At 60.7% G+C, this 113,827-nt stretch carries 109 protein-coding genes (2 of these 109 cut by a window edge); 57 read left to right on the plus strand and 52 right to left on the minus strand.

The genetic code is table 11. From position 1 onward, the window contains the following. Window positions 1–303, minus strand: the beginning of a protein-coding gene (aspS, locus tag HYP802_RS0121045; protein ID WP_024276481.1) for an aspartate--tRNA ligase. It extends 1,500 nt beyond the left edge of the window; only the first 303 of its 1,803 coding nucleotides appear in the window; the start codon lies at window positions 301–303; the stop codon falls past the left edge of the window. Between the two features lie 279 nt (window positions 304–582). Between aspS and rnd the strand changes: the two genes are divergently transcribed. Next, window positions 583–1,737: a ribonuclease D gene (gene rnd, locus HYP802_RS0121050; protein ID WP_024276482.1), complete on the plus strand. Its 1,155-nt coding sequence runs from the start codon at window positions 583–585 to the stop codon at window positions 1,735–1,737. A gap of 162 nt (window positions 1,738–1,899) precedes the next feature. Here rnd and HYP802_RS0121055 read toward each other — a convergent pair whose 3' ends face one another. From HYP802_RS0121055 to HYP802_RS0121085, 7 genes are all read right to left on the minus strand, one after another. Continuing rightward, window positions 1,900–2,838 (minus strand): J domain-containing protein, encoded by a 939-nt coding sequence (locus tag HYP802_RS0121055; RefSeq protein WP_013949712.1) that lies wholly within the window; start codon window positions 2,836–2,838, stop codon window positions 1,900–1,902. Window positions 2,839–2,915: 77 nt separating this feature from the next. Further along, window positions 2,916–4,364: a Ppx/GppA phosphatase family protein gene (locus tag HYP802_RS0121060; protein WP_245261519.1), complete on the minus strand. Its 1,449-nt coding sequence runs from the start codon at window positions 4,362–4,364 to the stop codon at window positions 2,916–2,918. 100 nt (window positions 4,365–4,464) lie between these two features. Next, a complete protein-coding gene (locus HYP802_RS0121065) occupies window positions 4,465–6,633 on the minus strand; it encodes an RNA degradosome polyphosphate kinase (RefSeq protein ID WP_013949714.1) in 2,169 nt (722 codons plus the stop codon). 97 nt (window positions 6,634–6,730) lie between these two features. After that, the gene (locus HYP802_RS0121070) at window positions 6,731–7,405 is read right to left on the minus strand and encodes a DnaA/Hda family protein (protein ID WP_013949715.1); all 675 of its coding nucleotides are present in this window, start codon (window positions 7,403–7,405) and stop codon (window positions 6,731–6,733) included. Window positions 7,406–7,408: 3 nt separating this feature from the next. Further along, window positions 7,409–8,500: an AI-2E family transporter gene (locus tag HYP802_RS0121075; protein WP_013949716.1), complete on the minus strand. Its 1,092-nt coding sequence runs from the start codon at window positions 8,498–8,500 to the stop codon at window positions 7,409–7,411. A 56-nt stretch (window positions 8,501–8,556) separates the two neighbouring features. Next, on the minus strand, window positions 8,557–9,111 hold the full coding sequence (locus HYP802_RS0121080) for a CDP-alcohol phosphatidyltransferase family protein (RefSeq protein ID WP_013949717.1): 555 nt from the start codon (window positions 9,109–9,111) through the stop codon (window positions 8,557–8,559). A 195-nt stretch (window positions 9,112–9,306) separates the two neighbouring features. Beyond that, window positions 9,307–10,443: a DUF2066 domain-containing protein gene (locus HYP802_RS0121085; RefSeq protein WP_013949718.1), complete on the minus strand. Its 1,137-nt coding sequence runs from the start codon at window positions 10,441–10,443 to the stop codon at window positions 9,307–9,309. 239 nt (window positions 10,444–10,682) lie between these two features. Between HYP802_RS0121085 and purM the strand changes: the two genes are divergently transcribed. Then, window positions 10,683–11,819 carry a phosphoribosylformylglycinamidine cyclo-ligase gene (gene purM, locus HYP802_RS0121090; RefSeq protein ID WP_013949720.1) on the plus strand — a complete coding sequence of 379 codons (1,137 nt, stop codon included), beginning with the start codon at window positions 10,683–10,685 and terminating at the stop codon, window positions 11,817–11,819. A 38-nt stretch (window positions 11,820–11,857) separates the two neighbouring features. Here purM and HYP802_RS0121095 read toward each other — a convergent pair whose 3' ends face one another. After that, window positions 11,858–13,678, minus strand: coding sequence for a methanol/ethanol family PQQ-dependent dehydrogenase (locus HYP802_RS0121095; RefSeq protein ID WP_013949721.1), 1,821 nt, complete (start codon window positions 13,676–13,678; stop codon window positions 11,858–11,860). 252 nt (window positions 13,679–13,930) lie between these two features. Between HYP802_RS0121095 and HYP802_RS0121100 the strand changes: the two genes are divergently transcribed. The 3 genes from HYP802_RS0121100 to HYP802_RS0121110 all read left to right on the plus strand — a co-directional run bounded on the left by HYP802_RS0121100 (window position 13,931) and on the right by HYP802_RS0121110 (window position 15,938). Then, window positions 13,931–14,188, plus strand: a complete 258-nt coding sequence (locus tag HYP802_RS0121100; RefSeq protein WP_013949722.1) for a hypothetical protein — start codon at window positions 13,931–13,933, stop codon at window positions 14,186–14,188. Window positions 14,189–14,400: 212 nt separating this feature from the next. Then, complete coding sequence (locus HYP802_RS0121105; RefSeq protein ID WP_013949723.1) at window positions 14,401–15,504, plus strand: glycosyltransferase family 1 protein; 1,104 nt, start codon at window positions 14,401–14,403, stop codon at window positions 15,502–15,504. Between the two features lie 68 nt (window positions 15,505–15,572). Further along, window positions 15,573–15,938, plus strand: coding sequence for a hypothetical protein (locus HYP802_RS0121110; protein ID WP_024276483.1), 366 nt, complete (start codon window positions 15,573–15,575; stop codon window positions 15,936–15,938). Window positions 15,939–16,101: 163 nt separating this feature from the next. Here HYP802_RS0121110 and HYP802_RS0121115 read toward each other — a convergent pair whose 3' ends face one another. Then, complete coding sequence (locus tag HYP802_RS0121115) at window positions 16,102–17,409, minus strand: glycosyltransferase (RefSeq protein WP_081741012.1); 1,308 nt, start codon at window positions 17,407–17,409, stop codon at window positions 16,102–16,104. 230 nt (window positions 17,410–17,639) lie between these two features. Between HYP802_RS0121115 and purN the strand changes: the two genes are divergently transcribed. From purN to HYP802_RS0121135, 4 genes are all read left to right on the plus strand, one after another. Continuing rightward, the gene (purN, locus tag HYP802_RS0121120; protein ID WP_024276485.1) at window positions 17,640–18,293 is read left to right on the plus strand and encodes a phosphoribosylglycinamide formyltransferase; all 654 of its coding nucleotides are present in this window, start codon (window positions 17,640–17,642) and stop codon (window positions 18,291–18,293) included. Between the two features lie 191 nt (window positions 18,294–18,484). Next, window positions 18,485–19,846 (plus strand): cytochrome P450, encoded by a 1,362-nt coding sequence (locus tag HYP802_RS0121125; RefSeq protein ID WP_013949727.1) that lies wholly within the window; start codon window positions 18,485–18,487, stop codon window positions 19,844–19,846. Window positions 19,847–20,248: 402 nt separating this feature from the next. Further along, on the plus strand, window positions 20,249–20,446 hold the full coding sequence (locus HYP802_RS0121130; RefSeq protein ID WP_013949728.1) for a hypothetical protein: 198 nt from the start codon (window positions 20,249–20,251) through the stop codon (window positions 20,444–20,446). Between the two features lie 233 nt (window positions 20,447–20,679). After that, window positions 20,680–21,993 carry a dicarboxylate/amino acid:cation symporter gene (locus HYP802_RS0121135; RefSeq protein ID WP_029671147.1) on the plus strand — a complete coding sequence of 438 codons (1,314 nt, stop codon included), beginning with the start codon at window positions 20,680–20,682 and terminating at the stop codon, window positions 21,991–21,993. Here HYP802_RS0121135 and HYP802_RS0121140 read toward each other — a convergent pair. Both HYP802_RS0121140 and ndk read right to left on the minus strand, forming a co-directional pair. Further along, window positions 21,990–22,499, minus strand: coding sequence for a DinB family protein (locus HYP802_RS0121140; RefSeq protein WP_024276487.1), 510 nt, complete (start codon window positions 22,497–22,499; stop codon window positions 21,990–21,992). The two genes, HYP802_RS0121135 and HYP802_RS0121140, sit on opposite strands and share 4 nt — an antisense overlap. 58 nt (window positions 22,500–22,557) lie before the next feature. Continuing rightward, window positions 22,558–22,980, minus strand: coding sequence for a nucleoside-diphosphate kinase (ndk, locus tag HYP802_RS0121145; protein ID WP_013949731.1), 423 nt, complete (start codon window positions 22,978–22,980; stop codon window positions 22,558–22,560). A gap of 239 nt (window positions 22,981–23,219) precedes the next feature. On the opposite strand from ndk, the gene HYP802_RS0121150 reads away from it, so the two are divergent. The 4 genes from HYP802_RS0121150 (at window position 23,220) to HYP802_RS0121165 (ending at window position 27,393) form a co-directional block, all read left to right on the plus strand. Continuing rightward, window positions 23,220–24,626 (plus strand): GYF domain-containing protein, encoded by a 1,407-nt coding sequence (locus HYP802_RS0121150; protein WP_244420928.1) that lies wholly within the window; start codon window positions 23,220–23,222, stop codon window positions 24,624–24,626. After that, the gene (locus HYP802_RS0121155; protein ID WP_013949733.1) at window positions 24,626–24,976 is read left to right on the plus strand and encodes a DUF3147 family protein; all 351 of its coding nucleotides are present in this window, start codon (window positions 24,626–24,628) and stop codon (window positions 24,974–24,976) included. The genes HYP802_RS0121150 and HYP802_RS0121155 overlap by 1 nt, the downstream gene beginning before the upstream one ends. A gap of 39 nt (window positions 24,977–25,015) precedes the next feature. Further along, window positions 25,016–26,917: an ABC-F family ATP-binding cassette domain-containing protein gene (locus HYP802_RS0121160; RefSeq protein ID WP_013949734.1), complete on the plus strand. Its 1,902-nt coding sequence runs from the start codon at window positions 25,016–25,018 to the stop codon at window positions 26,915–26,917. Window positions 26,918–27,108: 191 nt separating this feature from the next. Further along, entirely contained in the window at window positions 27,109–27,393 is a 285-nt protein-coding gene (locus tag HYP802_RS0121165; RefSeq protein ID WP_024276488.1) for a hypothetical protein, read from the plus strand. A gap of 309 nt (window positions 27,394–27,702) precedes the next feature. Here the strand turns inward: HYP802_RS0121165 and glyS are convergent, their stop codons facing one another. The 7 genes from glyS to HYP802_RS0121205 form a co-directional block, all read right to left on the minus strand. After that, window positions 27,703–29,793, minus strand: a complete 2,091-nt coding sequence (glyS, locus tag HYP802_RS0121175) for a glycine--tRNA ligase subunit beta (RefSeq protein ID WP_024276489.1) — start codon at window positions 29,791–29,793, stop codon at window positions 27,703–27,705. Window positions 29,794–29,935: 142 nt separating this feature from the next. Then, the gene (locus HYP802_RS0121180) at window positions 29,936–30,457 is read right to left on the minus strand and encodes a hypothetical protein (RefSeq protein ID WP_013949738.1); all 522 of its coding nucleotides are present in this window, start codon (window positions 30,455–30,457) and stop codon (window positions 29,936–29,938) included. Continuing rightward, entirely contained in the window at window positions 30,454–31,401 is a 948-nt protein-coding gene (locus HYP802_RS0121185; RefSeq protein ID WP_013949739.1) for a glycine--tRNA ligase subunit alpha, read from the minus strand. The genes HYP802_RS0121180 and HYP802_RS0121185 overlap by 4 nt, the downstream gene beginning before the upstream one ends. 191 nt (window positions 31,402–31,592) lie before the next feature. Next, the gene (locus HYP802_RS0121190; protein ID WP_013949740.1) at window positions 31,593–31,796 is read right to left on the minus strand and encodes a hypothetical protein; all 204 of its coding nucleotides are present in this window, start codon (window positions 31,794–31,796) and stop codon (window positions 31,593–31,595) included. An 18-nt stretch (window positions 31,797–31,814) separates the two neighbouring features. Further along, on the minus strand, window positions 31,815–32,648 hold the full coding sequence (locus tag HYP802_RS0121195) for a S49 family peptidase (protein WP_024276490.1): 834 nt from the start codon (window positions 32,646–32,648) through the stop codon (window positions 31,815–31,817). Window positions 32,649–32,741: 93 nt separating this feature from the next. After that, window positions 32,742–33,545: a methyltransferase gene (locus HYP802_RS0121200; protein ID WP_024276491.1), complete on the minus strand. Its 804-nt coding sequence runs from the start codon at window positions 33,543–33,545 to the stop codon at window positions 32,742–32,744. Continuing rightward, window positions 33,532–33,765 carry a DUF2007 domain-containing protein gene (locus HYP802_RS0121205; protein ID WP_024276492.1) on the minus strand — a complete coding sequence of 78 codons (234 nt, stop codon included), beginning with the start codon at window positions 33,763–33,765 and terminating at the stop codon, window positions 33,532–33,534. The genes HYP802_RS0121200 and HYP802_RS0121205 overlap by 14 nt, the downstream gene beginning before the upstream one ends. Window positions 33,766–33,949: 184 nt before the next feature. On the opposite strand from HYP802_RS0121205, the gene HYP802_RS0121210 reads away from it, so the two are divergent. Beyond that, complete coding sequence (locus HYP802_RS0121210; RefSeq protein WP_244421067.1) at window positions 33,950–34,885, plus strand: polyprenyl synthetase family protein; 936 nt, start codon at window positions 33,950–33,952, stop codon at window positions 34,883–34,885. Window positions 34,886–34,914: 29 nt separating this feature from the next. Here the strand turns inward: HYP802_RS0121210 and HYP802_RS0121215 are convergent, their stop codons facing one another. The 3 genes from HYP802_RS0121215 to HYP802_RS0121225 all read right to left on the minus strand — a co-directional run bounded on the left by HYP802_RS0121215 (window position 34,915) and on the right by HYP802_RS0121225 (window position 39,586). Further along, entirely contained in the window at window positions 34,915–35,781 is an 867-nt protein-coding gene (locus HYP802_RS0121215) for a 4-(cytidine 5'-diphospho)-2-C-methyl-D-erythritol kinase (RefSeq protein WP_024276493.1), read from the minus strand. A 67-nt stretch (window positions 35,782–35,848) separates the two neighbouring features. Next, window positions 35,849–37,663, minus strand: coding sequence for a tetratricopeptide repeat protein (locus HYP802_RS0121220; RefSeq protein WP_024276494.1), 1,815 nt, complete (start codon window positions 37,661–37,663; stop codon window positions 35,849–35,851). 240 nt (window positions 37,664–37,903) lie between these two features. Next, window positions 37,904–39,586, minus strand: coding sequence for an electron transfer flavoprotein-ubiquinone oxidoreductase (locus HYP802_RS0121225; protein WP_024276495.1), 1,683 nt, complete (start codon window positions 39,584–39,586; stop codon window positions 37,904–37,906). A gap of 139 nt (window positions 39,587–39,725) precedes the next feature. Between HYP802_RS0121225 and HYP802_RS0121230 the strand changes: the two genes are divergently transcribed. After that, window positions 39,726–40,604 (plus strand): uracil-DNA glycosylase, encoded by an 879-nt coding sequence (locus tag HYP802_RS0121230; protein ID WP_013949748.1) that lies wholly within the window; start codon window positions 39,726–39,728, stop codon window positions 40,602–40,604. Between the two features lie 20 nt (window positions 40,605–40,624). Then, window positions 40,625–41,167, plus strand: a complete 543-nt coding sequence (moaB, locus tag HYP802_RS0121235) for a molybdenum cofactor biosynthesis protein B (protein ID WP_013949749.1) — start codon at window positions 40,625–40,627, stop codon at window positions 41,165–41,167. Between the two features lie 11 nt (window positions 41,168–41,178). Here the strand turns inward: moaB and HYP802_RS0121240 are convergent, their stop codons facing one another. Continuing rightward, complete coding sequence (locus HYP802_RS0121240) at window positions 41,179–41,886, minus strand: TIGR04283 family arsenosugar biosynthesis glycosyltransferase (protein ID WP_013949750.1); 708 nt, start codon at window positions 41,884–41,886, stop codon at window positions 41,179–41,181. A 153-nt stretch (window positions 41,887–42,039) separates the two neighbouring features. Here HYP802_RS0121240 and HYP802_RS0121245 point away from each other — a divergent pair, with 153 nt between their 5' ends. The 4 genes from HYP802_RS0121245 (at window position 42,040) to HYP802_RS0121260 (ending at window position 47,621) form a co-directional block, all read left to right on the plus strand. Continuing rightward, complete coding sequence (locus HYP802_RS0121245; protein ID WP_013949751.1) at window positions 42,040–43,152, plus strand: PA0069 family radical SAM protein; 1,113 nt, start codon at window positions 42,040–42,042, stop codon at window positions 43,150–43,152. A 32-nt stretch (window positions 43,153–43,184) separates the two neighbouring features. After that, window positions 43,185–43,826 carry a ribonuclease HII gene (locus tag HYP802_RS0121250; RefSeq protein ID WP_013949752.1) on the plus strand — a complete coding sequence of 214 codons (642 nt, stop codon included), beginning with the start codon at window positions 43,185–43,187 and terminating at the stop codon, window positions 43,824–43,826. Between the two features lie 173 nt (window positions 43,827–43,999). Continuing rightward, entirely contained in the window at window positions 44,000–45,115 is a 1,116-nt protein-coding gene (locus HYP802_RS0121255) for a site-specific DNA-methyltransferase (RefSeq protein ID WP_013949753.1), read from the plus strand. A gap of 319 nt (window positions 45,116–45,434) precedes the next feature. Next, window positions 45,435–47,621: an EAL domain-containing protein gene (locus tag HYP802_RS0121260; protein ID WP_013949754.1), complete on the plus strand. Its 2,187-nt coding sequence runs from the start codon at window positions 45,435–45,437 to the stop codon at window positions 47,619–47,621. A gap of 12 nt (window positions 47,622–47,633) precedes the next feature. Here the strand turns inward: HYP802_RS0121260 and mutY are convergent, their stop codons facing one another. Beyond that, complete coding sequence (mutY, locus tag HYP802_RS0121265) at window positions 47,634–48,764, minus strand: A/G-specific adenine glycosylase (protein ID WP_013949755.1); 1,131 nt, start codon at window positions 48,762–48,764, stop codon at window positions 47,634–47,636. A 98-nt stretch (window positions 48,765–48,862) separates the two neighbouring features. Here mutY and HYP802_RS0121270 point away from each other — a divergent pair, with 98 nt between their 5' ends. From HYP802_RS0121270 to HYP802_RS0121310, 10 genes are all read left to right on the plus strand, one after another. Next, window positions 48,863–49,405, plus strand: coding sequence for a DciA family protein (locus tag HYP802_RS0121270; protein ID WP_013949756.1), 543 nt, complete (start codon window positions 48,863–48,865; stop codon window positions 49,403–49,405). Between the two features lie 145 nt (window positions 49,406–49,550). Continuing rightward, window positions 49,551–50,222 (plus strand): DsbA family protein, encoded by a 672-nt coding sequence (locus HYP802_RS0121275; protein WP_024276497.1) that lies wholly within the window; start codon window positions 49,551–49,553, stop codon window positions 50,220–50,222. Between the two features lie 12 nt (window positions 50,223–50,234). Then, window positions 50,235–51,047: a DsbA family protein gene (locus HYP802_RS0121280; protein WP_013949758.1), complete on the plus strand. Its 813-nt coding sequence runs from the start codon at window positions 50,235–50,237 to the stop codon at window positions 51,045–51,047. A 62-nt stretch (window positions 51,048–51,109) separates the two neighbouring features. Then, the gene (smc, locus tag HYP802_RS0121285; RefSeq protein WP_013949759.1) at window positions 51,110–54,571 is read left to right on the plus strand and encodes a chromosome segregation protein SMC; all 3,462 of its coding nucleotides are present in this window, start codon (window positions 51,110–51,112) and stop codon (window positions 54,569–54,571) included. Window positions 54,572–54,692: 121 nt separating this feature from the next. Continuing rightward, complete coding sequence (locus HYP802_RS23895) at window positions 54,693–55,010, plus strand: hypothetical protein (protein WP_013949760.1); 318 nt, start codon at window positions 54,693–54,695, stop codon at window positions 55,008–55,010. A gap of 244 nt (window positions 55,011–55,254) precedes the next feature. Then, window positions 55,255–55,662 (plus strand): AtpZ/AtpI family protein, encoded by a 408-nt coding sequence (locus tag HYP802_RS0121290; protein ID WP_013949761.1) that lies wholly within the window; start codon window positions 55,255–55,257, stop codon window positions 55,660–55,662. Window positions 55,663–55,682: 20 nt separating this feature from the next. Beyond that, window positions 55,683–56,432 (plus strand): F0F1 ATP synthase subunit A, encoded by a 750-nt coding sequence (locus HYP802_RS0121295; RefSeq protein WP_013949762.1) that lies wholly within the window; start codon window positions 55,683–55,685, stop codon window positions 56,430–56,432. A 92-nt stretch (window positions 56,433–56,524) separates the two neighbouring features. Beyond that, a complete protein-coding gene (locus HYP802_RS0121300; RefSeq protein WP_013949763.1) occupies window positions 56,525–56,749 on the plus strand; it encodes a F0F1 ATP synthase subunit C in 225 nt (74 codons plus the stop codon). A gap of 44 nt (window positions 56,750–56,793) precedes the next feature. Further along, window positions 56,794–57,354: a F0F1 ATP synthase subunit B' gene (locus HYP802_RS0121305; protein WP_245261520.1), complete on the plus strand. Its 561-nt coding sequence runs from the start codon at window positions 56,794–56,796 to the stop codon at window positions 57,352–57,354. 12 nt (window positions 57,355–57,366) lie between these two features. Continuing rightward, entirely contained in the window at window positions 57,367–57,858 is a 492-nt protein-coding gene (locus tag HYP802_RS0121310) for a F0F1 ATP synthase subunit B (RefSeq protein ID WP_013949765.1), read from the plus strand. A 97-nt stretch (window positions 57,859–57,955) separates the two neighbouring features. On the opposite strand, the gene HYP802_RS0121315 is transcribed toward HYP802_RS0121310, so the two are convergent. Further along, window positions 57,956–58,561 carry a hypothetical protein gene (locus HYP802_RS0121315; protein ID WP_244420929.1) on the minus strand — a complete coding sequence of 202 codons (606 nt, stop codon included), beginning with the start codon at window positions 58,559–58,561 and terminating at the stop codon, window positions 57,956–57,958. A gap of 229 nt (window positions 58,562–58,790) precedes the next feature. Between HYP802_RS0121315 and ispH the strand changes: the two genes are divergently transcribed. Genes ispH through rnhA form a run of 3 tightly spaced genes read left to right on the plus strand, consistent with a single transcriptional unit; the run spans window position 58,791 to window position 61,271 of the window. Beyond that, window positions 58,791–59,792, plus strand: a complete 1,002-nt coding sequence (gene ispH, locus HYP802_RS0121320; RefSeq protein ID WP_013949768.1) for a 4-hydroxy-3-methylbut-2-enyl diphosphate reductase — start codon at window positions 58,791–58,793, stop codon at window positions 59,790–59,792. A gap of 22 nt (window positions 59,793–59,814) precedes the next feature. Further along, a complete protein-coding gene (locus HYP802_RS0121325; RefSeq protein WP_024276500.1) occupies window positions 59,815–60,786 on the plus strand; it encodes a homoserine kinase in 972 nt (323 codons plus the stop codon). Then, the gene (gene rnhA, locus HYP802_RS0121330) at window positions 60,783–61,271 is read left to right on the plus strand and encodes a ribonuclease HI (RefSeq protein ID WP_013949770.1); all 489 of its coding nucleotides are present in this window, start codon (window positions 60,783–60,785) and stop codon (window positions 61,269–61,271) included. Before HYP802_RS0121325 ends, rnhA begins: the two co-directional genes overlap by 4 nt. Here rnhA and HYP802_RS0121335 read toward each other — a convergent pair. Then, window positions 61,263–61,760 (minus strand): peroxiredoxin, encoded by a 498-nt coding sequence (locus HYP802_RS0121335; protein ID WP_013949771.1) that lies wholly within the window; start codon window positions 61,758–61,760, stop codon window positions 61,263–61,265. The genes rnhA and HYP802_RS0121335 overlap by 9 nt on opposite strands. A gap of 58 nt (window positions 61,761–61,818) precedes the next feature. Then, window positions 61,819–62,646 (minus strand): protein-disulfide reductase DsbD domain-containing protein, encoded by an 828-nt coding sequence (locus HYP802_RS0121340; protein ID WP_013949772.1) that lies wholly within the window; start codon window positions 62,644–62,646, stop codon window positions 61,819–61,821. Window positions 62,647–62,821: 175 nt separating this feature from the next. Between HYP802_RS0121340 and HYP802_RS0121345 the strand changes: the two genes are divergently transcribed. After that, window positions 62,822–63,439, plus strand: coding sequence for a YqgE/AlgH family protein (locus HYP802_RS0121345; RefSeq protein ID WP_024276502.1), 618 nt, complete (start codon window positions 62,822–62,824; stop codon window positions 63,437–63,439). A 56-nt stretch (window positions 63,440–63,495) separates the two neighbouring features. Here HYP802_RS0121345 and HYP802_RS0121350 read toward each other — a convergent pair whose 3' ends face one another. From HYP802_RS0121350 to coxB, 12 genes are all read right to left on the minus strand, one after another. Continuing rightward, window positions 63,496–67,479, minus strand: a complete 3,984-nt coding sequence (locus tag HYP802_RS0121350; RefSeq protein ID WP_024276503.1) for an EAL domain-containing protein — start codon at window positions 67,477–67,479, stop codon at window positions 63,496–63,498. Beyond that, window positions 67,479–68,087 carry a GNAT family protein gene (locus tag HYP802_RS0121355; RefSeq protein ID WP_024276504.1) on the minus strand — a complete coding sequence of 203 codons (609 nt, stop codon included), beginning with the start codon at window positions 68,085–68,087 and terminating at the stop codon, window positions 67,479–67,481. The genes HYP802_RS0121350 and HYP802_RS0121355 overlap by 1 nt, the downstream gene beginning before the upstream one ends. A 6-nt stretch (window positions 68,088–68,093) precedes the next feature. Continuing rightward, window positions 68,094–69,395 carry a pitrilysin family protein gene (locus tag HYP802_RS0121360; protein WP_024276505.1) on the minus strand — a complete coding sequence of 434 codons (1,302 nt, stop codon included), beginning with the start codon at window positions 69,393–69,395 and terminating at the stop codon, window positions 68,094–68,096. After that, the gene (gene thrC, locus HYP802_RS0121365; protein WP_029671151.1) at window positions 69,392–70,807 is read right to left on the minus strand and encodes a threonine synthase; all 1,416 of its coding nucleotides are present in this window, start codon (window positions 70,805–70,807) and stop codon (window positions 69,392–69,394) included. The genes HYP802_RS0121360 and thrC overlap by 4 nt, the downstream gene beginning before the upstream one ends. A 97-nt stretch (window positions 70,808–70,904) precedes the next feature. Further along, window positions 70,905–71,699, minus strand: coding sequence for an SURF1 family protein (locus tag HYP802_RS0121370; RefSeq protein WP_024276507.1), 795 nt, complete (start codon window positions 71,697–71,699; stop codon window positions 70,905–70,907). Window positions 71,700–71,701: 2 nt separating this feature from the next. Further along, window positions 71,702–71,995, minus strand: a complete 294-nt coding sequence (locus HYP802_RS0121375; protein WP_348623845.1) for a DUF983 domain-containing protein — start codon at window positions 71,993–71,995, stop codon at window positions 71,702–71,704. A gap of 237 nt (window positions 71,996–72,232) precedes the next feature. Then, window positions 72,233–73,171, minus strand: a complete 939-nt coding sequence (locus HYP802_RS0121380; protein ID WP_013949780.1) for a cytochrome c oxidase subunit 3 — start codon at window positions 73,169–73,171, stop codon at window positions 72,233–72,235. 122 nt (window positions 73,172–73,293) lie between these two features. Beyond that, window positions 73,294–73,911 (minus strand): cytochrome c oxidase assembly protein, encoded by a 618-nt coding sequence (locus HYP802_RS0121385; protein WP_013949781.1) that lies wholly within the window; start codon window positions 73,909–73,911, stop codon window positions 73,294–73,296. After that, window positions 73,911–74,090 (minus strand): protein CoxF, encoded by a 180-nt coding sequence (locus HYP802_RS0121390; protein ID WP_013949782.1) that lies wholly within the window; start codon window positions 74,088–74,090, stop codon window positions 73,911–73,913. The genes HYP802_RS0121385 and HYP802_RS0121390 overlap by 1 nt, the downstream gene beginning before the upstream one ends. Before the next feature lie 6 nt (window positions 74,091–74,096). Beyond that, on the minus strand, window positions 74,097–75,020 hold the full coding sequence (locus tag HYP802_RS0121395) for a heme o synthase (protein ID WP_013949783.1): 924 nt from the start codon (window positions 75,018–75,020) through the stop codon (window positions 74,097–74,099). A gap of 87 nt (window positions 75,021–75,107) precedes the next feature. Further along, window positions 75,108–76,733, minus strand: a complete 1,626-nt coding sequence (gene ctaD / locus HYP802_RS0121400) for a cytochrome c oxidase subunit I (RefSeq protein ID WP_013949784.1) — start codon at window positions 76,731–76,733, stop codon at window positions 75,108–75,110. 84 nt (window positions 76,734–76,817) lie between these two features. Beyond that, window positions 76,818–77,801, minus strand: a complete 984-nt coding sequence (coxB, locus tag HYP802_RS0121405; RefSeq protein WP_013949785.1) for a cytochrome c oxidase subunit II — start codon at window positions 77,799–77,801, stop codon at window positions 76,818–76,820. Between the two features lie 353 nt (window positions 77,802–78,154). On the opposite strand from coxB, the gene HYP802_RS22660 reads away from it, so the two are divergent. Then, window positions 78,155–78,799, plus strand: coding sequence for an invasion associated locus B family protein (locus tag HYP802_RS22660; RefSeq protein WP_244420930.1), 645 nt, complete (start codon window positions 78,155–78,157; stop codon window positions 78,797–78,799). 42 nt (window positions 78,800–78,841) lie between these two features. Here HYP802_RS22660 and HYP802_RS0121415 read toward each other — a convergent pair whose 3' ends face one another. Beyond that, a complete protein-coding gene (locus HYP802_RS0121415) occupies window positions 78,842–79,261 on the minus strand; it encodes a hypothetical protein (protein WP_013949787.1) in 420 nt (139 codons plus the stop codon). A 372-nt stretch (window positions 79,262–79,633) separates the two neighbouring features. Between HYP802_RS0121415 and bcsS the strand changes: the two genes are divergently transcribed. The 6 genes from bcsS (at window position 79,634) to HYP802_RS0121445 (ending at window position 87,520) form a co-directional block, all read left to right on the plus strand. Then, window positions 79,634–80,488, plus strand: coding sequence for a cellulose biosynthesis protein BcsS (gene bcsS, locus HYP802_RS0121420; protein ID WP_013949788.1), 855 nt, complete (start codon window positions 79,634–79,636; stop codon window positions 80,486–80,488). An 85-nt stretch (window positions 80,489–80,573) separates the two neighbouring features. Further along, entirely contained in the window at window positions 80,574–80,879 is a 306-nt protein-coding gene (locus HYP802_RS23755) for a hypothetical protein (protein WP_024276508.1), read from the plus strand. A 476-nt stretch (window positions 80,880–81,355) separates the two neighbouring features. Further along, a complete protein-coding gene (locus HYP802_RS0121430; protein ID WP_013949790.1) occupies window positions 81,356–82,006 on the plus strand; it encodes a TetR/AcrR family transcriptional regulator in 651 nt (216 codons plus the stop codon). Then, complete coding sequence (locus HYP802_RS0121435) at window positions 82,003–83,217, plus strand: efflux RND transporter periplasmic adaptor subunit (RefSeq protein WP_013949791.1); 1,215 nt, start codon at window positions 82,003–82,005, stop codon at window positions 83,215–83,217. Before HYP802_RS0121430 ends, HYP802_RS0121435 begins: the two co-directional genes overlap by 4 nt. After that, entirely contained in the window at window positions 83,217–86,339 is a 3,123-nt protein-coding gene (locus tag HYP802_RS0121440; protein ID WP_013949792.1) for an efflux RND transporter permease subunit, read from the plus strand. Before HYP802_RS0121435 ends, HYP802_RS0121440 begins: the two co-directional genes overlap by 1 nt. Window positions 86,340–86,428: 89 nt before the next feature. Further along, complete coding sequence (locus HYP802_RS0121445) at window positions 86,429–87,520, plus strand: tellurite resistance TerB family protein (protein WP_050976825.1); 1,092 nt, start codon at window positions 86,429–86,431, stop codon at window positions 87,518–87,520. A gap of 85 nt (window positions 87,521–87,605) precedes the next feature. On the opposite strand, the gene HYP802_RS0121450 is transcribed toward HYP802_RS0121445, so the two are convergent. The 3 genes from HYP802_RS0121450 to HYP802_RS0121460 are packed head-to-tail and all read right to left on the minus strand — an operon-like array spanning window position 87,606 to window position 90,584. Next, window positions 87,606–88,712: an efflux RND transporter periplasmic adaptor subunit gene (locus HYP802_RS0121450; RefSeq protein ID WP_013949794.1), complete on the minus strand. Its 1,107-nt coding sequence runs from the start codon at window positions 88,710–88,712 to the stop codon at window positions 87,606–87,608. Further along, window positions 88,705–89,457 carry an ABC transporter ATP-binding protein gene (locus HYP802_RS0121455; protein ID WP_013949795.1) on the minus strand — a complete coding sequence of 251 codons (753 nt, stop codon included), beginning with the start codon at window positions 89,455–89,457 and terminating at the stop codon, window positions 88,705–88,707. The genes HYP802_RS0121450 and HYP802_RS0121455 overlap by 8 nt, the downstream gene beginning before the upstream one ends. Continuing rightward, window positions 89,454–90,584: an ABC transporter permease gene (locus HYP802_RS0121460; RefSeq protein ID WP_024276509.1), complete on the minus strand. Its 1,131-nt coding sequence runs from the start codon at window positions 90,582–90,584 to the stop codon at window positions 89,454–89,456. The genes HYP802_RS0121455 and HYP802_RS0121460 overlap by 4 nt, the downstream gene beginning before the upstream one ends. 281 nt (window positions 90,585–90,865) lie before the next feature. Between HYP802_RS0121460 and HYP802_RS23080 the strand changes: the two genes are divergently transcribed. Then, window positions 90,866–91,585, plus strand: a complete 720-nt coding sequence (locus HYP802_RS23080; RefSeq protein WP_013949798.1) for a DUF2147 domain-containing protein — start codon at window positions 90,866–90,868, stop codon at window positions 91,583–91,585. Window positions 91,586–91,727: 142 nt separating this feature from the next. On the opposite strand, the gene HYP802_RS0121470 is transcribed toward HYP802_RS23080, so the two are convergent. Beyond that, window positions 91,728–92,621, minus strand: coding sequence for an alpha/beta fold hydrolase (locus HYP802_RS0121470; RefSeq protein ID WP_013949799.1), 894 nt, complete (start codon window positions 92,619–92,621; stop codon window positions 91,728–91,730). A gap of 492 nt (window positions 92,622–93,113) precedes the next feature. Here HYP802_RS0121470 and HYP802_RS0121475 point away from each other — a divergent pair, with 492 nt between their 5' ends. The 3 genes from HYP802_RS0121475 (at window position 93,114) to HYP802_RS0121485 (ending at window position 95,604) form a co-directional block, all read left to right on the plus strand. Beyond that, on the plus strand, window positions 93,114–94,931 hold the full coding sequence (locus HYP802_RS0121475; protein WP_013949800.1) for a hypothetical protein: 1,818 nt from the start codon (window positions 93,114–93,116) through the stop codon (window positions 94,929–94,931). Window positions 94,932–95,035: 104 nt separating this feature from the next. Beyond that, on the plus strand, window positions 95,036–95,251 hold the full coding sequence (locus HYP802_RS0121480) for a hypothetical protein (protein ID WP_013949801.1): 216 nt from the start codon (window positions 95,036–95,038) through the stop codon (window positions 95,249–95,251). Between the two features lie 47 nt (window positions 95,252–95,298). Further along, window positions 95,299–95,604 carry a hypothetical protein gene (locus HYP802_RS0121485; protein WP_013949802.1) on the plus strand — a complete coding sequence of 102 codons (306 nt, stop codon included), beginning with the start codon at window positions 95,299–95,301 and terminating at the stop codon, window positions 95,602–95,604. Here the strand turns inward: HYP802_RS0121485 and pabB are convergent. Further along, the gene (pabB, locus tag HYP802_RS0121490) at window positions 95,581–97,476 is read right to left on the minus strand and encodes an aminodeoxychorismate synthase component I (protein WP_013949803.1); all 1,896 of its coding nucleotides are present in this window, start codon (window positions 97,474–97,476) and stop codon (window positions 95,581–95,583) included. The two genes, HYP802_RS0121485 and pabB, sit on opposite strands and share 24 nt — an antisense overlap. Before the next feature lie 121 nt (window positions 97,477–97,597). Further along, window positions 97,598–97,813, minus strand: a complete 216-nt coding sequence (locus HYP802_RS22670; RefSeq protein WP_013949804.1) for a 2TM domain-containing protein — start codon at window positions 97,811–97,813, stop codon at window positions 97,598–97,600. 213 nt (window positions 97,814–98,026) lie between these two features. Between HYP802_RS22670 and HYP802_RS0121500 the strand changes: the two genes are divergently transcribed. Then, window positions 98,027–98,224, plus strand: a complete 198-nt coding sequence (locus HYP802_RS0121500) for a hypothetical protein (protein ID WP_024276511.1) — start codon at window positions 98,027–98,029, stop codon at window positions 98,222–98,224. A 423-nt stretch (window positions 98,225–98,647) separates the two neighbouring features. Further along, the gene (locus HYP802_RS0121505) at window positions 98,648–99,055 is read left to right on the plus strand and encodes an NUDIX hydrolase (protein ID WP_013949807.1); all 408 of its coding nucleotides are present in this window, start codon (window positions 98,648–98,650) and stop codon (window positions 99,053–99,055) included. An 8-nt stretch (window positions 99,056–99,063) separates the two neighbouring features. On the opposite strand, the gene HYP802_RS0121510 is transcribed toward HYP802_RS0121505, so the two are convergent. Continuing rightward, a complete protein-coding gene (locus HYP802_RS0121510; RefSeq protein ID WP_024276512.1) occupies window positions 99,064–100,314 on the minus strand; it encodes a DUF763 domain-containing protein in 1,251 nt (416 codons plus the stop codon). A 52-nt stretch (window positions 100,315–100,366) separates the two neighbouring features. After that, window positions 100,367–100,594: a hypothetical protein gene (locus tag HYP802_RS0121515; RefSeq protein ID WP_013949809.1), complete on the minus strand. Its 228-nt coding sequence runs from the start codon at window positions 100,592–100,594 to the stop codon at window positions 100,367–100,369. A 301-nt stretch (window positions 100,595–100,895) separates the two neighbouring features. Here HYP802_RS0121515 and HYP802_RS0121520 point away from each other — a divergent pair, with 301 nt between their 5' ends. From HYP802_RS0121520 to HYP802_RS0121530, 3 genes are all read left to right on the plus strand, one after another. Beyond that, on the plus strand, window positions 100,896–101,111 hold the full coding sequence (locus HYP802_RS0121520; protein ID WP_013949810.1) for a hypothetical protein: 216 nt from the start codon (window positions 100,896–100,898) through the stop codon (window positions 101,109–101,111). 12 nt (window positions 101,112–101,123) lie between these two features. Continuing rightward, the gene (locus HYP802_RS0121525) at window positions 101,124–101,363 is read left to right on the plus strand and encodes a hypothetical protein (RefSeq protein ID WP_024276513.1); all 240 of its coding nucleotides are present in this window, start codon (window positions 101,124–101,126) and stop codon (window positions 101,361–101,363) included. A gap of 441 nt (window positions 101,364–101,804) precedes the next feature. Beyond that, on the plus strand, window positions 101,805–103,616 hold the full coding sequence (locus HYP802_RS0121530; protein ID WP_024276514.1) for an ABC transporter ATP-binding protein: 1,812 nt from the start codon (window positions 101,805–101,807) through the stop codon (window positions 103,614–103,616). A gap of 28 nt (window positions 103,617–103,644) precedes the next feature. Here HYP802_RS0121530 and HYP802_RS0121535 read toward each other — a convergent pair whose 3' ends face one another. Together HYP802_RS0121535 and HYP802_RS0121540 are read right to left on the minus strand one after the other, a co-directional pair. Further along, window positions 103,645–105,822 carry a glycogen debranching N-terminal domain-containing protein gene (locus HYP802_RS0121535; RefSeq protein WP_024276515.1) on the minus strand — a complete coding sequence of 726 codons (2,178 nt, stop codon included), beginning with the start codon at window positions 105,820–105,822 and terminating at the stop codon, window positions 103,645–103,647. A gap of 77 nt (window positions 105,823–105,899) precedes the next feature. Next, window positions 105,900–106,994: a glycosyltransferase family 4 protein gene (locus HYP802_RS0121540; protein ID WP_013949814.1), complete on the minus strand. Its 1,095-nt coding sequence runs from the start codon at window positions 106,992–106,994 to the stop codon at window positions 105,900–105,902. 281 nt (window positions 106,995–107,275) lie between these two features. Between HYP802_RS0121540 and HYP802_RS23085 the strand changes: the two genes are divergently transcribed. From HYP802_RS23085 to HYP802_RS0121565, 3 genes are all read left to right on the plus strand, one after another. Next, window positions 107,276–107,905 (plus strand): SH3 domain-containing protein, encoded by a 630-nt coding sequence (locus HYP802_RS23085; protein ID WP_013949815.1) that lies wholly within the window; start codon window positions 107,276–107,278, stop codon window positions 107,903–107,905. Between the two features lie 582 nt (window positions 107,906–108,487). Then, window positions 108,488–109,147: a hypothetical protein gene (locus HYP802_RS0121555; RefSeq protein WP_155831285.1), complete on the plus strand. Its 660-nt coding sequence runs from the start codon at window positions 108,488–108,490 to the stop codon at window positions 109,145–109,147. A gap of 534 nt (window positions 109,148–109,681) precedes the next feature. Then, window positions 109,682–109,939, plus strand: a complete 258-nt coding sequence (locus HYP802_RS0121565; protein ID WP_013949821.1) for a hypothetical protein — start codon at window positions 109,682–109,684, stop codon at window positions 109,937–109,939. A 157-nt stretch (window positions 109,940–110,096) separates the two neighbouring features. On the opposite strand, the gene HYP802_RS0121570 is transcribed toward HYP802_RS0121565, so the two are convergent. Beyond that, a complete protein-coding gene (locus HYP802_RS0121570; RefSeq protein ID WP_024276517.1) occupies window positions 110,097–110,369 on the minus strand; it encodes a hypothetical protein in 273 nt (90 codons plus the stop codon). A gap of 481 nt (window positions 110,370–110,850) precedes the next feature. On the opposite strand from HYP802_RS0121570, the gene HYP802_RS0121575 reads away from it, so the two are divergent. The 3 genes from HYP802_RS0121575 (at window position 110,851) to HYP802_RS0121585 (ending at window position 111,802) form a co-directional block, all read left to right on the plus strand. Then, window positions 110,851–111,087 (plus strand): hypothetical protein, encoded by a 237-nt coding sequence (locus HYP802_RS0121575; protein ID WP_155831286.1) that lies wholly within the window; start codon window positions 110,851–110,853, stop codon window positions 111,085–111,087. A 38-nt stretch (window positions 111,088–111,125) separates the two neighbouring features. Continuing rightward, window positions 111,126–111,329 (plus strand): histone deacetylase, encoded by a 204-nt coding sequence (locus tag HYP802_RS0121580; RefSeq protein WP_013949825.1) that lies wholly within the window; start codon window positions 111,126–111,128, stop codon window positions 111,327–111,329. 155 nt (window positions 111,330–111,484) lie between these two features. Continuing rightward, window positions 111,485–111,802, plus strand: coding sequence for a hypothetical protein (locus tag HYP802_RS0121585; protein WP_013949826.1), 318 nt, complete (start codon window positions 111,485–111,487; stop codon window positions 111,800–111,802). A gap of 784 nt (window positions 111,803–112,586) precedes the next feature. Here HYP802_RS0121585 and HYP802_RS0121600 read toward each other — a convergent pair. Then, a complete protein-coding gene (locus tag HYP802_RS0121600) occupies window positions 112,587–112,973 on the minus strand; it encodes a hypothetical protein (protein WP_013949828.1) in 387 nt (128 codons plus the stop codon). A 677-nt stretch (window positions 112,974–113,650) separates the two neighbouring features. Here HYP802_RS0121600 and HYP802_RS0121610 point away from each other — a divergent pair. Then, on the plus strand, window positions 113,651–113,827 hold the 5' portion of the coding sequence (locus tag HYP802_RS0121610) for a hypothetical protein (protein ID WP_013949829.1). It continues 87 nt past the right edge of the window; 177 of the gene's 264 nt are visible here — the first part of the coding sequence; it begins with the start codon at window positions 113,651–113,653; the stop codon falls past the right edge of the window.

The following is a 113,827-nucleotide window of genomic DNA, read 5'->3' on the forward strand; positions in this document are numbered from 1 at the left end:
GATTTCAGTGGCGTAAAGCTCGACCTCACCCGTCGGCAGCTCCGGGTTGACAGTGCCTTCGGGCCGGTCGCGGACCTTCCCGTCGACGCGGACAACCCATTCTGAACGCAGAGTTTCGGCGACCTTGAACGCCGGGCTGTCGGGATCGGCCACCACCTGGGTCAGGCCGTAATGATCGCGCAGGTCAATAAACAGAACGCCGCCGTGGTCACGCACGCGGTGCACCCAGCCCGAAAGACGTACGTCGGAGCCGACGTCGCTCTTCCGGAGCGCGCCGCAGGTGTGCGAGCGATAACGATGCAGCTTAGCCTCGGCCATGGCCGGAAAACCCTTTGGTCATGTGGGTGAAAATCGCCGCGGAAAAGCGCATGTGGGCGGCGGAAAGTCAAGGTTACCGCCCGACAGAGTTTCCGGCTGGCCCTCCGCACGGATATTCGGGCGTGCGGGCCCCGTAATTCCAGGGATTTCATAGTGGGGATTTCCGGGCCACCCTTGGAGGCCGCCGGCGTCCAAAAGCCTGTTCACGCCGCGACCAAGCTGATGGCGACAACAACAAATCCATGCGCTATAGGCGTTGCCCTGATGCGAATGATCACGACCACGTCCGAACTGTCGGCACTCTGCGATGTGCTGGCGAAAAGTGAATATGTTGCCGTTGACACCGAATTTCTGCGCGAGCAGACGTTCTGGCCGTTGCTGTGCCTTATCCAGCTCGCGGGGCCGGAAGCCGAGGCGGTCGTCGACCCGTTGAGTCCCGGCATCGACCTGACACCATTCTATAATTTGATGGCGAACGAGTCGGTCGTGAAAGTGTTTCACGCCGCGCGGCAGGATATCGAAATTGTCTATCTGAAGTCGCAAGTCGTGCCGACGCCGGTGTTCGACAGTCAGGTCGCCGCGATGGTCTGCGGCTATGGCGACAGCATCAGCTATGTGAACCTCGTCAAGAAGACGACGGGCGTCGATCTCGACAAAAGTTCCCGCTTCACGGACTGGAGCCGCCGGCCCCTGTCCGACAAGCAGCTCGACTACGCGCTGGCCGACGTCACGCACCTGCGCGACGTCTATGTGCGTCTCAAGCAGATGCTGGAAAAGACCGGCCGGACGCCGTGGCTGCAGGAAGAGATGGAAGTGCTCATCAGCCCTTCCACCTACGATGCGAAACCGGAAAATGCCTGGCAGCGGCTGAAGCTGCGCGTGAAGGGACGCAAGTCGCTCGCCGTGCTGATCGAGCTTGCCGCGTGGCGTGAACGGATGGCGCAACAGCTCGACGTGCCGCGCGGCCGCGTGCTGCGCGACGATGCGCTTTACGATATCGCCAATCAGTTGCCCGCCAGCGCCGATGCGCTTGGGCAATTGCGTACGCTGTCGGACGGTTTTGCGCGCTCGCAGCGGGCGAAGGAAATCATCGATGTCGTGAAGGCGGGTCTGGCGCGCGATCCGAAGACGCTGCCGAAGATCGAGCGCAACGAAGCGCTCTCGGCCGAAGCGAGCGCGACGCTGGAGCTTTTAAAAGTACTGCTGAAGGCGGCCGCTGCCGAGCATGGCGTGGCGCCGCGCATCATTGCCGATAGCGATGATCTGGAACAGCTCGCGACATCGGATGAAGCCGATATTCTGGCCCTGCAGGGTTGGCGGCGGACGCTGTTTGGCGATGCCGCGCTGAAGCTCAAGCGTGGTGAGCTTGCGCTGACCCTCGTCAACGGCGAAGTGCGCGCGGTGCCTGCTGCGAGGTAGAGTTTGTAGTTGCAATTGGCGACTCGCATTCCGTAAGGCCGCCAATCGCGGACACACGCCACCGTCATGCCGACGAAGGTCGGCACCCAGACAAGCCTCGACAAGACAGATATTGCAATTTCACTGGATCCCGGCCTTCGCCGGGATGACGTTAGGGACTGGCTACTTCCGGCCCGGATCGTACGAGTGAGTCTGGCGCCATTCGGAGAAGAAGTACGACAGGCTATCGTCGATCTCGGACGGCATGACAATCTTGACGGTGACGAGCTGATCGCCGACGTGGCCGTTCTTGCCGCGCGCCCCCTTGCCCTTCAGGCGAAACGTCTTGCCGGAACTCGTGCCCTTGGGAAGCGTCAACTGCACGCGGCCCGTGGCGGTCGGAACTTCGACACGGCCGCCGAGAACCGCTTCGTCGATCGTGATCGGCAGCTCAAGCAGCAGATCATCACCCTCACGGCGGAAATCGGGATGCGGGCGAACCTTGATTTCGACCAGAGCGTCGCCCGCCTCGCCACCGATGGCGCCGGGCGCGCCCTTACCTTTGAGCCGCAGAACCTGACCGTCGACCACGCCTTCGGGAACGTTGAGATCGAGTGTGCCGCCGTCAGGCAGCGTGACGCGCTTCTTGGTGCCTTGAACTGCGTCGAGAAAATCGACCTCTAGCGAATAGCGGACATCGTTGCCGCGGGGACCCGCTCCCTGCGCATCGCGGCGGGCGCGGGTGCCGGCGGCGCCGAAGACGTCTGAAAAAATGTCGGAGAAGCTGAAGTCATCGAAACCGCCACCCGCCCCTGCCCGGCCCTCGAAACCGCGGGCGCCGAACGGGCTGTGACGCCCGGCACCGGCTCCGGCCCGGCTCCATTGCGGGCGGCGCGGATCGCCTTTGGCGTCGATTTCGCCCGCATCGTACTGGCGGCGCTTTTCCGGATCGCTCAGGATGTCGTTGGCGGCGGTGATTTTCTTGAAGCGCTCGGCCGCGCCGGCATTGCCGGGATTGACGTCAGGATGGCTGGCTTTCGCGAGCTTGCGAAATGCACTGCGTATTTCATCCTCTGACGCCCCGCGCGATACGCCGAGAATATCGTAAAGATCTTCCGCCATGGAGGCTGTCTTCATCCTGCGAACTTTAATCCGAGATTATCAGAAATTGTTGCGACGCAAGCGAGGCGTACTGCCTCTCAACCGCTAAATCGGATTTCCGCCCGCTTGCCGACCAATTCGGCGAGTGCTCCGAATCGCCGCCGCAGCCTTTCCCCGTCCAGGGCCGCATAAACCGGGGGAAGGGTCAGGACAAGCGCGCCGTCTTCAAAGCTGAGGGGCGTCTGGTCGATGACGCCCGCCATGCCGATCGAGAGCATATGGGCAGCCCGGATCGCCGCACCAAGAATCCGGGCTCGACGCTGCACACGTTTACTAACAAGGCTGCGCAGGCGGTCCGAAAGCCCGGCGCTGCTATCCTCGGATGTCTCGTGGCGGTGAAAAACCGAGAGGGCCAGAAATATCCGCCCCTGGTGGTCCACGCCGCCCAGCCCGGCATGGGCGATGGTGTTGATGCTCTGCTCGCCACGGTAGTCGGGATGCGCCCGCCAGCCGGCATCCGACAACAGGCAGGCTGCGTGTCTCAGGCGTCGTTCATCCGCCGTTTCTTCGAGGGCTGGATCGGAGAAGAGTTGGTCGGTCCAGGCGCAAAGCTCGTAAGCGTGCTCGACCGAACGGGAGCGGAGCGCGGCGTAATCCTCACAGAAACTGATCAGCGGATCGCGCGCTTTCTCGTAGGGCGGCAGAAGTCCGTAGATCAAGCCTTCGCGGATGCCGAACACGGAGAATACGACTTGGCGCGGTTCCATCTGCCGCAACAGGCGCTCCAGCACGAGGGCGCCGAACGGCAGGACTTCGCGGCGGGCCCGGGCGACGCCGGTGATGCCGGGCAAATCGAGCGGCTTCTTGACCTTGCGGAACTGCTCGCACAGGTCGAGCGCTTCGCGCGTGGTCAACCGATAGCCCTGCATGACGCGCAACGGATAATCGACGCGGTCCATCTGCATTTTCGCGAGCGCGCGCCACGTGCCGCCGACGGCATAGAACGTGCGCCCCGTGCCGTTTCTGAGCCAGGGCAAACTTGCCAGCGCGTTGTCGATGATATCGGTCGCGCGTTCGATCTTGTTGCCGGTGGTGTCGATCAGGCGCAGACCGCCGAGCGGCAAGGTCGCGGCTTCCTTAAGGCGATCCTGCTCCAGATCGATCAATTCGAGGCTGCCGCCGCCCAGATCGCCCGCGACGCCGTCGGCATCGATGAAACCCATCATGATGCCCTGGGCGGCGAGGCGAGCTTCCGTTTCGCCAGAGAGGACTTCGATCTTCGCGCCGATCGCCTTCTCGCCACGGGTGATGAAGTCATGGCCATTCTGAGCGTCGCGAACGGCCGCGGTGGCAATCACCATGATGTTCTTGACGCTGAGGATATGCGCGATCACGCGGAAGCGTGACAGGGCCGCGATGGCGCGTTCGACGGCATCGGCCGCGAGACTGCCGGTCGTTGCGACCGAGCGCCCGAGACCGCAAAGGATCTTTTCGTTGAAGACCGGCGTCGGTGCCCGCACGGCGCCTTCATAGACGACAAGGCGCACGGAGTTGGAGCCGATGTCGACAACGGCGATAGGCTCCATTTCTGCGGTGCGCTCATTCGCGCCCGAGATTTCTTTCCACCGTGTCATTCAAGCTCCGGGCCTAACCAGGCTGGCGGAAACGTTGCGGGAAGCTCTCTTTCAGAGACTGTCCGCGGCCCGAAAGCGAAGGATTGGTCATGAAGTACTTATGGGCATTGAAGGCTTCCTCCCCCGGACCCGGTTCGATCCGGGTCGCGCTGCCGTCGGAATTGATCCGCCAGCTCTGCTGGTTGTCTTTCAGGTTCGCAACCATGATCTGATTCAGAACTTGCTCGTGGACTGTCGGATTCTTAATCGGCGCCAAGGCTTCGACGCGCCGGTCAAGATTTCGAGGCATCATATCGGCGGAGCTGATGTAGACGGCGGCCTTGGGGGAAGGCAAGGCCTCTCCATTGGCAAAACAGTAAATGCGCGAGTGTTCAAGAAAGCGGCCGACGATGCTTTTTACGCGGATGTTGCTCGATAGCCCCGGAATCCCCGGACGCAGGCAGCAAATGCCGCGCACGACGAGATCGATCGGCACACCGGCGTTGCTGGCATCATAAAGCGAAGAAATGATCTGCTGATCGACGAGCGCGTTCATTTTCCACCAGATGCCGGACGGTTTTCCCGCCTTCGCATTCCTGATCTCTTCGGCAATGTGCGTCATGATGCGGTTGCGAATGCCGTGCGGGCTCGCGGCCATGCATTCTAGTTCCACAGGCTCACCGTAGCCCGTGACGAAGTTTAGAATGCGCGTGACGTCGCGTGCGACCATCGGGTCGGTCGTGAAGAGGGAAAGGTCCGTATACACACGCGCCGTTTGCGGATGGTAGTTGCCGGTGCCAATGTGGCAGTAAGTCGTGAGGTCGGTGCCTTCGCGGCGGACAACGAAGCCAAGCTTGGCGTGGGTCTTCAATTCGGTGAAGCCGTAGACGACGTGGACGCCCGCACTTTCGAGATCGCGCGCCCAGCGGATGTTCGCCGCTTCGTCAAAGCGCGCCTTGAGCTCAACAACGGCCGTTACCGACTTACCGGCTTCCACGGCTTCTTTCAGCGCCTGAATGATCGGGCTGTCGCGCGAGGTGCGATAGAGCGTCCATTTGATCGCCATGACGTTCGGATCGGCAACGGCCTGGCGCAGGTACTGCACGACGACGTCGAAGCTTTCGTAGGGATGATGGACGAGGATGTCCTTGTTGCGGATCGCGGCGAAACAGTCGCCGGAAAATTCGCGAATGCGTTCGGGAAAGCGGATCGTGAACGGCTTGAACAACAATTCCGGTCGGTCGGAGACGATGAGCTGGGTAGTATCGGCGAGCGCCAGAATACCTTCCTTCACGAAAACGCTTTCATCGCGCACTTCGAGTTCGTCGATGACGAACTTGCGAAGCTTTTCAGGCATGCGTGAATCGATCTCGAGCCGGATGACGTTGCCGCGGCGGCGGCGCTTCAACTGGCTTTCGTAGGAGCGGACGAGATCTTCGGCTTCTTCCTGGAATTCGATATCGCTGTCGCGCAGCACGCGGAACGTGCCCTGGCTCTTGATTTCGAAGCCTGAGAACAGTTCAGACAAATGCATGCCGATGACGTTTTCGAGCTGAATGAAACGCACGTCGTGCGGCTTGTCGGGATGTGTTTCGAGACGAATGAAACGTTCGAGCTGACCGGGAATGGGGATCAGGCCGTTCATGGTCTTGCCGTCGATCGGGCGCACCATGTCCACCGCGATCGTCATGGCCCTGTTGAGGATGAACGGGAACGGATGCGCAGGATCGGCGGCGATGGGCGTCAGGATCGGAAAGATGTGACTCAGAAAGAGCTTTTCCAACCAGGCGCGTTCGCCGTCGGTCAAATCTTCCGGTTGAAGAACATGCAGCCCGGCGGCGCTAAGCTCGTCCTTGATGGTTCGCCAATTCGACTGCTCGTCGGCGACGAGGCCTGTCACAAACTTATTGATGGCGGCGAGCTGCTGCATCGGCGTCATGCCGTCTTGTGACAGCGTCGTGACACCGGCTCGGATCTGGCCATACACGCCCGCCGCGCGCACCATGTAGAATTCGTCGAGGTTGGCGGCGGCGATCGACAGGAAGCGCAACCGTTCGAGAAGCGGGTGCTGCCGATTGCCCGCTTCTTCAAGAACACGGCGATTGAACTGGAGCCACGATAGCTCGCGATTGTAGAAGCGGTCCGGCCCCTCGGGCACGGCTGGAACGTTTGCCTTGCTGCTTCTGCTTTTCACGGTTGCCATGATGGGGAAATGCTCCGAAATCCGGTTCGAGAAATCCATATAGTAGGTTTACACCCAAATGACGAATGGGTGGGTGACAGCCGATTCTTAAGCTGATTCAATAGCCCAGTGCGTCGAGCGTGGCAGCGGCAATCGCGCGCGTCAGCCGCCGCTGCAGGGCGAGCGCCCGGCGGTCCGCCGCCGACACGAACCGTTCTGCCGCCAGCATCGATCGCTCCATGCGAACGAGCACGTAATCGACGAGTTGCGGCTCGACACTCAACTGCCGGTCGGCGAAGAGCTTGACGAGGACGGCGCGCAACAGCGCATCGTCAGGCGGATCGATGGTCGCGAGCGGCAGGGCTTTCAGACGGGAGCGGAAGTCCGGCAGGGTGATCGGGAGATCGCCCGGCGCCGTATCCGTCGTCAGCAGAATCTGCAGCCGCTGCTCGCGCACAAGGTTCAAGAGGTGAAACAGCGCAGCTTCGTCAGCGGCGTTCTGGATGTCCTCGATCAGAACCGCGCCGGCTGCCGCAACCTTGGGAACGGTTTCGCGCGAGATCTGGGATGCCTCGAACGCCGTCGCGCCAGCGCGCGTCAGCCAGACGTTCGCAAGATGGGTTTTTCCGCTGCCCTTGGCGCCCGCGATAACCGCCGCGCCGATGGGCCAATCGGGCCAACGATCGACAAGGCTCACCGCGGCCGCGTTCGACTCTGAGACGAGAAAATCTTCAAGTCCCATTGCCGCGCGGTGGGGAAGTTCAAAGACAAGCTGCTGTGGCGTCGTGGTCATGGGCTAGGGTTGCTGCGGATCCTTTGGCGCCGCTTCGACCTCTCCCTGATAGACAGAGGAGTTGAGATACTTTCGGAGCGCGAAACGTACGAGCACGCCGATTGCGGCGGAAACCGGCACGGCAACGAGAAGACCTAAAAATCCGAACAGATAGCTGAAGGTCAACAGCGCAAAAATTACCCAGACAGGATGAAGCCCGACTTCGGAGCCGATAATGTAGGGGCTCAGGATCGCAGATTCGAGCGCCTGTCCGACGAGTAGGATGCCGACAATGACCAGGATGGGCGTGAACTCGGGCCAATACTGAACTATCGCAAGCAGCATGGCCGTTATTGCGCCAATCGACCATCCGAATACAGGAATGAAGGACGCGAGCCCTGTCGCCACGCCGACGAGAAGGCCGTAATTCAGTCCAGCCACGCTGTAGGCGCCCGCGTAGTAGATTGCGAGCAGAATGCAAACGACGCCTTGGCCGCGGATGAAAGCCGAGATGCGTGAATCGATTTCAGTGGCGAGTCCACGAATCTCATCGGCTCCGTCGCGGGGCAGCCAGGAATCGATTTTCGCTACGATGCTGGGCCAATCAAGGAGCACGTAGAAAAAGACGACCGGCGTGATGAGCACGACCGTAAAAAAGTTGTAGGCGGCAGTGCCTTGATTCCAGATGCTTCCCGCAAAGCTTGCGAGCAATGATGGAACGGCCTTGCTGAGGCTGTCCAGAGCGTTGCGAACCGTTGCCTCCGCCTCAGGATAGTGGGGTCCGAGATGGTCGCGCGCAGTGGTTTCAATCAGTGACTTCAGGCGGTCGATTGCTCCTGGCGCAGACTCGATGAAACCCGCCGCCTGTTGAAAGAGAATGGGGACGACGAAGACGAGCGCTAAAATGATCAGCAAAGTCGAAAACGTGAGCAGCAGGATCGTCGCGATCCAGCGCGGAATACCGATGCGGCCCATCGCATCGACGACGGGGCTCAGAAAGTAGGCGAGCGTCAGACCGATGGCGAACGGCAGCAATGCCGGAGCGATGAGCTGCACGATATAGGCAAACAGCAACGCCGTCGCCGTCCAGAACAGCGCGTGCCGCTCAAAATGCATAGCTCCCGATCCTCACCCAATTGCCGAAGCACCCCGAACAGCATGGCCTTAAATGCTCAGCTTTTCGAGCCGGGAGTTTCGTATACCGTCATGTGCCGCAGCCAGACGCGCAAATAAGCAACGAGGGAGGCGACCGTGGTGGCTGCGGCGAGCAAGGTTAGCAGTTGTACCGGCCCTTTCAGCCTCAGACCGAACGCTTCATCGGCAAGCACGGTTCCGGCCAGCACGATTTGAGCAACAGTGTTCATCTTGCTAATGGCGAGTGGCTTCATCGGCGTGGGGTGGTCGAGAAGCCAAGACAGGACGACGGCGATGACGATCAGCACGTCGCGCGATACGACCAGGATCACCAGCCACGACGGCAGGCGGCCCGTCACGCCCAGCGCCACGAAGATGCAGACGATCAGCAATTTATCAGCTAGCGGATCGAGATAAGCGCCAAGCTCGGTTTCCCAATTGAAGCGCTTGGCCAAGAAGCCATCGACCGCATCGGAAATACCGGCGACGACGAATGCCAGAAATGCCGCTTGCAGCTCACCGGTCAGCAAAAGCCAGAAGACCACAGGTACGAGGATAACCCGACCGAGCGTAATTAAATTTGGAATGCTCACGCCGTTATTGACCCCGTCTCTCCCTGCAACCCGGCCGTCTCGATATCCGGGCGGCGCGAACCTACCCTCTCGACGTTTGTCTCGTCGAGAACAACCTCCTTTGCAGTGCGATAAAACAAAAGGGAGAAACACGCATCGTTCCCCGTGCGACGACGCGATCTGCGGTAGGTCAGAGTTTTATATTTTCTATGTTTTTCAGTAACTTGGACGAAGAACCCAACCGGAGGATGTGTTTGCGAGGCTTAACCCACGAGCGCCCAGCGCGTTCGCAAGACTTGCCGCGCCGCCGGGATATTTAAGTGACACGTCGGCGCTTCGGTCTGACACGGACCCGATATTCAGGGCGTCGACGCCGGGCGTGTCGAGAAGTTGCCCACGCATCTCGTCCCACTGATCGGAATTGCCGAAGACCACGGTCAACCTCACGTCTTCGCCGCTGCCGGTCGTCGAGGCGGCCCAGACAGGCATGTTCGAAGGCGGCGCAGCTGCCGTGTCGAGGACGCCGGCTTTGACCGCCTTCCAGCGTCCTTCCAAGATGCCGAGCGAGATGACAGCCGCCAACTGCGAGGCGTAATCGAGATCACCGTCGTTAATGCGATACACCCGCTTCAACAAAAGTCCGCCGACGGCGTCACTGCCCGCGATCGTTACGTTGAGCCGCTTGGCCGCCATGTCCGGCTCGGCAATGGCGAGAACGACTAGGCCCTCACCGTACTCGGCTTTGAGCTTCTGCAATGCGCTGTCCTGGCCGGACATCAGCGCGGTTATCGTGTCGGTCTGGATCGAGGGCTTCAAATCCTTCATGACGACAGGCGTAATCGTGTGCGTGAGATCGAGGCTCGACCAAGCGCGGTGCCACAGGCCTCTGTCGTTGCTCGCCGTTGGCGGGGTGCCCTGCAAGAGCACCGTCACGACCGTCACCGGCGGGGCCTGCTGATCGACGAAGGGAATGCCCTGCTGCGTCAGAAGTGAACGCACGCCGTCCGGCTGAAACGAGAAATCGAGGCCGGCATAGTAGGTCGTCGAGGAATTGCGTTCCGAACGCACCGAGATGCCCGAGATGAGATCCCCTGCCTTCACGTCGCGGAGCCGATCCAACTGCTTATACGCGGTGACAGGAACCAGGCGCTTCAACAGCGAGCGAAACGCGGCCTGCTGGCCTTCGCTCATGGCCTGCTCCTTGGCGGCAACCGCATTGGCGGCCGTCGCCTCGACAGGGTAGTTCCCGACCGTGTACGGGGCGTCGGCATCGGCGCGCGCGGGCGCGACATCAAAGCCTGCCAGAACGGACGAAATCAGAATAGCAATGGCGAGGCAGCGGCTCGCAAGCACCGTTAATCCCCCATCTTTGTCGTGTTGCAGGGCCACTCAAGCCGGCAAGACCAGCGCTGCGACATCCCGTGGAACCCAGAGGTCAGTGCTTCGTTTGCTCTCAGGTCCAGTCGCTGCTACGACCCCCATGACGGGTTGGCAATGGGGCAAAAGTGAGTTTAACCCAACCTTCTCCCCGCTGCGATGCTTCGAGACAGCACCGCCCGTTGCATCCTGCATTCAAACGACGACGAGGATTGATGTCCGCGGCTGATCAAAATTCGCAGAAACCCATCACCTACGCCGACGCGGGTGTCGATATTGACGCAGGAAATGCGCTTGTCGCAGCTATCAAACCGCTGGCGAAGGCGACAAGCCGTCCGGGCGCCGACGTCGACCTCGGCGGGTTCGGCGGCCTCTTCGATCTGAAACGCACCGGCTTTCGCGATCCGATCCTGGTCGCTGCAAACGACGGCGTCGGTACGAAGCTCAAGATCGCGATCGACACGGGGCGGCACGCGACCATCGGCATCGACCTCGTCGCGATGTGCGTCAACGATCTTGTCGTGCAGGGCGCGGAGCCGCTTTTCTTTCTCGATTATTTCGCGGTCGGGAAGCTCGACGTGAACGTGGCGCGCGATGTCATCGCGGGAATTGCGGAAGGCTGCCGGCTTGCGGGCTGCGCGCTGATCGGTGGTGAGACGGCGGAGATGCCCGGCGTCTACAAAGGCGGCGATTACGATCTCGCTGGGTTCTCGGTCGGTGCGGTCGAACGCGACGAAATTCTGCCGCGCGCCGATGTCGGCGTCGGCGATATTCTAATCGGCCTTAAATCATCGGGCGTGCATTCGAACGGCTACAGCCTCGTGCGCAAGCTTGTCGAGCACGCCAAGCTCGACTGGAACGCGCCCGCGCCGTTTGCCCATTCGCAAAACGAGTCGTTGTCGGAAGCGCTGCTGACGCCGACGCGGATCTACGTCAAACCGCTCATCAATGCGATCCGCGCGACGGGCGGCTCGGGCTTGAAGGGCGCGATCAAGGCGCTGTCGCACATCACCGGCGGCGGACTTTCGGAGAACGTGCCACGGGTCATGCCGAAGGACGTTGCGGCCCGGATCGACCTGTCGTCATTCACAGCGCCGGGGGTGTTCGAATGGCTGGCGAAGACGGGCAACATTCCGGACGCGGAGCTGCTGCGCACGTTCAACTGCGGCATCGGCATGATCGCAATCGTATCGAAGGCGCGCGCTGACGATGTGATCGCGGCGCTGACATCGGCGGGTGAAGAGCCTGTCGTCATCGGCGACGTTATTCCGCCGACAGGTGAAAAATCGGAAGCCAAAGGTAAGGGCGAAGCCTGGGCCGTGAAGTACGACGGCAAGCTGCGGTTTTCCTGATCGTCGAGCCGATGGATCTCCGCGGCTTGAGCCGCCTTTCACGGCAGCGCGAACACCGTCAGTGTGCCGCCGAGACCTGTATAGCTCGATAGAGAAGCAAAGCCGCCGACGGCGCCGGAACCGTCTTCCGGATCGGTCAATCCGGCGGCGAGGCCGATGCCCGCCCATCCACCGACGCCTGAGAGGACGGCGACATATTGCTTGCCGTCGTGCATGTAGGTCATCGGATTGCCGACGATGCCGGACGGCGTCTTGAACTTGAAAAGTTCCTTGCCGGTCTTCTGGTCTACCGCTTTCAGATAGCCTTCTAGCGTGCCGTAAAAGACGATGCCGCCCGCCGTCGTCAGCGCACCCGACCACACGGCGAAGCGTTCCGGCTTCGACCACACGGTTTTGCCTTTGGCGCCGTCCCACGCGATGAAAGCCCCTGTGTTGCCGTTGGCGCCGGGCGCGGGAAACATCGTCAACGTCGCGCCGACATAGGGCTGCCCGACCTGATAGGAGACCTTGAAGGCTTCCATATCCATGCAGAGGCGCGTGACCGGAACGTAGAACAAGCCGGTGAGCGGTGAATAGGCGGCGGGCTGCTGGTTCTTTGCGCCCATCGACGAGGGACAAATGCCTTTCGTCACATCGTCCGTTCCCGTCTCGAAGGGCGAGAACTTTTTATTGATGAGCGGGCGTCCGTATTGCGGATCGCTCTTGTCCGTCACGACTTTCGTCGCCCAATTGACGTCCGGCTCGAATTTTTCCGCGACGAGCAGTTCGCCAGTCACGCGGTCCAACGTATAGCCGAAGCCGTTACGGTCGAAGTGGGTCAGCGCCTTGCGCTTGACGCCATCGATATCGAGGTCGGTCAAGATAGGTTCATTGACGCCGTCATAGTCCCACTCATCGAACGGGGTCATCTGATAGACCCACTTGGCGATGCCGGTGTCGGCGTCACGGGCGAAAATCGTCTGCGACCATTTCTGGTCGATGCGCTTACCGCCGGGCCCTGCGCGCTGCACCGGGTTCCATGTAGAAGGATTGCCGGAGCCATAGTAAACCAGATTGAGAGCCGGATCGTAGGCCATGTAGCCCCAGACCGGTCCGCCGCCGATCTTCCATTGGTCACCGTTCCAAGTCTTGAGCGAGGAATCCTTGCCGACCGGCTTGCCGAGCGACGTTGTTTTGTCGGGGTCGATCAGCATGTCGGCGTCCGGTCCCATCGAATAGGCGCGCCAGACGCGATGGCCGGAATTCAAATCGTAGGCGGTGATGTAGCAGCGGACGCCAAACTCGCCGCCCGAGACACCGACGATCACCTTGTCTTTCACGACGAGCGGCGCACCGGTTCCTGACGCGCCATTCTTCGGATCGTCTTCCTTGACCTTCCAGATTTCCACGCCGGTCTTGGCATCGAGCGCGATGAGCGAAGTATCCGCCGTATGCACGAGGATTTTGCCCTCGGCATACTGCACTCCGCGGTCTACCGTGTCGCAACACATCACGGCAGCGGCGAACGGATCCTGCTTGGGCTGGTACTTCCAGAGAATCTTCTGCTCATGCGCGAGGTCGAGCGCCATCACGACGTTCGGAAACGGCGTCACGAGGTACATGACATCGCCAATGACCAGCGGGCCGCCTTCGTGGCCTCGTAACACGCCGGTCGAGAACGTCCACGCGACGCGAAGGTCGCCGACGTTCGAGGCGTTGATCTGATCGAGCTTCGAATAGCGGTGGCCGCTGTAGTCTCCCGATTGGATCGCCCAGTTGGCGGGATCGCTGGCGAGAGCTTGGACATCCTGGTTCGCTGACGCCTGGGCCGCGAAGCCTAATGCCGCCAAGACGGCCACGAGGCCCAAACACTTCCTCATTCCAATTCCTCCCGAGATCCGGCTTGATCTCGGGCCCGGCATATCAGGACCCAAGAGCCGGGCGTACCAGACTTTTGTCGGCCGGAGATGAAAACGCGGCAAGCTGAAGCGCCTACGGGGAAAATCCCGCAATTGCGTTGTTACTCGCGTCGCGCATTAACGACTTGCAATCCGGCGGTCAGAGAACTGCCACGGAACTGAAAAATTCCGCGTCTACTCACGCCGCTCCGTAAACTATACAGGAGCACCCACATGGCTGGCCGTACCTCAGACCTCGCTGTGGGCGAAATCATCGAGATCAAATATCGCGTGCCGCGTCCGGCATTCGACGGGCTGGCGGACGAGCAATTTTCCGACCGCTGGATCATGGCCGAGATCATCCATCAGGATGAGGACGCGCCGCCGATCGCCCGTCTCGCCGACGGGCAGTTTACCGATATCCGCGCCTATATGACGTGGCGCCGGATCGCCCAGCTTAGCGCGACTGACGCCGCACGATGCAAGTCTTGAGGCTTCCTAGAGGTTAAATTGCAGATTGTTCGTGCAATTCCCGCCAACTGTCACACAATCGAAAAATGCTGAGGTCAGAAGCGGATTAAAATACGCCGCTAGATAGATTCGGACCTGCTTCTCGTCATGCTCTCTGGCCCGCCCGGCGACCTTGCGGATCGCGCCGCTTCCTGCCTGTCATCGGCGCGGCGCCCCAACATCGAGGTAGCGTGATGCGAATTTTCATCGCCACCGACGCTTGGAAGCCGCAGGTCAACGGTGTGGTGCGCACCTACGAGAACCTGAAGCGCGAGCTTGAAGCCGCGGGCCACATGGTCACGATCCTATCGCCGTTGGATTTCGCGACGCTGCCGTGTCCCGGCTATCGCGAGATCCGGTTGGCGCTGGCGCGGCGGTCGCAGGTTGCCGCGCTGCTGAAAGAGGGCAATTACGATCACGTGCATATCGCGACGGAAGGGCCGATCGGGCTTGCTACGCGCGGCGTCTGCCTGCGCAAGGGCATTCGCTTCACGACGTCGTTCCATACGCGGTTTCCGGAATACATCGAGGCCTACACCGGCCTGCCGGCGTGGATCAGCTACGCGTTTCAGCGTTGGTTTCACCGGCCCGGCATCGGCATGTTCGTGGCAACGCGATCGCTGAAGACGGAATTGTCGGGACGCGGGTTCCGGCGGCTGATGCTGTGGTCGCGCGGCGTCGATACTGCGCAATTCAAGCCGCGCGCGAAAATGCGCGACGCGGGTGACGCCGGCGCCAAAGCCGGACCGACGTTTCTCTACGTCGGCCGCGTCTCGCGCGAAAAGAATGTCGAGGCGTTCCTCAATCTCGATCTGCCGGGCCGAAAGGTCGTTGTCGGCGACGGGCCGATCCTCGGGCTTCTGCGGAGCCGGTATCCCGATGTCGTCTTCAAGGGCGCCAAGACGGGCGAAGATCTGGCACAGGAATATTCCAACGCCGACGTGTTCGTGTTTCCGAGCCGCACCGACACGTTCGGCTTGGTGCTGCTCGAAGCCATGGCTTCAGGCCTCGGCGTTGCGGCCTATCCAGTGACGGGTCCGATCGATGTCGTGACGCCCGGCGTGACCGGCTGCCTCGATGATGACCTGCGGGCGGCGGCACTCGCCGCGTTGAAGCTCGACCGCGATCAGGTGCGGGTGCAGGCTATGCGGCACGACTGGTCGCGCGTCGCCAATCTTTTCCTAGCGAACATCTATCAGGCGCGACGGGCAGCAGGGCTTGGCAAGCGTCTTGTCAAAGCACACGCGGCGAAACACCTGCATATCAAGCCGCGGGCGACGGCGCGCCCGATCAGCTGATCGTTTCTCGCGGGGCGCAAACAAAAAAGCCGGAGCAACGCTCCGGCCTTTCGTTATCCTGATGTGTCGTGCGATCAGCGACGGTCGTCAAAGTCGCCCAGACGATTGAAGCAATCCTGAAGTCCCTGAGACCGGAAGAGCTGATCGCGTGCCAAGTCGGCGCGCCGAGCCCATCTGCACCAGCGAAAATGGTTGCGGGTATCAGTATCCCATTGCGGACCACGGAAACCACAGCGATAGCGGATATTGGCATCAGCCTGAACCTGCGCGATGCGGGCATAGACTTCGCAGCTCGCGCGTTTGCCTTCGACATCGCCACGGCGATCGTCCTTGCCGAAGCGGAAGCTGAAGCCGCGATCATCCAGCCGAATGGCCTGAGATGTGGCGGTCCCGGCAGTTCCTGCGATGATGATAGCAGCCAGGATGATCCTTGAGCTGAGCATGTTTTCTCCTCGTTCTTTGACGCTCGCGCCTATACGAGGAGAATTTGGCCTGACTGTTGCGCTAACATGGCGTCATCGCGGTGCGCATCGAAAACGAAGTTCACTGCCGATTGCGGGCGAGCGCATTCATCCGTTGACGTCTTCGTTGCGCCCTTTAAGCGGCGACGACTTGCGAAGCGCCGGCGTGCGCGGCGTCGCCTGCCGGCCCGCCGAGGAGCTTCTTGATAATCTCGACGGCGTTGGCGGCGCCGTCTTCCTGCTCCATGGCGCGGCCAATCTCGGCGGCCCTCAGCGCATACGATGGATTGGTCGCCACGTCGCGGATGCGGGCCGTCAGCGCCTCAAGCGTCCAGTCCTGGATCGGGAGCTGATCCGGCCCGGCGCCGAGCTGGAAGATCCGATGGCCCCAGTATTTTTGATCCATCATAAAGGGACCGACGAAGCTTGGACGTCCGGCACGCAAGGCCGACGTCGTCGTGCCGAGGCCGCCATGATGGACGACGGCGCCGACTTCGCGGAACAGTTTATCGTGCGGTACGAACTGGTCGATCAGATGGAAGTTGCTGGATAATGGCACGCTATCGAACTCGCCGCGCCCCTTGCCGAGGATCGCACGCTGTCCGGCTGCTTCGCAGGCGCGCAAGATCATCTCGGTGCGTTCAAGGCCAAGCGCGGGCATGCTGCCGAAGCCGACGTAGATCGGACGCGGTCCGGCGGCCAGAAACTCCGCGAGCTTGCCGGATGGACGCCAATTCGGCGCCTCATCGCGGAACCAGTAACCTGTGAAGTAGATCTCGTCGCCTTCCGTGCTCGCGCGCGGCTGCAGAACTGGGCTGACGGGGTAGAGAACGGACGCACGCTTGCCGTGGACGCGATGCGGATGCTTCATCCAGAACGACCGGCCAAGGCCCAGCGACTTGCGGATCTCGCCGATGACACGCCGATAGGCCAGCCGCTGCAGTCCGAGCGTCTTGTAGCCGTACCGGTTCCAGGCCGGGATGCCGGTTCCGGGAATGACCGACAACAGGTTTTCGGCCGACGGCGAAACGGAGCCGAGACCGGCCATGACGGCGGGGATGTTTCGTGCTTCGGCGATTTCACCGGCGACCGAGATGACGGGATGGAAAATCATGGCATCGGCATCCGCCGTGGCCGCGACGGAATCGAGAAGGATGCTCTCAAACAGCGATCGCATGTCGGGGCCCGGGCTCAGCCATTTCTTGACCGTGACCAGCGTGTGGGCGCCGGCGATCTCCGCCATTTCGCCCTCTTTCATGAACTTCGAAAAATCCGTGCCGCAGCGGCGCGCTTCGAGCCCCTTGCTGCGGACGTAGTCCATGAAGTCTTCGGGAGCTGCGACGCTGACTTCGTAGCCAGCCTCTTTGAGCGCCAAGCCGAGGGCAACCATGGGCCCGACGTCGCCCAGCGTTCCAACGGTAAGCAATGAAATCCGGCGTGCCATTTCGACCCGATTTTGCAGATAACTGACCGCCGCGCGGCAGAAGCGCCGCTGACGTATCAGTCGCCCATTTCTGCGATCGTGGCCCCCGATCCCTTTCAGAATGCGTAAGGTGACACCCTGCTGCAACAACGGTCGTCAACCATGGCTAACAAACCCTGCGGCTCGTGGCGTTCATGTCTCACCTCAGATGCACTCGCGCACCGAAGCCTGCTCTGCTATTCCGGGCGGCCATGAGCACCAAGAAACGCACCGCCATTTTGATCTCCGGCCGCGGCTCGAACATGCAGTCGCTGGTGGCTGCTGCACGCGCCCCCGACTATCCGGCCGAGATCGTGCTTGTCGCTTCGAACCGGCCCGATGCCGCGGGTATCGCGTGGGCAGTGGAGCAGGGGCTGCCGACGGTCATTATCGACCACAAGGGCTACGGGTCACGAGCGGCGTTCGAGCGGGCGCTCCAGTCGGCGCTTGATACGCACCATGTCGAGCTTGTCGCGCTCGCGGGCTTCATGCGGCTGATGACGCCCGAATTCGTCGCGCATTGGCAGAATCGGATGATCAACATCCATCCGTCTCTGCTGCCGAGCTTCAAGGGCCTGCACACGCACGAGCAGGCTATTGCGGCTGGCGTGAAGATCGCGGGATGCACGGTTCATTATGTCCGGCCGGAGATGGATGCCGGTCCAATCATCGCGCAGGCGGCCGTTCCAGTCCTATCGAGTGATACCGCGGAGACACTCGCGGACAAGATCCTCAAAGTAGAACACCGAGTTTACCCGGCAGCGTTAAGACTTGTCGCCGCAGGGCAGGTATGCTGCGAAGGTGAGAAAATTGTTATATCTTCGGAAGTTAGCGAAACGAACCCACTGTACTCTCCAGTGATCTGATCCACAGCGTCATTTGCTGGTTACCTTGCACTGGCCGTCGCATGGACAGGCACCCCCCAAACCGTGGTATTTCTATGGCTTCCGGAGAGGGAGATCCGGCGACCGAAGTGCAGCGCGAGCCCGATGGGCGCACGAAGCGCCCGCAAGGCTGATACGCGCACCGCTCCTCCGGTCCCGAATGGAGAATGCCTATGGAAACGACCCCCAGCCACACCCTGGGTCTCGGCGACGAATCTAGCATCTGGTTCAACCTGACGCCGCTATTGCGCGGCGATCCGGATAACCCGATGCGCATTCTGATGCAGATGATGGACCGTTACGGTCCTGTCCTGCCGGTCAATATGGCCAATCAACGTGTCGTGCTTATTTCAGAGCCTGAATATTTCAAGCACGTGCTGGTCACTAAAGCCGACAACTACATCAAATACTTCGACGGCCTGAAGCCGATCTTCGGCAAGTCGATGATCACGAACGACGGTGCGCTCTGGCAGAAGATCCGGATGCCGCAGCAGCCCGCGTTCCACCCCGACATGTTCGCCGAGTACATTCCGTACTTCCTGCGCGCGATCGATACGAAGATGGCGCTCTGGGCCGACCTTGCAAAAAGCGGCGAGACGGTCGAGATGGTCGAGCAGACGTGGACGCTCGCAGCCGACATGATCTGCAAGGCGCTGTTTGACCGCGATATGCCGTTCAATCCGCACGTCGTGTTCAAGTGCGTGAAAACCTATACCGACGTCATGAACCATCGCGACATCCGTCTGCGCAAGCAGGCAGGTGAAGTCTTCGAGATGACGGACGAAGATCCGGCGAAGGCGATGGAAGTGTGGGCGAGCGTGCCCCCGGCCGTCATGGGCGCCGATCCGCGCGAGATGCGCGAGCGCACGCTGCTGAAGATGATCGAGGCGACGGTTGCCGATCCTTCCGTTCCGGAATTCGACCAGCAGCAGGCCATCGACGAGCTGAAACAGTATCTGTGGGCGGGCACCGAGACGACGGCTTTGACGCTGGCGTGGGCGCTGTATGAGACGTCGCGCCGTCCGGAAATGGCGGAGCGCATCCGGCAGGAAGGCGAGCAGGTCTACGGGGATCGCGAACCGACGGCGGCGGACTATTCCGGCCTCGCCTATACGCGCGCCGTCATCCAGGAAACGATGCGAATCTATCCGCCGGTCTGGAGCCTCATCCGCATCGCAGCGGCCGAAGACGAAATCGGCGGCGTGAAGATCAACCCAGGTGACCGCGTGTCGATCTTCAGCTACGGCGCGCACCACAATCCGAAATTCTGGCCCGAACCCGAATCCTTCCAGCCTGAGCGCTGGATGGCGGGCAACGCCAAGAAGCAGGTAAAGTACAGCTATCTGCCGTTCGGCGCTGGTAAGCGTTCGTGCATTGGCGGCGCGATGAGCCAAGTCGAGAACACGCTGGCGCTGTCGCGTCTCCTGCGGCGCTTCCGTCCCGAGTATGTCGGCAAGGATCCGGCTGGGCTCAACGCGACGGTGACGCTGACGCCGAAGGGCGGCTTGAAATTCAAAATCCACGAGCTGAGCTGACGCTTGTTGCCAGCGAATGGACGTTGAGATGCAGAATGGCCGGGAGATCGTCCCGGCCATTTTCTTTTTCAGAACTTTTCAGCCGGATTTGCACTCAAGTCGTGCGCGTAACATCGCGTTACTCAATTTGATTCCTTGTCCGTGAATACCATTCGCAATGTTTTCCACAGGCAATATCGCGCCGCGATACAGGCTTTTACGCCCGCAAAGTGCTCAGGAAAGTGCAAATTCGAGTTGTAGAGCGGCTCGCATACGCGAGAGTGCCGGGTTTCCTGCACTGGTTAATGCTGTCATAGTCTCTGCACGTTAATGAATTAATAGCACATTCTGGATGTCACTGCCCCCCGTGTCGTCCAGACACAGCCGAAACGCCTACGTTCCAAACTCCAGGAGGCCCTCACCATGGAGTCCGTGAGAACCGTCGTACTTGGCAAGCCCGTCTTCTTGTTGACGGGTGCAAAACCGCGCAGATCGAAAGAAAAGAACGTCGCGGTTGCGCTAGACGTGGAAGCGCCCGAGAAATTGATAGAAACTGCACGCCGCAACCCCGATGCCGTTGCCTTCGGGTTCGTCGCGGGAAGTTGGGTCGCGGCCGCCTAAGCGCCGTCCACCGTCCGGCCTGCGGATGCGTCGGTGCGCATCTTTGGCAACCGGACGAAGCGCCACGAGGGTCTGTTCCGCCGCATTCGGCGCGACCCTCGCGGCGAATTCACATTCCACCGTCTTTCGCATTCAACCATCGAACGAGATATTTCTGCGGCCGGAAACTATCGCGCCCGGAATGTCGCCGTTAGTGTGCCGCCTCTCAATCAAGCGAGGCGCGAACGTCTTTCATGCAGCAAGACCACGAAACTATGCTCGCGGAGCCACGTGGGAGGCCTTTCTATACCCATCTCTACTTCCAGGTCCTGACGGCGATCGCTCTGGGCGTTGGTCTTGGGCATCTCTATCCGTCGGCAGGCGAGGCGATGAAGCCGCTGGGCGACGGCTTCGTCAAACTCATCAAGATGCTGATCGGGCCGATCATCTTCGTTACGGTCGTGCACGGCATCGCGTCGATGGGCGACCTGAAAAAGGTCGGACGGGTCGGGATTAAAGCCCTCATCTACTTCGAGGTCCTCACGACGCTGGCGCTCGTCATCGGGCTGGTCGTCGTCAACGTTCTGAAGCCCGGTGCCGGCATGAACGTCGATATCGCGTCGCTCGATGCGAAGGCCGTCGCAAGCTTCGTTGCGAAATCGAAGGAAGAGTCGGCGGTCGGCTTCATTCTCGACATCATTCCGAACACGTTTCTCAGCGGCTTCGTCGACGGCAATATCCTGCAGGTTTTGCTGGTCGCCTTGCTCTTTGCGTTCGGGCTGCAATCGCTGGGGCCGCGCGGCAAACCCATGCTTGATCTGGTCGCACAGATCGGCGACGTGCTGTTCAAGATGGTCGGCTTCATCATGAAGCTGGCGCCCATCGGCGCATTCGGCGCGATGGCCTTCACGATCGGACGATACGGCATCGACAAGCTGTCGAGCCTCGCCTTTCTGATGTTCGCCTTCTATTTGACGTGTCTTATTTTTCTGTTCGGCGTGCTGGGCGTAATCGCGCGGCTGTCCGGCTTTTCGATCCTGCGCTATCTCGCCTACATCAAGGACGAGTTGCTGATCGTTCTTGGGACGTCGTCCTCGGAGAGCGTCCTGCCGCGCCTCATTGCCAAGATGCGCAAGGCCGGCTGCGAGGAAAGCGTGGTCGGGCTCGTCGTCCCGACCGGGTATTCGTTCAATCTCGACGGCACCTGCATTTACCTGACGATGGCCGCGATTTTCCTGGCGCAGGCGACGAACACCGAGCTCACGATCTGGCATGAGGTGTCGATCCTCGGCGTATTGCTTCTCACGTCGAAAGGCGCTGCAGGCGTTACGGGATCGGGCTTCATCACGTTGGCCGCAACGCTCAGCACGACATCGCATATTCCGGTTGCGTCGCTGGCGCTGATCCTCGGGATCGACCGCTTCATGTCGGAAGGCCGGGCGCTCATGAACCTGATCGGCAATGGCATCGCGACCATTGTGATCGCCAAGTCGGAAGGTGCGATCGATGAGGAGACGTTCGAGCGGGAGCTGGGCGGAAACGGCGGTGTTATCGCCGACGCCGCCTAGGCGGGATCGGGAGAAAACGGCAGATCCGTCACGCCGGGATTGATGCCGAAGCCCGTCAGCATCGCATTCACCTGACCGCGATGATGGGTCTGGTGATTGAAGATGTGCATGAGGATCAGAGCTTTCGGACGGGTCATCTCGCGCCCGGCCGAACCTGAATACCAGGTCAAATCGCCTTCACAGCCGGATGCTTCGAAGCGATCGGTCCAATCTTCAATGACGCGGTCGAAGCGCTGTCGTTCGGCTTTCAGGGCGTCCCAGTCCTCGAATAAGGTTGTGCTATCGGAAAGAGCGGGCTTGGCTGGCGGCGAAGCGGCTTCGAACCGCGACAGCCAGATCTGATCAGCCCAGAGAATATGGTTCAGCGTGGCGTGGATCGAGCTGAAGAATGCACCGCGATCATCTTTCCGCTGGGCGTCCGTCAGTTGTTCGCAGGCCCGGTAGACGCTGGCGTTCTGCCAACTGTTGTAGCGGGCCATTGTGCGGAGGTAGGACGGCGAAATCATCGCCATTTTCCTTGGAAATGCAGAGGCCGGAGCGCACGCGGCGCCCCGGCCAAGATTTTTAACCAACGATCTCGTCGAGGCGGAAATTCAAGGCAATTTCGCGCTCGGCTGCTGCCGCGCTATCGGAGCCGTGCGTCGAATTGGAGCCCTTCGATTCCGCAAAAAGCTTACGAATGGTGCCCTCAGCGGCTTCCTTCGGGTCGGTCGCGCCCATCACTTCACGATACTTTGCGATGGCGTTTTCGCCTTCCAGCGCCTGCAGAACGATCGGGCCGGAGGTCATGAAATCCACGAGTTCGCCGTAAAAAGGCCGTGCCTTGTGTTCTTCATAGAACTTCTCGGCCTGGGCGCGGGTCCAGCGGACGCGCTTCTGAGCCACGATGCGCAGACCCGCATCTTCGATCACGGCGTTGATCTTACCGGTAAGATTGCGGCGCGTGGCGTCGGGTTTGATGATAGAAAACGTGCGTTCGATGGCCATAAGTCTGTCTCGCTTTACGGATTTTATGTGGGTTACGCGGGCTTATAGCGACGCGCACCGCCGCCAGCAAGCGCTGGACCGTCGCCCCGCAGAGCATTCGGTTGCACGTCACACGCGAAAGTGGAGTTTTACCGCATAATCGCCCGATTGACGCGCGCAACTACGTATGAACAGTGTGGGCCGGCGAAGAGCGCACGGTCTGGGGGTTAGGCAGCGATGCCTACGTGTGCGAAGAAGCGATGATGACGGCACAGGCCAACGACATTCAGTGGTATATCGCCCGCGACGGTAAGCAGCACGGGCCGTTGACCGATATCGAAATGCGCACATTCGTCGCGCATAACTATCTGCGTATCAGCGATCTGATCTGGCGGCCCGGAATGCCGGAATGGCAATCGGCGCCGAATGTTTTTCCGACGGCGTTCGAGGCGCTCGGACAAGAGCCGAAGCAGATCGCTGCTTCGCCGTCCGCGCCAGCCGCTCAGCCACAAGCGATGTCCTACGGGCAAGCAACAGCGCAACACGATCAGCGCGGCATCGACTATGAGAGCGACGCGGCCCCTCGGCCCGACCGCAGCAATCTCATCAAACGGCTGGCGCTTGCCGGCGTCGCGATCATGGTCATTGGCGGCGGCGCGTTCGCATTCACGAATTACCGGGGCGCCATCATGGGTATGGTCGGCGGCTCGAATAGCACGACCGCGGACAATGCGCCGGTTGTCGCCGCGCCATCCGATCCATCGTCGACTGCGACGGCGGCTTCAGAGCCTGCCACAACTGATGCGGCGCAGACCGCGTCCAATGCAAGCGCTCCGGCCGCTGCGCCGACGAACGACGTGATTTCGTCCGCGCCGCCGGCTGACGCAACGACGACGTCGTCGGTCTCGCCATCCGCAACGGACGCATCTTCGTCGCCGCCGCCGGCGTCGCAGACGCAGGTTGCTGCCGTCGAACCGCAATCTCCGACACCGCCGCCACCACCCGCCGTTGACGGTTCGCCACTCGATCTGCGCCTGCAAACCGTTCCGGTTTGGGCACTCATCAAGCGCGAATATCCGGATTGGTATTCGAACGAAATCTCATCAGCCAACAAGCTCGTTGCTGACAACAAGCCCGATAGCGATGTCGCGACGCTCTTAGCCCAGGGCCTCGTTACGCTTCGCCGCCAGAATGCGGACAAGGCGCTTGAGGCAAGCCCGGAGAAGCTGCAAGCCATCGCGGAAGCGTTCCTCAATCATCTCAAAGCGCTCAGGGCGCAAAGCGTAAGCGCCTGCTTCGGCTTCATCTCAAAGGGCGAGATGAGCCCGGCCGTGATCCAGACAATGGAACACCCCGAGACCGCGACGGCGCTTAACGCCCAAACCGACGCAATTTTCGAAGCCATTTCGGAAGGCTCGAAAAATCCGGTCAAGCACGACTCGGCGGTCAAGAGCGACTACGACATTCTGATCAAGGAACTCGGCAAGCTCGGCTGGAAGGAAGAAGACCTGCAGGTGTTCTCCAATCCGACGCTGCTTGCGAAGCGCGAGCCGGAGCAAGTGTGCAAGATGGTGCAGGAGTGGTTCATCGCGCACCTTGCCGTGCAGGATAAAGCCGTCCGCGACCGCCTGCTCTACGAAACGCTGAAGCCTGTGGTGTCCGGCTGATGCTTTACACCGCGCTCAAAGTTTTTTTGACCGCGGGGTTGGTTGTTGCCATTTCGGAAATCGCCAAACGCTCGACGGTCTTTGGCGGCATCGTTGCTTCGCTGCCGTTGACGTCGCTCCTGGCTTTCATCTGGCTCTACGGCGAGACCGGCGACACGGCCAAGATCGCGAGCCTGTCGACCAGCATCTTCTGGTACGTTCTGCCGTCGCTGGTGCTGTTTCTGGCGCTACCCATCCTGCTGGGGCACGGGCTCAACTTTTGGTTAAGCCTCGCCATCGCCTCGGCGCTGACGTTCGCTGCCTATCTGGTGATGACGGCAGCGCTCGCCCGCTTCGGCGTTACGCTCTGACCCGGTGACAGCGGGCGGCGGACCGGCTATCGCGATGCCATGCTGCATATCAACGATCTCACCTATCGCATCGAAGGCCGGCCGATCCTGGATCAGGCGACAGCCGCCATTCCGTCAGGCCATAAAGTCGGGCTCGTCGGCCGCAACGGCGCAGGCAAATCCACGCTGCTGCGTTTGCTGAAAGGCGAGATCGCGCCCGACGACGGCTCGATTTCCATTCCGAAGAATGCGCGGCTCGGTCATGTAGCGCAGGAAGCGCCGGGCGGCGACGAGAGCCTGATCGACTGGGTGCTGTCAGCCGATACCGAGCGCGCGAGCCTGCTGGCCGAGGCGGAGACCGCAACCGATCCGGAACGCATCGCGGAAATTCAAATGCGTTTGACCGACATCGATGCGCATTCGGCACCGGCGCGGGCGGCGCGCATTCTATCGGGCCTCGGTTTCGATGAAGAGGCGCAGCGGCGCGCGTGTCGGGAATTTTCAGGTGGCTGGCGCATGCGCGTTGCGCTCGGTGCGATCCTGTTCCTGAAGCCCGACATCCTGCTGCTCGACGAACCGACGAACTATCTCGATCTCGAAGGAACGCTCTGGCTCGAAAACCATCTGAAGAGCTATCCGCACACGGTGCTGATCGTCAGTCACGACCGCGATCTGTTGAACAGCGCGGTGACCGAGATCCTGCATTTGGACAAGGGCAAGCTGACGCTTTACGCGGGCGGCTACGACGATTTCGAGGAAACGCGCCGCGAGCGGCAGCGCCTCGAAATGAAGCTCAAGAAGAAGCAGGACGAGCAGCGCAAGCATTTGCAGGCATTCATCGACCGCTTCAAGGCGAAGGCGAGCAAAGCCGCGCAGGCGCAGAGCCGTGTCAAGGCGCTCGCCAAGATGCAGCCGATTGCGGCGCAGGTCGATGATCGCGTCGTGCCGTTTCATTTTCCCGATCCGCAGAAGATCATCGCCAGTCCGCTGCTGCGGATCGAGAAGGCGAGCGCGGGCTATGAAGCCGATCATCCGATTTTGTCAGGCATCGACTTGCGTATCGACAACGACGACCGCATTGCGCTGCTGGGCCAGAACGGCAACGGTAAATCGACGCTCGCGAAACTGATCGCGGGGCGGCTGAAGCCGTTGTCGGGCGAGGTTTTCGGCGCGCAGAAAATCGAAGTCGGATACTTCGCGCAGCATCAGCTCGATGACCTGCTGCCGAACGCGACGCCCTACGACTACATGGTGAAGCTGATGCCGGAGGCGACGGAAGCGCAGCGACGCACCAAGCTTGGTACGTTCGGCTTCAGCGCCGACAAAGCCGATACGGCGTGCGGAAAGCTTTCGGGCGGCGAAAAAGCGCGGCTGCTGTTGGCGCTGACCGCATTCCATGGACCGCACGTTCTCATCCTCGACGAGCCGACGAACCATCTCGACGTCGATAGCCGCGAGGCGCTCATTCACGCACTGATGGAATACAACGGCGCTGTCATCCTCATCAGCCACGACCGGCATTTGATCGAGGCGACGGCCGACCGGCTTTGGCTGGTGCGCAACGGCACGGTGAAGCCTTACGACGGCGACATGGAAAGCTATCGCGCGTTGCTGCTCGAAGAGCGTGGGGCGCGAACGTCGGAACGGCGCGACGAAAACGGAAGCGACGCGCGGACGTCGCGCACGGATCAACGCCGGGCCGCCGCCGAAAAGCGGGCCGAGTTGGCGCCGCTCAAGAAAGCCATGCAGGCCGCCGAAAAGCACGTCGATAAGCTGGCAAAGGAGATTGCGGCGCTTGATGCGCTCCTGGGCGACGCGGAGATTTATTCCTCCAACCCGCAAAAAGCGCAGGCCGCCGCCCAGCAGCGCGGCCAGTTCGCCCGCGACCTGCAGGCCGCCGAGGATGCCTGGCTGGAGGCCACGGAAGCCTATGAAGAAGCTTCGGCCGCCGCGGAGGCATAGGCCAAGCAGCTAGCACCCCGATTTTTTCAGTGCGATTCGAAAAAGATGGGCGATTTTGCGAAATCGCCGCGCCTATCCACACCTGGACGAAACGAATTTCGGAACCCATTTCACGATCCAGAAGTTCAATGGAACGCGCAGGCTAAGTGCTCCCCCCATTTCCCCCGCGTACTGCGCAAGCGAGAACGATCATGGACCAGAAATTCGTCTACCATCCCCTCAATCGCACGAATGCGCCGCGCGCCCGTGTTGCGAGCGCGAAGTTGGTCGTTTCTGAGTATCTTGCGTACGTTACGATGCTTTCCGCGGCGGTCGTTATTGCAATCATTACGTTCGCTTATGCCGCGAACGTCACAGTGCATTGGCTTCACGTCATGAACGGCCCTGGCTTCTTTACGTCGGAGGCGCAGCCGGTTTCACAGACCGATGTGAAGCCGTTCGCGCCCGCAAAGGTCGCAATGATTTCCGCGCATTGAGTTTGTTGTTCCTCCACGCCTCGTGATCCTGATCCTCGGGCTTAAACCCCGAGGACTTTTTTGGAGCGATTGCGGTCGGCGTAGATGGCCATCAGCGCGGCCATGAGGACATTCCCGAACGTGTGCAATTATGCTTCCGCAACGAACGTCATCCCGGCGCAGGCCGGGATCCAGGCAAGCCTTTAGCAAGCGATAAGCTGAAGCTTGTCTGGGTGCCGACCTCCGTCGGCATGACGGCGGTGGGGCTATAGTGAGGCCATCACCTTTCGGCGTCGGCGACCCGCATTCCACGCCCGCCGCCGATGTTTTTCAGCCGCTGATTTTTGAGAAGTCGGCGACGGTGAGCGTCGCGGCACGGATTTCCGACAAGAGGCGCAGACGGTTTTCGCGGACCTGCTTATCTTCGGCGTTGACGAGGATCTTCTCGAAGAACGCATCGACCGGCGCCCGAAGTTCCGACAGCGCGCGCATGGCGCCAGCGAAATTTTCCACCTGAATGGCCGAGGTCGTGTCCTGCTTCACCGCTTCGATGGCGGCAGCGAGCGCGATTTCCTCTTTGTCTTTGAGAAGCGCCAGATCGTAGGGACCGGCGTGGGATTTTTTGTCCTTCTTCTCTTCGATCGAGAGGATGTTAGCCGCGCGCTTGACGCCTGCGAGCAGATTTGTGCCGTCATCAGTTTTCAGGAACGCGTCGAGCGCTTCGACGCGCTTCACGATGAGCGCGAGATCATCCTGACCGCCGAGCGAGAACACGGCGTCGATCAGGTCGTGGCGCTTGCCCTGGTCTTTGAGGAACACTTTCAAGCGGTCGGCGAAGAAGGCAATCAAATCGTCTTGAATGCTGTCCGACTTGGCGCTTTTCTTTGCGTCTTTCAGCAGTCCTTCCGCCTTCGCAATGTACGTTGCGAGCGGCACGCGCAGATCATTTTCCAGCACGATGCGGATGACGCCGAGGGCGGCGCGGCGGAGCTGATAGGGGTCGCCGGAACCGGTCGGCTTTTCGCCGATGGCCCAGAAGCCGACGAGGGTGTCGAGCTTGTCGGCGAGCGCGACGGCAACCGCGACGGCGTCGCCCTGATCCTCACGCGGCACCGTATCGGTCGGGCCTTTCGGTTTGTAGTGCAGCTCCAGCGCGCGGGCGATCTCAGGCTTCGTTCCGACATGCTCAGCATAGTACCGGCCCATCAGGCCTTGAAGCTCGGGGAATTCGCCGACCATTTCCGAGACGAGATCGGCCTTGCACAGACCCGCGGCGCGGCGCGCGTCCTGCGGGTCGGCATCGCATGCGCCAGCAAGTTCAAACGCCAACTGCTCGATGCGTTCGACGCGATCCTTCTGGCTGCCGAGCTTCTCGTGGAACGTGATGTGCGCGAGCTTACCCGCCATCTCACCCAGCGGATGTTTCAGGTCCTGCTCCCAGAAGAACTTCGCATCCGACAAGCGCGCGCGAATGACCTTCTCGTTGCCCGAGACGATCTGCGCGCCACCGTCCTTGGCGACGAGATTCGAGACGAGCAGGAATTTGTTCGCGAGCTTCTTGGATTTCGGATCGCGCACCGAGAAGCACTTCTGATGCATCTTCATCGATGTGGTCAGAACTTCGCCGGGCACTTCAAGAAACGCTTTTTCGAATGAGCCCATCAGCACGACCGGCCATTCGGTGAGACCGGCGTTCTCGGCCATCAATGCTTCGTCTTCGACGAGTTCGAGCTTGGCTTCCTTGGCGAGCGCATGTGACTGCTCGGAGATCGCAGCGGCGCGTTTCGTGGGATCGAGAATGACGTGATGGCTCTCAAGCTTCTCCTGATAGTCGGCGAAGTTTTTGACCTTGAACGGTCCGGGTCCGAGGAAGCGATGGCCGCGCGTCTCGTGGCCGGACGCGATCCCGTTGATTTCGAACGGCACCACTTTGCCGCCGAGCAGGCACAGAACCGACTGCAACGGGCGCACCCACTGGAAGGTCGAGGAGCCCCAGCGCATCGACTTCGGCCAGGGGAATTTGGCGGCGACGTCCGTCACCGTCTCCGCGATGATCTCGGGTGCGTCACGGCCGGGTTTTTCGATCTTGGCGACGTAGTAGTCGCCTTTCTTCTCATCCTTGACGACGGTCGCATCGGCGATCGACGCGAGACCAGCGGACTTCAGAAAACCTTGAACAGCCTGCTCGGGCGCGCCGACGCGCGGGCCTTTCTTTTCATCAGAAATGGCGGGCGAGCCGTGCGGAACGTTTTCGATAACGAGCGTCAGGCGGCGCGGGGTCGAAAAGGCGCGCGCTTCACCGACGTCGAGGCCGCGTGCTTTCAGGCCGTCAATGACGAGGCGCTTCAAATCATCCGCCGCGCGCAATTGCATGCGCGCCGGAATCTCCTCCGACAGAAGCTCAAGTAGAAGTTCAGACATTCAGGATCGATCTCGCGAGACTGGCTCTTTCCCAGTCATACAGGAAAGAGTGGGGTGAGGGGTGGAATTGCAGGGTGCTGCTTTCGCCCCCTCACCCTGTGTCTCTCCCCGTCGCGAAGCCGCAACGGGGAGAGCGGTTGCGTTATGGGTTCGTCGGCGCCGGAGCAGGAGCTGCTGGCGGCGTCGTGGATTCTTCCGGTTTGCTTTCCGGAGCGGGTGCAGTTTCCGGTGCAGCAGGCGCCGGTTCCGTCGTCGACGGCGTTGACGGCGTCGCTTCCGGTGCAGGCGTTGCGGGCTCGGTCGACTGCGGAAGCGCCTTCATGGCACCGCCATCTGGTGGCGTGCTTTCAGGAGCCGAAGACGCAGGCGGCGCGGGTGGCGTTGGAGCAGGCTCGGCCGGTGGCGGGAGCGCCTTCATCGCCCCGCCTTCGGCGGGCTCGGCTTCTTCAGCCTTCTTGTGTTCCGGGATCATGCCCGCCGGGAGCGCAACACGCACCTGGTGGCCGATGTCCTTCACCGCACCGGTCGTATGCAGATAGCCGATGCCAACGGCAACGAGCGCTATGAAAAATGCGAAGACCCAAGGCAGCCGTCGAAGAGCGAAGAAGCCGATGATGATCAGCGGCACGGCTAAAGCGATTATCCCAAGCGTTGTGTCGTTCATGCGCGTCCTCCTTCTGTCTTTAGCCAGGCGCCGCAGCAGGCTTTCGCCAACTCGCGGACGCGTAGGATGTAGCTCTGGCGCTCCGTGACCGAGATCACACCGCGAGCGTCGAGCAGGTTGAAGATGTGGCTCGCCTTGATGCACTGGTCGTAGGCGGGGAGCGCGAGCAAGTGCTCCTCACCATTCTTGGCGCCAGCCTCAAGCAAGGCCATGCATTCCGCTTCGGCGTCCTTGAAATGGCGCAGCAGCGCCTCAGTGTTGGCGTGCTCGAAATTGTAGCGAGAGTACTCGCGCTCGGCCTGCAGGAAGACATCGCCGTAGGTCAGGCGTTTATCGTCGTCGCGGCCGTTGAAATTCAGATCGAAGACGCGATCGACGCCCTGGACGTACATGGCGAGGCGCTCAAGGCCGTAGGTGATTTCGCCCGCTACCGGATTGCAGTCGAAGCCGCCGACCTGCTGGAAGTATGTGAACTGCGAAACTTCCATGCCATTGCACCAGACTTCCCAGCCGAGACCCCAGGCGCCGAGCGTCGGGCTTTCCCAGTCGTCCTCGACGAAGCGAATGTCGTTCAGCGAGGTATCGATGCCGATGGCGTCGAGGCTCGCGAGGTAGAGCTCCTGCATATTCGCAGGCGACGGCTTCATGATGACCTGGAACTGGTAATAGTGCTGGAGCCGGTTAGGGTTTTCGCCGTAGCGGCCGTCTTTCGGGCGGCGCGAGGGCTGGACGTATGCCGCCGACCACGGTTTCGGCCCGAGTGAGCGCAACGTCGTTGCCGGGTGAAAGGTGCCGGCACCCACTTCCATGTCATAGGGCTGAAGGATGACGCAGCCTTCAGCGCTCCAGAAGCTTTGCAGGGTCAGGATAAGATCCTGGAAGGCGGCTTTAGGGCGCAACGCGGGGAGGCGTCCGGCTTTCGTTGCAACCGACGTCTGGGGCATGTCTTTTGGCTCGTTCCGGCTGAATTTTCGGCCGCAATATACGCGTTAAGGGCCCCTTGTCACGCACCGCTGAGGCGATTTTACGGGCTTGCCAGTCGAAAGGCGGACGCAATGGCGCGGCGGCGAGAATGCTGCGGTGCCTCGCCGAGGAACGGAAACGCGATAGGGGAGATAACAGGGCCTTCGATCTTTTAATTGTCGCGCTGGCGGGGACGATAAACGCCAGCCGTTTCATCCCATTCGAGATTGCCCAGGTCGCGGACCGGCGCGGTGGCGCGGCGCATGCGGGCTTCCTGCTCGCGTACGGCTTGGCCTTGGCGGGCCAGAGCCGACAGTAGACGGTATCCGGCCAGACCGGCAGCACCAATAACGGCTAGAAAGATGACTGGGGGCATTGCACGGCCCTCCGGGCCCTAAATCCCAAAGCGCGACCAGAGCGTGCGCGCCTCAATAGCCGACACCAGATCGTCGGCAAAAGCAAGACCGCCATCGCCTAGGCCGGATGCGCCAGGCACACGGCGGAGGCGCGACAAAAGCCCTGCGCGATCCGGCTCGACGACCTTGAGCCGCACCTTGCTTCCGAACACCTCGTGCATCTTCGAACGGATGTCTGTTATGCCGTCGATGAGGCCAAATTCAACCGCTTTGGCCGCCGACCAGAATGCGCCGGAAAAAAGCTCGTCATCTGGGGCTTTGAGTTTGCCGACGCGACGTTCCTTGACGAGGCCAATGAAGACGTCGTGCACGTCCTTCTGGATGGCTTTCAGGCGCGCAATGTCATCTTGATCTTCGGGCAGGAAAGGATCGAGCTGGTTTTTGTTGGCTCCGGCCGTATAGACGCGGCGTTCGACACCCATCCGGTCGATCAGTTCGACGAAGCCGAAGCTGCGCGATACGACGCCGATGGAGCCTACGATCGAGGATGGGTCGGCATAGATTTCATCACCCGCGATAGCGAGAAAGTATCCGCCCGATGCCGCCACGTCTTCGCAGAAAACATAGATTTTCTTGTCTTTTTCGGCAGCCAACTGACGAAGACGCTTGAAGATCAGGTTGGACTGCACCGGCGATCCGCCCGGCGAATTGATGACCACCGCAACGCCGGGAAGCTTCGACAGCGAGAACGCCTTGTCGATGGCGGCGGCATAGCTCGCAAGCGACAGTCCAGGCCGTAGCGGCGTCGCCATGCCGATCGGGCCACTGAAGCGAAGAACTGGAACGATGGGCGTGCGCGAAAACGGCCACATAAATTCAAACTCCTGCGGGCGACTTTGGGAGGATTGGTTTGCGCGACATGAAGAGCGGATTGTCTAGTGCAATCACGGACCTGCTGCCAGTGGCTATCGGCCGCCAATTTGCGACGGCAGCGCTGCGCCGTGGCGAAAAACGGCTTCGATTTCAGGCAGGAACGCCTGATCGGGTCCATGCAATATGAGTCCTGGTTTGATCGAGATCGGAGCGCGGCTGCCTTTGATGCCGGAAACGATCACACGAATGGCCGGTTCGTCCGTGCGCGCATAAATGGGCAAGATGTTCACGCCGCCAAACCGGCCTTCGAAAGCCGAGAGAATGCGCGGGAGTGCCTCCACTTTATGGATCATCGCGGCGCGGCCTCCAGGAGCGGCCATTCGGTTCATGAACCGCGCCCAAATTTCCAGTGCGTCCTGCGGCATCTGATGGGAGGCGGCGCGAAGATGGTTTCCCGCCGCGGTGCTGCGTCCGGCTTCGTGGTAGGGCGGGTTGGCGAGCACAAAGGCGAATGTTTCGGACGCAATTCCGGCGGCATCCAACGCACCTGTTGCGCGCGAAATATCCGTTTCGACAACCGATACGCGTGCGCTCAAGTTGTTGTGGTCAACATTGTGGCGGGCAAGCGCCGCGAGTTTTGGCTCGCGTTCGAGCAGAACGACCCTGGCGCCGGGACAACGTGCCGCCACGCACAGCCCGACGACGCCGACCCCCGAGCCGACGTCCAAAACCGTCTCTTCACCAACCAATTCCGGAGCCAAGGTGGCGGCCAGAAGCACCGCGTCGGTCCCAGCGCGATAACCGCTTCGCGGCTGATGCACAGTCAACGCATCGCCAAGAAACAGGTCCTCACTGACGTTTTCGCTTTGCGGTAGATCTGTCTCAAGCACGCTCATGGTCCACGACCCATTCACCAAGTCCGGCCTCCCTCAGAACCCGGCTTGCCTTGTTCCAATCGTCGTCCGTGACGACAAGACGTCGCGGGAATGCTCCGATTGACCCTTCCATCAAGCTCATATTTCGATCAAATATGACCGCTTCGATGCCCTGACCTGCGAGCAGAGCCTCGACATAACTGATAAGCACAAGGTCGTTCGTCAAAATTAACTCGCGCATGGCAATTCCCAAAATGAACGATAATTTTTGCCACGCCCGATGCCGCGTGACGGTCTAAAGACGACTGCCTATATTAGCATGGTCTAGAACATTGGGGGCCACCTTGGGTCGCGTAATACCGCTCGAAGACGTCCGCGAAACGAGCCAGAAGCTGCAACCGCTTCTCGATCTCGTGGCCGATGACATGGAAGCGATCAATCGCATCATCCTCGACAAGGCCGTGTCCGATGTCGACATGATCCCGGAACTCGCGCACCACCTGATCGACAGCGGCGGCAAGCGGCTGCGGCCGATGCTGGCGCTCGCGGCGGCAAAACTGTGCGGCTACACGGGCAACGGCCACATCCGCACGGCGTCGGCTGTCGAATTCATGCACACCGCAACGCTACTGCATGACGACGTCGTTGACGAAAGTGCGACGCGGCGCGGACGCAAAACCGCGCGGATGATCTGGGGCAACCAGGCGAGCGTGCTCGTCGGCGATTTTCTGCTCGGCCAGGCCTTCAAGATGTTCGTCGACGTCGGATCGCTTTCGGTGTTGCGCATCATGTCGAATGCCGCGGCAACGATTGCCGAAGGCGAAGTGATGCAGCTTGCGGCGGCGAAGAATACATCGACGACGGAAGACGACTACCTCACGATCATCAATTCCAAGACGGCGGCGCTCTTCTCGGCGGCGGCGGAGTCCGGCGCGGCGCTGACGCAGCGACCAACCGAAGAGCAGGCGGCGCTGCGATCATACGGCAAAAATCTCGGGCTGGCGTTCCAGCTCGTCGATGATGCGCTCGACTACGCGGGCGACAGCACGCGGCTCGGCAAGTCGGTCGGCGACGATTTCCGCGAAGGCAAGATCACGCTGCCCGTCATCCTGTCGTTCCGGCGGGGATCGAACGACGAGCGACAATTCTGGAACCGGACGATCGCCGAGGGCAACATCACCGACGGCGACCTGGAGCATGCGATCAGCCTGATGCGCCGTCACAAGGCGATCGAGGCGACGTTCGAGCGGGCGCGTTCGTATGGCGCAATTGCGCGTGACGCCCTGGCGATCTTCCCGGAAAGCCGCGAAAAAGACGCGCTCGAACAAGTCATCGAGTTCTGTATCGGCCGTTCACATTGATCGGTGCTCGAACGCGGCGGCCAGTGGCCTCAGGTCAACCTTGAGGCTGCGACCCACCAGTTTGGCTGGCGCGTCTTGAGCATACGCGCGCCCGTCTGCGCGGCGGATTCGGATTCGAACAGAGCGAAACACGTCGGGCCGGCGCCGGACAATTGCGCGACCCGCGACCGCGGCAGCTTCGCGAGTTCCGACAGCACGTTGATGATTTCGGGAAAAAGCCGGCGCGCAGGCGCTTCGAGTGAGTTGCCGCGCAATGCCGCGTAACGGATCACGTCGCCGATGCTTGAGAACATCGGCGGATTTTCCGGCACCAGATCTGCGGGCAATGGCCCGGCATTGAGAAGGCGGAAAACTTCGGCCGTCTTCTTGGCGGGCACCTCAACGAGAGGATTGGCGAGCACTGCGTAAAGCTCGGCCGGCAGGACGATATCGGCGATGTTTTCGCCGGTTCCCGTCATCACGGCGCTTTGGCTTTTCAGACAGACCGGAACGTCTGCGCCAAGTGCGCGCGCGATGTCAGTAAGATCACGCGATACCAAGTCGGAACGGCTGGCACTAAGAAGGCGCAGCGCCGCGGCCGCGTCTGCCGATCCGCCGCCAATGCCGCTCGCGACAGGGAGATTTTTCTCCAATGTCAGACGACCGGCGACGAAATCCGGCACCAAGCGCGAAATCGCTGCGACGGCCTCATCGACAAGATTGGCATCGCCGAGGCCAGCTGCGAACAGTCCGGTAATTTCGGTTTTGGACGTGGGGCCAGCTTCGCGTGTCAGGCGATCGCCGACGTCGGCCGCAAAGGCGACGAGGCTGCGCAGCTCATGATAGCCATCAGAACGGCGCCCTAAGACTTCAAGCGTTAGATTGATCTTGGCTGGTGCGAATTCCAATTTCGACATGCATTCCACGATACGAAAACGGGCGCTCAAGCGCCCGTCTTCTACAATTAATATTGACGCGCAGTTACTACTCAACTGCTCGGCCGGAAGTTCCTGTCTTGTTTTCGCTGCGTCGGCGTAATGTCTCGGTTTGAACCTGACGCGTCTTGCCGGACGCGTTGGCTTCGCCCTTTGAATCCAGACCACGTTCAAGCTTGGCCTTGATCTTGTCGACGTCCTCCGGTTCCGGGTCGAGCGACAAAGCCTGCGCCCACTGGAAGCGCGCTTCGCGCTCGCGGCCGACCTTCCAGAAGGCATCGCCCAGATGATCGTTCAGGGTCGGATCTTCCGGCTTGATCTCAACGGCGCGCTCCAGATAGCGGACGGCTTCCTTGAAGTTGCCTTGCTTGTAGTGCGCCCAGCCAAGACTATCGACGATGTAGCCATCGTCCGGCTTGAGTTGCACGGCCTTCTCGATCAGGCGCGTGCCCTCTTTCAGGTTTTTACCCTGATCGACCCAGGAATACCCGAGATAGTTCAGAACGAGAGGCTGGTCGGGAGCGAGCGTCAAAGCACGCTTCAGATCCGCTTCGGCGGCGGGCCAGTTCTTCAGCCGCTCATAGGACGTGCCGCGGGCATAGAAGTAGCCCCAGTTGCGCGGGTCGGATTTGTTGATGACCTTGAGCGCCTTGGTGAAATACGTGACGGCGCCGGCATAATCCTTGCGCGCACGCATGATATTGCCGAGCGCTTCCAACGGCCGAACGTCTTTCGGATTGTCTTCAGACAGCTTGACCAAAATCGCCTTGGCCTCGTCCGTCTTGTCGAGCGAGTTCAGATCGAACGCACGGCGAATGTCGATCGCGCTCTGCAGCGGCGTACCTTTGGGGATCTTGTCGTACGTTTGCAGCGCCTCGTCGTAGCGCTTCACAGCTTCCTGCGCGTTGGCGAGCGCAGCGAGTGCAAAGATGTGATCGGGCTTGGCGTCGAGCGCGAGCTGGAGATAGATCGTGCCGAGGCTTACGCCGCCCTCACCGGCCAGGGCTTCGCCCAGGCCATAAAAGACTTCCGATAGGCCGTCGGTCGCATTGGCGATGAGAAACGGCGGTTTCTTTTTTTGCTTGATAATATCCAGCATCTCCTTGGCGAGGGGATGTGGATCGCCCTGGCTCTTAGCGAGCTGCTTGCTGATGACCATGCGCGCGGTTTTGAAGTCGCCGTAATGAGCAGCTGACTGAGCGTAGGCGAGCGACGTTCTGAGCGTGCGGCTGTCCTGACGGAAAACCTTTTCATACGACGCGCGCGCGATCGCCTTGCGGCCGGCGATGTCGGCGATCAGCGCGCGGTGATAGCGCAGATAGAACTGCGCCCAGTCCGGCTGCTTGGGAAGGTCGAGTGCCTTCAACGCGCCGTCCGTATCTCCGGCGGCGAGACGCGTCCAGCCGATGGCGATCGCGCTGGTCAGTTCACCAATCGGATTTTCGGATGCCGCAGCGAAGCGCTCCTCGGCCTTCTTGTAGTCGCCAGACTTGAACGCTGTGACGCCAAGAAGGAACTGCGACATGCGATGCGAGCCCTGCGAGGCAGAGAGTTGCTCCGCAAGCGGAATGGCCTTCGGCCAGTCGCCGGACATCGTTTCCATCTGGAAGGCCTGCTCGAGCAGCACCTCGTTGTCCGGATCACGCTCGAGGGCGCGGCCGTAAAATTCAGCGGCTTCTTCGGTGTCCTGCGCGGCGCGCGCGAAACGTCCCGCGAGGTAGTTGCCGAGAATGGAATTTGAAACTTCGTCCTGACCAGGTTCCTGGTCTTGCGAGCGGGCCGGAGCCTCGCTGAAAAACCCGGCAACCGTCAGAGCGACCGCTACTAGGCATACACTCAGCCCACGCCCGAGGAGTCCCCGCATCGACTTTTTCCCTTTGCTGCCGGAAGCCAATTCGATTCCTGCGGCGGCGAGCCTAGCAAAGATATCGCGAGCTTGGCGACAAGCTTTACGTGAAAAATAAGACATGAGCCGAAATTGCCAACTGTTATCAACCGTCAACGCCTATCGGCATATCGCTCAGCCAGCGCAGCAATTAAGCCCCCGCATGCTGGAACGGCTCCGAATTTCGGACGCCGGATTACCAGCATTTGAAGTACATCGTCACATTCCGGCGTAATTTGGCCCGCCGCCACCTTCGGGGCACGTCCAATTGATATTTTGGCTCGGGTCTTTGATGTCGCAGGTTTTGCAATGGACGCAATTCTGCGCGTTGATCTGGAATCGCGGCTCGCCGCCATCGCCTTGTACGACCTCGTAAACGGCGGCAGGGCAATAGCGCTGCGCCGGTTCGGCGTATTCCGGCAGATTGACCGCAATCGGCACGGTCGGATCGAGAAGCTTCAAGTGAACCGGCTGATCTTCTTCGTGATTGGTCGCCGAGAATGACACATTTGTCAGCCGATCAAACGTCAGCTTACCGTCGGGTTTGGGATAGGCGATCGGCTTGAAGTTCTTGGCCTTGCTCGTTGCCAGCGCGTCGTTCTTGCCGTGCTTCAACGTGAAGCCAAGGCCAACGCCGGAAATGATGGTGTTGAGCCAAAGATCTGTGCCGCCCAGCAGCACGCCGAGTACCGTTCCGAAGCAGGACCAGAACGGCTTCATATTGCGCACGCGCTTCAGATCGCGCGCGATGTCGCCGGTGCGGACTTCCGTCTCGTAGGCATCGAGCCTGTCGTGCGCACGACCTGCCGCGATCGCGTCCGTGACGGCGTCTGCCGCAGCGATGCCGGACAGGATGGCGTTATGGCTGCCTTTGATACGCGGCAAGTTGACCATTCCAGCTGCGCAACCCAGAAGCGCGCCGCCGGGAAAGACGAGATCGGGGAGCGACTGCCAGCCGCCTTCCGTGATCGCGCGCGCGCCGTAGCCGATCCGCTTGCCACCTTCGAACGTGTCGCGAATGGCGGGATGGGTCTTGAAGCGCTGAAACTCTTCGTATGGCGAGAGGTACGGGTTGGCGTAGTTCAAGTGAACGACGAAGCCGACCGCGACGAGATTCTCGCCGTAGTGATAAAGAAAGGAGCCGCCGCCGGTTTTGTTGTCGAGCGGCCAGCCGAAAGAGTGCTGCACGTAGCCCGGCCGATGTTTCTCCGGCGCGACCTGCCAAAGTTCCTTGAGGCCGATGCCGTACTTCTGCGGCTCGTGGTCGTTGGCAAGGTCAAAATGGCGGATGAGGCCTTTGGCCAGCGATCCGCGAGCACCTTCCGCGATCAGCGTGTACTTGCCGCGCAGTTCCATGCCGCGCACGAAACTGTCCTTCGGCTCACCATCGCGGCCGACGCCCATATCGCCCGTCGCGACGCCGACGACGGCGCCCTTCTCATCGTAGAGCACTTCGCTTGCAGCAAAGCCCGGATAGATCTCGACGCCCAGTTCCGCCGCCTGATCGCCAAGCCATTTGCACAGTGCGCCGAGGCTGACGATGTAATTGCCGTGGTTGTGCATCAGCGGCGGCATCGGCCAGTTCGGCAGGCGCAATTTGCCCGCGGGGCCAAGGACCAAGAACACGTCTTCTGTAACGGGCGTTTCGACAGGCGCGCCGCGCTCTTTCCAATCGGGGATGAGACGATTGAGACCAATCGGATCGATGACCGCGCCGGACAGAATATGGGCGCCGACCTCGGAGCCCTTCTCGACCACCACGACGGAGATATCGGACCCTGTTTCGGCTGCTTTCTGCTTCAAGCGGATCGCTGCGGCCAGCCCGGCAGGGCCAGCGCCCACGATCACTACGTCGAAGTCCATTGCCTCGCGGGCCGGCAGGTCGGCGGCGTCAACGGCCATCATCACCTCTTTTGGATGTTCGAAAGTCCATCGGTTTCGATTAGGTTGCGGGAGGGAAAGCGTCAAGTTGACCAATAACGCGCCATAGTCTGTTGCCGATGCGTGCAATTGACGGCGCGCATCTTTATTGTCGGCCCCAATGACGAACTCTTACGATAAAGACGAAATGCTGGCGCTGCTCGATTGGTTTCAAGCCATGGGCGTCGATGCGGCCGTTGGCGAAACGGCGCACGATTGGCTGGCGCGCGGAGATGAGGCGCCAGGGGCCGGTTTTTCCTGGCCGGAACGCGACGCGCCGGAGCGCGAAAAAGCCGCGCCGACCGCCCGTCCGGCAGCACCGTCACAATCGGCGCGACCGGGAACCGCGCGAAGTGCGCCGGGGCTCGATCCGAGCCGACCACGCGCCGCGACGCCGCTCGGCGCCAGCGAAGCCGAAACGGGCGCCCGCCGCATCGCGCGCGCCGTCACATCGCTTGAAGGGCTGGAAGCAGCGCTGCAGGCTTTCGACGGCTGCGGCCTCAAATCGACGGCAACGAAGCTGTGCTTCTATCGCGGCGCGCCGCAGTCCGACATTATGTTCATCGGCGAAGCGCCGGGACGAGACGAGGATTTGGCGGGCAAACCGTTTGTCGGCCGCGCGGGGCAACTGCTCGACAAGATGCTTGCCGCAATCGGGCTGTCTGAAGCTGACGTGCACATCACCAATATCGTCTATTGGCGGCCGCCTGGAAACCGCACGCCGACGCCACAGGAAGCGCTGTCCTGCCGGCCTTTTCTCGAACGGCAAATCGAGCTTGTCGCGCCGAAGATGCTGGTCGCCGTGGGCGGCGCGGCGGCGAAGGAAGTGCTTGGCGCAACGGAAGGCATCATGCGGCTTCGAGGCAGATGGCGCGAGGTGCAAGTCGGGGAGCGTAAAATCCCGGCTATCGCCACGTTGCATCCGGCGTATCTACTGCGAACACCTGCCGCCAAGCAGCTCGCGTGGATGGATCTGCTACAAATCAAGTCGAAGCTTTAGACAACACAACGAGGCTTGCCATGGCCGGCATCGACGCCGAACGCCAATTCGTTCCCATCCGCATCGCAATCCTGACGATGTCGGATTCCCGCACGCTCGCGGAAGATACATCGGGCGCCTATCTCGAGCGCGCCATTGGCGAAGCGGGACACGAACTCGCCGACCGCAAGCTCGCGAAAGATGACAAGGCACAAATCCGCAGCATCGTGGAGGGATGGATCAACGATGCGTCCGTCGATTGCGTCATCACGACTGGCGGGACGGGCTTCACGGGACGGGATGTTACGCCGGAAGCGGTGAAGCCGCTGTTTGAGAAGGAGATCGAAGGGTTCGCGATCCTGTTTCACATGCTGTCGTATCAGAAGGTCGGCACGTCGACGATCCAGTCGCGCGCATGCGGGGGCGTGGCGCGCGGAACCTATATTTTCTGTCTGCCGGGCTCGACGGGCGCATGCAAAGACGCCTGGGAAGGCATCCTCAAGCTCCAGCTCGATATGCGCCACAGGCCGTGCAATTTCATCGAAATCCTGCCACGGCTCGAAGAGCATCGCACATCGGCGTGAGACAAGCGCGCTTAAGCGCCGGTTTCGACCTTGCCCTGAAGACGCGCGATCATGCTGACCGGAATGCCCGCGCCGTACAGCATATGACAGATCTGGTTGCGGAACGATCGCGAGAGATACCCGTCGCGCCGATAACGCTCCGCCGACGTCACGGCATTGGCATCGAGAATTGTGAGGCGCCGGCGTCCGATACGGCGCGCCAAGTCCAGATCTTCCATGATCGGCAGATTGCGGTAGCCGCCGACGTCATCGAACAGGCGGCGCGGAATCAGCAAGCCCTGATCGCCATAAGGCACGCGCAGGAGCTTACAGCGCAACTGCACGACCAGTTCGAGCAGCCGCGGCGCCAGGCCCTTGTCATCGAGACGGAACGTGAAGGCGCCCGCGGCCATCGACCGTTCGCCGAAATCGACGCGGCGCATGAACGACGTTGCACTGCGTTCCCAGCCGTCTTCCAGGACGGTATCCGCATTCAAAAAAAGGAGCCAAGGAAAGCGGGCGATTTCAGCGCCCTGGGCCAACTGGCCGCCACGTCCGGGCGCGCTCTTGACGATATCGGCCCCGGCCTGATCGGCTACCTCAGCAGTCTTGTCCGTCGACCCGCCATCGACGACGATGACCTGCTTAACGAGTCCGTCCACTGCCGCCGGAACCAGGGCAGACAGCGTCGCCGGTAACGTATGTTCAGCATTCCGAGCGGGAATGATTACTGAGATCATTCTCTTTTCCTGACACGTCAATCCGCGCACGGCAAGGCGCGCCGAGTCGCGGGGCTTAACCAATCGCAATGGCGCGGTTTGGCTGCCGCTTGTTCTTTCTTTGTTCTTTGTTATGTGCTATTGGCTGATCATATTCAGCAACGACCTCGAACAATGGCGCCCGACCGAGACCATCAGAACCCCCTCCCCGCCCCTCATGCCGTCGATTCGGAGCGGCGGCGCGGGCGGGGCGCACGGACGAATAAAACCGGCCGGTTCGAAGCCGAGGTCCACGAAGCCTTCGACGACGGCTGGGAAAGCCTCGGCGATCTCGACGCCTTCAAGACCGAGGTGATCGAAGAAGCCGCAAAGTCGATCATCTCCCACAACGACAGCCCGGACGTTTCGTTCGAAAGCTCGATCAATCCGTATCGGGGGTGCGAGCATGGCTGCATTTATTGCTACGCGCGACCAAGCCATTGCTATCTGGGGCATTCGGCGGGCCTCGACTTTGAAACGAAGCTCTATGCTAAGCCGAACGCCGCCACTCTGCTGGAGCGTGAATTCAAGAAGCCGAGCTACCGACCGCACACAATTGCGCTCGGCGGCAACACCGACCCTTATCAGCCCATCGAGCGGGAGCGGCGGATTACGCGCTCGATCCTAGAGGTGATGGCGCAGACAAACCATCCGGTCGGCATCATCACGAAGTCGGCGCTGGTGGCGCGCGACATCGATATCCTGGCGCCGATGGCCGAGAAAAATCTGGCGCGCGTCGCGGTGTCGATCACCACGCTCGACCGCCGCGTAGCGCGGGCGATGGAACCTCGGGCCGCGACGCCGCCGAAGCGTCTCGAAACCGTGAAGAAGCTTGCCGACGCCGGAATACCCGTCACAGTCATGGTCGCTCCGATCATTCCCGGGCTGACCGACCACGAGATCGAACCCATCCTGGAAGCGGCGCGCGATGCCGGTGCTTGCAATGCTGGATATGTGCTTCTGCGCCTGCCGCTCGAAATCAAAGATCTCTTTCGCGAATGGCTGGCGGAAGAATTTCCAAACCGTGCCGACAGAGTGATTTCGCTTTTGCGATCGATGCACGGCGGGCGCGATTACACACCGGACTTCGGAGTGCGCCAGGTCGGGCGCGGACCATATGCGACGCAAATCGCGCTGCGCTTTCGGCTGGCCAAGAAGCGTCTCGGTCTCGGCGAAGAACGAGTTGCCTTGCGAACCGATCTCTTCCTGCGTCCCGGTAACGGTGGACAACAGCTCTCCCTGCTTTGACAGCTTGATCTGCGCGATGACCAAACTGGCGAATGAAAATCGCCGATTCGCGCATCAAGCCGACGTTCGAACTCGAAGCTGCCGAACATCAGCTCGGGTTTCGGCCGATCGCGGGCGTTGACGAAGCCGGGCGCGGCCCGTGGGCGGGACCGGTCGTTGCGGCGGCCGTCATTCTCGATCCCGATAAAATTCCAGCGAATATCGACGACAGCAAAGCGCTTGATGAAGAGTCCCGCGCCTATCTCTTCAATCGCATCATGAAGGTCGCCATCGTCGGCGTCGGCATCGCGGAGGTCGATCGCATCGATCGCGATAACATTCTTGCCGCGACGCTGTGGGCGATGGCGCAGGCCATCGGGCAACTCGCCAACGCGCCGAAGCTTGTTCTGGTTGACGGCAATAAGGCGCCGCGGGTCGCGATGACGACGCGAACCATCATCAAAGGCGACGCGAAGTGTCTGTCCATTGCGGCGGCTTCGATCATCGCGAAAGTCACACGCGACCGCATCATGGTACAGATGTCGCGCGATTATCCGGGATACGGCTTCGAGCGTCACAAGGGTTACGGCACGCCGGAACATCAGGCTGCCATCAACAAGCTCGGCGTTTCGCCGCTGCACCGGCGCTCATTCAAGCCCGTGCAGCTCGCGCTCGGCCTCGGCGCCCTCGTCTAAACGATATGTTTTCCGTAAACGGATCAGGTTGCAGATCGAATCAAAAAATATAAATCGCTTGCGCGTCGTTTGAGCGTATCCAAGCCCGATTCCCATGATGTACAAAGCTCGGCAGCCCGTTGCGTAAGTTGATGGCGGGCGCTCAGTTCATAGTAGCGTACAGGTTCGAGTTCATGGGTTCGCGTCGCGTCAAGGGCCGCTCGGAAAGCGGAAAGATTCTTATTGGTGATTGCATTGCTGAGCTGAAGAAGCTCGAAAGCTCCAGCGTCGATCTCATCTTCGCCGACCCGCCGTATAATTTGCAGCTTGCGGGCGACCTCCTCAGACCGAACAACACAAAAGTCGACGGCGTCGACGATCAGTGGGACAAATTCGACGACTTCGCCGCCTATGATTCCTTTTGCCGCGCCTGGCTTGCCGAATGCCGCCGCGTGCTGAAACCGGATGGCGCGATCTGGGTGATCGGCTCCTATCACAACATCTTTCGCCTCGGCGTCGCGATCCAGGACCTCGGCTTCTGGATTCAGAATGACGTTATCTGGCGCAAAGTGAACCCGATGCCGAACTTCCGCGGCAAACGCTTCACCAACGCGCATGAAACAATGATCTGGGCGGGCCGCGATAAGAAATCGCGCGTGACGTTCAACTACGAAAGTCTGAAAGCATCGAACGATGACGTTCAAATGCGTTCCGATTGGCTGTTTCCGATCTGCTCGGGACCTGAGCGCCTGAAGGACGACGGTGGCCGCAAGGCGCATCCGACGCAAAAGCCAGAAGCGCTACTTCATCGCATTCTGATCGCTTCGACGAAGCCTGGCGATACGGTGCTCGATCCGTTCTTTGGCACAGGCACGACGGGCGCCGTCGCCAAGCGGCTCGGCCGCAAGTTCATCGGCATCGAGCGGGACGTCGATTATGCGAAAGCGGCGGACGAGCGGATCGCGAAGGTTCGGCCGCTCGATCTCGACTCGATCGAAGCGATCCCGTCGAAGCGCAACGAGCCGCGCATTCCGTTCGGGCAGATCCTGGAACTCGGCATTCTCGAACCGGGCCGCAAGCTGTTCGATCCGCGCCGCGAAGTGCGCGCCGAAGTTCGCGCCGACGGCACGCTGTTCTATGCCGGGCAGCAAGCTTCCATTCATCGGCTTGGCGCCATCGTTCAAGGCAAGTCGGCGTGTAACGGCTGGACGTTCTGGCACTACGAGGTCGAAGGAAAACTTAAGCCCATCGACGCACTCCGCTCCGAGGCTAAGCGTCAGCTCGGGTTGAACGGCCGCATCGCGATCTGAAGTCATTTGCGAGGCGATAGCTGCCGATAGCACCGGTTATCGCCTCGCAGGCACACACAAACGCCTGCGATTTAAGACATCCATAACCATACTTGGCGAAATGGACTGCCCATCGGCTCGGCAGAAAAGTCCCGCGAAGCGCCGACAACCGATCATTTTTGGCTATTCGCTGGTCAGCTTGCTGCAAGCCTCAGCAGGCGCGGGCATAGTCTGAACAGATAACGAGCAGCGCCGCGTTTTTCCGAACTGAACGCGGTGAAGCTCCATTAACGAGCCGCGCAAATACTCCGCCGCTGCATTTATAGCGTGGGGGACAGCAATGGCTCACGAACTTCTTCGTAAGTCTCAAATTTCGATGGCGCCGGACGCGACACGTCCGAGCCGCCTCAGGACGCGGCGCCTACTGAGCGCAATGCCGAAGCGACTGAAGCGGGATGACGATGAGGTGATGCAGCGGCTCGAACGCGCCGAAGCCACCAACAGACAGCTCCGTGAAGCCATCGACATGCTGCCGCAAGGCGTTGTGGTTCTCGACAGCGACGGCCGATACGTTCTGTGGAATCAGCAATATGCGGACATCTACAAAAAGAGCGCGGACCTGTTTGAAATCGGCGTTCGTCTCGAAGACACGCTGAGGATCGGCGTCGCGCGGGGCGATTATCCGGAAGCACGGGGCCGCGAAGAGCAGTGGATCGCCGAACGCGTCCGGCGGCTCTATCAGCCGAAAGATCGGCATGAACAATGGATCTCGGACGGACGCTGCATTCTCATCGACGAACGCCTGACGACCGATGGCGGCGTCGTCGGTCTGCGCGTCGATATCAGCGAACTCAAGGAACGGGAAGCATCGTTCCGGATGCTTTTTGAAGCCAATCCCGTGCCGATGTTCGTCGCGCGCCGGGAAGACAAAGTCATTCTCAGCGCCAACAGAGCCGCGCTACGACACTATGGGTTTGCGTTGGAGGATCTCCACACCAAAACTCTGTTCGACCTTCATCATCCCGACGATCATCAGAATCTGGACAGCCTTTACGACGGCAGGGCCGAGCAGTTTGCAGGCCAAACCTGGCGTCATCTCAAAGCCGACAAGACGTCGATCGACGTTGCCATCTATTCAAGCTCGATCACGCAAGGGCAGACGCCTGCGATCCTGTTCGCAGCAATCGACATTACAGAGCGTAAAGCGGCGGAAGCGAAGGTTGCTTATCTTGCGCACCATGATGCGCTGACGGGCCTCGCCAATCGCGTATTCCTGCGCAAGCGCCTCAACGACATGCTGATGTCGAGGAAGCGCTCGGGCACCGGCGTTGCCGTGCTTTGCATCGACTTGGACAATTTCAAAATCATCAACGACTCGATGGGGCATGCCGCCGGTGACTCGCTGCTGCAGCAGTTGAGCGAACGCATTCAAGGCACGCTGCGCAAAGACGACATGGCTGCGCGATTGGGCGGCGATGAGTTTGCCGTCGTTCTCGCCAACGCAAACCATGCCGTCGAGGTCAGCTCAGTTGCACAGCGGATCATCGATGTTCTGCGCGAGCCGTTCAGAGTTGACGATCACACGATCAACGTGACGGCGAGCGTCGGTATCGCGCTCTGCCCGAGCGATGGCGAGGAGGCCGAGGTCCTATTGAAGAATGCCGATCTTGCGCTTTATCAGGCGAAGGAAGACGGCAAAGGTTGCTACCGCTATTTCGAAGCCGAGATGAACGTTCGCGTTCAGGCGCGGCGCAAGATCGAAGCCGATCTGCATCAAGCCTTCCTCAACGGCGGCCTCGAAATTCACTATCAGCCGCTCGTTTCTCTAAGCTCGCGCGAGGTGTCCGGATTCGAGGCGCTGCTGCGCTGGCCACACCCCGAACGCGGCTATATCCCGCCGTCGGAATTCATTCCGATTGCAGAAGAATGCGGGCTTATCGGCTCCATCACCGATTTCGTGCTGCAGCGTGCCTGCCACGATGCGGCCCGGTGGCCGAAGAAGGCACGGCTCGCCGTGAACATGTCGCCCCAGCGCTTCCGTATCGGGAACGTCTTCAATGCTGTGTCGGATGCGCTGCGCTCATCGGGTCTCGAACCGGGGCGGCTGGAACTCGAAATCACCGAGGCGCTGCTGCTTGAGAACTCCGAAAGCGTGCTGACGATCCTGCATGCCATCAGAGGTCTCGGCGTCCGCATCTCAATGGACGACTTCGGCACCGGCTATTCGTCGCTCAGCTATCTGCGGATGTTCCCGTTCGACAAAATCAAGATCGACGGATCGTTCGTTCGCGGCATCGGGTTCGGCAATGAATCGCAGGCGATCATTCGCGCCATCATGGGCCTGGGTTCAAGCCTCGGCATGACGATCACGGCCGAAGGCATCGAAACTGAATCCGAGCAGGAATTCCTCCGCGCCGTCGGATGCGACGAAGGCCAGGGCTTCCTCTACAGCAAGGCGCGGCCGGTGACGGAAGTGCCCGAGATCCTGGACACGCTCAACCAGCAAAGCCAGTTCCGCCTGGTATAGGTGGCTGGCGCTTCAGTTGTCGGCGAGGCCGTGCGCGATGATTTTTTTCATCACGCTCGGCAGCGCTTGGCCGTGAAGATCGCGGCGATGGACCCAGCGGCAGCGCTCCGGCTCAGCCCAGAGCGTGAAGCCGGCGTCGACCGACACGAGCGCGCGATAGACGACGAGTTCCAGACGAAAGTGGGTGAAGACGTGCACGACTGTGCCCGGCACCGGCATCCATGACGCCGATACGGGCGCCGAGCGCATCGCTTGCATCTTGGTCGGCAGCGCGTCTCCCCATGCGGTGGAGGGCACTTCGAGCATGCCTCCGAGCAAGCCCGCCTCGGGACGCTGGCGCAGCAGCACCGCGCCGTCTTCCCGCTGCACAAGAAACGCGATGCCGTAGCGTGAGGGGCGCGCCGTTTTCGCGGCTTTCAGCGGCAGCAGCTCGGCGAGGTTCTGAGCGCTTGCGGCGCAATCCTGCTGCACCGGGCAGACGAGGCACGAAGGTTTTTTCGGCGTGCAGATTTCAGCACCCAAATCCATCATCGCCTGGGCGAAGTCTCCCGCCCGGCGCTGCGGCGTAAGCGTTGCAGCGAGCCTGCGGATCTCGGGCTTGGCGGCGGGCAACGGCTGTCTTACGGCGAACAGGCGCGACACCACCCGCTCGACGTTGCCGTCAACGGGCGTCGCTTTTTCGCCGAACGCGATCGCCGATATGGCCGCGGCGGTATAGGGGCCAATGCCGGGGAGCTTCAGAAGCTCGATCTCAGCGCGGGGAAACGCGCCGTCGTAATCGCGCACCACCACGTCGGCGCAGGCTTTCAAGTTGCGAGCGCGCGAATAGTAGCCGAGGCCCGCCCATTGCTGCAGGACCTCTTCAAGCGGGGCAGCCGCAAGTGCGGTGACGGTCGGCCAGCGGGCGACGAATTTCTGGAAGTACGGGACGACCGCCTTCACCGTCGTCTGCTGCAGCATGATTTCCGACAGCCAGACGCGATAAGGGTCGGCGGCCTTGCGGGGGCCGTAGCGCCACGGAAGATCGCGCCTCTCGGCCGCGTACCAGTCGAGGAGAGCCTTGACCGTCAACGGACCGGCGGGCCGCAGCGGAAGCTGCTGCTGCTTTCGTCGCTCAGCGATATTTTCCTGGACCGCGCCCATGCGCTTGGCGTCTCCGGTTGCGCGGGAAGCTCGAATCGCATCGACAATGGTATCTGTCCTATACGTCACCACAAGACCGCCAGGCGGGGGAAACGCCGTTGTCAGACTATGAACCCACAGCCCAGATGAAGGCGCTGCCTGCGGACATGCGCCCGGCCAAAGGCGTGTTCGCAAAAGCGGTGGGCGCGTTCGTGCCCAAGGTAACATCGGCCGTATTCCAGAAATTCGGCTTCCACAGCGCCGAGATCATGTCGTCGTGGGAGACGATCGTCGGCAAGGACCTTGCCCGGCTGACACGACCGGACTCGATCAAATGGCCGCGGGGCGGCAAAGCGCCGGTGGATGCCGACGACGAGGGCCGCAGCTCAGGCGCGACGCTGATTGTCGCGACCGACCCGGCGTTTGCACTGGATGTTTCCTACCGGCATGGGGAAATCATCGACCGGATCAATCGGTATTTCGGTTATCGCGCCATTGCCCAGATCAAGATCCGGCAGGTCCCGCGGATGGAAGAGCCGATTGCGGCCAAGGACTTAATCGCTCAAAGCGCGCCGAGAGAACCCGTGCTCCCGGCGTCGGGGGATTTCGACACGGCGCTGCAGACGCTCCGCAGAAGTGTCGCGGCGGCAAGCGCACGCTGAGACGGCCAGTTTCCCATAGTGTTGATCGCTCCGTTCGGTTGCTATTCACTCGGGATTGGGCTTATTCGGGCGCCGGAACGGTTTCTGGCGGACGTTCTTTTACCGCCATTCTGTTGCGAGATGCATTCCCAGAGGAGTTGGGACCTTGAACACGTTCAAAAAAATCATTCCGGGCCTGCTCGCTTTGGCGGCCGTCATCGGCGTTGCGTTTACGAGCGCCGAGCCGAGCTTCGCGCAGCGCAAAGACGGCCCGGCAGAAGTCCCGGTCGCCGAACTGATGAAGGCCCCGGACGGGCTCGACGAATTGTCGCTTGGCTCGGCGGATGCCAAGGTCACGGTCGTCGAATACGCGTCGATGACGTGCCCGCACTGCGCGCACTTCACCAACGAAGTCTTCGAGCCTTTCAAGAAGAAATACATCGACACCGGCAAGGTCCGGTACATCTTCCGCGATTTCCCGCTCGATAATCTCGCCGCCGCTGTTTCGATGCTGGCGCGCTGTGCAGGCAAAGACAAAGCCCTGCCGCTGATCCAGACGTTCTATGAAAAACAGTCGGATTGGGCGTTCACCGGCGGCAGCCCGGTGCCTAAGCTGTTCGACATTGCCAAGCAGGCCGGCTTCACGCAGGAGAGCTTCGATAAGTGTCTGACAGATCAGAAACTTCTCGATGCGATCACGGCCGAGCGGTCGCGCGCCAGCGAGACGTTTGGCGTCAATGCCACACCGACCTTCTTTATCAACGGCAAAAAGCTGCAGGAAGCGCCAACGATGGAAGCATTTGATAAGGTGCTCGAACCGCTGCTGGCGGGGAAGTAACCGGGAAATCAAATGTCTCTCGCTCGACCGCTCAAACTTGCTGTCGCCTTGCTGTTGACCGGCTGGCTCGCAGGGTGCGGTTCGACACTGCCGTCGCTGTCACCGGCGACGGCAAGCATCTCGTCCGATAGCAGCGGCCTCGGTGCTTATCCGTCGACAAGCTCGGATACGCCGGATGACGGTATGCCGACGCCGTTCGGCGATCCGACAGCCACGGCTTCGACCACCGGACGGCAGGTCATCCAGAACCCGACGATTGCCGACATCATGGCGCCGAGCCCGCTGCCCGAGATGAGCTGGGGGCGGCAGGATGCGCCGGTCACGATCGTGCAATACGCCTCGCTGACGTGTCCGCACTGCCGGAACTTCCATTTGACGGTCTATCCGGAGCTCAAGCGGCGGTTCATCGATACGGGCCGGGTCCGGTATATCCTGCGGGAATTCCCGATCGGCAAAAGCTCCGGCAACGCCACCATCGCCCTGCGCTGCGCTCCGCCCGACAAGTATCTGGAACTTTACGGGAAATTTCTTGAGCAGCAGCCGTCCTGGGTAAGCCTGGAGGTGCGGCTCGATGCCATCTACGCGGTCGCCAAACAGGTGGGGATGACTCGCCCGCAGTTTGACGCTTGTCTGCAGAATCAAGACATGATCGCCAAGTTGAAGTGGGTTAAGGATCGTGGGCGCAAGCTCGGCATCATCGGAACGCCGAACTTTTTCATCGGCACCAAGCTCATTAAGAAAGAGCTGACGATTGCCGAAATCGCCGATTACGTCGAACAGGCGACCCGGCCGCAGAATACGCCGACGGCCTCGGCAAGTCCCTAACGGGCACGTCGCGACGGTCTTGAGCCACGGCAACACCGGCATCGAGGACTGACGCGACCGACATGAAAATCACCCGGCTCAGGCTTCTCGGCTTCAAGTCCTTCGTGGACGCGACCGAGCTCGTGATCGAGCCGGGGCTGACGGGTGTCGTCGGTCCCAACGGTTGCGGCAAGTCGAACCTTCTCGAAGCGCTTCGTTGGGTGATGGGCGAAAGCTCGCATAAGTCGATGCGTGCCGCCGCTATGGACGACGTCATTTTTTCCGGCAGCGGCGGACGGCCGGAACGGCAAAGCGCCGAAGTTACGATGTTCCTCGACAACAGCGCGCGGAAGGCTCCGTCCGAGTTCAACGGCAGCGACGTCATCGAAATTACGCGGCGCATCGAACGCGATGCGGGCTCGGCCTATCGCATCAACGGACGCGAAGTGCGGGCGCGCGACGTCAAAGTGCTGTTCGAAGATGCGGCGACTGGATCGCGCTCGCCGGCGCTCGTCCGGCAGGGGCAGATCGGCGAACTCGTCAATGCCAAGCCCGAACAGCGGCGGCGCATTCTGGAAGATGCGGCGGGCATCGCGGGTCTACACACGCGTCGCCATGAGGCGGAGCTGAAGCTCAGGGCAGCCGAAGCCAACATCGAGCGGGTCAGCGACGTTGCAGGGCAACTGCAATCGCAGACGGAATCATTGAAGCGGCAGGCGCGGCAGGCGCGTCGCTATAAAGAGCTTTCAACCGAGATCAGGCAGCAGGAAGCTCTCACGCTGCATCTCACGTGGCAGGATGCGCAGCACAGCGTCGAAGCAGAAGAGGCGCAACTCGCCGATGCCATGATGCGGCTCGGCGCTGCGACGGAAGCCGAGGCGAAGGCGCTCAACGATGAGCTTCGTTTCGGCGAAGCATTGCCGCCGCTGCGCGAAGCGGAAGCCGTAAAGGGCGCGGCGCTGGCGCGGTTCAAAATCGAGCAGGAAAATCTCGAACGCGAAGCGGCGAGGGCCGCAGAGCGGGCCCGCGAACTCGAAGCCCGGGCGAAACAGCTCGACACGGATTTAACGCGTGAAACAGGCTTCATTCACGAAGCCAAGGAGACGCTCGTCCATCTCGAAGCCGATCTGAAAGCGATCCAGGACGCCGACGGCAAGGCGATCGATGAAGAGACGGCAGAGAAAGCCCGCTTCGAAGGAGCCGAAGCCCGGCAGACCGCAGCAGATGCACATTTCGCCGACATCACGCATCGTGCGGCGGAAGCGCGTGCCAAACTCAGAAGCCTCGAAGCGGCGCTTGGCGAGCGCAAGGACGTCGTCGCCAAAATCACGCGGCAGATCACGGCATTCGACGCGCAGATCGCCGATCTCACCGCCAAGGCACCGGACGGCGAAAAAGTTGCGGATATGGCGCAGCGCGGGCAGGCCTTGGCGCAAGAGATCAGCAAGATCGAGGCCGATGCGCTCACCGCCGAGGAGACCGTCAAGACTTCACAGGTCGAAGCGAAAGCGCGTCGCGACGAAGCGCAGCGCGTGCGTCTGGCGGCCAATGCTTTTTCAACGGAACGCGAGACGATTGCCAAGCTGCTCGCGCGCGGTGACGAAGACGCTTATCCGCCAGCCGTCGATTTCATTCGCGTATCGCCCGGATACGAAGCCGCGCTCGGTGCGGCGCTCGGTGACGATCTCGAAGCGCCAATCAATCCGGAAGCGGCGGTGCATTGGCGCCGTCTTGATCTGCCGGCGGAAGACCATGCGCTTCCTGCTGACGCAGAACCGCTCGATATGCACGTCGAAGCACCGCTGGAATTGACGCGGCGGCTGCGGCAGATCGGTGTCGTCAAGCGCGAGGACGGTGCGCGGCTGCAGCCGCATCTGAAGCCCGGCCAGCGGCTCGTCTCACCGGAGGGCGATCTGTGGCGGTGGGATGGGTTTGTTGCGGCGTCGGACGGCGTGACGCCTGCCGCCCAGCGCCTCGCGCACAAGAACCGGCTGGCGGAACTCGACCGCAGTGCGCAGGCGGTGCTCAACGAAGCCAAAGACACGATCGAAGCCGAACGCGCGGCGGCGGCAGCCGCGCAGCAGGCTGAAGCGGAAGAGCGGCGGCTGCGTCAGCTTTATCGCGAAAAGCAGAACGAGCTCGCTCAGGTTCGCCAGCAGCTCACGGCGCTGGAAAAACTTCAGCGTGAGAGCGAAACGAAGCTCGCCGCCGTCGTCGCGCAACGAGCGCGCGCAGATGAAGAACTGACCACAGCGCAGGCGCGCCACGTCGAGATCGAAGCCCACATCGTGACGATGAACGAAGGCGAAGATCTCGAACCATTGCTCAAAGCCGCGCAAGCCGAAGCCGAGCAGGCGCGGCGCGACGTTTCAGAGTCCCGCATCCGGCTTGGCAGCCTCGATCGCGACAAGCAAATCCGCGCCGAACGCATCCGGCATTCGAATGCCGAGATCGCGCGCTGGAAGGGGCGGCAGGCGAGCGCCGAAGCCCAGGTCGAAAGCCTCAGCAGCCGCCTGAAAGAGGCTCGCGACGAGATCGCGGCTACGGCGGACCTGCCGGAAAAGATTGCGGCCCAGCGCGAAACGTTGCTTTCGGCCCTGTCGCGCGCAGATCAGGAGCGGCGCGAAGCAGCCGACGCACTGGCGGCGGCAGAGTCTGCCGTCAAGACTGCGACGGACGCTCTCCGGTCGGCGCAATCGGACGTGTCAGGCGCGCGGGAAGCCAAGGCGCGGATCGAGACGCGGCTTGAGAACGCTCGGCACAAACGGCAAGAGGCGGCGCGCCACATTCGCGAGACGTTCGAAGTCGCGCCGGAAGATTGCTTGGCGTTGGCTGCGCTCCCCGAGGCGTCGTCCATTCCGGCGCTCATCGACGTCGAGCGGTCCCTGGCGAAGCTCAAGGCCGACCGCGAGCGGCTCGGCGGCGTCAACCTTCAGGCCGACGAGGATCTGGCCGAAGTTTCGAAACAGCTCGAAACCCTGGTGGCCGAGCGCGAAGACCTCGAACAAGGCATCGCGAAACTCCGCCAGGCGATCCAGCAGCTCAATCGCGAGGCCAAGTCGCGGTTGGATGGCGCCTTCCAGACGGTCAACGGCCATTTCGAACGGCTGTTCACGCATCTTTTCGGTGGCGGCGAAGCGCGCCTCGAAATGATCGAAAGCCCGGAAGATCCGCTGGAGGGCGGGCTTGAGATCATCGCTAAGCCGCCCGGCAAGAAGCCCGCCACACTATCGCTGCTTTCGGGCGGCGAGCAGACGCTGACGGCGCTATCGCTGATCTTTGCAGTCTTCCTGACAAACCCGTCGCCGATCTGCGTGCTCGACGAGGTCGATGCGCCGCTTGATGATGCCAACGTCGATCGCTTCTGCCGCCTGATGGAGCAGATGGCGGCGGAGACCGAGACACGGTTCCTCGCCATCACGCACCATCCGATGACGATGGCGCGCATGAACCGGCTGTTCGGCGTGACGATGGCGGAGAAAGGCGTGTCGCAGCTCGTTTCCGTCGACCTGCAGACCGCGCAGAGCTTCCGCGAAGCCAGCTGACCGCTAAATCCCGAGGGTTCCACGCACTCCGGCACCGGCCGGCCCGGGTCGGTCACGCCCTCGTGCGGGAACCTGTCACAGGGGGAGGCGTTCCGTCTCATCAGGAGAAAGGAGCCTCCCAATGCAACCACAGCTAGATCCCCGGGCGCGACGCTCGTCCATCGAACCGACGGACGCGCGGCAAGCCAGCCCCCGCAAAACGAACTTTCGGGTATTGCTCGCCTCGATGGCCCTGGCGGTCGCTGTGGGCGTGGTGCTTGTCGTCGGCTTCTGGCGTGCGACGCCGCCACGGGTCGATGCATCGTCCGGCGGCAACCCTAGCCAGAACACCCAGCAGGCGGCTCCTCCGTCCGCTACGGCCCAGCCAGGGGCCGGTGGCGCGCCAGAGACCGCCCCGGCAACGACAACCCCACCTGCACAAAATCCGTCCACCCCTTAACCATTGCGCAAAAAGCCCTCAGAATAATGCGCCCTCGTCTGCGCAGGCGACTGTGCCGGACGAGGGCTTTCCCTTGCAGATCAGACTGAAAATAGTTCAGCAAAAGCCTGCGCGGTTTCGCCGTACCCTCATGGTAGAAAGCGTTATGCCCAATTCCTTGACACCCCCAGACCCCCTAACTATGGTCCGCGCCGTCGATCTCCCTGAGCGGCCGGTTTTCCGCAATATCTGGATGGTTTGAGCCATGTCAGCCGATGGCAAGGGTCAAAGTCCGGAACGCGGCGAAATCAGCCCGGAAGACCGTGATGCGTTTCGCAAGCGGTCGGCGGAGCTTGGTCAGAAGCTTGACGCGCTGAAAGCGCAGAAGGCAAAGGCTGAACGATCGGCGGGCGGAGGACCTCAAGATCAATCCGCCTATGGAGCCGCCTTCAAGTTCGCGGCCGAGCTGATCGTCGGCGTCGTTTTCGGCGGCGGCGTTGGCTGGCTTCTGGACAGGCAGTTCGGCACGGCGCCCTGGCTGATGATCGTGATGGTCATAATCGGCTTTGCGGCAGGTCTTTTGAATGTTGTCCGCGCCGCTCAAGAGGCGCAGGCAAAAAACGAACCGCTACAAAAGGCGGCGCCGTCAGTCAAAAATGACGACGACGAATGAGAGAGACTAGGGGGTAGGCCTTGGCCGCTGAAGGCGCCGGACATCATGGTCCGATGGAGCAGTTCGAGATCACGAAGATCGTTGATCTCGATCTTTTCGGTCACGACATCTCGTTCACCAATTCATCGCTGATGATGGTTCTCGCGTTTGCGGTCATCGTCGGCTACCTGCTCTATGCCATGCGCGGCCGTGCGCTCGTTCCGACCCGTCTCCAGTCGACGGCGGAAGTGACGTACGAATACATCGCCGGCATGGTGAAAGAGAACATCGGCGAGGAAGGCATGAAGTTCTTCCCCTGGGTGTTCACGATCTTCATTTTCATCCTGGTTCTCAATATCTTCGGCCTCATCCCAGGCAACTTTGCCGTCACCAGCCACATCATCGTGACGTTCGCGCTGGCTGCCATGGTCTGGCTCGTGGCGACGTTCGTTGGCTTCTGGAAGCATGGCGTTGGCTATCTGAGATTGTTCGCGCCGGCCGGCGTGCCGCTCTGGCTCATGCCGATCATCATTCCGATCGAACTGACGTCTTATCTGATCCGCCCGATCAGCCACTCGGTGCGTCTCTTCGCCAACATCATGGCGGGCCACACCATGCTCGAAGTCTTTGCAGGCTTTGCGGTGCTGCTGCCCTGGTGGGGCAAGATCGCGCCCACCGGCTTCATGGTGGCTTTCACGGGTCTTGAACTGCTCGTTGCATTTCTGCAGGCGTTCATCTTCACGGTTTTGACCTGCATCTACCTGAACGACGCGGTCAACATGCACCATTGAACATTTCAGGGCGAAGGCGGGCCACCCGTCGGCGCCCTGTTTTGCTTGTCAATCTGAAACCTCTAAAACCGAACACAAAGGGAGATACTCCAATGGATCCGCAAGCCGCCAAGTTTATCGGCGCCGGCCTCGCCTGCTTCGCGCTCATCGGCGCCGGCATCGGCATCGGCAACATCTTCGGCAACTACCTCTCGGGCGCGCTGCGCAATCCGTCGGCTGCCGCTTCGCAGTTCACGAACCTGCTGATCGGCTTCGCTCTCGCTGAAGCGACGGGCCTTTTCGGCCTTCTGATCGCGCTCATCATCCTCTACGGTTGAGACTGGGCCGGGACTACTGAACCAAGCCCGATCAACCGGAGGCTATGATGTTTGCCGGCACGACAATGCTGTTCGCGGTCGCCGCTGAGGCGGCCGAGGAAGCCGCCAAGTCCGGTGGCTTGCCGCAGCTCAATCCGCATACCTTCGAGACCCAGCTCTTCTGGCTCGTCGTAACGTTCCTGGCTTTGTTTTTCGTCATGTCGAAGATCGCGCTTCCGCGCGTCGGCGAAGTGATCGAAGAGCGCCGGGACCGGATCAAGCGCGATCTCGATGCTGCTGGACGCCTGAAGGACGAAACCGACAAGGCGCTCGCCGACTACGAAAAGGCGCTCGCCGACGCGCGTGCTAACGCTTCGAGCATCGCCAAGGATACGCGCGAGAAGCTCGCCGCCGAAACGGAGGCCGAGCGTCACCGTGTCGATGAGCAGATCGCAGGAAAGCTGCGCGACGCCGATACACGTATTGCCGCGACAAAGACCAAGGCGTTGTCGGCAATTGGCGATATCGCGACGGACACGACGCGTGCCGTCGTCGAGAAGCTCATCGGCCAGGACGTTCCTGCCGAGGACGTGAAGAAGGTGCTGCGTCCGGTAGCGGGCAGTTGAGGATTTAGGACCATGTTCGATCCAACTAATCCGCTTTTCTGGGTGCTTGTCGCCTTCGTGGCGTTCCTTGCTCTGCTCGTCTACTATGGCGTTCCGGGTGTCGTCGCGAAGGCGCTCGACAATCGTGCCGACAGCATCCGCAAGGAACTCGATGAAGCGCGTAAGCTTCGCGAAGAAGCGCAGTCCCTGCTGATGGACTATCAACGCAAGGCCCGCGAAGCCGAGGTTGAAGCTCAGTCGATCATCGAGCAGGCCAAGCGCGAGGCGGAAGCGCTCGCAAGCGAATCTCGCAAGGCCCTCACTGAGAGCCTGGAGCGGCGCTCGAAAATCGCTGAAGACAAGATTGCACGCGCCGAAGCACAGGCCCTGGGCGAAGTTCGCTCCGTCGCCGTGGAAACGGCGCTCGCAGCGGCGCACGAAATCCTGAAGACGCGCGCAACAGGTGCGACCGGCGACTCGCTGGTTTCGCAGTCGATCGGCGATCTCAGCGGCAAGCTCAACTGAGCGAATCGCAGACGGCCAGAACGTTTAAAGCCGGGCTTCATGCTCGGCTTTTTTGTTGGCTTGAATTTCGGTTTAGCGAAAGCGGGCAGCTGACGGATCAACCGGAGCTTGGCGCTCTGCCGTCGAAGCCGACGACGAGCTGATACTCGCCAGGCCGCGTGCCTTCAGCAATCGGGAACGTGACGGTGCGGACGGTCGAGAAATAGCTGATCGGCTTATCGAGGCCGACGTTGACATCAAGCTTCACGCTGTCGGTCGCAATGCGCGTGCGCTTGCCATCGTTGACGGATACCGTAATCGGCAAAGTGACGTTGCCAGGCTGGCCTTTGGGTCCCAGCAGCACACGACCTGAGAAGCCATATTTCACAGTCACGCGGCCAGGCTCGACTTGGCACTCGCGCGCCGTCTTGGTGATTTCGCCGCGCTGTGCGACTGCCAGCGCATCGCCGACATGGCCGATTTCGTAGAACGTGATGTAGTTGTCATGCGGCGCGATGACGAGACGCGGGCAACCGGCGTCAACATCGCCGACGAACGTGCTTCCTGTCGCACTCGTATCGTTGGATTTGGCCGCGTCGAGCAATTGGGCTTCGTTGACGGATGCGACTTGGGTATTTCCCGAAGAGCCGCCTCCAAACATTCCGCCGCCGAGGCCAGACGTCAGCGAGGACATGCCGCAGCCACCAAGGGCCGTAAGCGGCATAACAAGCGTCACCGCTGCCATTATTCGGGCGGACGGTGCAAAGAAGCGACGCGTCAACGTCACATCCCTGTTAAAAGGATGCCGATAACCCCAGTTGCGCAACACTGTCCCCCGAGGTTCGGACCCCCGGCCCCTTGTATTGTCCGAAAAGCACCGTAGCATCCGACGCCACTGGTCCCCAAATGCATTTTCATGCATGCCGAACGAATATAGAGGACGTCTTTCTTCCATGTCCGGCCTTAACCAAAGCAATGCGACCATGAAAAAGCCGCCCCTCAAGATCCTTCTCGCTGCGCCGCGCGGCTTCTGTGCCGGCGTTGATCGCGCAATTCAAATTGTAGAACAGGCTTTGACCAAATTCGGCGCCCCCGTCTACGTCCGTCATGAGATCGTACACAACCGTTATGTTGTTGATTCCCTGCGGGCGAAAGGCGCCGTTTTTGTGAAAGAGCTGGATGAGATTCCAGATACCGAACAGCCCGTGATCTTTTCAGCACACGGTGTGAGCAAGGCCATACCTGCTGCGGCACGCAGCCGTAACATGTTCGTCGTCGACGCGACGTGTCCGCTGGTTTCGAAAGTTCACATGGAAACGGCCCGTCACCACGAGCAAGGCCGCGAAATCATTCTCGTCGGACACGCTGGCCACCCGGAAGTGGTCGGCACGCTGGGGCAACTGCCGCAAGGCGCGATTACGCTCATCGAATCGGTCGAGGACGCGCAGGCGTTCATGCCGAAAGATGCATCCAATCTGGCCTATGTCACACAAACGACGCTGTCGCTCGACGACACTGCTGAAATCGTCGCCGTGCTGAAGGAGCGTTTTCCCGGCATCGGCGGCCCGGTGAAGGAAGACATCTGCTACGCGACGACCAATCGTCAGAACGCTGTTAAAGCGCTCGCTCCGCAGATCGACGGATTGCTAGTGGTCGGCGGCCCGAAAAGCTCGAACTCGCTGCGTCTTGTCGAAGTCGCGTCGCGCGCCGGTTGCCGCTTCTCGTTCCTCGTCGAGCGGGCGGCCGATATTCCGTGGGACAAACTCGAAGGCGCAGAGACCGTCGGGATCACGGCAGGCGCATCGGCGCCGGAAGTCATCGTCGAAGAAGTGGTCGAAGCGTTCCGCGACCGCTATGATGTAACGATCGATATCATCACGACACTCGAGGAGCGCGTGGTCTTCAATGTGCCGCGTGAGGTCCGGGTCGCTCGCGCTCCGGCCGAACAGCACTAGCTCCCATTCGGCGCACAGGAACATGGCGGTCTATACGGAAGTCAGCGACGACGAGCTTGCGCGCTTTATCGCCGGGTATGATCTCGGGAAGCTGCTTTCGTTCAAGGGCATCGCGGAAGGCGTCGAGAACACCAATTATCTGGTGCACACGACCGGCGGCACGTTCGTTCTGACGCTTTATGAAAAGCGCGTCGACGTCGCCGATCTACCGTTCTTCCTCGGCCTAATGGAACATCTGTGCGCGCGCGGTGTCACGTGTCCGCTGCCGGTTCGAGATCGGAACGGCAACATTCTCAACGAGCTTGCCGGACGCAATGCGGTGCTCATCACGTTTCTTAAGGGAGTGTGGCCGAAACGGCCGAAGGTTGAGCATTGTCTCGAGCTCGGCAAAGCGCTGGCGCGCATGCACTTGGCGGGCGAGGACTTTCCCTTGCACCGCGCCAACGCTCTGGGGCTTGCGGGCTGGCGGCCGCTCTACGACAAATTTGCGGAGCGGACGGAAGAGATCTGTCCGGGCCTTGGAGCGCTGATCGCGACCGAGCTGCGTTTCCTTGAAGAGAAATGGCCGACGGATCTGCCGCATGGCGTCATTCATGCCGATCTCTTTCCGGACAACGTTTTCTTCCTCGACGACAAGCTCTCCGGGATCATCGATTTCTATTTCGCGTGCGATGATGCGCTGGCTTACGACATCGCGGTCTGTCTCAACGCCTGGTGCTTCGACGCGGCATCGGCATTCGAACCGGCAAAAGGCGCAGCCCTGCTGAAAGGCTATGACAGCGTTCGGCCGCTTACCGATCGCGAACGAGACGCAATGCCGATCTTAGCGCGCGGCGCGGCGATGCGCTTTCTGCTGACGCGCAGCTATGATTGGCTTAACACGCCGAAAGATGCGCTCGTTGCGCGCAAGGATCCCGCGGACTATGTCCGGCGGCTCAAATTCCACCAATCGGTCGGAAGCATCGCAGACTACGCACCACAATTGATTTCATGACAGACGAACAACGACCGAAAGTTCAAATCTACAGCGACGGCGCCTGCTCGGGTAATCCCGGACCCGGAGGCTGGGGCGCCATTCTCATTTCCGGCGCGCACCGCAAAGAGATCAACGGCGGCGAAAAGCTGACGACGAACAATCGCATGGAGTTGAAGGGCGCGATCTCGGCGCTCGAAGCCCTCAAGCGAAAAAGCGACGTCGATCTGTGGACCGACAGCAACTACGTACGCCAGGGCATCACGGCGTGGATTCACGGCTGGAAGAAGAACGGCTGGAAGACGGCCGACAAGAAGCCCGTCAAGAATGCCGAGCTGTGGCAGGAGCTGGACGCGCTGCGCGCCAAGCATCACGTCACGTGGCATTGGCTGAAGGGCCACGCGGGACATCCGGAAAACGAGCGCGCCGACCAATTGGCGCGCCTCGCAATGGCGCCGTTCAAACGCCGGGGAGCCGCGAAGCTCCCCGCCGACGACTTAGATTGAGCGGTCGATCATCGAACAGAGCGTTGCGGCGCTCGATTTGTCAGCGATGGGCGGCGAGTCCTCGACGTTCAGAACTTTGACGACGCCGTCATCGACCAGCATGGCATAACGCTTCGAGCGCAGACCCAGCCCGAAATTCGAGAGGTCGATTTCAAGGCCGATGGCTTTAGCGAAATCGCCGGAACCGTCGGCAAGCATTTCGATCTTGCCGGTCGCGCCCATGTCCTTCGCCCAGTTCGTCAGGACGAAGACGTCGTTCACGGCCGTGCAGGCGATCGTGTCGATGCCCTTAGCGTGTAATTCATCGACTCGATCGACAAAGCCCGGCATGTGGCTCTTGCTGCACGTCGGCGTATAAGCGCCCGGCACCGCGAACATCGCGACCTTCTTGCCGGCGAAGATTTCGCCGACTGTTTTGGGCTGTGGACCGTCTGGCCCCATCACCGTGAATTTTCCGTCCGGCAGGCGATCTCCGACCTTGAGCGTCATGGGCATGTCCTCTGCGTTTCAGGCCTCGTCGGCCGGTCCTCTATGTAGACCGGAAGCCTTACTTCTCAAGGACAATCGTTGTCTCGGACTGGCCTTTGGCGTCGATCATCGTGACCGTCAGAGGCTTGCCTTTGAGGTCCTTGATGTTGACGCCGTCGGTCAGATCGACCTCGAATACCGCCTTGCCGGATTGATCGGCTGAGCGTTTCGGCAACGGAACGTAAATTCCGCCTGGCCCTTCGACGAAGGCATCGGCAGTCTTGGGATCGGAGCTGGCGATATCGAGAATAAGCTTCGGCTTGCCCGCACTGTCATTCAGATGCCAGGACGCCAGGGTCGGGTCGATGCCCGATCGCGCCGCTTTGTCGGGCACACGCGCAAGACTTGCTGTCAGCTCTGCGGAGGTCCCGACGTCCGGCGGAATTGTGAGTTGCAGCTCGGCTTCGGCGGGAATGCAAATGTCCTTGCAGATGCCGTACTGAACCTTGCCTTCGAGCGTGACGGGCTTGCTTGGGTCTTTCGGCGTCACCAGAACCGGGAACAACACGGCGTTCTTGTAGCCGACGACGTCGCCTGCCTTGTCGTGAATGCGGTGCGGTGCCGGATAAAGGACTGTCGCCGAGGCGAGATTATCGGAACCTGTCCAATCGAAATCGGGTGGGACGCCGCCCGCGTCGCCCGGTGTGCGCCAATAGGTTTTCCAGCCCCCGGGCATTGAAACGTCGACGCCGGCATAGAGCGCCGTCTTGCCATCGCGGGAGGCGTGTCCGGCAATCAGGCGCGCCTGATTGTCCATGCCGCGAAACCAGTCGGAGGCAACGGGTCCGGCATCGCTCCATGCCGCCGTGCCGCTCAGTAGAAAGAATGCCAAAGCCAGTCTGATCACGCTCGCTTGCCTTCCAATGCTTAATTCATTGTCATGTCGGCCGGGGACCGGGCTCTCGTTCGACCTCACGAGCCCTTATATGCGGCGGGATCGCCTCTCGTTACAGGTCCCGGCGCTGCTTTGCCGGACTTTAAAGATCTTCACGCCGCCGTTGTATGAGGTTAGTCTGGACAATATGAAGGTCAGCCGACAGTTGAGCCCAGACGACGGCTCAGAGATCAAGCTCGAAGGCCAGCTCCTCATCGCTATGCCGTCGATGACGGACAAGCGCTTCCAGCGCTCGGTCATTTACATGTGCGCGCATTCTGCCGAAGGCGCGATGGGACTGATCATCAATCAACGCGCCAACCATATTACAGCGCCCGATCTTCTCGAACGGCTCGGTATTTCGCCGCGTGATCCTGACGACGAAATTACGAGCGAGGTGCTGTCGCTGCCGATTCAGGTCGGCGGACCGGTCGAGACGGGGCGCGGGTTCGTGCTGCACAGCTCCGACTATTTCTCCGAAGATTCAACGCTTGCGATCGAACAGGGGGTCTGCCTGACGGCAACCATCGACATTCTGAAGGCCATCGCACAGGGACGCGGGCCGGAGCGGGCGTTGCTGGCACTCGGCTATGCGGGCTGGTCGCCAGGGCAGCTCGAAACGGAGCTGCAGGCGAACGGCTGGCTGCACTGCCCGGCCGATCCCGACATCATTTTCGATGATGACCTGGAGAGCAAATACTCGCGGGCGTTGGCCAAGATCGGGATTGATCTTTCACATCTCGTCAGTGACGCCGGACACGCCTAAGCGCGCTGCAGCGGCGTCGGCCGCGGTCTCTTTTCTCTCATGAGGCTACTGGGTGCCTAAACGCCGGCGGAGCCGACCTTTGACGGTTTCTTCGGCTCTCTAGACGCGCTGTCACTCGAGGCCGGACCGCCGCTGGTGCTGCCGTTGCCCGGCAGTGGGGCGCCGGCGAGACGGGCGAGGCTCTGAGCAATCGACGGCGGCAGCGTCGAGAAATCAGGCTGCGTCGACGGCTGAGAGGGAAATCCCGAGCCGTTGCCATTGCCCGGAAGCGGTGGTGGCGCGGTGGGCGGGATGATGGTCGGCGTATCGCTGCGCAGCGACGCAGGGATAGGCGTTCCGGTCCGCGGCGGTGGTGATGCCGCTTGAGATGGGGCGGAAGGCGCGCCGGGAGGCGGCGGCGCCGGAGACGCGCTGGCGCGCGCAAGCGCCTCGGCGAGCGGTGAAACGATATTCTTGCTGCGCTCGTCCTGTTGCGCGCGATCCGGCGCCTGCCGAGATGGCGGCGAGACCGTCGTCGGTACGCCATTGGCGTGCGGCGGCGGCGCAGGCATATGGGGGGCTTGCCGGTTCGACGGCTGGGGCGACAACGAAGGCGGCGGCATGGTTTGTGGCGGCGGCGCCAGCGGCCCGCCAGGACCCGACGGACCGGCGTCGGCCAGTCTCGGCGCTGCGGTTCGCGTCTGGGGCGACTGCGTGATCGGACCGGCGCCGTGGTTGCCGTTGCGATTGCTCAAGGGGTTGGGAGGAACCGGAGCCAACGCCGATAGCGTCGGCGGAGCCGTAACCGGGTCGGGATTGCGCGAAGGCGTGTCGGCAGGCTTCGCCGAACCGTTCAGAGCACCGTTGAGAGCAGCGACGGTCGCCGGGGCGATGCCGTTGACGCCATTCGGTTTGGCGGCTGCGGGTGCGGCCGGTTTCTGACGCTGCCGGACGACAGATCCGGACGGCAAAGCCGCCGGTTTCGTCGCAGGCGAACCGGCCGTTGCCGGGACTGCGGCGGGATTGGCTGTCTTGGGATCTTGCGGCGGCGCTTTGGCCGATGCCGTAATGAGCTTTCCAGACTTCTTCGTCACCTCTTTGCCGGGCGTTTTCGCCTTTGGCCGGAAGAACCCGCGCGGCTGCAGCTTGCGCTCCGAACGCCGGACCATTTTCAAGAGCTGCGAGACGGCGCGCTCGGGAATCGGCTCGCCGAAGTGATAACCCTGTGCGTATTCGCAACCGATCGAGCGCAGGAATGCGGCTTCGTCGGCCCGTTCGATGCCCTCCGCAGCAATGGTCATCGACAGCTCGTGCGCGAGCGCCACCATCGACCTCATGATCGCGGCACCGTCGCCGGTACCGCTGCCGCGGACCAACGTGCTGTTGATCTTGACCGTATCGAAGGGGAACCGATGCAGATAGGCGAGCGATGAGAAGCCGTTGCCAAAGTCATCGAGCGTTAGCTCGACGCCCGAGCCGCTGAGCATCTTCAAAACCTCGACCGCCTGCTCTGGGTTGTCCATGAGCAGGCTCTCGGAGATTTCGAGCCGCATGGTACCAGCGGGTGCAATATTACGGCCGAGCACATGGCGGACTTCTTGAACCGACTCCGGACGGAAGAACTGACGGCCGGAGACATTCACCGAAACGAAGATCGGCCGCTCCGAGCGTGGCAGCTCAAGCACCCAGCGTGCAACGTCGCGCGAGGCGCGCAGCAGCAGGTGCGAGCAAAGCTTGATCAGGATCTCGCTGTCGCCAGCATCAGCCAACTGCGCCATCGGGTTGACGAGACCGAGGTTGGGATGCTCCCAGCGCAACTGGGCTTCGAAACCGGCCAGCTCTTTGGTCGGCAGATAAACGATGGGCTGATAGAGAACCTTGAGGTGGTTCTTCTCGATGGCCCGCGCCAGATCGGCTTCGATCTGAGCGTCTGAATCGCGGTCGCGGCGCATCGACGGCTCGAAGACCTCGATGCGGTCCGGGCCGCCGCGCTTGGCGCGATACATCGCCAGTTCGGCATCCTTCAGGAGATCGCCGTCGGCGCCTTGCGTTCCATCCCACAGCGCGACACCCATCGATCCCGTCAAGATCACTTCCTGGTTCGCAAGCGGTATCGGGGCGCGCAAGGAGCGGCGAATGCGTTCGGCGAGCGCCGGCAGATTGCGCGCTTCCCGCTCACCGATGAAGAGCAATGCGAACTGATCGCCGCCAACGCGGGCAACCGTATCCTGCGGCCCAAGATGGCGTTGCAGGCGGCGCGCGACCGTCAGCAGCAGGCTGTCGCCGCGAACGAGGCCGAACGAAGCGTTGACGCTCTTGAACTTGTCGAGGTCGATAAAGATCACCGACGGTTTGACGGTGTTGTCGGTCTTGGCGCGGACGATGACTGACTTCAGCCGGTCGATGAAGAGTTCGCGGTTGGGCAGGCCCGTCAGGCTGCAATGCACCGCGTCGTGCAACAAACGTTCGTGCGCGCGCTTGCTGTCTGAGACGTCGCGGATCAGGCCGACGCAGCGCAGGGTACGGCCGTCGGCATTGGGAACGCTGGCGGCTTCAAGCTCGAACCAGCGCCAGCTGTTGTCGGCGTGGCGGAGACGGAAATCGCTCTTGATGCGAATGCCGGAGCGTTCCTGTGCCGACATCAACGTGACGCGGAAACGCTCTTTATCTGTCGGATGGACGTGTTTGAGGAAATCGTCGACTTTCGACGTCAATTCGCCCGGCATGAGAGACAAGGCGATCTCAACCTCCGGCCCGACCTTGATCTCGTCGCGGCGGATATTCCATTCCCAGATTGTCGATCCGGATGCAGCCAGCGCCAGCGACCGGCCCTGCAGCTCGGTGGGCGCGCCGGTGTAAATGGCATCTGACGAGCGGAACGCAAATTGCGTGACCGTGAAGCCCATCAGAATGACGACCAGCACAAGGCCGGCGACGAGACTGGAGACGACCACGTCGCCCGACATGCGGCCGGTAAGCGTCATGCCAGTCGCGAAAATCCAGACCAGGAACAGAACCCAGGTCGGCACGAGCGACAGGGCGCGATCCTGTCCCTTGAAGGCCAGGAAGAGCGTAAAGAGCGCGCCAATGCCACCGATGGCCAGGAACGATAATCGGGCAAACGTCGCCGCCAGCCGCGGATCAATGACGGCGACGGCAATCAACGTCAGCTGCGCGACGATCCAGACGCCGATCATCATACGCACGATGCCGTGCCAGAGCCCCAAGCGCAGAAACGTCGAGAAGAACATCACGAAGCTCGCCGCCATCGCCGCTTCGCCAGCGGCTCGATAGACGGCGTTGTCTTCAGGTCTCAAATTGAAAAGCTTATGGAAGAAACCGAAATCGACGCACAGATAGTTGAGGACCGTCCACGCGACCAAGGCCGCGGCGGGAAAGATCAGCTTATGGTTGGCGGCGAAGATCGACGTCAGGAAGATCGCGAGCAGGCCCGTCAGGCCCAGCATTGCGCCGTTAAATAGCTGGCGGTCGCGGGTTTTAATTTCGTAGTCGATCGGTTGCCAGAGATACATGCGGGCGTAGCGATCACCCGCAAGCTCGGCGACGTATGTGATCGTCTGTCCCGGTTCGAGCGTGATGCGGAAAACGTCCGCCTTATCACTCTTGATGCGTTCGGGCACGAAACCGACCGACGGCGTAACGCTCTCGATGCGGCGGGCGTCGAGGTCGGGCCAGACGGCACCGGAGCCGACAACGTTGTAGCGGTCGGCTGTCAGCAAGCGTTCAAGGGATTTGTCTGTCTTATTCGTCAACGCGAAGACGACCCAGTTCGGACTGGTGCCCGGAACGGAGGCGCGAACGGTCATGCGGCCGGAAACGCCATCAGCCCCGGCAGCCGTCTCGACCTGCAGGCTGTCGCCGCGGCCTTCGTAGGCTTCGCCGAGCGTCGTGATCTCGAGCCGGTCCTGGTCGCTTTCGACGGGAATGGGGGTCAGCGCTTCGGCTCGTCCGACGAGCGTAACGAGGCACGTGACAACGAGGCCCAGCAACGCCAGCCAGGACCGTGCCCGTTTCCCTCCGTCACCCCTCCAGACTGCCATTACCCCCCCAGTTCCGAAGTGCCTGACGATGGCCCCTCAGCCAGACGCGCGTAAAGCAGATGGTCTTCCCATCGGCCATTAATCTTCAGGTATCCGTGCGCCAACCCTTCGCGCTGAAAACCGACTGATTCAAGGACGCGCATCGAAGCAAAGTTTTTCAACATCGTCGCGGCCTCGATGCGGTGGAGCCGCAAGGCGTTGAAGGCCATAGGCAGCAGCATAGCGACGGCTTCGCGCATGTGGCCGCGACCGGCGTAAGGCGCGCCCATCCAATAGCCGAGCGATGCCGTCTGCGCCGACCCGCGGCGGACGTTGGAGAGCGTGACGCCGCCGAGCAGTGTGCCCGTCGTGTTCTCGAAGATGAAGTAGGGATACGAGACGTCGTTGTGGATGTCCTTGGCGTAGGCGCGAAGGCGGCGGCGATACATGGCGCGGGACAGATCGTCCGGCGACCACGTCGGCTCCCACGGCGTCAGGTGCGCCCGGCTGGCGGACCGGAGTTCGGCCCAGGCCGTATAGTCGGCAGGCGCCGGCTGACGCAACGTCAGGGCGCGGCCGTGGACGACCTCGAAATCTTCATCGGGACGTATCGAACGAAGGAATGCCACGCCCTGTCACCTCGCGACCTTGCCAACCGCAGCCGGAGCATGGCGCGATGTAAACTGCGCCGCAATGCGCGAAGCTTGTCCCGACGATTTCCGGCCAGACCCGATGACGGCGACAGACGGCGCTTCCTCGGTCAACGTTTGGGCAAAAGCCTTGATCCGAGCGTGGTCAACGGCGTCAACGTGCTCGATCAGCTCGGTAACCGGGATGAGGCGCCCTTGGGTCAGAAGCTGACGCGCCATCTGCTCGGCGTTGACCGCCGAACTTTCAAGCGCCATCAGCAGGCCCGCCTTGAGCTGCGCCTTCGAACGCTGCAATTCGGCTTCCGTCGGGCCGGTGTCGGCAATTTCCGCAAGCTGCGCTGCGACGACGTCGGCGAGTTCGCCAACCATCTCCGGGGATGTCGCGGCATGCACAGACAGCATTCCAGTGTCCCTAAGTCCCCAAACCGAGGAGTCGATCGAGTAGCACAAGCCTCGATCCTCCCTGATTTCCTGAAACAAACGCGACGACATTCCGCCGCCGAACAACCCCGAAAACACCTGCGCGGTGTAGAACCCCGGCTCCAGATACGATGGGGACGGCAATCCGATCAAAACGTGGCTTTGCTCGAACGGCTTGCTCGACGCAGCGGAGCCGCCCCGGTAGAGCGCAAGCGATTCAGTTCCCTGTTGCCGGGAAGTGAGCCCTCCGAATAGGGCCTGAACGTGGCGAACGATGGTTTCGTGGTGTACAGCCCCCGCGGCCGAAACGACAATCGCCTCAGGCAGATAGTGCTCATCGAGGTAGGATTTGAAATCGGTGGCCTGGAAGCTGCCGACACTTGCCTTGGTGCCGAGGATGGGACGGCCGATCGACTGGCCCGGAAAGGCGACGCCCTGCATCAGGTCGAAGGCCATATCGTCGGGGTTGTCGTCGGAGGCGGCGATCTCCTGCTGGATGACGACGCGCTCGCGGTCAATGTCCTCGTCGGCAAATTTCGAATTGAGCAGAATGTCGGCGATGACATCGAGCGCGATCTTATCGTCACCCTTCAGGACGCGGGCGAAATAGGCGGTTGTGTCGAGCCCGGTCGAGGCGTTGAGGTCGCCGCCGATGCCTTCGATTTCGTCCGCGATCTGACGGGCAGAGCGCGTCTTCGTGCCCTTGAAGGCCATGTGCTCCAGGAAGTGAGCGAGGCCATGCTGATCTTCACGCTCATGCCGTGCGCCGACGGCGACCCAGACGCCGAGCGACACCGTCTCAAGGCCCGGCATATGTTGCGTGACGACGCGCAGTCCGTTCGGCAGCGTCGAGATTGCAATCGTCATCGCGATACCCCCGGCGCAGCGCGGCTGTGGTTCAGAACGAACTCTTCGACCGCCGCGAGACTATTCGGCAAGACTTCGAAATGTTCTTCGTCGGTCATCAAATGGTCAAAGCCGGGCGGCAGCGGCGGCCGCTTGCCGGTGATCCGTTCGATGGCGTCGGGAAATTTGGCGGGGTGCGCCGTCGAGAGAACGACGGTGTCGCCCGCGCTCGTGCGTTCGGCGGCAACGAAGGCGCAGGCGGTGTGGGGATCGAGCAGATAGCCGTAGCGCGTTTCCGTCTCGCGGATGCAATCGGCGACATCCTGCTCCGTCGCGGAGACGGCGGCGAAATCAGCCTGCAAGATCGGGGCGACGCGCCCCAGCTCGAAGGAGCCTTTTGCGGCCAAAGAGGTCATCAGGCTGCGGACCAAGTCGGCGTCGCGACCTGAGGCTTCGAACAGATAGCGTTCGAAATTCGAGGAAATCTGAATGTCCATCGACGGCGAGGACGTCGCGATGACGTCGCGCATGGCGTAGACGCCGGTCGAGACGGCGCGCGGCAGAATATCGTTTTCGTTGGAGGCAATGATGAGCTTTGCGATCGGCAAGCCCATGCGCTTGGCGACGTAGCCGGCAAAGATATCGCCGAAGTTTCCGGTCGGCACCGCGAACGACAGCGCGCCGTTCGAACCGCCGCCAAGGCGCGAAGCGGCATAAAAGTAATACGTCACCTGTGCGACGATGCGTGCCCAATTTATCGAATTGACGCCCGACAGCTCGACGCGATCGCGGAAGGCGTGATCGTTGAACATCGCTTTGACGAGCGCCTGGCAGTCGTCGAACGTGCCGCGGATGGCGAGCGCGTGGACGTTTTTCTCTGAAGGCGTCGTCATCATCCGGCGCTGGACGTCGGAGACACGGCCTTCGGGAAACAGGATGACGACGTCAACGCGCTTCGAGCTTCTGAAGGCTTCAATCGCGGCGCCGCCGGTATCGCCGGACGTCGCGCCGACGATCGTCGCGCGGCGGCTGCGCTTCGCCAGCACGTGATCCATCAGGCGCGAGAGCAACTGCATCGCGACGTCCTTGAAGGCGAGCGTCGGGCCGTGGAACAGTTCGAGGATCGTCAAGCCGGGCTTCACGGCATGCAGCGGCGTGACTTCATCGCTCGCGAATGTGGCGTAAGCCTCGCTCGCCATGCGAAAGAGATCGTCGCGGGAGATCTCATCGCCGGTGAACGGATGAATGACCTCGACCGCGATTTCGGCGAAGGATTTTCCGGCGAAGAACGTGATCGTTTCGGAAGAAAGGACCGGCCAGACTTCCGGCACGTAAAGGCCGCCGTCGCGAGCAAGTCCCGCGAGGACAACGTCCTCAAATCCCAGTTTTTCGACTTCGCCGCGCGTTGAAATGTAGTTCAAATTATCTCTCATTCTGCGGTGGATCGGACGAATGTCGCCCGGCCGGCAAGCCTAATTCGACAGCCTCGGACGAACAACTTATTCGCCCGCTGTCCGGCTGCACCGCGACTTACTCTTTCTTAGATTGCAGGCCATCATCTTCCACAGCCGCAAGTCGCTGTCGAGCAAAGACCGCAAACACGGCGATGAGCGTCAGCGCCAGCCCGTACCACGTTACGACGTACTGGAGATGATTGTTGGGCAGATTGATCTCGGTCGTGCCGCCGCGCGGCCATCCGCCCGGATTGGGGGGCGCTGCGTCGGCATCCAGGGAAAACGGGGCGTAGGCCTGACGCTTCTCGGTGTTGAACTGGAGCGGGGTCGGGGGGCCTTCCGGACCCCACTGCATGCCCTCCAGGTCCGGCCAATACCAGCGGTTGCCAGCATAGTCGTTGTCGGGCGCGAACCAGGGTTTCGGTTGCGCTAGGCGCACGAGGCCGGTGACGGTCACGGGTCCGGCCACTTGGCCTTCGGCGCGCTTCGAGGGATCCTTCAGCGTCTCGGGCACCCAGCCACGGTTCACGAAGAGCGGCGGCAGTCCGCCGTCAGGAATAAGCAGCGTGTAGACGTCCCAGCCCTGCGACTGATCGGTCGGGTGATAGAGGTGGCGCTCGCGGCTGTAATCGAAGCGGCCGGTGACGCGCATGTGCATGTATTCGACGTCGCCCGTTTTCACATATTCGGCGAGGACGGCCGGATAGGAGATGGGCTCCGCCGTCCGTCGCGTCTCGATGCGCGAGATCAGCGCCTCTTTCCAGGACTTTCGGTGCCACTGCCAGTTGCCCAGCCCGATGAGGACCGGCAGCAGGGCAAGCGTCAAAAGTCCCGGGACGATGAGGCCGGCGGCGCGCCAGCGCGCAAACATGCTCATCCTTCCTTAGAGAGACGGCCTTCTTCGGCCTTGTTCTTGAACTGCAAGGCGATCAACAGCGCCTTGAGAAAACGAAGCAGCAAAACCGCAAGTAGCGGCGTCAGAATTCCCCATAGGAGAACGTGGACCCACCAGGGCACGCCAAACTTGAACTCGGCGATGAGGGCGCCACCGATGCAGAGAAAGCCGAGGATGAAGATCGCGAAAACGGCAGGCCCGTCACCCGTATCGACGAACTTGTAGTCGAGGCCGCAGACATCGCACTTGTCGCGCATGTTCAGGACATTCACGAAAAGCTTGCCTTTGCCACAGCGGGGACAACGGCAGGTGACGGCCGTGACCAATGGCGAAACGGATTGAGTGTGGCTGTGCACGACCATCTCGATTTCTGCATCGTCGCGTTTGTCGCGACTCCTGCCTATCTGGCGCGGACATTCAACTGCGAAGAGCGCCGCGCTTCAAACGACAAAAGGCGGCACATTAGCCGCCTTCTGCCTTGGATCTCATTTCTCGACGCCACCGGCCGCTTATTCGGCGCCCGGAACGATCGGACCGGCGCCCCAAACGTAGATGCAGGCAAACAGGAACAGCCAGACGACGTCAACGAAGTGCCAGTACCAGGCTGCAGCCTCGAAGCCGAAGTGCTGTTGCGGCGTGAAAGCGCCCCGCAGCGCACGGATGAGGCACACGAGCAGGAAGATCGTGCCGATGATCACGTGCGCGCCATGGAAGCCGGTCGCCATGAAGAACGTCGCGCCATAGGAATGGCCCGGGAAGCTGAAGCCGGCATGGCTGTATTCCAGCGCCTGGCAGGCCGTGAACGTCATGCCGAGGATGACGGTCAGCACGAGACCGATCACGAGACCACGACGGTCGTTCTTCAGAAGCGCGTGGTGCGCCCACGTCACCGTGCAGCCCGACGTCAGCAGGATGAGCGTGTTGACGAGCGGCAGACCCCACGGGTTGAAGGTGTGCTTGAAGAAGCCGGGGATCGGGGCATCCGTTGCGGCGACGGGCACCGGCGGCCACTTGCCGCCGAAGACTTGGTCGCGCGTTGTGGTGCCGACGACGGAGGCGGCATTGTTCATCAGGTCGTGTACGCCGGCCGGGAAGAAAGCGAAATCGAAGTAAGCCCAGAACCAAGCGACGAAGAACATCACTTCCGAGGCGATGAACAGGATCATGCCGTAACGGAGGTGAAGCTGGACCACGGGCGTCTGATAGCCCTGGTTGGCTTCGCGGATGACGTCGATCCACCAAGCCCAGGCCGAGGCGACCACCGCGGTCATGCCGATGGCAAAGAGCCAGGGCCCCTTCATGCCGAGGACGCCAAGACCGTCGACGTGCGTGCGCATCCAGACGATGGCGCCGACCGCCATGATAAGCGCCGACACCGACGAGGCGAGCGGCCAGGGGCTCGGATTTACAAGATGGTAGTCATGGTGCTTCGCGTGCGTATCCGCCATTTCCGTCTCCGTCCCCTTCAGGCTTATGCCTGTTCTTGCTTGAACCTATGCGCGGCACCGCAGGGTTGGTCTCTGGTCTGCCGAGCTTTCAGTTCGTTTTCTCAACCTTCTTCTTGCTGACCTCAGCCCCCGTTCTTCTGAGCCGGCGAAGCATCGGCGGTCGCAGCCGGATGATCGACAGGATAGAAGACGTAGGAAAGCGTGACTTCCGACTGCACCGCCGCATCCCGATCCTCGACGATCTTCGGATCGATGAAGAACGTGACCGGCATCTCGACCGTCTGATGCGGCTGGAGCGTTTGCTGGGTGAAGCAGAAGCATTGGATCTTATTGAAGTACAAGCCGAAGATTTCCGGCGTCACGTTGTAGATGGCCTGACCAGTGACCGGCTTGTCCGAATTGTTGGTGGCGCGGAAGAACGCGAGACCGGTTTCGCCGATCTTGACGTCCATCTTGCTAATCTCCGGCTCGAACTTCCACGGCAGGCCGGGGGCGGTGCTGGAGTCGAAGCGCACGGTTATGGTGCGATCGAGCACCTTGTTCGTATTCGCCTTCACGCGCTGCGTCGTGCCGTTATAGCCGGTCGCCTTGCAGAACATCGTGTAAAGCGTCGGCGACATGGCGGTGATCGAACCCATGACGCCGAGGGCGCCAAGGCAAATCATGACGGCCCGTCGGTTGTTGCGAGAGGATTTCGCCGGCTTGTCCTTGTCGATCTCCACAGCGCGATCCTTTTCCATCAGCCGATGCCGTTGATCACGTTGCCGCCGAGGCGAACGAACGTGGCGATGTAAAACGCCAGGACCATAAAGCCGAGCGCAAGCCCGATGGCGATCGACCGGCGGCGACGGATCTTCTCGCTGCGCGGGTCGAGACGCTCAGGGGCTTTCGGTTCAGGAGCTTTAGGTTCTTCCGTCACGCCGCCTCACGCAAAAATGCGGCTGAAGACGGCTTCACCAAGAAGCACGGCAAACAGCACGTAGAGATAAAGGATCGAGAACCAGAAGAGTTGCCGCGCGGCGGTGTCGGCCTCGCGCCCTTCGGTCGTGGAATAGACGCGCACGGCAAGCGCCAGGAAGACCGCGCCGAGCACGGAAGCGCTGACGAGGTACGCGATGCCGCCGAGGCCGACGAAATACGGCACGACGGCCAGCGGCACGAGCAGCACGGAATAGAAGAGGATCTGGCGGCGCGTTTCCTTCAGGCCGGCCACGACCGGCAGCATCGGCACGCCGACGCGCTCATAATCACGGCAGCGATAGAGCGAGAGCGCCCAGAAGTGGGGCGGCGTCCACATGAAGATGATGAGGAACAGCAAGAGGCTGTCGATGCTGATGCCGCCCGTCACGGCCGCCCAGCCGATCATGGGCGGGAAGGCTCCGGCGGCGCCGCCGATGACGATGTTGTAGGGCGTCCGGCGCTTCAGCCACATCGTGTAGACGAAGAGATAGAAGGCGATGGTGATTGCGAGCAGCGCTCCGGCCGTCCAGTTGACGAGAACACCGAGCGTCAGAACGGAGCAGACGGCGAGCACGCCACCGAAGCTCAGGGCTTCGTCGGCGGTGACGCGGCCGCGCGGCAGAGGCCGGGCCGCGGTACGCGCCATTCGGGCGTCGATGTCGGCGTCGTACCACATGTTGAGAGCGCCCGATGCGCCGGCGCCGATAGCGATGGTGATAATCGCGATGACGCCGAGAATCGGGTTGATCGGGCCGGGAGCGGCCAGCATCGCGGCGAGCGCAGTGAAGACGACCAGCGTCATCACGCGCGGCTTCATCAGCTGAATGAAATCGCCGACACTTGGCTCAAGTATCAGTTCGCCGTCGCTGATTTCACTTTGAATGCTCATAAGCCGAAGCGCCGTCCTGGAAGTTATTTGTTTTTATTGTAGGTGGCTGCGGACCGGCTAGGCCAGCCCGCAGCGCGTCGTGTTTCCTTAATGATGGTCTGTCGCAGCGATGCGCGGCAGCGTCTCATACGAATGAAATGCCGGCGGAGACGACAGGGTCCATTCGAGCGTCGTTGCGCCGACGCCCCACGGATTGGCGGCCGCCTTTTCCTTCTTGATGAAGTAGGCATAGAACATGCCGAACAGGAAGACGAGCAGGCCAGCCGTCGTAATGTACGACCCGATCGACGAGACTCGGTTCCAATAGGTGAAGGCTTCCGGATAGTCGGCGTAGTGGCGCGGCATGCCGGCGAGGCCGAGGAAGTGCTGCGGGAAGAACAGGACGTTCGCACCGATGAACGTCAGCCAGAAGTGCAGCTTTCCAAGGAATTCGCTGTACATGTAGCCCGACATCTTCGGGAACCAGTAGTACCAGCCCGCGAAGATCGAGAACACGGCGCCGAGCGACAGCACGTAATGGAAGTGCGCGACGACGTAATAGGTGTTGTGCAGCGAACGGTCGATACCGGCGTTGGAGCACATCACACCCGTCACGCCACCGATCGTGAAGAGGAAGATGAAGCCGAGCGCCCAGATCATCGGCGTGCGGAACTGGATCGAGCCACCCCACATCGTCGCGATCCAGGAGAAGATCTTGATGCCCGTCGGGACGGCGATGACCATCGTCGCGAACATGAAGTAGGCCTGCGTATCGACGCTCAGGCCCGCCGTATACATGTGGTGCGCCCACACGACGAAGCCGACGAGGCCGATGGCGACCATCGCGTAGGCCATGCCGAGATAGCCAAAGATCGGCTTACGCGAGAAGGTCGACACGATGTGGCTGATCATGCCGAAGCCCGGCAGGATGAGAATGTAGACCTCGGGGTGACCGAAGAACCAGAACAAGTGCGCGTAGAGCAGCGGGTCGCCGCCGCCGGCCGGATCATAGAAGGTCGTACCGAAGTTACGGTCCGTCAGCAGCATGGTGATCGCACCAGCAAGAACCGGCAGCGAGAGCAGCAGCAGGAAGGCGGTGACCAGCACCGACCAGGCAAAGAGCGGCATCTTGTGCAGCGTCATGCCCGGAGCGCGCATGTTGAAAATGGTCGTGATGAAGTTGATGGCACCGAGAATAGAGGACGCGCCAGCAAGGTGAAGCGAGAGAATGGCGAAGTCGACCGCCGGTCCCGGATGGCCGATCTTGCTCGACAGCGGCGCGACGACGATCCAGCCCGTGCCGACGCCGTTGGCATCGCCCGTACCCGGAACGAACAGCGAGATCAGCAGCAGCGTGAACGCAATCGGGAGCAGCCAGAACGAGATGTTGTTCATGCGCGGGAACGCCATGTCCGGCGCGCCGATCATCAGCGGCACGAACCAGTTGCCGAAGCCGCCAATCATGGCGGGCATGACCATGAAGAACACCATGATGAGGCCGTGGGCCGTAACGAAGACGTTGTAGACGCCTTCATTCGAGAAATACTGAAGGCCCGGCTCTTGAAGCTCCAGTCGCATCATTACCGAAAGGAACGCACCGATGCAGCCCGCGAAGATTGCGAACAACAGATAGAGAGTGCCGATGTCCTTATGGTTGGTCGATAAGAACCAGCGCCTGAAGAATGGCGGGGCGTGATCGTGATCACTGCCCGCTACGTGTGCCGTGCTTCCCATTTCGTTGAGCCCTTGTCCCGGTAGTTTGTCTGATCTTTTTATTGGGTTGAACGTTTGCTGCGCCGGGCAGCTGCCGCTTTGCCGTTACTGCGCCTGAGCCACGGATTGTTGGATGACAGGCTGGCTTGCGGTATCCGCGTCCAGGATCTGCTGAGCCTTCTTGCTGTCCTTGGCTTTCAGGGCCGCCATCCAGGCGTCATAGACCGGCTGTTCGACGACACGAACTTCGATCGGCATGGCCGAGTGCAGCTTACCACACAGCACCGAGCACTGACCGAAGTATGTGCCAATCTTCGTTGCCTTGAACCAGACAGCTGCCGTACGGCCCGGAACGGCCTGCTGCTTCACGCCGAAGGACGGGATCGTCCAAGAATGAATGACATCATTGGAGGTGACGAGAACGACGACGTTCTTATTGACCGGAACGGCGATTTCTTGGTCGACCGAAAGACGGCGGATCTTCTTTTCCTCGCCCCAGAGCGGCAGCGAATCTTTGTAGAGCGCCTCGTGCAGGGCGGCACCATCGAGCGAGCCGTACTTCTTATCGAAGGCGTCGTCGCCGATCTTATTGCGCAACACTTCCTCGTCGCTGACCATGTTGGACGTCACGGTCACCTTGTCGTCCATATACTCATGTTCCCAGAACCAGGCGTTGCCGGTGGCCTTGATGGTCACGTCGGCCTTGGGGAACGTGTACTGGTTGAAGAGGAGGTGGAACGACGGAATCGAAATGAAGACCAGGATCAGAATCGGGACGATAGTCCAAGCGACTTCCAGAAGCGTGTGGTGTGTCGTGCGGGAGGGATTCGGGTTGCTCTTCTCGTTGAAGCGAAACATCACGTAGACCATCAGCACGAGTACGAAGAGCACGATGACCGTGATGATGATGTTAATGACGCTGAAGAGGCTCGAAATCTCGTCCATGATGGGGGATGCAGAAAGCTGCAGTCCAAGCTCGCCATCCGTCGGCTGACCCAGACCGGCCAACGCCGGCGTCACAGCACCGAGAGCAACCGCCAAACACGCGGCCACCATGACGGCAACCGCGCCAAACATCCTCTTCGACATTCCTTCGCTCCCAGTTTGTCGCGCCGGATCCCTCAGAACGCGACAGCCTCCCATTGACTTGACGCGGCAGGCCAGCGGCCAATCCCCGTTTGATTATTGCCCGGCTTCGCAACCAGGAACGCTCCGAACAAACTCGGACCGTATGCCTCATCGATTTGTTAAAGCGGGTTGATAAAGAGCACAATCCATTCGCGTGTCTCAAGTGAACTTTTCTGCGTCATTTATTCGCGAAAGTATGCGAGGGATCAGCGAATCAGTGACCTTGGGCGATCAGACGTCGCTATCCCGCCGCGACAGAATTCGGCCGAATTCCTGGTCGACGAAGCGCGTCTCCTGCCGTCGCTTTACACGCATTGGGCGTCGCCCGCGAAATCGAGGACAACCGCTTGTTGCCAGAAACCGAGGGTTCTATCGACCGAGGCCCATTTTGCGGGCGCCTGGGCAAAATGTTTGCCGCCAAAAACTGGACTTTCGTAGCGCATCTGTGCGGCGCGGCCATGCTGTTCGCATTCGCACAAGCCGCGACCATGCTGGCGACGTCGAAGGCCGCGTTCGCAGTCGATGCACCGGAGGGAACCGTCAAGGCCCAGTACGGCGACTGGCAAGTTGTATGCAAAGACCCACCGCCGGGCGCCAAGAACCCCGTCTGCGCCCTGGTCCAGAGCGTGACCGCCGAGGACAAGAACAATATCGGGCTCACGGTCTATTTTCAGAAGTTCTCGAACGGCACGCGGGTGCTTCGCGTGTTTGCGCCGCTCGGCGTGCTGCTCCCGCCGGGGCTTGGCCTCAAGATCGACAATAAGGATGTCGGCCATGCGCCGTTCCTGCGCTGTCACAGTTTCGCGTGCTATGCGCAAGTTGTGGTCGAGGATCCACTGATCGAGCAGCTCAAGACCGGCAAGACGGCGATCTTCATCATCTTCCAGACCGAGGAAGCGGGCATCGGCATCCCGATTTCCCTCAAGGGCTTTGGGGACGCGCTGAAGGAACTGAAGTAAAAGCCGATGCCTAGGGCGGCCTCCGGGAGCCGCGCACTGCTCTTAGGCGACTTTACGGACGCTCTCGCCAGCGGGGTCGCGGTCCAACAGGATCAGCGTATCGCGCATTGGTTTATGCGGCAGCTCAAGCACTTTCGGCGCGACCGATTCTGCGGCCGTTTCGACGACAGCCGCCACGCGCGGCGCAGTCTCGAAACACTCCAGCATCACCGCTGCCCAGAGCTGCATGTTGGCGTGAAAAAAGTCAGCGGGTGTCGCTGGGCGTGTCATCTGATGCGCCCAATGCACGACCGCACGGGATTGCCGGGACTGCGAGCTTGCGAATTCCAGATGGGTCCGGCCGATAGCCTTAAGTATCGGCTGCCACGCGAAAGACGTCACGTCCACAAGCTCGAACATATTCTGGAAAAATGGATAGTATAGCGAAGTCGTTTTTACGGATACTTGCGTATCACCTGTCATTGACGCGTCCTCCCAGACACTCAATTGTTCGGCTCCGTTCGGAACTCACAATCTTTTTTGGCGCTCGCAATGACGACTTGCGCCCATTTTTTAGTCAGTACCATGGTAGGACGCCGACTGCATTTCACAGATACGTGCACGTTGTAACAGCTTTCTAACGTCTCCCCTGCCTGCGGGCTTTGCGGCAGGTCAAACAGTGGAATTGAGCGGAGCGGCGCGGACAAACTTCCGCGCGTTCTCCAGTTGCATTGCTAGACATTTCGCAACCCAAATCGTTAAGCAAATTCTTCTTTGTTCTTCTTGACGAAAGCTCCCGCCGGACGGCCTTATGATCAAGTTGCCTAATACAAATTTATTCAAGTTGGCGTTCGAATGCGTGGGGCGTGGCGTCAGGGGGGCATCGGCGTAACCGGCGTGATTGCTGCGGCAATCGCGACGCTCATCATGATTTCTGCGCCCATGACGGCTTCGGCAGAAGAGCTTCAAGCCCAGCCCGACGCCCCTGCTTACGGCTGGCGCGAAATGTATGGCGGCGTCGATGCCGCCCGCGACCAGTGGCTGTTCTATTCGGGCATGACGATCACGCCCTTCAGCCCAAACATCTACAGCGACGGCTGGCGCTTGCGCGTCGGAGGCGGCTACGGGCGCTACAGCTACGATTCCATGGGTCCGCATACGAACTGCGGCGTGGCATGGCTGAACGATATCTGCTCGGAGAAGGACCGAACCCGGCAACACTACGAGGTCTCGCATTCCTACGCCGAGGTGCTGCTGGGGTATTATCTCCAGCTCGGCCGTTTGACGGCGAAGGCCTTTGGCGGCTTCTCGATGTCATCGGAAAATCATCTCAACGCTTTCGAGCCGGCGCAGGACAATGACGGCACCGAGTTCGGCGTCAAAGGTGCGCTGGAGTTCTGGCTCAACCTTACCGACACGTCGTGGACGTCGCTCGACGTCAGCTATTCGACAGCGCGCAACGAGACGGCGTCACGGTGGCGTGCAGGCTGGCGTGTGACACCTGCGCTCTCAATCGGGCCGGAGCTTCGCTACGATAAAAATATCGAAACGGGCGATGGGGCGTGGAACGGCCGCGCGGGTCTTTTCGCGCGTTACGAATGGACGGGCGGCGAGGTGTCCCTGGCGAGCGGCGGGGCGTGGTGGATCGACGGCTGGACGCCGGACAATCCTTCTGCTTACGGCACTCTCCACGTGCTTTTCCACTACTGACGAAGTTGGTGCGAGACTTGCCAAGATGAGGGAAAGCGTCGTTGTATTCTGTTCCAAAGGCAGATGCCGCCACACGCATGAGACAATGAAAAACATTCTCGGGACCGTCTCGGTCATCATTCTTGCGACGATCCTGGTTCCTGAATTCCCGAACGGTGCACATGCCGACACGTGCGCCTCGGCTCCGGTCGTGGCGCGAGGCGAGGAATCGCGCTTCGAATGGTCGGCAAAGGCCAAGACGCGCGCCAACTGGCGCGCAAAGGTCCGGGCCATGACGACACTTGGTCCCGATTACGCAAACTGGGGGCGGGCACAGGATACCGAAGAAAGATGCATGACCGGTCCCAAAGGAACGGTGTGCATCTTCACCGGAACACCCTGCCGGCGCTAAGGCGCGGTCGCTGCGATCCGCTTCGATCCTGGCCTGCGGCTACGGCGCGCGTCGGAATGATGCAGTTCGTCGCCAAGGTGACCTTGGCGATCGCTGGAACAGCGCCCCATATGAAATGCAATAGCCGCCCGCCGCTGCACGCAGGCAGCCGAAAGGCTTTTTGCGGCACCCAACCCGGCATTGAGACAAGCCGGGACCGATTCGTTCGAAGTACCAGAAATCCGCCCGGCCGTACGGCGCGGGCAGGTGAGAGAGGAGCGGTGGGTTGCGGGACCTACTGCTCCTCTTTTTAAATATCTCATTTAATCCGACAACTTGTGCATGTCGCAAAGCCCCGGACCGGCGCTTTTGGATGCATGCCTTTGCAACAAAAATTTACAAAGCGAACAATCATTCGCCTTGCGGCTACCGCAATCTGACGTCAAACAGAATACGCATTCGTTTTTTATTTTTACCGAGGGGACGATCCGTCCGTTATGCCGAAGCTCAAGCCAGATACCCAACGTGCGCGGCGCGAGCACATTCTCGATGCCGCGCTTCGATGCTTCGCGCGCGGCGGCTTCCACGCGACGACGATGCAGACGATCTGCCGGGAAGCGCATGTCTCGCCCGGCGCGCTGTATGTCTATTTCGACAGCAAGGAAGCGCTGATCGCGGGCCTGTGCGAACGCGACCGGGCGGAATTTGCCGAACGCTTTGCGGCGCTGGCGACGGCACCGGATTTCCTCGGGGCGCTGCGCGAGATCGGCGAGCACTATTTTTTCGAAGAAGCGGTGGAGAAGCAGCGTTTCGTCGCCGAGATGGGCGTTGAGGCGACACGCAATCCACGCATCGCCGAAATTTTCATGAGCGTCGACAAATTCTGCAAGGACAATTTCGAAGCTCTGTTTCGCCGTCTGATCGACGAAGGCCGCATCGCACCCAGAACAGACATTCAGACGCTAGTGAAAGTGTTCAACGTCTTGGGCGACGGCATGTTTTGGCGCCGCGCGATCGACCCAACGGCCGACATGCGCACCGTGCTGCCGGTCATCATGGATATCATCGGCGATCTGCTCAATCCGAAAAACACGTCCGACGACGCGCGGCCTTCGACAAAGTTTTCTGCCCGTGAGGCCAGACAATGAACCTCAAGAAATTCCTTTTCAGTCTCGTTGCCGCTGGAGCACTGGCCGGCACGGGCTACATCTACCTCGAAAAGAAGCACACGGCGGAAATCCAGGCCGCCCGGCTTGAGGTCGCCAAAACCGTCGCCGCACCTGCCATCACCGTTTCGAAGGTGACGACGGAGAATTTCGTCGAGACCGCCGCCGTATCCGGGTCGCTCGTGCCGCGCGAAGAAATTTTGGTCTCACCCGAGGTCGAGGGCCTTCGCGTTCTCGAACTTCTCGCCGATGAAGGCGACAAGGTGAAAAAGGGACAGGTGCTTGCCCGCCTCGTGGCTGAGCAGCTCGATGCGCAGCTGGCGCAGAATGATGCGAACTTGGCGCGCGCCACGGCTGCCATCGCACAGGCGCAAAGCCAAATCGTACAAGCCGACGCGCAGTCGAAAGAGGCGCAGGCCCAGCTCGAACGCGCCGTGCCGCTGAAGCAATCAGGATATCTATCGGGCTCAACCTACGATCAACGCGAGAGCGCCGCGCGGACGACTGCGGCGCAGCTCATTGCGGCGCGCGACGGCCTGAAAGCCGCCGAGGCCGAGAAAGAGCAGGTCGAGGCGCAGCGGCGCGAGCTTCTCTGGCGGCGGAGCAATACCGACGTCACTTCGCCGGAAGATGGGATCATCAGCAGGCGAACGGCACGCATCGGCGCGATGGCGTCGGCCAACGGCGAACCCATGTTTCGCATCATCGAGAACGGCCAAATCGAGCTCGACGGCGAAATCGTCGAGACCGAATTGAAGAACGTCAAGGTCGGACAGAAGGCCATCGTCACGGTGCCGCAAATCGGTGACTTCGAAGGTCAGGTGCGTCTCGTTTCGCCGGAGGTCGATAAGACGACGCGGCTCGGACGCGTAAAGATTTTCCTTGGCGTCAATCCTGTGTTGAGGATCGGCACGTACGCGCGCGGACGGATCGAAACAGCGTCAAGCCGAGGGCTTGCCGTTCCGGCGTCGGCCGTGACGTTCGATCACGATCTTGCATCGGTGCAGGTCGTGAAAGACGACAAAGTCAAAAAGCACATGGTCACGATCGGCCTCGTCGCCAACGATCTCATCGAGATCAAGGATGGCGTCACCGAGGGCGATCTCGTCGTGACACGCGCCGGAACTTTCCTGCGCGACGGCGATGTCGTGCGCCCGATCCTTCCCGAAGCGCGACTGAGCGAGGCGAAGTGATGCGGATCAACATCTCGGCATGGTCGATCCGCCGTCCGGTTCCCGCGATCGTTCTGTTCGCGGTGCTGATGCTGCTCGGCACACTCAGTTTCAAATCTCTGCCCGTCACGCGGTTTCCGAACATCGACATTCCGATCGTGTCGATCAAAGTCACGCAATCTGGGGCCGCGCCTGCGGAACTCGAAACGCAGGTGACGAAGATCATCGAAGATTCGGTCGCCAATCTCATCGGCGTGAAGCACATTACGTCGACGCTAACGGATGGTCTGTCGTCGACCGTGCTTGAATTCCGGCTCGGCACCGATACCGACCGCTCGTTGAACGACGTCAGAGACGCGGTTGCGAAAGTGCGCGCGGACCTACCGCGCACCATCGACGAGCCGATCGTGGAACGCATCGACGTCGAGGGTCAGGCAATCTTGTCGTTCGCGGCGACGTCGCCGGGCATGACGCTCGAACAGCTCTCGTGGTTCGTTGACGACGTCATCAAGCGCAAGCTGCAGGCGACGAAGGGCGTCGGGCGGGTCGAGCGCTATGGCGGCGTTGATCGGGAGATCCGCATCAACCTCGATCCCGACAAGTTGCTGTCCTACGGCATTACGGCCGCCCAGGTGAACGCTCAGGTCCGCGCGACGAACGTCGATCTCGGCTCAGGACGCGGCGAAGTCGGCAGCCAGGAACAGGCGATCCGCACGCTTGCGGGCGCGCGACAGGTCGAGACGCTCGCGAATGCCAAGATCATTTTAGCGGGCGGGCGCGAAGTGCGGCTCAAGGATCTCGGCCAAGTCATCGACGACGCGAGCGAGCAGCGGTCATTCGCACGGCTCGACAGCAAGCCAGTCGTGTCGTTCTCCGTATTCCGGACGAAAGGTTCGAGCGAGCTTTCCGTTTCCGATGCAGTCAACGAAAGCCTGAAGGAACTCGAAGCCGAATATCCCGATGTTCACCTGACGAAGATCGACGACGCGGTCGCATATACGCGCGGCAACTATGTTGCGGCTATGGAAACGCTGATGGAGGGTGCCGTGCTCGCGGTGCTCGTCGTCATGGTGTTCCTGCGCAATTGGCGCGCGACATTGATCTCGGCGATCGCACTCCCGCTTGCGGCGATCCCGACGTTCTGGGCGATGAGTGCGCTTGGCTTTTCGCTGAACCTCGTCAGCCTGCTTGGCATCACACTCGCGACCGGCATTCTCGTCGACGACGCCATCGTCGAGATCGAGAACATCGTGCGCCACATGCATATGGGAAAATCGCCCTATCGCGCCGCGCTCGAAGCTGCCGACGAGATCGGTCTCGCGGTGATCGCGATCACGCTGACGATCGTCGCGATTTTTGCGCCGGTATCGTTCATGGGCGGCATAGCCGGACAGTATTTCCGGCAATTCGGTTTGACGGTTGCAGTCGCCGTGCTCGTTTCGCTGCTCGTCGCGCGTCTCATAACACCGATGATGGCCGCTTACTTCTTGCGTCCCGTTCCGGAAGAACATCACGCCGACGGATCGCTCATGCGCTTTTACACGCGCTTCCTGTCGATGACTCTGCGCCACCGCTATCTGACACTCGTGACCGGCGTGGCGCTGTTCTCGGCGTCGATCTACGCAACGACGCTGCTGCCGACCGGCTTCCTGCCTGACGAAGATACGTCACGCGTCGTCGTCGCTGTTGAATTACCACCGGGCACGCAGCTCGATGAAACACTGACCAAGACGGATGAGGTCGTCAAATCGCTGGAAAGTATTCCGGAGGTGGCGCAGGTTTTCGTGCTTGGCGGTACGAGCCCCACCGGCCAGCTCGAAGTCCGGCGTGCCGCGCTCTATGTGAAGCTCGTCCCGAAGGAAGACCGCAAGCTTACGCAGAAGCAGCTTAAATCGATTATTGCGGCAAAGATCTCGGACATTCCCGATACGCGCGCATGGTATGTCAACGAGCGCGGCGAGCGCGAATTGTCCTTCTCGATGCTGTCACGTGATGGCGATGACCTGAACGCCGCGATTGGCAAGGTCGAAGGCGCGTTACGCGGCGTTCCGGGCTTCCGTAACGTTGCAGCATCAGGTTCGACCGACCGGCCGGAGATCCGTGTCGTGCCAAGGCTCGACGTTGCTGCGCGGCTCGGCGTGGCGCCGGATCAGATTGCCGAAGCGATCCGCGTCGCGACGATTGGAGATACCGGTTTCAATCTCGCCAAGTTCACAATCGGCGACCGGCAAATTCCAATCCGCGTGCAGCTCGCAGAAAAGACGCGCACCGATCTCAAACAGATCGAGCAGCTTCGGCTGACGAATTCCGGAGGCAAAGCTATTCCGTTGACGGCGGTAGCTTCCGTTTCGCTTGGTCGCGGACCAGCATCGATTGAACGCTACGACCGTTTACGGCGTGCCGTCGTCGGTGTCGATCTCGATCGCGGCATGGCGATGAGCACCGCGCGCGACAAATTCCTGAAGGTCATCGAAGATCAGAATTTGCCGAAATCCGTCACGCTGCAGCCGTCAGGCGACGCCGAGGTACAGGACGAAGTCGCCGATGGTTTCATCACAGCGATGGGCACCGGCATTCTGATCGTCTTCGGATTGCTGGTGCTGCTGTTCGGGAGCGTATTTCAGCCGGTCACAATTCTTCTGTCGCTGCCGCTATCGTTCGGCGGCGTCGCACTTGCGCTGTTGCTGACAAACAATCCGATCAGCATGCCGGTCTACATCGGGCTTTTGATGCTGATGGGAATCGTGACGAAGAACGCGATTATGCTCGTCGATTTCGCCATCGAAGAAATCGCGGCTGGCGTCAACCGCGATCAAGCTGTGCTCGATGCGGGACGCAAGCGCGCGCGCCCAATCATCATGACGACGCTCGCTATGGCGGCGGGAATGCTGCCCAGCGCTTATGCGCTTGGTGACGGCGGCGAATTCCGCGCGCCAATGGCGATTGCGGTGATCGGCGGCCTCCTCGTCTCGACGCTGCTGTCTCTGGTGTTCGTGCCGTCGTTCTTTACCGTGATGGACGACGTCGGGCATTTGATGCAGCGCATTTTCGGCCGCTTTATCGGACCGCGCGACGAGCCAGGCGACGAAGTCGAAACGGCAGGCCATGTTGCAGCCAAACCGGTGCCACTCGCGGCAGAATAAATTCGCCAAGATTGTGCAGAGGTCCGATTGTGCTGCAGGCTCTGCATACCTACGTTGCAGGCCATGGCTGCAACAGAAGGGCCCCCGCTATGTTCGACGCCAAATCCATTCTGGAAAATATTGTTAGAGGTGCATCGCCTTCCGGAGCCGGCTCATCGCCGCAATCGGGTGGCGGTCTCGGAGACATACTGAACGACATATTGAAAAACGCTGGCGGCGGTGCGGGTGGAGCGCCCGCTGGCGGAAACGGCAGCGGCGGCCTCGGAGATATCCTGAGTCAGATCGGGAAAAGCCTGTCGCAAGGACAGTCCACATCGTCTGGCACGGGCGCTACGGCCGCGCCTTCCGGCTCCAATCCCGAACTCGGCGATATTCTTACTCAGCTCAAGGACAAGCTTGGGCAGGCCGGAGGCGCTGTAACCGACGGCGGCAGTATTGGCGATATTCTTGGCAAGGTTTTCACGCAGGCGACGCAGGGCGTGAAAGAAGGCTCGTCGCGCCTTGGCGAGGCGACAGGCGCAAATGATGCGCTCGGCCGCCTTGCGTCTGATCCGCAGGCAGCTGAAATCATCAGCAAGCTGAAAGGCTTCATCCAGAACAATCCCTACACGGCGGGCGCCGCTGCAGGTGGTTTGGGCGGACTGTTGCTCGGCACGCAGACGGGACGATCGCTTGCGGGCAGCGCGGCGCGGCTTGGCGCTTTGGCGATGATCGGCGGCCTCGCCTACAAAGCTTTGCAGAACTATCAGGCCGGACGGCCGCTCGTAACGGGCGCGACATCGACGGAGCCGCCTCCGGCTGGATCAGGCTTCGAGCCTGCCGCCGTCAGCAACGATGCCGCCGTGCATTACATCCAGGCGATGATCGCCGCGGCACATGCCGACGGACGGATCGATGCAAACGAGCACGACAAAATCATCGGCAGCTTGAAACAGGCGGGCCTCGATGGTGAGGCGGAGGCGTTCTTCGCAAGGGAACTTAATAACCCGGCGTCCGTCCAGGACCTTGCGGATGCGGTCAAAAATCCGCAGGAAGCGCTTCAGCTTTACACCGCAGCGCGCATTGCGGTGGCCGATAACTCACCTGCCGAACAAGCATTCTTGTCGTCGCTTGCGGCCGCGCTGCGGCTCGATCCGAAACTTGCGGCGCATATCGATGCGACTGCAGCGGCCGCCGCCTGAGCGATCTTCGGCACGTTTCAGCTCAAAAGAAAGGGCGCCGGCACGAATGCCGACGCCCTTTTCGTTTGATCCCAAGATAACGCGATCAGTTCGTCTTGGTCGTCGAAGGCATGCTGGTCGCGGCTTCGTTGTCGAGCTTGAAGAATGCATCGACGCGCATGCCCGTGAACAGCGGCGGATGACCATCGAGCGCGATCATCACTTCGACGACCTCAACGTCATTTGGGCGACGCGGGCCTCGGGTTGCAATGCGCGGCGCACCGAGCGACTGCGAGATTGACGTGACTGTGCCTTCGAACGTCTTGTCGGGGAAGGCGTCGGCCTTCACGACGACACGCTGGCCGACGTGAACCTTGGCGGCGTCGCGCTCTTCGACTTCGGCGCGCAGGCGCAGGCTCGACATGTCGCCGAAGACAACGAGAGCGCTGTCCGGCGACGGGACGGCCGTCTCGCCGACGCGGGCGAGGATGTTCAAAACCGTGCCGTCGGCGGGTGCGCGAATGCGGGTCCGCTCAAGTGCCAGCTCTGCCGACGTCAGATCGGAGCGCGCCAGCGCAAGGGAGGATTCCAGTCGCTGCTCAAGCGGCATGTTGGGCTCTTTCTCGACCTGAGCGAGCTTATCCTTGGCAGCTGCCAAGGCTTTCTTCTTCTCGGCCAGATCCTGACGCGCCTTGTCGACGGCGTCTTCCGGACCATCGGCGGATTTCCAAGCGCGGTAAACCTTATCGAACGTCTCGTGCGCGTCGAATACAGCCTGCTGAGCTTTAAAGACGGCGTCGTCGGCATTGCGGCGATCAAGCGCCGGCCCTGTTGCCGGCTCGTCGGCGCGCTCACGCTCGCGGACGCTCGCCTCGGCGGCAGCGGCGTAAATCTTGTTGTAGTAGTCCGCGTCATCGAGACGGATCAGAAGATCGCCTGTCTTAACGATGTCGTTGGTCTTGGCGAGGATTTCGACGATCTTGCCGCCGACTTCGCTGGCGATGCGAACCTCGCCGTCTTTCGGCTCGACGCGCGCGGTGGCGGAAGCGGCCCATTGCGGTGCCGGGGCGGTCGTGTCGGCCTGGGCCGAGCCCGCAATATTCGAAAACAGGGATTCGGTTTGTGTCAGGGCGTTGACGCCAAAGCCACCGACAAGCGCAATGGTGGCGGCAACCACAATGGTCGCGACCGCCGGATCAATCTTCTTAAGCATGCAGCTTTCGCCTCTTCGTCAAATCCGTAATTTCGGGGGAATCGATACCCTCCGGCCGGCGTTCCTCACCGACGATTTTACCGTCTTCGATGCGCACGACGCGATCCGCGTATCCGAGCGTTCGTGGATCGTGTGTCACGGCCAGCACGCTACGATTTTGCTCCTTGGCGATGCGCGACAGGAGCGCCATCACGGCGTGGCCGTTTTCGCTATCGAGAGCGGCCGTCGGCTCGTCCGCTAGCACTACGGACGGGGAACTTGCAATGGCACGAGCGACCGCAACGCGCTGCTGTTCGCCACCAGAAAGATTGCGCGGGTAGTTCGTCAGCCGGTGTCCAAGGCCGACTTCGCGCAGAACCTCTTCGGAGCGGCTGGTGGCTTCGAAGCCTTTGATGCCGCGGACGTCGAGGGCAATACGCACATTTTCCAGTGCGTTAAGCGTCGGAAAGAGGTTGTAGGACTGGAAGATGAAGCCGATGTGATCGCGGCGGACCTTGGCCAGCTCTTCGGCCGAGAGACCGTCGATGACCGTGTCGGCAATGCGCAGGCTGCCCGATGTCGGCTTCAGAATACAGCCGAGGATCGAGAGCAGCGTCGTCTTGCCGGAGCCCGATGGTCCCATCAGCAGCGTCAGCTCGCCGGGAACCAGGTCGAGCGAGACGCCCTTGACGGCGACTACCAAACCGGCGCCCGTGCCCAGCTCCTTGACGATATTTTCTGCGCGCAGGACAGGTGTCATGGTCATCTCGAAAACACCGTGGCTGGATCTATCTTCGTGACCTTGACGATGGCCGAAAGCGCCGAGATCGCGCACATGAAGAGTGTCAGTGCGAAGAGCCAGAATGCCAAACCAGGGGTCATGACCAATGGCAACGACGAGTTCCTACTGAGGTAAAGTATCAATAACGCTATCACCATACCTAGGACATACCCCATGACAGCGCTGAGCGCCGCCTGGGCCAGGATGACCTTGTAAATGTAGCCTCTTGAAGACCCTAACGCGCGCAAGGTCGCGAATTCGTGAATGTGGTCTTTCGTGCTCGAATAAAGGGTCTGCGCCACGATCACCGTACCCACGAGACTGCCAAGAATGGCACCGCCGATCAGGGCCAGACCGGCGCCGGTCCGGAACAGCCACTGCTTGAGGCTACGCGATTCAAACTCGTCTTTCGTCAGCACGTCCGCTGAATCGAGACGGTGTGCGAGGTCCTTCTGAACCTCCTGGATGTTTGCACCCGGAACGAGCTTTACAAGCAGGAACGTCGATTTGTCGTCGTCAGCGCCGAGAAGCTGGCGCGCGCGGTTGAGCGTCGTGTACGCGTAGGGCGACTGGGTAAACGACCGGATGCCTTCCGTCAGCGCGCGGATCTTAACGCGGCCGTTGGCGACCTGGGCCGTATCGCCGATGCCGGTGATGCCAAGCTCGCCAAGATAAGTCTGGTCGACAGCGATTGCGTCAGGCGCCTTGATGTCCTCGATCGTGCCTTTGGTCAGCGACCACGGGACAAGACCCTGATCGTCGGCATCGGCACCGATCAGAACGACGCGCGAGGAGCCGCCCTCGGGCTTACGCCATTCGGCAAAGGCGACAACGATCGGAACGACGCTTTCGACGCCGGGCGTCGCGAGAGCCTGATGCCGCTCACGGTCTCCGAGCAGCAGGCCGCCGTCTTCGAAGCTTTTCGCGCCGTATGTCGTGATGATGAGATCAGCGTTCGAGCGCGCAATGTTTGCCGTGATCATGCGGCTCGAACCGAGATACAGGCCAAGTTGCACAGCCACGAGGACAATCGAAAATAAAATGCCAATCAGCGTCACGGCGAGGCGAACGCGGTCATGCAGAAGATTACGAAGCGCGAGCGTAAAAACCATGTGCCTGCGGGATCTCTCAAACGTTTCCAAAAGGGGCTGCCGGCCCAAACTCGGCGCTGGCCTGAAATCGAACGGCGCGCCCATGCACGCCTGGGTCGTATAGCGCTATTGGCTCGTCGCTACTACAGCGAAACGCTTATTCTGTCCGCGTCACGTTTTGCCGGAATTGGCGGCTAAGCATCTTATACGTAAGGCCCAAGACAAAATTACGGAAGCCTTAGTGAGGGTTTAACAAATAGGTTCCAATGTTTTGCCTCTTTCGCGGCATAGGAGTATGAAAGTTGAACTTTCATCTGCGGTTTATTGTCATGCGTTGCTTCAACATTGCGAATTGTTCAGGCGCTGCAATCGCTGCCGCGGGATTTTTACTCGGCTTTACGATGCAGGCGTCCACCGCTGCGGCTGATCCGAAGGAAGTCGGCGTCTGGTATGACGACACCGGCAAAGGCGCGGTCAAGATCGAGATCTGCACGCCGACGACGCTCTGCGGGAAAATCTATTGGCTCAAAGAGCCGATGGCTGATGACGGTCAGCCGAAGATAGATCGGTATAATCCCGAGCCCTCGAAGCGTACCCGACCGATCTGCGGCTTGCCCGTCTTGGGCGATCTGGAGAAAATTTCGGATGGCGGCTTCGACAACGGCTGGGTCTATGACCCCAAGCAAGGCAAATCCTTCAGTGTAGCGCTCGATTTGCTCGGCCCAGACACGCTGAAGGTGACGGGCTACAAAGGCATGCGCTTCCTGGGCAAGTCCTTCATCTGGACGCGTGCGCCTTCCGACCTGCCGTCATGCGATTCGCAAGCGGCACTTCCGCCGGTACCGGTGCCTGTTCCTGCAGTTCGCAAGAAGCAGGCTTCGAACGCGAAGAAGAGCAAGACGGCGTCTGGCGCCTCCAAGCTCGGAGCCGCCGACATCGCCAAATCATCGCATCATAAAAAGAAGAAAGTTGCGAAGGCGGCCGTTACCGCTGAGCCTCCGCCTGTCGCTTCGAATCCGTGATCAAAGCGGACGCTTGATTACCGGAATGGTCAGTGGCCGGCTTGCCGGGGGCGACTTCAACTGACCTCTCCCGACCACAAGTTGTGGCCGGAACGGCTGATAGCATTGCGATTGTTGTTACAGGAAACGCCTGGAAGAGCGGCTACTCAGCCGCTCCCAGTTGCTTTGAATTCGTCGACGAGACGGCTTTCTGCACGGCGACCTTGTCGGCCTGACGCGCAAGCAGTCGATCAACAAATTCCGTCGACCGATCAACAACATACCCGCGCTGACGATCGAGCGTCACGAGGTGATAGCTGTCGTCGAGGACCGAGACTTCGACCAAGCCGCCGAGCCGCCGCTGAAGCGCCATCGTATTCTTGATGTCGCTCTGATCGTCGTGACGGGGATGGAAAATCAGCGTGTGCAGCTTCACGAGCGGCAGCATCGGCCGAACGTTGCGCACGAGTGAAAGGAATTCGTAGACCGTGCCGCCACCGCGCTCGGTGATATCGGCCGGCATGTTGTCGGAGCCACGCAGCGACTCAAGCGCGAAGTTACGAACGCGCTCGTCCTTGATGCCGTACGGTGCCGGCGTGCGGAACTTGAAGAGTCGCGCCGTCCACTTGTCGGTGACGAGGTGGAACAGCTTGATGGTTTTCGGAATCGCCCAGCCGTTGACGGAGAGCGTCGGGGCGAACAGCATCAGGCCGCAAGCTTGATCCTGCCGGTATGCGGCAAGCCGCAGAGCAAGGATCGAACCAGCCGATGCACCGCCGATTATGATGTTGTCGCAAACAGTCCGCATGTGATCGAAAGCGGCTGCGACCGACTTATACCAGTCCTGCCACGTCGAGAGGCCGGAGACGTCGGTTCCGAAGGTCAGACCTGGAACAACGGGACAGTAAACTGTCATTCCCTTGCGCGACATCGCATGGGCCACTGCTTTCATCTCTAACGGCGAGCCGCCGAGAGAATGAATCAGCAGGATGCCCGAACGGCCGCCGGGGATGTACAGACTTCCACGAGGGGCCTGAAATTTTTCTTTGTTTTTCATTACCTACGTTGAACTCGTTATTTCCCTGTCGGTGGCTCTTACGACGCGGTGGCTTTAGATGCCAACGCAACTTTGTCGCGTCGCCGCAGATTTGAGCTTTCTTGCAGATACCCGTACTTCAGACGTGATTTGTGAAGCTATTACGAAGTAACTGAAAACGCCATAGCTTTTGACATCCGCTTACTTCCGTTTGGTTAAACAGGACTTCATGCCGCGGCCTTACTTCCCCTCACCCGTTGCTGCATTGCGGCATACTACGTGGTGAGCGCCGCTGCTGTTACCAGGGGTACCGCGTTAATCGCTCCCCGATGAACAGAACATTACCAGACTGTGCGGATCCCACCCCAAATCCCGGTACGACAACGAATAAACCTGGATTTAAGTTCAGTCGTCACTGGTCACCCGCATTGGGTCAATTATACTTAAGAGTGCGTTACCGGCCCCGCCCTGCGGATGCCTACCGGTGGATGACAAGGCTGGGACTGAGCTGCAGTGATCTTTTCGTTACGCCCGCCCGTTTCGCTGCTGACCGCTGCAGCCCTGGCGCTCGGCCAGCTCTCGTCCCTGGCCGCCATTGCCGACCCGATCAGCCGCGCCGACTACGAGGCCTGCCAAGCCAAGGACGATGCCTCGCTGAGGGCCGCCGTGGTCAGGATCGTAACGGACGCGATCACGAACGGCACCAAGTCGATCGACTATAAAGTGCTCGTCGCCGACCAGTGGCGGCAGCGGAATCTCGACCAGATCATCGACAACCGCGTCGACATTGCCGTCGCCGAGGTGACGAGCGAGACGAGTTGGTCTGAACGGCTGCAGTCGCTGGCTTATAGCGAGAAGTCGCAGAAGCTCGCGACCATGGTGGCGGAACGCGTTTATCGCTCAGATGCCGTCAAGACCGGCATCGAGGACCTGGCTGCCGGTGTCGCCAAAGAGGTCGGCAAGACCATCGAGTTCGCAAGCTCGGACGCGACCGGCCCCCTGCTCGATTGCCTCAAGGCTTACGTCGGTCCGCGATACGGCGGAGCGGTCGCCAGCGCGCTGGCGGGAGATGCGAGCAAGGGCGTCATCGTCGATCCGAGTAAAGGCTCCGGCGACGTCTCGACGGGAGCGATGCTGAAGGAATCGGGCGCCGGACTGGCCGGCGCGACGATCCTGATCGTTCGCCGTCAGCTTGCAAACCTTGCCGAACGGATCGGCCAGCGTCTGGTTGGCAGCGTCCTGTCGCGGCTCGTGTCGGTGGTCGCGGGGGGCGTCGGGCTTGTCCTGATCGCGAAGGATCTTTGGGATTTCCGCAACGGCGTTCTGCCGATCATTGCCGAGGAGATGAAGGCGCCGGCGACGAAGGATAAGGTGCGCGACGAACTGGCGAACGCGCTTCAGTCGCAAATGAACGATAACGTCAGCGAGATTGCGCAGGCGGCCGCCGATCAGGTCATTCAGGTTTGGCAGTCGTTTCGACGCGCGCACGCCCTTGTACTGCAGCTCGCCGACCAGAATGGTGCGTTCAAGACTTTTCTCGATGGCGTGAAGCCCGAGGCATTGCCGAGGCTCGATGAAGTGGTCTCGATCCTGGTCACGTCGGAAGGCGAACCGTCTATCTTGAAGCGGCTACAGGACGGCACGCTCAATTCGGCCGTTCATCTGATGCCCGACAAAGGCATGGAGATCGCCCGTGATCTCAAATCCATTCAGGCCGGGCTCGATTGGACGGCGCTGGCGGGCGACAAGCTCGGCAACGTCGCCGATTATGAGTTGCATAAGCGGATCAATCCCAAGAACCTTACCCGCGCGTCGCTCGATAGAATCCTGGCGCTCAACGATCGGTCTGCAATCCTTAAGATCGCGAGCGTGCCGCCAGACGCCCGCGATATGCTGTTCACACTCAATTCGTCCGCCCTCGACAGTCTACTGCGCTCATTGTCGGAGGATGAGCTGAAGGCGCTGGCGGGCTATCTTTCCGGGTTGAAACCTGCGCCTCGTGAAAAAGTCTTGCAGGTGGTCGCTGCCGAGCCTGCGAAAATGCAGATCCTGGCTGCGCGCGCCGTCCGCGAGCGGATCATTTCCAGCAGCGACCAACTGGCGGCGGTCAACATGATGCTGGCGCCCGATAAGGGCTTATCGAGCAAAGAGCTTTTCGACGACAGCCAGCTGGTCTGGGAAGGCCGTGTGGCCCCTCTTCTGCTCTGGGACAAACATCCGCGGGCCGTCGCCCTCGCCGGGTTCCTGGCGCTCATCGTCATGTTCTGGCTTGCCCGGCTGTTCCGGCCGAGGCGGTTTTCCCGGCCACAGGCCGACCGCCCTTCGGCTTGAACGGCCGAACCTTTCCACATCAATCGATGCGGTCTCATCTCTGGTGTGATCTGCGCCTGCTATAAGGATTCGCGATTTGGACCCGCGAACAAAAGGGGGCGGACATGCGCGTTCGATTGAGAAGCGAGGAGGGAACTCACGATATGGGATTGAAGGCGCCAAGCATCATAACTTTTATGCTGTCCGTGATTTTGACCGTGGTTGTTCTGATGTCGAAATTTTTCGGTGCAGAGATCCCGATGCTGACCGGAAACGAGTCCTGGGCGATGCTCGTGGCTTACACCATCCTCATGCTTGGCTGCATGGTACGGGGCATGTAGAGGCGCTGAGCTATGCGTCTTGCGTCTAGTCCGAGCTGTATCAATTTATGCCGTTTGTGAGGCCTCCGTTTGCGCGTGCGCAAGGTGTCGCGCGGCATCCGGTGGACTGGAGAGACGACATCTCGGCGCGTATCGATCAGGACATGCCCAAGGAAATTTCTCAGGTCTTTGCACGTCGCGCGCGGCTTTCATCTAAAGCCATCGTTGCTGCGATTGCTTTGACGTTAGCGGCTCTGGCCGCCATGTCGATCGCCGCCCGGCAGGACACCAAGACCTCGGTCATCAACTTTAAGCCCGGCAGTCAAGTATCTGTCGAAACCGGATCAGTCTTAATTCCGGTTGTCGACCGATAACGGCGGCACAAGCGGTCCGGCACGTACCAGACCGCGCACCGAATTTCCTAGATAGATCGTCTTTGCGGCGTTGGCGTCTTCGATCGTAAGACGCGCCTCGACAGCCCGACCTTCATCCAACAGTGCCGCCCGCAGCGTGCCGGGCAACAGACCGGCTGCGAGGCGTGGCGTCAGGAGACGTCCGTCGCGCTCGATAAAGATCGAGGTGCGGCTACCTTCGGCCAACTCACCATTTTCGTTAAGATAGATCACTTCATCGGCACCAAGGGTGTCGTGATAGTGCTTCCATTCGCGGTCGTAGAGTTCGCGCCGCGTGGTCTTGTGATAAAGGAAAAGATCGGCGCTGTTGATCCGCGTATCGGAAATGACGTAGCGCATGACCGCGTCGGCCGCCGTCTCTGGTTGCGGCGTCGCGGTTGCGGAAACGGCACCGTCTTCATCCAACAACAAGCGAACGCGCAGTCGCTGATCAGGCGCCGTTGCAATGGCGGCGTCGATCGCATCCCGCACCTTCTCGGCATCGTAAGAAAACCCGAAATAAGCGGCGGAGGCGGCAAGGCGCGCGAGATGATAGCCCTTCAGCCAGAGGCCGTCTCCCGGCACGTACAGCATCGTTTCGATCAGCTCGAAGCGGCGCACGGGATCGGTCAGGAATTTCATTTTGAGCAGACACTCGGCGTATTCCTTCGGGCCATCGGAATCAGCGACGACGCCCGAACCGATGCCCATTTCGCCGAAGCCCTTACGGTCGATGATGGCCGTGCGGATCGCAACGTTGAACTGCGCCGACCCATCCGGTGAAAACCGGCCGATAGCGCCGCAGTAGACGCCGCGCGGCTCAGTCTCCAGCTCCCGGATCAGTTCCATTGCACGGATCTTTGGCGCGCCCGTGATTGAACCCGGCGGGAAGATCGCTTTCAGAATATCGACGATACCGATGCCGTCTTTCAGACGGGCTTCGACGCCCGACGTCATCTGATGGAGCGTCTTGAAGGTTTCAACGGTGAAGAGATCGGTGACACCGACAGAGCCGAGATCGGCGATGCGGCCGAGGTCGTTGCGCATCAGATCGACGATCATCAGGTTTTCGGCACGGTTCTTCACGTCTTTCGAGAGGGCACTGCGCACTTCGGCTTCGCCTTCGGGCGTACCGGCCCGCGGGGCGGTCCCCTTCATCGGACGCGTCTCGATGATGCGGTCATGCTGCTTGATGAACAGCTCGGGCGAAGACGACAGGATCGTCACATCGCCGGTATCGACGATGCCTGCGTAGGCGACCCGCTGCTTTAAGCGGAGATCGCGATAGAGCGCGAGCGGCGAACCCTGAAGGTTGAACTTCGCCTTGAACGTCAGATTGAGCTGATAGATGTCACCGCTTCTGATGTTCTTTTGAACCTCATTGAAGCGCTTCAGGTAGGAACTGCTATCCCAGCTGTGCGCCAACTCACCGAGCGTCGGATTGCCGATCGCTTCCTCGGTCAGCCACCGCTGGACCTCGCCGCCCGTCAGCTGACGCGGGGCCTCATACAGCCCGAACCACAACAGCGGCACCTTGCGTTGTGTCGGCAAGAGGTGGGTCAGTTTCGGCTCAAGCAGATAGCCAAGCTCGTAGGAGAAGAAGCCGGCAGCATGCAGTCCGCGGCCGATGCCTGCCTGCAATGCCGCGAGCGCAGGGGCGACGTCGTCCGCTGTGTCGGCTCTGATGATTTCGGTGGGGCGCTCGAACAGCTCTGAGATCGCGTCCAGGCTGGTGCTGTTGTCGAGCAGCACAAAGCCCTCGGCCAACGCCGGTGACCGTATCGGCGCGTCTAAGGTCGTCTTGAGCGGCGCTGGACTAACGGTATCAGGGGACGTTCGAGAATTTGACTGCATGCGCCCGCTTCTAGCGCGGCGGCCAGGCGATTGCCACTGCGCGTTCGCACTCAGCAGGTCTGCGCGACTGCTGCACGCCGTCGCGCCGGAATGGCGTGGCCGGCGGTCTCAGCCGCCCCGCCTAGCGGCTCATGCGTGGGATGGGGCGTCTTGGCCGGCCCAGCGCTTTCGATGCTGCATATCCATGGGCCGCTAGACCGATGCCCCAGCCGAGCAACGGCCAGAAGAACCAGATGTGCGCGGGGTTCATGAGATTGACGGCAATCAGGATCGCGTTGACGATGACGTAGGCGATCAAGTGAAACTTGAAGCCTTGGTCCTGAAGAGGGTTATGCATCGTGATCTCCATTCCATCTTGCGATTGCTCAGCATGATGGCATTCGGGGGGGCAGCACATATATAATGGCGAAGCTGGCAAATGCGTATGGTTTATAGTGGCCCCACAGGTGCCATCAGTCCCGGCGCGAAATTGAACTCTCCGGCAGGGACCGGCGTTGATATCGGTCAGCCCGGATTGAAAAGAAAATTGGCCAACGTTCGCGGAGTTCCCATGAATCGCGAGAAGCCCAAGGTGGAAGTCGACAAAGAATTGGACGAGGCGCTCAAGGAGACGTTTCCCGGCAGCGATGCGATTGCCGTCGACAGCCGCGATGACGGGCCGGTGCGGCCAGCCGATCGGAAGCCGCCGATCATCGACAAGGCATTGGTCGATAAGCTTGCCGAAGAGGCCAAAGCAAAAAAGGACTGATTTCGGTCCCGCCAGCATGTTCTAAAGTTTTGCTTTGTAAAAGGCGTTATGGCCTGCTCGGGGCCGCCGGGGCGGGTCCGGAGTTCGCCTCCTGCGAAGACTGCCTGTACGCACCATTTCCGCTTAGTAAAACGTACCAGCCTGCCAGCGCGACGCCGATGAGAAGCACGATTACAGCCAGCCATGAAGAATTTACGGTCGGCCGCCCCATTTCCAAATCGTCCGGGTCGCGGCGAGGATCGAAGTCGGAGATCATCGCGTTCTCTCCCAGATCGTCGTTAGTGCGTTAACAGAGGTATTTAGAAATCGGTTCCGATCCGACGTTTACTATACGACGTTCAGACAATTTGATTGATGTGCGCAATGTCAAACCTGTATCGGGGGGCCTCGGACGGGCACGACACAGGGCGGGAACAACTTTTCATGACGCTTCGGCAGGTTGGCGCACTACCCGTGCGAAAATTGCACGGTGGAGGCTTCGAAGTGCTTCTCGTGTCGTCGCGGGAAACACGGCGATGGGTCATTCCGAAGGGCTGGCCGGCAAAGCGCCTAAGCGATCCCAAAGCTGCAGCGCGGGAAGCGCGGCAGGAAGCCGGCGTAACGGGCAAGATCGGCAGCCGTCCGATCGGGACCTATCGCTACAGGAAGAAGATGCCGGAAGGCACCTTTCGCATCGTCGACGTCGATGTCTATCCGCTTTTGGTCAAGAAGCAGCGCAAGAGCTGGCGCGAGCGCGACGAGCGCGTCCGCGTCTGGTTTTCGCAGAGCGATGCCGCGCAGAAAGTCCGCGAACCGAAGTTGAAAGAACTCATCGCGCAGTACGGCACCTGACGTATCGGCTAGCGCGAGCCGCTGGCTTTGTCGTCTGGTTCTTTCTCCCAGCCAAACACCGAGAGACCACCGTAGTCCGGCGAACGCGCACGCTCATGGGCGATGTGCGCTTCGAGGGATGGGCCGCGTGCGGAGCTTTCGAGCCGCCGGGCTTGATCGTCGAGGCGTTTCAGCGCCGCTAGCATTTCGGTGTTGCCAAGCTTCGCTTTCTGCATCGCCGATTTCAGCACGGTGATCGTTTCGTCGTAGACCTTGACCGGAACAGGGAACGGCTGGCGATCCTTGCCGCCGAGTGCCAGGGAAAAGCGACCCGGATCCTGAAAGCGATAAGGCGCGCCGTGGACAACTTCAGCGACCATCGCGAGTGACTGCACCATTCGCGCGCCGACACCGGGCGTCAACAGTAGCTCCGGAAAATCGACAGGCCCACGCTCGGCCGCTGCCGCCAATGTGGCGTGCAGACGACGGGTGAATACGTCGCTCGAACGGACGTCGTGATGCGCGGGCATGACGAGGTGCGGCAGCGATAGCTGGGCTGACGGCGCTTCGGGCGGCATTTCCGTCTGCAGCTCTTTCACGATCCGGTCGGGACCTAAATGCGCGAGTAGATCGAGCTGCGCGGAACGCGATTTTTCCGCTCGCCGATCCGTGAGATTTATGATCTCGCCTTGCTGAGGCCCTTCGATCGCCGCATGCGGCTGATCGACAAAGCTTGCCAGTGCGCCAGAGTGCCAATGGTAGCGCCGGGCTTGGCGTTTCTCGCCATTCATGCCTTGCTGCACGACCGTCCAGCGGCCTTCTCGCGTAACGAAAAAGCCGTGAAGATAAAGATCGAAACCGTCCTGGACTGCGGCGCTATCGACTTTCGCAACGAGGCGGCTGGCGCGGGTCAGGCCTTGCGCATCGAAGCCGATGCGCTCGCCGAGCAGGTTTAGCTCATCGGGCGTTCGCCGCGAATGCCGGCCACGTCCGCCGCAAACATAGACGCCCAGATCGTCCTTGAGCGGCTCCAGGCCGCGTTTCAAGGCGCCAATGACGCTCGTGGTGATGCCCGAGGAATGCCAATCCATTCCCATGACCGCACCGAACGACTGAAACCAGAAGGGATGTGCCAAACGGCCGAGCAACTCGTCTCGGCCGTAATGCTCAACAATCGCCTGACAGATGACGGCGCCGAGCGTGGCCATGCGCCCCGCAAGCCACGCGGGAACGCGTCCAGTATGAAGTGGAAGATCAGCGCTTCCTGTGCGACGAGCCATGGAATCGTCATCGCATGTTCGTTCGCCGACCGTCAAACGTCAGATGCAGGCGTCAGACGCGTGACCGCGAATCGCCCTGCGCATCGCTTTTGGGGAAAAGCGATAAAACGGGACGGCGCACTTCGCTCCGCAGATAATGCACGGTCGGAGCGGGGCGCTGCGTCGCGGATACGTCCGACAGATCCAAATCGCGAATCGCGCGCTGAAAAGCGGCTTCGTATTTGGCCTTTCTTTGCAGGCGGGACGCGCGCGCCCGACGGGTGAATTCGCCCAGCTTCATACATCGATCCTGTGTTGCAAGGGTCCAATCGGAGCACCGGCGAGCATGTGTCACGCCGGTGCTCCTTAAAAGGGCAGAGCCTATCGCTCCATCCGAGGATGCTAACGCGCTATACGCCGACTCGTTCCACACATTTGCGCACGCAGCACTTCAACGCCGACTACTGCTCATCACACGATGAACCGACATTGATGAACCGCCATGGAAGGCAGGGCGCAGTGCTGTCGGACCAATCGAACTCGGCCGGAGCGACGTCGAAACCAACTTTGGCGAGACGATCGAAGAAGACCGCAGCGAGCGCATGAAGGTCGAGGCGCCAACAGCTGGCGGATCAGATGTCATCGACTCAACCGGACTTGAGTTGATCACGGCGGCGGTGCCGATCAACGGCCCCATGGAATTCGAACTTGAACTCGTCGCGACGCGCCGGCTCGACAACGATCTCTCGAAGCCAGCTCCACTCAGTGAGGAAAGAAATGATTGCGTAGCCGTCGGCTCGGAGATTATCGCGGGATAGACGCTCGTTGACGTGGGCGGCGAGATCGATGACCCAAGCGATGGCATCGTCGTCGACGTCGTGCCCTGCACGGCATTGAGCGATACACCGGCCGCCGTCGGCGCCAGTTGTGTGACGTCGGGGCTGAGCAACACCGACTCCGAGCTCGTTGGATCGATCTCCAACTGTAGCGGACTGGGGGCCGATGGGTCCACGCGGTTCTCCTCGATCGGCGCCTGGACAAACGTGGACGGCACTTCTGAACTCGACTGAACAGCAGCGGCGCTCGACGATTGCTGGTTTTGTCCTGTGATGGGATTTGGCTGCGTCGGGGTCAACGGACTGGTGGTATTGGGATTAGATGGCGTCAGCGGGCTCGACGTATCCGTTTGAGACGGTGGCGGTGGGGTTGTCGTCTGGGTCTGAGTTTGCTGCGCCGCGTCTTGAGCGGACGCAGCTACGGGCATAAGAGCGACGGTCAGCGCGCTCACAAGTGTTGCGAAAGATTTCTGCATGAACGGCGTCCTTGAGTTCCTACCCGAAATAGGAACCAGAGCGAATATTGCCCAGTTCCCAAGGGAACAGCGCAGCCCCGCGGAAATCCGATGGCTGACATCGGCATAGGCCGATCAGCCGATGACAATTCTCATATCCGAGTGAAGGGCGCGACCAATTGGTCTTGTCGCGCACTCGCCATGAACCGCCTCCGCTTCGATGAGTTGTCATCCCGAACGGTCGACCATCGAGGGACGTAATATTTTGACGAACGATTTATCGGCATTTGCCAAGCATCCTTATCGTTTCATTGCCGATATCATTCGCGGATATCGGTGGTCTCACTTGGCGATTCTCCTCTCCGTAATCGCCGCGGTGACGTTTTCGGTTTCGACGCAATATGGCGTCAAAAAACTCGTCGATGCGCTTTCAGATCCTACGAAACATCAAACCGTCTGGGCCGCTTTCTTTCTTCTCATTGCATTCATTGCCGCCGACAATCTGTCTTGGCGGCTTGCGGCTTGGATGGGGCACTCGACGTTTACAGGCGTTACCGGCCGTGTCCGTCGGAAGCTTTTTCGGCACCTGACAGGGCACGCGCCAAGCTTCTTCCACGGTCGCGCACCGGGCGCTCTGACGAGTCGCATAACCGCGACTTCTAATGCGCTCTACACCACGGAAAGCATGGTGACATTCAACGCCCTGCCGCCGCTGATCGCGACGGTTGTCTCAATCATCTATTTGACGACAGTCAGCGTAGCGATCGCCCTCACTCTTACGGCCATCGTCGGCGTTGTGGTGGTGATCATGTTCTACTGGGCCGCGCGCGGGACGCCGCTGCACCACACTTATGCGCGTGAGGCTGCAAATGTTGACGGCGACATGATTGATGTCATCTCCAACATCTCCGTTGTCAAATCGTTTGGACGCATGCGCAGCGAACATCGCCGCCTTGGCGGCGTCATCAGCCGCGAAATCCGCGCGCGCAAAGACAGCCTCTACTTTCTGGAACGGCTGCGGATCTTTCACGCGCTGACGACAGCCGTATTAACGTCGTGCGTGCTGGCGTGGTCGATCGCGCTTTGGCAGGCCGGCCGGGCAACGCCGGGCGACGTCATTCTGGTTTGCACGCTGGGCATTTCCATCCTCAGCGCGACGCGCGATCTCGCCGTGGCGCTCGTTGACGTGACGCAGCATCTCGCCCGCTTTTCCGAAGCACTGCGGACGCTGCTCATCCCGCACGAACTACCGGTCTACGCGTCGGCGAAGCGTGAGGCGACGACGCACGGCACCGTCGAGTTCCGCGATGTCGGCTTCGCCTATCCGGATGGCAAAGAGGTTTTCTCGTCGCTGAACTTCAAGATCGAGCCGGGCGCGCGCGTTGGCATCGTCGGACCGTCGGGCGCCGGCAAATCGACGATCTTTGCTCTGATGCAGCGATTCTACGATGTACAGCATGGCGCCATTCTGATCGATGGGGAGGTCAGTGCGACGCTTCCTGACGACGCCTTGCGCAGGACGATTGCCGTCGTGCCGCAAGACATCAGCCTCTTTCATCGCTCACTTCGGGATAACATCCGCTACGGCCGGCCTGATGCGAGCGATGAAGAGGTCTTAGCCGCGGCTGAAATGGCGCGATGCCTGAGCTTCATCGAACAACTTCCAGATGGGCTCGATACCGTTGTCGGCGATCGCGGCGCGAAACTGTCCGGTGGCCAGCGCCAGCGGATCGCGATTGCCCGCGCCTTCCTGAAGAATGCACCAGTGCTGCTGCTCGATGAAGCAACGTCGGCGCTCGATACCCATTCCGAAGAATTGATCCGAGAGGCGCTGACAACGCTGATGCGCGGCCGCACTGTGATCGCTATCGCGCATCGTCTTTCCACGCTGCGCAATTTCGACCGCATTATCGTGATTCAGAATGGCAAAATCGTTCAGGACGGGACACCGGCGTCGCTGATCAGCAAGGCGGGGGCGTACAAATCGCTTGTCGATCTTGAAGTTCGCCGCTTGCAAACGGCAGCGGCGTAAACCGCGCACTCGAGCGCCGATATTCAGCTCAAGCCATGACGACTTTGACGCCGCCACGGCAATTGGTGACGTCGATCGTCACGACGCCGTGGTGGCGACGTAAGACGAAATCGGCCGAACCTTCGCCCGCACGAATGTTGCGCACCTCAATTTCTCCGGCTCGGAGCGGCAAGCGCGGTGAGCGCAACGTGATGGTGCGCGATGCGCCGTCGATTTCGAGGCCCATCAGCGAGCTGACCATATGGAGCATGGCGCCACTGGCCCAGGCTTGCGGCGAACACGCAACGGGATAAAGAATCGGTGCGCGTCCCGGCCGCCGGCGAAAGCCGCAGAACAACTCCGGCAACCGGCCTTGCGACATCTTCAGCGCGGCGTCGAGCACCCCGTCGAAAACCGGCTCGATGCGCTCCGTCTGTCCGTAGCGCGCAAAACCGGCGCCGATCATGGCGTTGTCATGAGGCCAGATCGAGCCGTTGTGGTAGGACATTGGGTTGTATCGCGCTTCGGTAGTCGCGATCGTGCGAATGCCCCAACCGGAAAAGAAACCTGGCGACAACATCTGCTGGACGACACTGCAGGCGCGATCCGGAGATGCTATGCCCGTGCTCAGCATGTGGCCAGCATTGCTTGAACGAATCGCGACCCGTTTCTTGGCACCGTCGAGCGCGATGGCATAGGTGCCGATTTCCGGCGACCAGAATTCGCGTTCGAATTTCTGCTGCAGCGCCGTGGCTTGGGTGCGAAGATTTTCCGCGTGCTCTCGATGTTCGAGAATTTCTGCCATTCGCGCGGCGGCAATCTTGGCAGCATAGACATAGCCCTGTACTTCGACGAGCGCGAGCGGGCCTTGCGCGAGCGAACCGTCAGAATGGAAGACGGAATCATGGCTGTCTTTCCAGCCCTGGTTCGCCAACCCCGCTTCGGTTTCCCGCGCGTATTCAACGAAACCGTCCCCGTCGGGATCGCCCGGGCCGTCGATCCATTCGAGCGCCTTCAGAATGGCCGGCCAAAGCTCATTCAGGATCTTCGTGTCGCCTGTAACGCCGACGTAAGCTCCGGCAAGGACGACGAATAGCGGCGTGGAATCGACGCTGCCATAGTAGAGACCAAACGGAATTTCGCGCAGCGCTGCCATTTCGCCGTTTCGCATTTCATGCAAAATTTTTCCCGGTTGCGCATCGGCTGCTGCGTCGTGCTCGACTGCCTGATAGCGTGCGAGACGCCGCAGGACGCCACGCGCGATCGAAGGGTCAAGCCACAGCACTTGCAGGGCCGTAATCAGCGCATCGCGTCCGAACGTTGTCGAATACCAGGGTGTTCCGGCATAGGGATATGGGCCATCCTCCGTTTCCGTGACCAGAAGCCGGAGGTCGGCGAGCGCACGCGACAGCACCTGATCCAGTTCCGAATTGGATGCGCGAATGCTTGCGGCCTCCAGCTCGATGCGGCGCTGCGCGCGATGAGCATCGCGCAAGCCTTTGGCGTAGGAGCACGGCGGCTGCTTGCGATCCGTTCCGGCGCTGGCTGTAATGAAGACGCGTTTGGATTGCTTGGCCGGAAGGTGCAGATGAAAGAAGGCCGAGGTCTCTTTCAGAGATGCCGGCTCGGGATCGATATGGATCGTCGTTTGCCGCACGACGTTGTCTAAGCCGGAGTAAACAAAGCGGACTGCGTCCGGCGCATCAACGACGCGCTTGACACTGCCGTGTTTCTCCCGGCGCATCCCACGCACTTCGAAAATATCCGCAAAGTCGGCATCGAAGATAAGCGACACCGGCAGCATCAAGTCGACGTTGGAGTGATTGGTGAAGACCAATCGCTGACGCAGGGCAGCTTCTCGCACGTACGTCGTCCGAAAGACGTGGACGACATCCTTGTGAAGCCAAAGCGTGCCTTCGGCGAAGACGTCGGTGTTCGTCAGATCGCAACACAGCTGCAGGTCCTTGCTGTCCAGCGTTGAACCGAGCAGCAAAGGCGAATGGCGCGCAATCAGTAACTCGAGCCGCGACAAATATCGCGTATCATTGAAAAAGAAGCCATCGACGTGATTGCCGAACGCGCCAACATCGCCGTGCGTATCGACGACGGCGAAAGCATCGTCATGTTTTAGCGTTTCGTGCGTGCGTGGAGAGCTATCCGCTTCCGCATGAATCCGTTCGATCTCGTTTTCGTCATGATCGGGCTGCCGTGATGGCGCGACTGCCATCGAACCACTCCCTTCCGAAGATATCGCGCCACTCTCACAATCGCAGACGCTCCTCAATGAGCATAGTCACGATCACATCAATTGACGAGCGTTTCCTGCCCTATTGCGACGTCTTCGCCCCGCACCGACACCAACGCGTGTTCTGTTTCCGCGAAGGCGCGGGCGTAAATATCGACGTAATTCATCGCCATCGAGGCAGCGGTGAAGCGCTCATCAAATTGTTGACGAACGCGCACACGGTCGAGTGCGAGAACACGGGGCAGCGCGGCTATCGCGCTTTGAACGTCTTCGACGACAAACCCGGTAACGCCTTCGTCGATGACCTCGCGGACCGATCCGCGGTCGAATGCCAAAATCGGCGCTCCACAGGCCATAGCCTCGATCATGACCATGCCAAAAGGTTCTGGCCAATCGATCGGGAAGAGCAAAGCCGAAGCTTCGCCTAGAAATTTCGCCTTATCGCAATCGCCGATTTCGCCGATGAATTGGATGTCGTCGCCCTGCAGCAGCGGCTTGATGACCTGTTCGAAATATTCGACGTCGACCGCATCGACTTTGGCGGCGACCTTCAGCGGAAAGCCGACGGCGCGGGCGATCTCGATGGCGCGATCCAAGCGTTTTTCTGGAGAAATGCGCCCAATGAACGCAAGATAGCCGCCGCGTGGATTGAATGTCGGCTGATAGAGGTCCTGTGGAATGCCATGATAGATCGTGGCGGCGAAGTTCGCATAAGGGATCGGCGCGCGCTGCGAATCCGAAATCGATATGAGCGGCATTTCTGGAAATGCGCGATAGAGCAATTGCAGGTCGGGCAGGTCCTGGCGACCGTGCAGGGTCGTGATCGTTTTGTCGGCGATAGAACGAAAGAGCGGAAACTGAAATTGATCGATATGAAAATGGATGACGTCGAAACGGGACGCCATCCGGCGGACCTTGTCGATCATCATCATGTAATACGGCAGCGGATCCCTAACGTTGGGATCAGAACGGAGCGCAACATCGCAACACGGGATGAGGTTGGCCGCCGTAACGGAATCGCCGCTGGCGAACAGCGTGACGTCATGACCTTGCGCCACGAGCTCTTCCGTTAAATACGAAGCAATGCGCTCGGTTCCGCCATAAAGCTTGGGCGGCACGCTTTCGATAAGGGGAGCGACTTGCGCAATTTTCATTGATTTCGGCCCTTGTCTCGATCCGGAAGTTGAACGCAGCCCCACGGCTATCGTTCCCCTATTCCCGTGCGACTCGATGTTCGGAAAAGTATTCAGGACCGGTTCAGGGCCATCGCCGCACACATCGCGCATTCATTGGCCCGGTTCCGCGTTCGTCAAAGACAGACAGCGGCGCGCCAGCGAAGATTGCGGAAGACGGGCATTGCTCAAATGCTGCGATAGTCTTGACGTTGCCATGGTTCAGATTGAAGAGAGCAGACCATTCCGATTGAGGAGCTGTAATGAGAATAGGAAAACTTGCGGGGGCCTTTGCCGTCTTCCTGACGCTGGGCACCGCAGCTGCTGAGGCCTCGCCGGGCTACTCCACGGCAAACGTCAACATGCGGACTGGGCCAGACACGGAATTTCCGAGCGTCGGCGTTATTCCGGAAGGCGCGCCCGTCGATGTCCGCGGATGTCTGCGCGATGAGTCGTGGTGCGATGTGATCTGGGGTCCCAATCGCGGCTGGGTCTACAGCGAGTACCTCGGCTTCGACTACCGCGGGCAGACGACGCTCTTGCCGGATGTCGGCATCGCAGCGTTCGGCATTCCCGTCGTGGCATTCGTCGCGTCGGACTATTGGAACCGCTATTACGTCGGCCGCCCATGGTACGCTGACAGAGCACGGTGGTTTGGATTCCGGGTCCACGGGCGTCCCGGCTGGCGCGCACCACCTCCGGGTCCCCGTCACGCCGGTTGGTGGCGCTCCGGCTATCGCGCTCCGGGTGGCATGAAGCCGCCGCCGGGTGCAGGCTGGCACCGTCCGCCGGGAAACTGGGGTAATGGACCGCGTCACGACGGCCCGCGCAACGACGGCCCTCGGCACGATGATCGCCGCCATGATGATCGTCGACCCGACGATCGCCGCTAACGCCCATCATCAGAAGAAAATGAAAGCACTCGGAAGATTGTCTCTTCCGAGTGCTTTTTTTCGATACCGCCGAGACAGCTAGTACTTGCGCAGATTCCGATTTCTCGCCGTCGGATCGATGAAGTTCGGATCGTACTCGCGTCGAATCGGCTTCGGATACGTTGATTTCGTCGACGACGTCGCGGAACCGGAGAGACCTGCACCGGGAAGACTCGACGGTGGAACTCTGACCATCGCGGGATTCGTATCCGACTGTCTTTGATTGAAACGCATCTGCGCGCATGCCGGTCCGGCAAGCGCGACGGTTACCGAAAAGAATAAAATCGCTCGTTTCACGTCGTTCCCCTCCTCCCCTTGCTGCGGCTGTTTACTGGGGTACTAGATTTCCCCGTTCTCGGTAAGCCGCGATTCGCTCGGGGAGGACTTCTGGTCGGGAATGTGGCTCAGGCGTGGCGATTGCCAGGCTGCCGGGAATAGTACCCATTCTATCGCTCCAATAAACGTCGGCCTGAGAAGAAATTCGGCCTTTCTGTTGCCGCGCTTGCATTCCCAAATGCTTGGCGGGGAGCATGGGGACGAACGATGACGCCCATTGCATCTAGGTTATTGCTGACAATTGCCCTCGCGGGCTGTCAGGCCTCCCAGGCACTGGCCGACGACGCGCTTCCCCTGACGTCGTTCGACGCCCCGCTTCCTGCTTTCGTGCCGAATTCAGGACGCGGAAATTTTACCACGGCGCTCAACGACAATCGCGCGTCAGCGACGTCGGCGCGGCGCGCTGCCGAAGCCTTAAGCGCGAAATTTACCGACATCACGACGAATTCGATCGCGAAAGACGATTCTCCCTCAACAACCACACCCGCTCCGGCTCCGGCTCCGGCTCCGGCTCCGGCAGCAAAGCCGACGCCCGCTGCGTCGGTCCAGACACACGCGCCTGTGGCGGCAGTCGATCCGCCCCACATCGTCACGACGAATAGCTCGCGATCCTTCGTGCTCGCATCACGACAGACCGACGGCAACGGCAAAGCGCGCGCACCATCACGACGGCGCTTGACGACAAATGAAAAACGACATCGCCTCCCGCGTGCCGTTGCCGCGCAAGTGGGCGAAACAGGTGAGGGAACTGCAGAGGGTCAGAAGGGATCGGGAAAAGATCTCGCGGCGATCGGCACGAAAGTCGGCTTCCTCGATCTCCTGACCAATCCGTCACTGTGGCCATCGCCTTTTGGAGCGAAGCCGTGATCGGCGATCCGCGCGGGACGGCGTGGGACGCGGATGTCTGACGCGCCGAAGACGGCCTGATGCAGCTTCCGGGCATCGCGCTCGCCACGATCCGCAAGCGAGAAAACGCGCTCGACAACGTCGTCCGTTGCGAGATCGGGGCGACGCGTTCGTGCCTGAGCTAGAATATCGTTCAAGATACGAACGAGAGATTTCAACTCATCCGAGCTGTAACAGCCGTGCATGCGAAAACTTCCAGAGCCCGTTTTGCTCACCGAATCATCCGGGCGAGCGTCTTTCGAGCGCGGTTCCACGACCGGCTCCGACACACAAAACGCGAATGGAAAGCCGCGGTTCCGTTGCCAGCGATAACGATGATTTCATTTGGCACGGGGGGACCGCCCCCGAGTCCGCCGCGTAACACTTGTGGCGACAACCGGCGTCCTATGGCCGCAATGGGTGGTGAAATTGTGCATGCGCTAAAGACGAAGGCGCCCAATGCATGCCAGCATGGAGTCGGTCTGAACTTCTGTGGCTGATGCGGAAGGTGAGCAGATGGGAAATCTGGTTCTTCTAAGTGGTGAACGCGCAAAGAAAGAGTTGGAGGAGAAGCAACGGCTGATTGTCGGGCTCAAAGAGTTGCTTGCCCGCGCTGAGTGCGGAGAGCTTAAGGCAATCTGCTATGCGAGCGTCGATGCGGACGGGCAGAACGTCACGCTGGGCATTCTGCAAGACGACAAGACGGGCCTTCACGAGCTGATCGGCCTATCGCAGATGCTGAGCGACGCTATCCTGCAAAGCGCGCGCGACTAGAGCGATCGATCGACGACCCAGTATGGTCCGGCCCCTTTATCGGGCCGACGGCACATGACGAAAGAAAGTTGCCGACGTTTCGGCAACGGTACGATTGTTCGTTCCATTCGAGATTAAAACAGGTGCGAGGCTTAAGCCGCGCACCTGTTTTTGTAGCTTAGCTGACGTGCTTCTTGGCCGGGTTCTTGGAAGCGACGTGCTTCTTCGTGTGCTTCGAGGCAACGTGCTTCTTCGTCGTCTTTTTGGAGGCGACATGCTTCTTCGTGGTGTGCTTCGTCGCGACATGCTTGTGCGCAACGTGTTTCGTGGCGACATGCTTCGTGGCGTGATGATGATGGTGGACCGGCTTCGTGGCTTCTGCCGCATTGGCAACGCCAGCACCGAGCATCGTGGCAACAGCGGCAACTGCCGCGATCAGGGTCTTGTTCATCGTGGGCTCCATAGGATTTGCAACGTCTGCTGACATTGCCTGATGCCCCTCTGGTACCCTGTTCTTGCTGTCATCAAGATGAATAAAACAATGGATTCGCTATACGTTTTCGTAAGGAGCCCGACCGTCGGCGGCCCTCTTGCGCGCTTTTGGTTGTAGCTCGGCGCATAGCGAATTTTGCGGATGTGGACTTGACCGCAGTGACCCAAATCAGATTGCTTAACATACGCCGACAGCAGCACGTGTGCTGAGTAGTTGTTGCCCCTGGATCTACAGGGTCAACCTCTACCCCGGAGGTGTCATCGGCAGCAGACAGAACCGCGCCGTCCCCAAATGGTTCTGTCCATTGAGCGACAAGCTCAAGAAGAGAGCGGCTTACAATGCCGCTCTCTTCTGCATTTTCAGGGGCATTTTCGACTTTTCGGAACCCACCCCCGACATGAGCCGTTACGCTCTCCATAGACGTATGGAGGACGTACTCATGACGATTGATCATGATCACGATTTCATTGACGTCGCCGACGAAGCCGATGCGCGTCGGGCGGCGCGGATCGTATCGCTGATCGGCCTGCTGGGCGTTCTGGTTCTCGGCGTCGGGCTGATTTCGCTGTTGATGTATGGGCGGATATTGACGGATAGCGACGTCACCGAGCTGACCGCGCGGCCGGCCATAACTGTGCCGCAGGCACCCTCAGTTCCTCAGCCTCAGGCGGACTGACAGCAATCGCAAGAGAGATTGGCGCAGGGAGATGGACCATGGCCTTCTGGCATGAAAACAGGACGCTCGATGACTTGGTGCGGACCAGCGATCGTACGCTCAATGTGCTTGTGATCGTGCTGCTGGCCGCTTTTGCGCTCGGTTCCGGCGCCTATTACTACGGCCAGATGAATCCTCGAGTCGAGACATCGGCCACGGGTACCGGCTCAAATGCGCCTCCTCCTGCCAGTCAGCCAAGGTAGCGGAACAGGAAACATCGTCTCGTTTTGATTCGCGTATTCGCGACGCAGAAACCGTCGCGCATAAATAACCGGGGCGCTTGGACACGCTATAGGCCGACAGCAATATCTTTCGCCGACACTCCCGACGGGATCTGCCTTCCAATCGGAGAGATGTCGTGAAGAAAATCGCAATCGTTGCTGCTACAGCGTGCCTTCTCGCTGCAGATGCGGCAGCGGCTGGTCCGTTCGCTCTTGGCGAACTTGCGCATCCGGGATTGACTCAGAAAACCCATTGGATCCGCAAGAGCTGGCGCGGCTATAGCGGACCGCCGTACGGCATCGAATATTCCCGCGCCTATAGCTACGCCTTCAACTCAAGCTACTACGAATCCGGCTACGCAGGCTGCAGAGGCGTTCAGCACATGTGCGCCAGCCGGTGGGGATGGGTCGGACACGCCTATCGCCGCTGCCTTTCCAACCACCGTTGGTGCTAACGGCGGCGACGGTATGGTCCGGCATTTCGCTGCCGAACCCGACCTGACAATCCTGCAAAATCAAACCGCCTTATTATCTCCAAGGGCATATCATGCTCACGGCGCAACGCGCATTTGCGGGATTTTGCGGCCGTCAAGGCTTATGTTTTGAAATAAATTGTGTGTTGCGATAGCGGCACCCCTGTGGTGGGATTGGGGCGGAAAGTTTGAGTGGACCTCGGGGGTTCTCTCTTAAAAATCGCAGTGGCGACAGTTGCGTTTCGTATGCGCTCGGCTGAAGGGCCGGGCGGTAGTGGGATAGCTGTTGCCGATCGAAAAGATGGGACAAGAGCGATGACTGTTACCCGCCAGTCCGAGGACAAAATCAACGCGCGCGAAGAGGGATTGCTCCCTTTGTGCATCCTTGGATTTATCGCCGTCACGGTTGTGATCGGGTGGCGCCTGTTCGATCACGAGAGGCCGAACATGCCCCGTGCTACTGTGATGATGGACGCAGGCACGCCTCGCGGATAGGCGTCCTCAGCGGAGGGCCGATTGGCCTCAAGGATGGTCGCCATCGTAGTGGGCCACATCCGTGTACATAATATAGCGGCCAGCAACGAAGCCGATTGCGATCAAAATACAAGCGACGGTGAGGATCTTTACGTGGCGATGCATGGTGCCTCGTGCTGGGCATTGGCGTTGAACGGCCGACCGTAGCAGATCCCTAGCCTTTTTGTCTTAAGGCTCTCTTCCAGCGGGACATTGGTCGGCGACACAATTGCCGCTGCCGCGGCGCACCATTTCAGGCTTCGGAAAGCACGCGGGACTTGATCGGGCGAATGGTGGTCGACGAGCCGCGAATACCAGGCCTTGGGCGATAATCGGCGAAGCCCTCCAGCCGTGTGCGGCGTTCCGGATAGACGACGTCGGCCGCCTTTATCCCGAACTGGGCAAATTCCGAGGGCTGCAGGCTGTTTGCCGAGAAAACGACAGGCACCTTAAGGACCTTCACAGCATCGTAGAAATCGAGCGTGTCGGTCTCAACGCTGAACTCGATAATAACAGTTACCGCTTTTGCGGATCGCATGAACGCCAAGGCGGCGGAGAAGGCCTCGAACGCATAAGCGCGGCCTTTGGCAGCTTCGCTCAAGCGCCCGGAAATTACGATTGCTTTGAGGTCATCCCCCACCGCTACCCCGCGTTTATCAAACTTCCTTGCTCATCAGATCCCGTGCCAGTCTAACCGGGAGGCCACGACGGCCAATTCACGATCCGCTCAGTTAAGCAAATAACTGTGGGCCGATTGTGGATAGATCGGCCATGAACCCGCTCCGCACCCGAAAACTGCGGGGACTTTGTGGAACGCGCGAGGTGCGTGCTCTCGCAATTCTATTTGGCTCACATTGAACGGCGGCCAGAGACGTCGCTATTGTTCGCATGCGCAGCAAACCCGCTCGCTACCGCGAAAAACAACTCGGCATTTTGCTGGCGCTTTCTACAGTATTCACAAAGCGTGGGAACGAGGCATACTGATTGCACGTTGGCTAGAAAGGCCGCCAACGTGTGAGCTGTGCGTCATGTTTCGAGACAATGTGATTTGGGTCGATTTTCGCCTGTCAAAAGACATTCGTGCCAGACAGGCCCTGTCATTCGCCGAGCGTATGAAGGCAAGCTCGAATCAGACGCAGCAATATCTGCAAATATCACAAAGCGCTCTCGACGTTATTCGGATGATGTTGGAACGCGATCCGCACACGCCGCGGCGGTCGTGATTTAGGATGCCTGCGGATTATTCGACCAGAGCGGCATCTCATGGGTAACGTTGGACTTCCGTAACGACCAGCGGCCCGATCAATGGAGGAGAACATGGCTCTGTGGGCAGATCCGCATTCTTCCAAAGCCGAAACGCGCATTCCCGATCGGCAAATCGACGACGACGCATTTGAAAGTGCGAACAACGTCGGCTCAAGCTTGCCGATGATGCTCTTGGGGGCTGCATTCGGTATGGCGCTGCTCGGCGTAATTATTCGGCTGGGATATCCC

It is taken from the genome of Hyphomicrobium sp. 802, assembly GCF_000526135.1.
Taxonomy (GTDB): Bacteria; Pseudomonadota; Alphaproteobacteria; order Rhizobiales; family Hyphomicrobiaceae; genus Hyphomicrobium_B.

Coding starts and splice junctions, on each gene's coding strand:
- HYP802_RS0121315 (WP_244420929.1), bottom strand. CDS start 58,561: ATGCCGCTTACGGCCCTTGGTGGCTGCGGCATGTCCTCGCTGACGTCT.
- HYP802_RS0121155 (WP_013949733.1), top strand. CDS start 24,626: ATGCTTTACACCGCGCTCAAAGTTTTTTTGACCGCGGGGTTGGTTGTT.
- glyS (WP_024276489.1), bottom strand. CDS start 29,793: ATGTCTGAACTTCTACTTGAGCTTCTGTCGGAGGAGATTCCGGCGCGC.
- ctaD (WP_013949784.1), bottom strand. CDS start 76,733: ATGGGAAGCACGGCACACGTAGCGGGCAGTGATCACGATCACGCCCCG.
- HYP802_RS0121460 (WP_024276509.1), bottom strand. CDS start 90,584: ATGGTTTTTACGCTCGCGCTTCGTAATCTTCTGCATGACCGCGTTCGC.
- HYP802_RS0121225 (WP_024276495.1), bottom strand. CDS start 39,586: ATGGCCGTTGACGCCGCCGACCTGCCGGCCCGCGAGGCAATGGACTTC.
- HYP802_RS0121215 (WP_024276493.1), bottom strand. CDS start 35,781: ATGTCGAAATTGGAATTCGCACCAGCCAAGATCAATCTAACGCTTGAA.
- HYP802_RS0121290 (WP_013949761.1), top strand. CDS start 55,255: ATGTCAGCCGATGGCAAGGGTCAAAGTCCGGAACGCGGCGAAATCAGC.
- HYP802_RS0121255 (WP_013949753.1), top strand. CDS start 44,000: ATGGGTTCGCGTCGCGTCAAGGGCCGCTCGGAAAGCGGAAAGATTCTT.
- HYP802_RS0121535 (WP_024276515.1), bottom strand. CDS start 105,822: ATGGCAGTCGCGCCATCACGGCAGCCCGATCATGACGAAAACGAGATC.
- HYP802_RS0121540 (WP_013949814.1), bottom strand. CDS start 106,994: ATGAAAATTGCGCAAGTCGCTCCCCTTATCGAAAGCGTGCCGCCCAAG.
- purM (WP_013949720.1), top strand. CDS start 10,683: ATGTCCGCGGCTGATCAAAATTCGCAGAAACCCATCACCTACGCCGAC.
- HYP802_RS0121065 (WP_013949714.1), bottom strand. CDS start 6,633: ATGGCAACCGTGAAAAGCAGAAGCAGCAAGGCAAACGTTCCAGCCGTG.
- HYP802_RS0121445 (WP_050976825.1), top strand. CDS start 86,429: ATGTTCGACGCCAAATCCATTCTGGAAAATATTGTTAGAGGTGCATCG.
- HYP802_RS0121310 (WP_013949765.1), top strand. CDS start 57,367: ATGTTCGATCCAACTAATCCGCTTTTCTGGGTGCTTGTCGCCTTCGTG.
- HYP802_RS0121125 (WP_013949727.1), top strand. CDS start 18,485: ATGGAAACGACCCCCAGCCACACCCTGGGTCTCGGCGACGAATCTAGC.
- rnd (WP_024276482.1), top strand. CDS start 583: ATGCGAATGATCACGACCACGTCCGAACTGTCGGCACTCTGCGATGTG.
- HYP802_RS0121370 (WP_024276507.1), bottom strand. CDS start 71,699: ATGTTTGCGCGCTGGCGCGCCGCCGGCCTCATCGTCCCGGGACTTTTG.
- HYP802_RS0121165 (WP_024276488.1), top strand. CDS start 27,109: ATGGACCAGAAATTCGTCTACCATCCCCTCAATCGCACGAATGCGCCG.
- HYP802_RS0121150 (WP_244420928.1), top strand. CDS start 23,220: ATGATGACGGCACAGGCCAACGACATTCAGTGGTATATCGCCCGCGAC.
- purN (WP_024276485.1), top strand. CDS start 17,640: ATGAGCACCAAGAAACGCACCGCCATTTTGATCTCCGGCCGCGGCTCG.
- HYP802_RS0121055 (WP_013949712.1), bottom strand. CDS start 2,838: ATGGCGGAAGATCTTTACGATATTCTCGGCGTATCGCGCGGGGCGTCA.
- HYP802_RS22670 (WP_013949804.1), bottom strand. CDS start 97,813: ATGCATAACCCTCTTCAGGACCAAGGCTTCAAGTTTCACTTGATCGCC.
- ispH (WP_013949768.1), top strand. CDS start 58,791: ATGTCCGGCCTTAACCAAAGCAATGCGACCATGAAAAAGCCGCCCCTC.
- HYP802_RS0121350 (WP_024276503.1), bottom strand. CDS start 67,479: ATGGCAGTCTGGAGGGGTGACGGAGGGAAACGGGCACGGTCCTGGCTG.
- HYP802_RS0121450 (WP_013949794.1), bottom strand. CDS start 88,712: ATGCTTAAGAAGATTGATCCGGCGGTCGCGACCATTGTGGTTGCCGCC.
- HYP802_RS0121160 (WP_013949734.1), top strand. CDS start 25,016: ATGCTGCATATCAACGATCTCACCTATCGCATCGAAGGCCGGCCGATC.
- HYP802_RS0121230 (WP_013949748.1), top strand. CDS start 39,726: ATGACGAACTCTTACGATAAAGACGAAATGCTGGCGCTGCTCGATTGG.
- HYP802_RS0121190 (WP_013949740.1), bottom strand. CDS start 31,796: ATGCCCCCAGTCATCTTTCTAGCCGTTATTGGTGCTGCCGGTCTGGCC.
- HYP802_RS0121415 (WP_013949787.1), bottom strand. CDS start 79,261: ATGACAGGTGATACGCAAGTATCCGTAAAAACGACTTCGCTATACTAT.
- pabB (WP_013949803.1), bottom strand. CDS start 97,476: ATGCAGTCAAATTCTCGAACGTCCCCTGATACCGTTAGTCCAGCGCCG.
- HYP802_RS0121325 (WP_024276500.1), top strand. CDS start 59,815: ATGGCGGTCTATACGGAAGTCAGCGACGACGAGCTTGCGCGCTTTATC.
- HYP802_RS0121570 (WP_024276517.1), bottom strand. CDS start 110,369: ATGAACAAGACCCTGATCGCGGCAGTTGCCGCTGTTGCCACGATGCTC.
- HYP802_RS0121555 (WP_155831285.1), top strand. CDS start 108,488: ATGACGCCCATTGCATCTAGGTTATTGCTGACAATTGCCCTCGCGGGC.
- HYP802_RS0121480 (WP_013949801.1), top strand. CDS start 95,036: ATGCGCGTTCGATTGAGAAGCGAGGAGGGAACTCACGATATGGGATTG.
- HYP802_RS0121470 (WP_013949799.1), bottom strand. CDS start 92,621: ATGAAAAACAAAGAAAAATTTCAGGCCCCTCGTGGAAGTCTGTACATC.
- HYP802_RS0121430 (WP_013949790.1), top strand. CDS start 81,356: ATGCCGAAGCTCAAGCCAGATACCCAACGTGCGCGGCGCGAGCACATT.
- HYP802_RS0121455 (WP_013949795.1), bottom strand. CDS start 89,457: ATGACCATGACACCTGTCCTGCGCGCAGAAAATATCGTCAAGGAGCTG.
- HYP802_RS0121565 (WP_013949821.1), top strand. CDS start 109,682: ATGGGAAATCTGGTTCTTCTAAGTGGTGAACGCGCAAAGAAAGAGTTG.
- HYP802_RS23085 (WP_013949815.1), top strand. CDS start 107,276: ATGAGAATAGGAAAACTTGCGGGGGCCTTTGCCGTCTTCCTGACGCTG.
- HYP802_RS0121180 (WP_013949738.1), bottom strand. CDS start 30,457: ATGAACGACACAACGCTTGGGATAATCGCTTTAGCCGTGCCGCTGATC.
- ndk (WP_013949731.1), bottom strand. CDS start 22,980: ATGGCCATCGAACGCACGTTTTCTATCATCAAACCCGACGCCACGCGC.
- thrC (WP_029671151.1), bottom strand. CDS start 70,807: ATGAGAGATAATTTGAACTACATTTCAACGCGCGGCGAAGTCGAAAAA.
- HYP802_RS0121250 (WP_013949752.1), top strand. CDS start 43,185: ATGAAAATCGCCGATTCGCGCATCAAGCCGACGTTCGAACTCGAAGCT.
- HYP802_RS0121520 (WP_013949810.1), top strand. CDS start 100,896: ATGAAGGTCGAGGCGCCAACAGCTGGCGGATCAGATGTCATCGACTCA.
- HYP802_RS23895 (WP_013949760.1), top strand. CDS start 54,693: ATGCAACCACAGCTAGATCCCCGGGCGCGACGCTCGTCCATCGAACCG.
- HYP802_RS0121260 (WP_013949754.1), top strand. CDS start 45,435: ATGGCTCACGAACTTCTTCGTAAGTCTCAAATTTCGATGGCGCCGGAC.
- HYP802_RS0121100 (WP_013949722.1), top strand. CDS start 13,931: ATGGCTGGCCGTACCTCAGACCTCGCTGTGGGCGAAATCATCGAGATC.
- HYP802_RS0121335 (WP_013949771.1), bottom strand. CDS start 61,760: ATGACGCTCAAGGTCGGAGATCGCCTGCCGGACGGAAAATTCACGGTG.
- mutY (WP_013949755.1), bottom strand. CDS start 48,764: ATGGGCGCGGTCCAGGAAAATATCGCTGAGCGACGAAAGCAGCAGCAG.
- moaB (WP_013949749.1), top strand. CDS start 40,625: ATGGCCGGCATCGACGCCGAACGCCAATTCGTTCCCATCCGCATCGCA.
- HYP802_RS0121515 (WP_013949809.1), bottom strand. CDS start 100,594: ATGAAGCTGGGCGAATTCACCCGTCGGGCGCGCGCGTCCCGCCTGCAA.
- HYP802_RS0121205 (WP_024276492.1), bottom strand. CDS start 33,765: ATGCGCGAGTTAATTTTGACGAACGACCTTGTGCTTATCAGTTATGTC.
- HYP802_RS0121200 (WP_024276491.1), bottom strand. CDS start 33,545: ATGAGCGTGCTTGAGACAGATCTACCGCAAAGCGAAAACGTCAGTGAG.
- HYP802_RS0121575 (WP_155831286.1), top strand. CDS start 110,851: ATGACGATTGATCATGATCACGATTTCATTGACGTCGCCGACGAAGCC.
- HYP802_RS0121435 (WP_013949791.1), top strand. CDS start 82,003: ATGAACCTCAAGAAATTCCTTTTCAGTCTCGTTGCCGCTGGAGCACTG.
- HYP802_RS0121095 (WP_013949721.1), bottom strand. CDS start 13,678: ATGAGGAAGTGTTTGGGCCTCGTGGCCGTCTTGGCGGCATTAGGCTTC.
- HYP802_RS0121115 (WP_081741012.1), bottom strand. CDS start 17,409: ATGGCACGCCGGATTTCATTGCTTACCGTTGGAACGCTGGGCGACGTC.
- HYP802_RS0121505 (WP_013949807.1), top strand. CDS start 98,648: ATGACGCTTCGGCAGGTTGGCGCACTACCCGTGCGAAAATTGCACGGT.
- HYP802_RS0121185 (WP_013949739.1), bottom strand. CDS start 31,401: ATGCCCCAGACGTCGGTTGCAACGAAAGCCGGACGCCTCCCCGCGTTG.
- HYP802_RS0121305 (WP_245261520.1), top strand. CDS start 56,794: ATGATGTTTGCCGGCACGACAATGCTGTTCGCGGTCGCCGCTGAGGCG.
- HYP802_RS0121075 (WP_013949716.1), bottom strand. CDS start 8,500: ATGCATTTTGAGCGGCACGCGCTGTTCTGGACGGCGACGGCGTTGCTG.
- HYP802_RS0121105 (WP_013949723.1), top strand. CDS start 14,401: ATGCGAATTTTCATCGCCACCGACGCTTGGAAGCCGCAGGTCAACGGT.
- HYP802_RS0121240 (WP_013949750.1), bottom strand. CDS start 41,886: ATGATCTCAGTAATCATTCCCGCTCGGAATGCTGAACATACGTTACCG.
- HYP802_RS0121580 (WP_013949825.1), top strand. CDS start 111,126: ATGGCCTTCTGGCATGAAAACAGGACGCTCGATGACTTGGTGCGGACC.
- HYP802_RS0121345 (WP_024276502.1), top strand. CDS start 62,822: ATGAAGGTCAGCCGACAGTTGAGCCCAGACGACGGCTCAGAGATCAAG.
- HYP802_RS0121500 (WP_024276511.1), top strand. CDS start 98,027: ATGAATCGCGAGAAGCCCAAGGTGGAAGTCGACAAAGAATTGGACGAG.
- HYP802_RS0121485 (WP_013949802.1), top strand. CDS start 95,299: ATGCCGTTTGTGAGGCCTCCGTTTGCGCGTGCGCAAGGTGTCGCGCGG.
- HYP802_RS0121360 (WP_024276505.1), bottom strand. CDS start 69,395: ATGACGATTGCAATCTCGACGCTGCCGAACGGACTGCGCGTCGTCACG.
- coxB (WP_013949785.1), bottom strand. CDS start 77,801: ATGTCGAAGAGGATGTTTGGCGCGGTTGCCGTCATGGTGGCCGCGTGT.
- HYP802_RS0121070 (WP_013949715.1), bottom strand. CDS start 7,405: ATGACCACGACGCCACAGCAGCTTGTCTTTGAACTTCCCCACCGCGCG.
- HYP802_RS0121135 (WP_029671147.1), top strand. CDS start 20,680: ATGCAGCAAGACCACGAAACTATGCTCGCGGAGCCACGTGGGAGGCCT.
- HYP802_RS0121395 (WP_013949783.1), bottom strand. CDS start 75,020: ATGAGCATTCAAAGTGAAATCAGCGACGGCGAACTGATACTTGAGCCA.
- HYP802_RS0121280 (WP_013949758.1), top strand. CDS start 50,235: ATGTCTCTCGCTCGACCGCTCAAACTTGCTGTCGCCTTGCTGTTGACC.
- HYP802_RS0121140 (WP_024276487.1), bottom strand. CDS start 22,499: ATGATTTCGCCGTCCTACCTCCGCACAATGGCCCGCTACAACAGTTGG.
- HYP802_RS0121380 (WP_013949780.1), bottom strand. CDS start 73,171: ATGGCGGATACGCACGCGAAGCACCATGACTACCATCTTGTAAATCCG.
- HYP802_RS0121245 (WP_013949751.1), top strand. CDS start 42,040: ATGGCGCCCGACCGAGACCATCAGAACCCCCTCCCCGCCCCTCATGCC.
- smc (WP_013949759.1), top strand. CDS start 51,110: ATGAAAATCACCCGGCTCAGGCTTCTCGGCTTCAAGTCCTTCGTGGAC.
- HYP802_RS0121530 (WP_024276514.1), top strand. CDS start 101,805: ATGAGTTGTCATCCCGAACGGTCGACCATCGAGGGACGTAATATTTTG.
- HYP802_RS0121220 (WP_024276494.1), bottom strand. CDS start 37,663: ATGCGGGGACTCCTCGGGCGTGGGCTGAGTGTATGCCTAGTAGCGGTC.
- HYP802_RS0121195 (WP_024276490.1), bottom strand. CDS start 32,648: ATGTGGCCGTTTTCGCGCACGCCCATCGTTCCAGTTCTTCGCTTCAGT.
- HYP802_RS23755 (WP_024276508.1), top strand. CDS start 80,574: ATGAAAAACATTCTCGGGACCGTCTCGGTCATCATTCTTGCGACGATC.
- HYP802_RS0121440 (WP_013949792.1), top strand. CDS start 83,217: ATGCGGATCAACATCTCGGCATGGTCGATCCGCCGTCCGGTTCCCGCG.
- rnhA (WP_013949770.1), top strand. CDS start 60,783: ATGACAGACGAACAACGACCGAAAGTTCAAATCTACAGCGACGGCGCC.
- HYP802_RS0121130 (WP_013949728.1), top strand. CDS start 20,249: ATGGAGTCCGTGAGAACCGTCGTACTTGGCAAGCCCGTCTTCTTGTTG.
- HYP802_RS0121510 (WP_024276512.1), bottom strand. CDS start 100,314: ATGGCTCGTCGCACAGGAAGCGCTGATCTTCCACTTCATACTGGACGC.
- bcsS (WP_013949788.1), top strand. CDS start 79,634: ATGCGTGGGGCGTGGCGTCAGGGGGGCATCGGCGTAACCGGCGTGATT.
- HYP802_RS0121210 (WP_244421067.1), top strand. CDS start 33,950: ATGGAAGCGATCAATCGCATCATCCTCGACAAGGCCGTGTCCGATGTC.
- HYP802_RS0121300 (WP_013949763.1), top strand. CDS start 56,525: ATGGATCCGCAAGCCGCCAAGTTTATCGGCGCCGGCCTCGCCTGCTTC.
- HYP802_RS0121385 (WP_013949781.1), bottom strand. CDS start 73,911: ATGGAAAAGGATCGCGCTGTGGAGATCGACAAGGACAAGCCGGCGAAA.